The following is a 115,343-nucleotide window of genomic DNA, read 5'->3' as shown; positions in this document are numbered from 1 at the left end:
TCTCAATTTGGTCCCAAAATAGAGAGGATGAAAGGGCAGAAAATGCAAGATGGGTTTATGAACATTCAAATGCTTTTATTTTGTTTATTGACTGTGAAGATCTTATAAATAGAAAAAACCAAGCGAAAACCGAAGTTGTAGATATAGCACAAATGTTAAAACACGACTTAAAAAATAGACCAGTAATTGCTGTTTGGTCCAAAAGCGACAGAAAGGAGGAAGTGCATACTAAGATTAAAGAAAAGCTGCAAGAAGAATTAAGTGAAATTTTTGAGAACAACTTTACGGAAATAGATATTAGTAACTTTTCTGCCGAAGATCCAGATGTTTTAGTACATAAAAATAATATAATTGTACTGGATTGGCTTCTCTCTGTAATATTTAGTGTTAGTAAGACAGAAATTACATTGGAAAATGAAAATGTGGGAAGAGATATTTTTTTAAATTATAAAGTTAATTAAATGAGCAAATCAATATTATTAATTGGTAAACCACATTCATCTAAAACGGTTTTTTTATCACAATTTTATTCAAGGCTTCAAAAAAAGAAGAGTAATCTCAAACTTTATAAAACTGTAGATGATTTATCACCTATTTTCGCCGCAAGAGAGTCTTTATCTGCTGGTGAAGAACCACAAACAACTCCTGCTGAAAAAAGCGTTAAGTTTTATTTACCTATACAATTCTCAGAAAAGCAAGTTGATTTAAGATGTCCAGAATATGGAGGTGAACAAGTTTTAAGTATTGTTGAAAATAGAGAGTTAAATAAGGAATGGAAAACATCAATTAACGAAAGTAATAGTTGGATTCTATTTATAAGATTGAATAGTGTTAATAAGTCTTTGGATATTAGTGATATAACTTTTTCTGAGCAACACAAAAAAAGCACAGAAAAAACGCAACCCATTATCGAAGATAAGATATCTGATCAAAGTTTTTTTATAGAATTATTACAAATTATATTGCATTCGAAAGGTTACGATTACCATTTAATCAACAAGAAGGTGAAACTAACAATCGTTTTAACTTGCTGGGACGAAATGAATACAGAAGAAAAGCCATATGATGTATTAAAAAGTAAACTACCTCTGTTATTAAATTTTGTAGAGTCTAATTGGAATTCAGAACTTTTGAAAATAATAGGCTTATCTGCTCAAGGATTTCCTCTCGATACGCCTGAAAATAAAGAGAAATATCTGATTGAGGGACCAGAGGAATTTGGGTATTTAGTATTGGCTGATGGTACTCAAACAAATGACATAACTCAACTAATAGAAGAAGCATTATAGTGAAATTTTTAGTACATCAATCAATTTGTGGCGAAGTAAATAAAGCATGGGGTTTGATTATGACCACAATGCCAGACACTAATCTCGCTAAAAATATTGCATTCAGAGCCGATTTGCAGGATCAAACTGGAGGAGTTATTTGGGTTCCTGCTATTCGAGGTTTTTTTGAAGGAGAATATTTTCTTATAATGAAAACCTTTGAAGATTTATCTCCTGACGTAAGAAGAGGAAGAAAATTTTCACATGTTCTAATTATCCATAAAAAAGATATACTTGGTCTAGAGGATATAGGTCAAATCATAAACCTATTACCCGATAAAATAGAAAAAGATGTAATACTTGAATCTATTCAAGTAGAATATAAAAATAATGTTGACCATAATGTTGTGTCGAATACATTTCAAGGAAGATTCAATAAACTAATCAATGGATATATTAATGTTAAAAATTATAAAAACACTTTAATTTGGATTGGACAGGAAAATTTTAGTCTGGCTGTAATAGAGCTATGGAAACGTCTTACTGAGCAGGAACGGCAAAGTTTTCAATTTGGAATTTCTTTTAATAATGATGATAAGATAGTTGAAGGGGTAAATTTAGTTACAGTTCCAGAAAGTGTTCAAAGTAAGTTTCTTAGATCAGATTTTTTTATTGTTGCGAAAAATGATAATCATAAACCGATAGAATTAATTGAGCAATTATTAATTGGAGACTCTTCGGTAAAACAGCGTATAGAAAATTTTAAGAAAGTTATTGGCTCAAATTCTCTTTCGAGAGATGATATTAATTTCGTTGCAAAAGGCCTTGATACGTTCGAAAAGCTGGAAGAAGTAGTAGATATAAAAAAACTAAATACACTTTCACATATTATTGCAAAATTTGCCCCTTCAGATAATCAAGGAAATGATTTTAAACAGAAATTGTTAGTGAAAATTATTCAATTAATGGACGCTGGTCGATTCTCTGATATAGTTATATTAAAAAATTTTAAAACGGAGAGCTATAAAAATTCTACAGTTCTTCTTTCGGAAGCTCTTACTAAATGGACAAGGAAAAATATATTTTCCATCAGAAAAAGTTCTAATGATCTGGAATTTTTTTTTGATAACTTAAAAAGTAATAATCTTAATTGGTGGGATAAATTAATAGAAATTGAGTTGAAATTTTATTTAAATACAATAAATGTTTCTAAAGTGGTTGTGGTTTATATATGGTTAAGGGAATCGAAATTATTGTTATCTAAAATTGCCCGTTTTATTAGTCAATCGAAAGAATTTGAATCATGCTTCATTGAAAAACTACCTAAGAATCTTTCTCAATTGATGTTTGAAGAATTAAAGATATTATCATTAAACAATGGTTGGTTGCGACTTTATGCGCAGATTTTAAATTTTCAATTGGAATTACATGAGGCTTTGACTGAACTTTTGAAAGTTGATAAGGATTCATCACACTTTGATGCAATTGATATAATAGTTAAAGGAAAGAATGAGGGATCTATTATTGATTATGCTGTTAAAACCGGCGATATGCGGATGATTAAAATTGCGGGTAAAATTTGCTCAAAGTCACCAAAAAACTTAAACAAATTAAAAGTTTTGGATGCTAATTGGCAAAAAATTTGGCTGGAAGCAATTTTAACTGGAAATGAGATTGAAACTGGATTAAAAGAACCAGATAAAGAAATTAGTAAATTATTTGATAGTTTGATTTTAGGTGCTAATATTTCTGAAGAACTTATAGACAAAATTTCGCAGTCTGAACATGGCAATATTCTCTTTTATCCAAATAGATCTGAAATTTGGAAAAAATTTTCAGATAACGCTAAGAATAATTTTTTGACGAAAACATCAGCAGCGCTCCTTAATCAGTTAAGTTTAAATTCTAATACATTAATACCAGATGATATCTTTATAATAGATCATATTAGTCAGAAAGGTGTGTGGGACTTTTTATTTTTTAATCGGAATAATATTAAAAGTGTGATTCCTATTTTCGATAAGTTTAATCTTCAAGATAGTAATCTCAAAGATTATCTTAGTAATTACACAGGTCATATTAATGCAGTTGAAGCAACTCAACTAGGAAAGTTAATTGCAGTTAAAAGATTCAGTAATTCCGCTTACATCATTAATAGTAAAGCTTCTAAGAGAAATAATTGGAAATTTGCTTTGGCAGAATGTCATTATCTTTTGGATTTTATCACTAAAGCTGCACTGGTTATTTCTGGTACTATATCTTCGGTCAATATTCCGACTGATGAGTGGTGGCAAAGTACAGAAGAACTAATAGTAGAGTTATATCCCAATGGTACTGCCTTAACTACTATTTGGAAAAAAGCTGGAGGAAAGGAATCAGATTTGCTTACTAAGAGTACAGCAAACGAAATTTGGAGTGATGCACTTTACAAAGTACGAAGGAATCAACTTAAGAAGATAACTATGAATAAATTGCTAAAGGAGATCGAAAAACAATATGGAGATAGTAAAAAGTTTAAAATCATATATGGCCTACGAAAGAATTATATAAAAACATAATTAGTCATGAGTCTACAAGAATTATATAAAGGAGCTAAAATTATTGAAACAATTGAAAATTATTCTTTTGCTCAAGAAACAATTAGTCAAAGTGTGGTAGCTGATGCCAATACTACGTATTGGTTTTATACTGATAAAGAATTTTGGAAGAGTATTATTGCTGAGCCAACAAAATATTGGGGGCAAAAAATTAATTTATACAATTTTGTTGTTTCAGATTGGATTGCTCGTGTTCCAGGGCTATATTGGTCAAGCTCATCTGAATTAGTTCGACAACAAGGACAAGAAGAAATTGCAATGCAAAGCGAGCAATGGCTTGAGTTTTATCCTCCCGGAAAATCAAAAAAGGTTATGGGTGGGGTAGGGACTTTGTTACTTCCGCCGACGGACGATGGCAAAACATTAATGTCTATAAGTGCTGGATGTAATGCTTCTGTGGGCATTCCTATTTTATTTTTCCCAGAAGTAATTGATATGCTAAAAATTAAACAGGGAGACTGTGTGGTAATAAGAGAAGCGAAGTGGCAGCCAATGGATACACATTGGGCATCAAAATTTGCATCAACCAAAGATATACCAAGAGGGTATTTGCTAATTGATTCTATTGATAAAATTCAAGTATTTAAAAAAGATTGTCCTATTGAATATCACCCTTTTTCTTTAATGGAGTATGAACATCAAGATAGTCTTTTTTACGATTTTGTCTATGTTACGGCTGATAGTAAGGTTTTAGATGTTGATTCAAAAATTCAAAGTTTCTTTGAAAATTACGCAAAAAAAGATGAACGTTTCGGAGAATATCTATTAAACCCAAATCTTGTTAAACCAATTTTTGAATCACGTTATTTTTGTCCACTAGAGTTAACTCATGCTTCAGAAAAAGCAAAGCTTAATTTACTTTACGAAAGAATTAGAGGAGCACACTTTAAAGGGTTATCTGTTGAACAGTTAATCATAAAGCTACCACAATTTTACCAATCCAGTATGTCTATCAGAACATTAGCAAAGAATATTGGCCTGAATGTTTCCTTATTCGTTGAAGATTCAGCCGTATCAATGTCTTCTCAGCTAATAAACAATTGTATTGAAAAAACAATGATTGAAAGTCTTATTGACAGAGTTGCAATGGATTATCCACAAATTTTTAAATAATTATGGCTTGGACAAAAAAACTCACACAATTAAACGATGTGTTAAGCGACCTAATCCCCAATAAGGATAATATACCAAAATATGTAAAAGCATCAGGGTTAAAACAACAGTTCATTGATACTAGTGGTAACGCAATGGACGTTTGGAGTAATGTTCTTAGTGAGGCAGATAAGAACAGTAAGGTAAGTGAATTAGTGAAATCCGTTTTAGATACATATCCAGGAAACCAATTTCTAAAATCGGCATTAATTTCTAAAGAAATTGATTTTTCGGAAAGCCCTGACATTGATGAATCCTCTGATTGGAAGGATGTTTCCAATGAGACATTAGAAGTACTAACAATGGATCGAAGTACCTTACTACCCGTTAATTTTTTGGCTAAAGGGGTACAGAAAAGTAAATCAGTTGGAAAAGTTGAGATTAAAATTGGTAATAATAGATATAATGTTGGTACTGGTTTTTTGTTCAAAGTAAAAGATATTGAAGATGTCTTTTTTATTACTAATTATCATGTAATCAATAATCAAAAAGACATAGAAAAAACAAGGGTAATATTTGATTATGAACTCGATATTAATGGGAATACTATTCCTTCTAGGAGTTTTATGATTGATGGCAATGGACCTTGGTACTGTTCAGCAGTAAAAGACTGTGATGCAACCATTTTTAAATTAAGTGATGATAATAATACATTAGCAGAATATGGTTTTATTGAGTTAAAAGAGATTGAAATTTTAATAAATGATTTTGTTAATATTATTCAACATCCGAAGGGAGAGATGAAACAAATTTCATTGTATCATAATATTGTAACTCATACGAACGAAAGAATTGTTCAATACCTTACGGACACACTTAAAGGCTCTTCAGGATCTCCGGTCTTTAATTCTGAATGGGAAGTGGTTGCCTTACATCATAGCGGAGGTGGAAGTAAATCTGATGAACCGGGTCTTAAGGAGGGAATAAAAATAAGAAATGAAGGAATTTTTATAAATAAAATAATTCAATTTTTAAAAGATAATCATAAAAACTAACTAGATGAAAAGCAAAATGTTATTTAAAGGATACGATGATGAGTTTATTTTGAACAAAAAAGTTCTTTTACCAAAACTAAATCAAGAGCAATCTAGAGATTTAGTGATTGGTGAAGATGGTAATAATATAATAAAATACATCAATTATAGTTTGCAATTATCGTTGTCTCATAAATTTCCCTTTTATACAGCAACTAATATTGATGGTTTAAAATTTAAAAAAGTTCCTAGAAAAGACAATTGGCGTAAAGACAATAGGATAGTAAAAGATTTGCAATGGGGAACAGAACTTTATAGCTCTGCTAGAAGTAATTTTGATAGAGGACACATGACTAAAAGAGAGGATGTTCAATGGGGAGAAACCATTGGAATCGCATTAAATGCAGCAGATTCAACATTTTACTATACAAATGCAGTTCCTCAACATAAGGATTTAAATAGGGATATTTGGAGAAGTTTAGAAGATTATATCCTTCATACTGAAACTAAACGAAATCTGTTGCGAATCTGTGTTTTTACAGGTCCAGTTCTATCAAATTCCAATCCATATTTTGTAACACCCATAAATAACATTCAGATACAAATTCCGTCATTATTTTGGAAAGTAGTTGTGTTTGAGAAAGAAGATGGAAAGCTTTATAGAGTAGGATTTATGATGAGTCAAAACAAACTTTTATTAAAAGATAATATTATTGAGCAGTTAGAATCTGATGATCAAATTTTTATGCAATTTGATGATTCAGATACTTATCAAGTAAATGTATCACTCATTGAAGAATTATCGGGTTTAGAAATACCAAAAGCAATTGATTCATACACTGATAATAGAACTACTAAATTGGTTTTAAATGAAATTGATATTGATCCTGATTTAGAAAGTGATTCAATCGAATATGAATTAGGTTTTAGTATTGAAAATATTTTATTGTAGTTTATTTCATAACTCTAAGACTAATTTGAAATTACAAGTTGGTTGATTAAATATTTAGAAAATACTTATCTAAGAAATATTAATTATTTAAAATAATGAAATTTAAAATAAAAAAAATAATCGCTATTCTGGTGACGGTAGTTTTACTGTGTTATATTGCAGTCGTTTTTTTAATTGAAATGAAATCTGATTTACCACTTCAATGCAAGATAAATGTAGTTGCAGGATCGCAAATAAATGGTTATGTTGAACTTGAGTTTATAAATGATAATTCGTTTCCTATAACCATTTATAATAACAAGATTTATGCAATTATGGTTAATAGATCTACAAATATTTTGAATGAAGAAGATAAGCTAAAAGCCTCAATAGACACTGTGTATTTAAAACGTGGAATAAATTATAACAGCGATAAATTTATAATTGAATCTAACAGTTCAAAAACTTTTAGGATTGTAGGATCGAAAAATTTGAATTTTTTAAATTGTAAACTTTTATATTATGATTTTTTAAAGTTATCGACTATAAATATTTTTAATTTATTTAATGATAAAAAAATTAATGAAACTACAAAGGAAAATCAAATTGGTAAATTATCGATTGTACCGCAATATTCGCCTTGGAATGAGGAATTTAGAGAAGAAGAAATTAAAATGGAAATTAATAATGATGGACTGGATTAAAAACAGTTCAGAATTGAAACAAAGTAAAATTTCTATCTTCATTGCTTTTCTTTCTTTAGTGATAGCTGTTTACAGTATTTTTAGTGGAATTGATTCTGATAAATTTCAGAATCAATTTAATAATAAATTGCTTGACAGACTTGATACATTAACTACTACAACTAGAAGTTTGACGAATGTATTTGCCTCTAGCATGTCTTCTTATATCCAGCTTAAGAATTATAACATTACTTCAATAAATTCTAAAGACGGTGGTCATAGGGAAATAAGTCCAGTTTTGACCATATCTAATATTGGAAAGTCAGAAGCACAAGACGTAACAATAACCGTGACTTACTATTTTAACTGTTTTAAAAATAAATCATTTATTTATAAATTCGATTCAATTCCCTTTGTTAAAGTAAATACGTATTATGCAAACCATCGCTGGGATGTAACAAAAATTAAAATACCAAATAGTCAGAATAAAATTATTTCTAAGATTTTAATTAAATGGTATGATACCAGACTAAAAAAAAATGATTCAATAGTTGAGTTAGATCGGTTCCAAATATTTGATAATAATAAAATATTTGCAATCGGGCTTAGTTCTGAACAAACACAAAGAGCAGAAAAAATTTTTAATTCAAATCGTAATAGCTCTATCTATCATGGTATGCTTGAAAGATATTTTTAAATGACATCACAATATATCCTCCAAAGAGTCGGCTAAAAGTTTAAGATGTTCCAATAAAAGGTTCGTATTCGCTCCTTCTGCGTTCACGGAAAATACCACTCAAGTCGAGTGGTATTTTTGTTTTATATTTTATTGGTTTTAAGCGCGTAGCTCAGTTGGATACGGCTAGAGTTCGGAAAATTGATAAATGAACTGAAACAATAGTTTAGCCGAATTGAGCATAACTCAAAAAAATAATTCTCTAACTTTGGCAAATGCACTTACCACTATTAAAACTTATTTCTAAAGATATAATACTTTCTGAAAAAGAGAAGGAATTGTTCGAACAGTATTTTGAGCCTGTATTTTTTTTGAAAAATTGTATTCTTGAAGAAGAAGGGAAAATTCCTAAACACTTGTATTTTGTTGTATCCGGATTTTTGCGACTTTTTCACTACAATAGCAAAGGCAATGAAGTTACGACAAACATCAATTGTCCAACTGGATTTATTACATCGTATATACATTTTATTAACCAAACAAAGTCTGACGAAAATCTGGAGAGTGTTACAGATTGTGAGTTGCTTAGAATTACCAAAGCCAATTTGGATTTATTGATAGGGCAAAGTATGGTTTTTAAAGACTTCAGCATTTCTGTTTTTCAGCAATCACTTTTTTATCATGAAAACCGTTCAAAAGAAATGGCAATTCTAACGGCAGAAGAACGATACCGTAAATTAATGAAAAACTACCCTGACATTTTGCACAATGTTCCCTTGCATTATATCGCTTCGTTTTTGGGAATGAATCCTAAAAGTTTAAGCAGAATCCGCAAAGAAATGATTAGGTAACATTTGTGAGGTAGTTTTGAAAAAGCGATTCTCAATTTTGTGTCATCATTAAAAAATAAAAATATGACACAGAAAAATTTAGCATTGGTCACAGGAGCAAACGGACATTTGGGAAATAACTTAGTGAGATTGCTGATTGAAAAAGGTATTCCTGTTAGAGCTTCGGTTCGTAATATCAAAAATAAAGAGCCTTTTGCCGGATTGAATTGTGAAGTGGTGCAAGGCAGATATTACCGACAAACAGTCACTGATAAATGCATTGCAAGGGGTTGAGGTTTTTTATGCAGTGGGAGCAGCATTTAAACTTTGGGCAAAAGATCCGAAAAAAGAAATCTATGATATAAATCTTGAAGGGGCAAAAAACACGATAGAAGCCGCAGTTGCTGCTGGTGTAAAGCGAATTGTTTATGTGAGTTCTATGGCATCGACAGATTTTCGAAACTTCCCATAAAGGAAAGTAATGGCTATAATCCTGACCGCAGGGACATGTACTTCAATTCTAAAAATGATGGGGAGAAATTAGCTTTCCAATTAGCAAAAAAATATAATATTGAGCTAGTTGCTGTTTTACCTTCAGCAATGATTAATAGTAAAGCCTTTGCCTCTTTGAGTGTTTCTTATAACATCATTAACCTGATTTTGAGAAAGCAAATTCCTATTGAAACCAAGATCACTTTGAATTGGATTGACGTAAAGGATGTTGCTGAAGGCTGCTACCTGGCGGCAACAAAAGGTAAAAATGGGGAACGATATATTTTGGCAAACGAAAAATGTATGTCAATCAAAGATACAACCAAAATTGCACAGGAACTTTTTCCCGAACTGCAAATAAAGCTGCCAATAACAGTTCCTAAAGCAGTATTGTTTGTGGCTGCCTGGTTTATGGAAGTAGGGAGCAAACTAAGTGGCAAAGCGCCTTTACTTACTACAAAAGACATTGCAATATTTTCAGGTTTACAACAAGACTTTGACATTTCTAAAGCAAGATCAGAATTGGGTTTTAATCCTAAAAACTCTGTACAAGTTGTAAAAGAAGCAATGCATTACTTACAAGGTAACAAAGCGCTTTTTAATTAACTAAAAAGCGCTTAAATTAATGCTTCTTAATTCTAAATTATGTAATATCTCTTTTCTGAATAATATTCAATTCCTTATTAAATGAATTTCTATATTTTTTGATATATTCTGAAGGTTTCATGCCAAACAATTTCACGAACTGTTGACGGAAATAGCGCTGATCTTCTATACCAACCTGAGGGCCAACCTGCGCGATATTAATATTTTCAGTAAGCATAATTACTGCGGCTCTGCGGATTCTGATCGATCGGATAAAAACATTTACGGTTTGTCCCGAAATTGCTTTAATCTTTTTGTAAAGACTTGAATGGCTCATGCCCATTGCTGCAGAGAAGCTTTTTAGATTAAATTCGCTGTTTTCAAGATTGGCTTCGACAATTTCAATGCATTTATCCAGAAATTCTTTGTACTCGAGAGGAACTTTATTTATATTTTCACGAAGTGTTATGCTGTCCAGGAAATACTTGCGCAATTGTCCTCTGTTTCGAAGAACAGAATCAACTCTGGCCAGAAGTATATCGCTGTCAAAAGGTTTGGTAACATAATCATCTGCACCTTCGGTAATACTTTGCAAATGAATGTCATTGCTGGTTGTGGCCGTAAGAAGTATCACCGGAATATGGCTCAAATCATCATTTTGTTTGATTTTTTTGCATAAATCCAAACCATTCATGCCTTCCATAGAAATATCGCTTAGTACAATATCGGGCATGTGTTTTTCGACCAGTTTCAGTCCTTCGATTCCATTTGCTGCCGAATAAACAATATAGTTTTTGGTAAAAAGCTGTACCAGATAATGATTCATTTCGGGATTGTCTTCAACAATAAGCAATACCTTTTTTGTACTGATTAATTCGTTCTGTATATTCTCAGGATTTGGTAGATTTGATGTGTTTTGACTATCTGCCGGCATTCCTTCAAGAAGTTCGCCTACAAGAGGTGACATTTGCGGATGCATCTCATTAATACTCATTTCTGCAAAATGACTTTTTCCTTTTGGAAGGCTAATAGTGAACGAAGTACCTTTTCCGACTTCACTTGTACATTTTATTTCGCCATGATGTTTAGTGACAAAATATTTGGCCACATAAAGACCTATTCCAAAACCATTGCTGGCTTTTGACTGAATTTGCTTGAATTTTTCAAAAATAGTATCAATATCATTCTCATTAATTCCGCTGCCGGTGTCTGATATAATAATAGAAACATCAGCGTTTTTTTCGATTATCTCGATAATTATTGATCCGTTATTGGGGGTAAATTTGAAAGCATTGGAGATTAAATTGAAAAGCGTAATTTCTAATTTTTCATAATCGCCATATATTTCAATAGGTGTTTTTTCTTCAATAAACTGGTAATTTAAATTTTTAACGGCTGCCATTTGTGTGAAGCTGTCGTAGATTTCGCGACACAAACTGTTTAAATCAATCTTAGAAATTTTGAGTTCATCAAGATCTGTTTCCGCTTTTCTAAACAATAATAACTGATCTGTGAGACTCAGTAATCTTTTAGCATTTTTATAGGCAAGATTTAGGTCAAGATCATCTTCAGAACGGTTTTTTCTCTCAATGGTACTTTTTAGCGGATTTATAATTAAAGATAGGGGAGTGCGCAATTCATGAGCCATATAGGTAAACATAGAAAACTGTTTTTCGGCATGTTCCTTGTCTTTTTTATGCTCCATACGGGCCAGTTTTATTTCGTAGCGAAGTCTTTCCTTGTTTTTATGATAACCTACGTAGGCATAAATTGCAGCGGCAGCAGCGATTAGATAAAAAGTATAAGCCCACCATGTCCTGTACCATGGCGGAAGGATCTTTACCGTCGCGAGTGTTACTTCATTGGTCCAATTTCCAAAAACATCAGTTGTTTTTACTTTAAAAACATAGGTTCCTTCAGTCAGTCTGGAGTAATTTGCCCTGTTATTATTAGAGGTATAATTCCAGTTTTTGTCCCATCCTTGCAGAAAGTAAGCGGTATTAATTTTTTCGGAATTGACATAATCAAGATAAACAAAATCAAAACTCAATGCCGATTTTTCATAAGGAAGTTCGGCAGCGCTTATCATTTCGAGTTTTTTCTCTGTGATATAAGGACTGTCCAATTTTAGAGACTGATTGTTTACCAGCAAATCATTCAATAAAAATTTACCCGCATTTTTTTTGTCCTTGATATTGTCAGGATCAAAAACATTGAACCCGTTTATACCGCCAAAAATAAATTCTCCTGTCGAAAGTTTCTTGCCTGCATTCCAGCTAAATTGATTGCCTTGAAGTCCATCAGTAACTCCAAAATTTCTAAAAGTATTATTCTTCGGATTCAATCTTGAGATTCCATGATACGTGCTCATCCATAAATTCCCCTTTTTGTCTTCTAAAAGTCGAAGTATGGTATTGCTCGCAAGACCGTTTTGTGTCGTATAATTTTTGAAAGTGCCTGTTTTTCGGTTGAATAAAAGCAGGCCGCCTTCAACAGTACCAATCCAAAGATTTTTGTTTTGATCTTCAGTTATGCATCTAATAGTATAATCTGAATGATAGTTTTTTACTTTTTTTGTTTTGGGCTCTATTTCAAAAAAAGAATTGAAGGTTCCGCCCCAGATTTTTCCGTCTTTGGTTTCGTACAGACAAGTAACGTCTCGTAAAGTTGTGCTATAGCAGATGAATTTGTTTTGTTTTTTATCAAATTGATATAATGCTCCGCCATTAGTTACGGCAAGCCACAACGTTTTTTTTGAATCTATAAAAAGCAGCCATGATTCCTGTTCTGCTTTTTTAGTGAATTGATTGTAAATGGAGAAATTCTGGATGGCTTTTGATTTGGGATCAATACGGCAGACTCCGCCTTTCCACATCGCCACCCAGATCGCATTATCAGAATCCCTGACGATGCTGGTAACAAAATTGCTCTGAATTTTTCTGCCCGCAGCTGCTGTTGTCGAGTAAACGTCGTAAGTGTTTTGTTTTCTGTTCCAGTATCTCATTCCAGCGCCATCAGTACCAATCCAGATGTTTTTCTTTTCATCTTCGCAGAAAGAAAGCATGAAGTTTGCGGCAGGATCTTCGTCTTCTTTATTGGTCAGCGGATCTTTGCTTTTAAAATGATTAAAATAAAGCGGTTTTTTTCCCATCATACTTACGCCACCACGCAGGGTTCCGAACCACATTTCGCCGTTTTTGCTTTCGAAGATATCATACAGCGATTTACTGTTAAGCAATGAAACCGGACCGCTGGCACGATATAAAACAGGAGTATTCTGATTTTTTGTGAGGGTGTAAAGACCAGCTCCGTCAGTGGCAATCCAGAGTCTGTTTTCTTGCTGATAAAAATCGCGAACCACAGTTTTTTCCAGAAAGTAATTTTTAGAATAGGTATTCACATTGTCATTATATAGGTAAGCACCTTCGTCTGATCCAATCCAGAGACCTTCGTTTGTGAGTTTAATGCAATTTGCGCCTGTAATGGAGTTGTTTAAAAGTGTTAGTTTTTTTGTTTTAATGTCATATTGACAAAGACCGGTTCCGGTTATAAAAACATAGAAGATTTGTTTTTTTGCATTGTAAGATATTGATCTTGCGATATAATTTAACTTTCCGTTGAAAGGTATTGCGGTTCCAATTTTCTCCCCTTCTTTATAAAGTACAATCGCCTCTTTGGTAGCGACCAGAATAATATGCAAAGAATGAACGGCAATTATTTCGTAGGCGGTAACATTTAAAGGTTTAATTTTTTTGTTGGTATCATAATATTTCAACGGACTAAAAGAAGATCGTTCGGCATTAAAAACCACTGGTCCTGCCGTTGTTCCTACCCATAAATTATTTTCAAAATCACCTTCGATACAGCTAATAGCATTTCCCTGAATAGAATTTGGATCAGTGTGAATATGGCGGTAAATTTTAAAATCATTTCCGTCATATCTGTTCAGTCCATCAAAAGTTCCAAACCACATATAACCATTTTGATCCTGATATATAGAGGCAACAGAGTTGTTAGAAAGTCCTGATGAAATATCAAGATGTCTTATCGGGTAATTCTGTCCCGATGCAGGTAGGTGCAGGAGACTAATAACAAGAAAGAACATTAACTTATTCATAGAATTTTTTTTAAAAAGCTTACTGCTCTTTGATATACGAAAAATAAAGGGATGTAATCAGAACGCGGGATCAATTTTTTATATGAAATATTTAAAATCTGATACTTTGCGAAATTAACACAATTATTATCTAATGTATAAAAAACACTACTGGTTTTTTTAGATCAACAATAAGCTGTGGGCTGTGCATAAAAATTAAACATATAGAAACATAGATTTTGTGATTGGGAAAAAAGGTAAATCAAAAAGAAACTTGTTTCTCAATCATAGTCCCAAAGCACAACGTCATTAGCTTAAGGGGAAATCTATAAAATTACGACAGTTAATCAAGAAAGTATTTAGAAAAATCCGTTTTTATGAGCATTTTCGCTTTAGCGAATCAATGAAATCAGCGTATAATTTTGACGCGGATAAAACAGATTTATTTTGTAAAAACGCCGATAAAAACGGATTTTATTTGCAATAATTTTATTTTGTTAAAGCTTAACTTAACGACATTTCCCGAAGTATTGAGATGTATTAATGCAAGTAAAACGCCTTTTTTTGAGTTCAATAATTCTATGTTTCTATGTGTTAAGAATAATTGCCAAGATGGATTATTGATAGTTTCTGATTTCGTTGTTTTTTGAATTTTCTTAGTTAGAAATTAATATTCGAGACTTTTTAAAATTGTTTTTTTTGAGAATAAGCCCATTAAAAAAACACAAACTATTTGATTGTTAAATCGATTATTATAGAGGTTGATTATTCAGATTATCATTTTTTTTGAAAGAAAAAATTGAAGAATATGTTTTTATGAAGTGTTGTATGTACACTTTTACGAAATTGTCCCCTTTTATAAATGATTTTTCCCCTGCCTTAATAACTTCCTGTATCCTTAATTTGCAATGTGAGTTGACAGCTACAACGTTTGAGTAATACTACTTTATTTTTTCGATCAGAGTAAGTCAATAAAACCAAACTAACCAATTATCTAACCAAAAACAATTTAAAGATGACCAACACTTCAATTAAAATCTACAGAGAAAGATCTTTTATTATTGTAAAAAGAAGAGCGTAAGCTTATTTTAAAAAAGCAGGTTATACTCTTAAGAAACGATTTCTATACAAAGAATTATTAAAAAAATAAGCCTTGTTTCTTTACAGGTTATTTATCCCTGCAATCATTTTGTAACCAACACTAACTTAAACCAACCCAATTAAAAAAGTATGAAAAGAATTAAAAACAAATTTTTACTTTTATTACTCTTACTTCCTTTTTGTGTTTTTGCTCAGAACACCATTAGCGGAGTTGTCATGGAAAAGGGGGCCAAGCAGCCCATCCCGGGAGTAAACATAAAAGTAGTAGGGACAAACATTAGTACCTCTACTGATTTTGACGGAAAATTTCAATTATCCGGAGTAAAAGCAGATAGTCAAATTACATTTTCTTATACCGGTTATACCACTCAGACTATTTCGGTTGCCGGACAGAAAAACATAACGGTAAATCTGGAAGAAGATAATAATCAACTAAAAGAAGTAGTGGTTCAGGTAGGTTACGGAAGCGTGAAAAAGAAAGACGCTACCGGATCTGTTACTGCACTTACTACGAAAGACTTTAACAAAGGAAATAATATTACAACAGAAAATCTGCTTAGTGGAAGAGTAGCTGGTTTAACCGTAAATTCAACGGGTGCTCCAGGTTCTAGTTCACAAATCAGAATTCGAGGAGGAAGTTCGCTTTTTGCCAGTAATGATCCTCTTATTGTAATTGACGGATTACCGCTTGACAATGCTACTAATACAGGGTCTTCTTCCTTTTTGGCATCATTAAATCCAGCGACTGTTGAATCTATTACGGTTTTAAAAGATGCATCGGCTTCTGCAATTTACGGTTCTCGTGCTTCAAATGGTGTTATTATTATTACTACCAAAAAAGGAAGCAAAACATTATCTGTAGATTATAATGTACAATATGCTGCGGGCACGCTAACTAAAACAGTTGATGTTTTTAGTGCAGATGAATTTAGAAGTGTTATCGCAGACAGAAGAAGCGATGATCTAAATAAATTAGGAACTGCAAATACAGATTGGCAAAAAGCAATTTACAGAAACACAGGAACTATAGATCAGAGTTTAGCCGTTAGAGGAAGTTTATTCAACATCATTCCAACAAGTTTAACTTTGGGAAATACAGATCAGCAAGGATTGCGTTTGACCAATGATTTTAAAAGAAATACAGTTGGTTTAGTAATGAATCCTACATTCCTTGACAATCATTTAAAACTAAGACTTTCTGCGAATTATACCAACGAAAAAAACAGATTTACAGATGCTGTTGAAGGAGCCGCTATTGGTTTTGACCCAACTCAGCCTATAAAAGTTGAGGGTGCGCCTTACGGAGGATATTTTGAATATACTACCGGAATTGATTCCAACGGAAATTATCCTTTAGTTTCAACTGCAGCAAGAAATCCAGTTTCGCAATTGTTGAATACCAATGACAGAGGAACGAATGACAGAATTTTTGGAAATTTTGAAATTGATTATAAATTTCATTTTTTACCTGCGTTAAGAGCTGTTGTAAATGTGGGTTATGACGAATCGAATGGAGAAAGAAGAAGATTGGTTGGTGCTGATGCAGGTTCTGCGCCATCAAATAACAACATTCCGTATGGTACAAATGAATATACAGAAGCGACCAGAAAGAATAAATTATTAGATACTTATTTGGTGTATAACAAAACATTCAACTCACTGGTTTTTGAAATGACGGGTGGTTATTCGTATCAAAAATTTCAAAGCTCAAAATTTGAAACCGGTAATATTCTAAATCCGGATTTGCCATCTACATTTCCTGAAACTACTCTGGACACAGATGTTGTTTTATTAGGATTCTTTGCCAGAACAAATTTAAATTTCAGAGATAAATATTTACTAACACTGTCTTACAGAAGAGATGGTTCTTCAAGATTTGAAGAAGCGAATCGTTGGGGGAATTTTCCATCTGTAGCCTTTGCATGGAAAATCAAAGAAGATTTCTTTAAAGAAAGCACGGTATTGTCTGATTTAAAATTAAGATTAAGTTATGGTATAACAGGGCAACAGGATATTCCTGAGCCAAACGGATACCTGCAAAAATACCAGCTTGGTGGCGGAAACTCTGAATACTATTTTGGTTCGAGTCCGGTTCCGGTGGCACTTCCTTCAAAAAGGACAAATAATTTAAAATGGGAAGAAACTACTTCGTATAACTCAGGTCTTGATTTTGGTTTTTTAGACAATCGTTTAACTGCCGGACTTGATGTGTATTACAAAGAATCTAAAGATTTATTAGTAAACGCCGCAATATCTGATGGTAGTAATTTCTCTAACCGTGTGTATCAAAACGTAGGAAGCTTTACCACAAAAGGGGTCGAATTTACGATCAATGCAAATGCTATCAAAACAGAGAATTTTAACTGGAATATGAATTTTAATATTGCCAAATTCGAAAGAAGAATCAAGAATCTGGTAAACGGAAGCGATATCTTTTTAGGAGACAATATTGCAGGAACAGGAACTCCGGGCCAAATTTTCAGAGAAGGATATACGCCGTATTCTTTCTACGTATACAAGCAATTATACAATAATGAAGGAAAACCAATCGAAGGAGGTTTTGCAGATTTAAATGGCGATAATGTCAGAAATGATGCTGATAAATACATTTATAATAATCCGGATCCAGATTTTACTTTAGGATTTGCATCTAATATGAATTATAAAAAATTCGATTTTTCATTCAATTTAAGAGCCAGTATTGGTAATAGGATTTTTAATGCAGTAGACGCCAGCAGAGCACAATATGATGCGATGGAAAACGGTGGTGTTTTAAGTAATATTCCGTCTCAGATAAGAGAAACTAATTTTCAGACTACTTCAAATGTAGTACTGTCAGATCTTTATATCGAGAATGCGTCTTTCTTAAAAATGGACAATATTACGTTAGGATACACGCTGAATAACTGGCTAAACAGCAAAGCATCTTTAAGATTTTCAACCGGAGTTCAAAACGTTTTTGTAATTACAAAATACAGTGGTTTAGATCCTGAAATTACTAATAATGGTGTAGACAAAACGATTTATCCAAGACAGCGATCTATCTTGTTTGGTCTTAATCTTAAATTTTAATAACGAAACGATGAAAAAATATATTTTAATAACAATTTTAGCATTGACTACCCTTTTTCAGTCTTGTACTGATGATTTAAATGTAGTCTCAGAAGATGACGATGTTCTTTCTTCAGATGTATTATTTGCTACACCTGCAGGATATAAACAAGCATTTGCCGGAGTGTACGGAAATCTAACTTTAACAGGAGTACTTGGCCCTGATAACTCTTCGCTTGAAGGTGTAGATGCAGGAACAAGCCAGTTTACAAGATGTTTATTATACATGCAGGAATTAACAACAGACGAATTGGTTTGGAGTTATGAAAATGATGGAGGAACAGCAGAATTACAACGTAATATCTGGACAGCGGCAAATCCGGTTATTTTAGGAATGTTTAGCAGAACGATGGTTTCAGTTTCTTATGCCAACGAGTTTTTACGTCAGAGTACCCCCGAAAAATTAAGTTCAAGAGGTATTACTAATGCTACAACATTAGCAGATATTGCACTTTGGCGTAAAGAAGTTCGTGTTTTACGAGCGTATGCGTATTACAATATGATGGATTTATTTGGAAAAGCACCAATGTATACTGAAAACGATCCCGTAAATTTTACCGGACCTGAGTTTGACAGAAAGCAATTATTTGATTTTATCGAAAATGAATTAAAAGCAGTTTTACCAGATCTAAAAGCAGCCAGAACAAATGAATACGGAAGATTAGATCAGTCTATGGCGCGCATGATTTTGGCTAAAATGTATTTGAATGCTCAGGTTTACATTCAGGCCAATCGTTTTGATGATTGTATTATAATGTGTAACGAAATTATTGCAGGCGGTTATACTTTGAAACCAAAATACCTGGACAACTTTAAAGCAGATAACAATACCTCTGAAGAAATCATTTTCGGAATCCAGTCAGATGGAGCGGTTTCTCAAAACTGGGGAGCAACAACTGTTTTAACAAACGGACAAATTGGTGCCTGGGAAAATAATGGTGCTGATTTTGGAATTGGCGGATGGACAGGAGCACTTAGAATCAGAAAAGAATTTGCTCAGAAATTTGATGGTACCAAGTTCAGTCAGGATACCAGAAATACCGTAGGAAAAGGAGTTCAGGGTGATCCGGCAAAACAAAGATCTATTGATATTGATGATATTGGCGTAAAAACACAAGGCTATATTTTATCTAAATTTTCGAATAAAACTTCGACGGGAGTTAGTGGTATAAGCTCTACTTATGCTGATACTGATTTTCCATTATTCAGATTAGCCGATGTGTATTTAATGTATGCAGAAGCGACTTTAAGAGGCGGAAACGGGACAAGTGCTCAGTCATTAACTTATGTAAATGCTTTAAGAGAAAGAGCCAATAGTGGTTCGACTGTTGGAAACATTACTTTAAGTGACTTAACGCTTGATTTTCTTATTGATGAAAGAGCTCGCGAGTTACACTGGGAGGCACACCGAAGACAAGATTTAATTCGTTTTGGAAAATATACCGGAGGATCTTACAATTGGGCATGGAAAGGAAATTCTTCAAAAGGAGTTTCTATTCCTTCTTACATGAGCGTTTTTCCTATTCCGGAAGGTTCATTGGGAGCCAATAGAAATTTGACTCAAAACGCGGGTTACTAAAACTTTTTTTTAAACATAAACGATACGAAAAATGAAACACATATATAAAATTTTTATAGCTATTGCCTTAATTACAGGACTTTGGTCTTGTGAAAATGAAACGGATTTAATGATCTTAGAGCCTCAGGAAGCTGCTTTTTCAATCATTACACCTGAAAATGGTTCTTCGACTATTTTAAATAAAGATACACCCAACAATACCGCCCTGACTTTAACCTGGGAAAAAGTAAGTTACGGAACACCAACAATTGTTACCTATACTGTACAGTTTGCAGCCAGTAATACAGAGTTTGCAGCTCCGGTCGATATTACGACTTCTACTTCTACTCACGCCGCTATTTCGGTGGCAGAGCTTAATGCAAAAGCACTTGAACTTGGTCTTACGGCTGATGTTGAAGGAACAATCGATGTTAGAATTAAATCTACGGTAGGAACAACGCTTTCTGAGCCAAAACTTTCTACACCAATTACCATTGCACTGACTCCTTACAGAGGTGTATTCCCTAAAATCGATTTGTTTTTAGTAGGACCTGGTACTGCTGCAGGATGGAGCGTAACGAGCAACAATATGCCAATTTACAGAGATACAAAGGAAAATGCAAAGTTCTATTATACTGGATTTTTTAATAAAGATGGTTTTAAATTAATAGAGCAAATAGGTTTCTGGGCTCCGGCTTACGGAACAAATGGTGCCAAAGTACAATACAGAGCAACAGAAAGCGATACTGATCCGGGAGTTTTCCCAACGACAGCTTCAGGTTATTATAGTTTTGAAGTTAATCTTGAAGAACTAACATACAAAATCACACCTTACACAGGGCCAATGACCACTTATGCAACAATGACTTTGTCTGGATCTGTATTAACAGGTGATGATACCGGATGGGATACAGATGTTGCCTTGGTTGCATCAACGTTCGATGCGCATATCTGGAAAGTTACTCAAACCTTAAAAGCCGGAAAAATGAAATTCAAAGCTAATGGCAAATGGGATGTAAGCTGGGGAGATAATGGCGGAGACATTATTGTTGAGGCAGGAAAATATGAAATCTGGTTCAATGACTTAGATGGTCGTTATGTGTTTATACCAACTCCATAATTGAATTAAAAAATAAGAGAAGCCTCAATCTTATTTTGAGGCTTCCTCTTTACATTAAAGGAAACTTATTTTTAAATTTAAAATTTCACTAATTATCATGAAAAATTATATAAAAATTCTTGGGTTACTGGCTATAACTGCACTTCAGTTTTCGTGCTCGAGTAATGATGCTGCGGATACAGAACCGGTGAACCCACCAGATGCAACTGATACTTTTATCAGAGCATCAGATGTTTCTTTTCTTCCTCAAATGGAATCTTTGGGAACTAAATTTTACAGCAACGGCAAAGCCGAAGCAATGCTTACCACACTAAAAAATGCTGGCTGTAATACCGTGAGAATTCGTTTATGGAAAAATCCTGTAAACGGTCGTTCGGGTTTAAACGAAGTAAAACAATTAGCTCAGAAAGCAAGACAAGCTGGATTAAGAGTCTGGCTTACCGTTCACTATTCTGACAATTGGGCTGATCCAGGCATTCAAACCACTCCGGAAGAATGGAAAAATCTAAATTTTGCAGATTTAAAAACGGCCGTTATCAATTATACATCAACCATAATGACAGAAATCAATCCTGATATTATTCAGATAGGTAATGAAATCAATAGTGGGTTATTATGGCCGCAAGGAAATCTAATCAGTAACGAGCAACAATGTATAGCGCTATTAACTGCAGCGAGCGCAACAGTTCGCAGTAAAGCGCCCAACACAAAAATAATGATTCATTATGCGGGTGTAGATGGCGGTGCTACAGATTGGTTTTTTACTAAAATGAAAAGTATCGATTACGATTATATCGGATTATCTTATTATCCGGTTTGGCACGGTAAAGACTTAACAGTAGTAAAAAATACCATTGATGCTGTAGGAAAAAAAATCAGTAAAAAAGTCCTTATTGCAGAAACCGCATATCCTTTTACTTTATTACATAATGACCAGACGAATAATATTGTAGGAACAAACGATCAGCTAGTACCTGGATATCCGGCAACTCCGGCGGGACAAAGAACTTTTGTGATGGATATTAAAAACATAGTAAAGACATCCGAATTTGGACAAGGATTTGCATATTGGGGAGGCGAATGGGTTGCTTTTAAAGGACCACAATCGACAAGCGGTTCTACATTCGAAAATCAGGCTTTGTATAGTTTTGATAATAATGCCTTGTCAGTAATGCAAGCTTTCAGTAAAGAATAAAACATGAAAAAATCACTTAAAATTGTATCTTTTTTAATGCTAATGGGCCTTGCGTTTACTTCGTGTAAACCAAAAATGATTAGCGAAAAAAACTCCTTTTCAAATGGGGCAGATGTAGGCTGGCTGCCACAAATGGAAGCAACAGGCTATAAATTTTATGATGCAGACGGTTCTCAAAAAGACTGTCTGCAATTATTAAAAGACCGTGGAATAAATACTATTCGTTTACGTGTTTGGGTAAATCCAAATGATGATAAAGCAAGCGGGCACTGCAGTCCCGAAGAAACGGTTGTTATGGCTGTTCGCGCACAAAAAATGGGAATGCGTATCATGATCGATTTTCATTACAGCGATTCGTGGGCAGATCCCGGCAAACAAAATAAGCCTGCAGCATGGGTAAAACATTCTTTTCCGGAATTGTTAACCGATGTGTATCAGCATACTTATGATGTTTTGAAAATGCTAAAAAAAGCAGGAGTAACTCCGGAATGGGTTCAGGTTGGAAACGAAATTCCAGGCGGTATGCTTTGGCCGGAAGGCAGTACAGACAACTTTAGTCAATTGGCACAATTGCTTGATAAAGGATATGAAGCTACAAAAGGCATCGACCCAAAAATTAAAGTAATTGTTCATTTGGACGAAGGAAATAAAAGCGAAAAATTCAGATGGTTTTTTGACAAAGCGACTGAAAATAAGGTGAAATATGATGTAATTGGTTTATCGTATTATCCGTATTGGATCAAAACCGATTATCAAAGTACTATTTTAGATTTAGAAAATAATCTAAAAGATATGGCAACCCGCTATAATAAAGAAGTAATGGTGGTTGAAGTTGGTGGTGATTTTGAACAAGTACAAAATACCAAAGAAATGCTTGAAGCAACTATAAAGGCAGTAAAAAGTGTACCTAATAATAAAGGTTTAGGCGTGATTTATTGGGAACCACAAGGCGAAAAGAGCTGGAGCGGTTATCAATTGAATGCCTGGCTTTCTGAGGGAAAACCGTCACCGGCATTGGATGCTTTCAAAAATTAAATAAAAAATTAAATTTACTATTAAGAAACTAAGGTAAACCATTGGGTGTAATTATTTTTAACACATAGAAACATAGCATTACTGAACTCAAAAAAAGGTGTTTCACTTGCATTAACACATCCCGATAGCTATCGGGACTATGTGTGAGAAACGAGTTTTTTTTGATTTACTTTTTTCAAAATCAGAAAATCTATGTTTCTATGTGTTTAATTAAATTTTTGTCCATTTCATTCAACGGATTAAGATTTAAGCCAAATGCTCTTACTATTTTAATGGTAAAAAAATAAAAAATAAAATGAAATTAATTTTTAGATCAATACTATCGTTTTTTCTTCTGATTTTTTCGTCTGGAAAAATGATGTCACAATCTACTACTGTTTTAAAAGACAACTGGCGCTTTTCTAAAGACGTAAAAGGAGATGCTTTTTCTGTAGGTTTTAATGCTTCGAAATGGGAAAAAGTCAGCATTCCGCACGATTGGGCGATTTACGGACCTTTTGATAAAGAATGGGACAAACAAGTTTCGGCAATTGAGCAAAATGGAGAAAAAGTGCCTACCGAAAAAACGGGCCGTACCGGAGCATTGCCGCATATTGGTACAGGCTGGTATCGTAATACATTTTCTATTCCGGAATTTAAAAAAGGAAAAAAAGCACTTCTTATTTTCGAAGGCGCTATGAGTGAACCTCAGGTTTATTTAAACGGAAAAAAGGTAGGAGAATGGGGTTACGGCTATAGCTATTTTTATATTGACATTAGCAAAGATCTTATTCCGGGAGCAGAAAACCTGCTGGCAGTAAAATTGACCAATGAACCATTTTCGTCAAGATGGTATCCCGGAGCCGGTTTATACAGAAAAGTGAGTATCGTGGTAAAAGAGCAGGAAAGTTTTACGCAATGGGGAACTTTTATTACCACTCCTGACATCAATGAAAATACCGCTGTTGTGGATCTTAAAGCAGAAGTTAATGGCGATAATCTGTCAATGCTAACGCAAATAAAAGATGCAGATAATAATGTAGTAGTGACACAGAAAGTGACAGAAATGAAAGACGGAAAATTTCATCAAAGTATTGCTGTTGCCAAACCTCATTTATGGAGCCCTGAAACGCCTTATTTGTATACCGCGATTACTAAATTATACGCAGCTGACGGAACTTTAAAAGACGAACAAAGTATAAAATTTGGTATCAGATCGATTAAATACGAACCGCATATTGGCTTTAGTCTTAACGGAAAAGTAACAAAATTTAAAGGGGTTTGTCTTCATCATGACCTTGGACCTCTTGGTGTTGCAGTAAATAAAGCGGCGCTTAGAAGACAGCTTACGATTCTGAAAGATATGGGCTGTAACGCCATTAGAAGTTCTCATAATATGCCGTCTTTTGAACAGCTTGAATTGGCTGACGAAATGGGATTTATGTTTCTGGCTGAAAGTTTTGATGAATGGGCAAAGCCAAAGGTAAAAAACGGATATCATCGTTTTTTTGAAGAATATGCAGAGAAAGATATTGTAAATCTGGTAAGAGCCACACGAAATCATCCTTGTATTGTAATGTGGAGTTCAGGAAATGAAGTTCCGGATCAATATGGAGCCGAAGGTTTAACAAGAGCTAAGTTTTTACAGGATGTTTTTCATAGAGAAGATCCTACGCGCCCGGTAACGGTGGGAATGGATCAGGTAAAACAAACTATGGAATCCGGTTTTGGGGCTTTATTAGATGTACCTGGTTTGAATTACAGAGTGCATCTTTATGAAGAAGCGTACAAATCATTTCCGCAAGGATTTATTTTGGGTTCAGAAACAGCTTCAACAGTGAGTTCAAGAGGAATTTATAAATTTCCTGTTGTGCAGCAAAAAGAGAAGCAATACAATGATCTTCAATCTTCATCTTATGATCTTGAAGCTTGCAGTTGGTCGAATGTTCCTGATGAAGATTTTGTATTGCAGGATGATAAACCTTGGGTTATAGGCGAATTTGTCTGGACAGGTTTTGATTATTTAGGAGAGCCAACGCCTTATGATGAAAAATGGCCATCAAGAAGTTCTTATTTCGGTATTTCAGATTTAGCAGGACTTCCTAAAGACCGTTTTTATTTGTACAGAAGCAGATGGAATAAGCAGGATAAAACGCTTCATATATTGCCACATTGGAACTGGAAAGGAAGAGAAGGCGAGATTACTCCTGTTTTTGTTTACACGAACTATGACAGCGCAGAGCTTTTTGTAAATGGAAAAAGTATGGGAATCCAGAAGAAAAACAATTCAACTCCGCAAAACCGTTATCGTTTGATGTGGAATGATGTGAAATATGAACCTGGAACGGTAAAAGTGGTAGCATTTGATTCGAATGGTAAAATAGCTGCCGAAAGCGAGGTTAAAACAGCCACAGATGCCTATAAAATTGTTCTCGAAGCAGATCGCGAAACTATTAAGGCTGACGGAGAAGATATTTCTTTTGTAACGGTTTCAGTAGTGGATAAAAACGGAATTCCTTGTCCTACAGCAATCAATGAACTCAACTTTAAAGTAACGGGCGCTGCAACTTACAGAGCTGCTTGTAATGGCGATGCCACATCATTAGAAATATTTCATGAAAATAAAATGAAGCTTTTCAGCGGAAAACTCGTCGTTTTGGTTAAAGCAGTCAAAACTGCTGGAGCAATACAATTGGAAGTAACAGGTAAAGGACTTCAGAAGGGGAAGATAAATTTAAAGTCTGAACTTTAGTAATTACAATATTGCAATAACATTAAAAAGTTTGCAGAGATTAAGTTAGTTAGTTAAAAAGCCACTCTAAAATTGAGTGGCTTTTTGTTTTTGTTAAAACTAGTTTGTAACTACCGCATCATTAGCATAAACAACACCTTCGTAGCAAGCATTATAAATGTCTTTCAAATCTTCCAGGTTTGTTACTCTTGGATTAAAACCGGTACATGGATCAATTAATGCATTATTGGCAATATAGTCCAGGTTTTTTGCCCAGTCTTCTTTTGAAATTCCAAATTCTTTTAGAGAAGAAATATTGTTGACTCTTTTTCTTAATCCTTCAATAGACTGTGCCAGTTCTTCAGCAGTTTCAAGTCCAATTACTTTTGCCAGTGATGGAAATTTAGTAGTAGCCGAATTATTATATCGAATAACGTTAGGTAAGAAGATCGCATTTGCACATCCGTGCGGAATACCATATAAAGCACCTACCTGATGAGACAACGAGTGAACAATTCCTAACCATGCATTATTAAAAGCTAAACCTCCCATAAATGAAGCATCGTGCATATTTTGACGTGCAGTAATATTTGAAGGATTTTTTACAGCTTCTTCCAGATTATCAAAAACAATTTCTAATCCGCCTTTTGCTAAAACATCAGCAAAATTATCATCAATATTAGAAACATAGGCTTCAACACAATGTGTTAACGCATCTAAACCTGTATTTGATGTTACATGAGCTGGCATCGAGGCACAAATTTCTCCATCGATTATGGCAATATCCGGAGTTAATTCATATGAAACAATTGGATATTTTACTCCTTTTTCACGATCTGTGATTACCGCCAAACCTGTTGTTTCAGTTCCTGTTCCGCTAGTAGACGGAATGGCTATAAATCTGGCTTTGTTTCTAAGTACCGGTACGCTAAACGGTTTAATAAGTGAATCAAATTCGATATTTGGGTGTTCGTAAAAAATCCACATTGTTTTAGCAGCATCAATTGCAGAACATCCACCAATACCTACGATCCAGTCCGGCTGAAACTCACGCATAGCTTCCGCACCTTTAAAACTGGTTGCTGATGACGGATCTTCTTCGACACCATCAAATACAAAAGTTGCTATTCCTGCTTCGTTCAAAAATGCCAAAGCTTTATCCAGCGTTCCGCTTTTTTTCATCGAACTTCCGCCAGTTACGATAAAAGCTTTTTTACCTTTTATATTTTTTAATTCTTCAAGACTTCCGGGACCATGGAAAACTTCTCCTGCAACAAATAGTTTGCTCATCTTTAAATAGTATTTAATTATTGATGCAAAGTTAAATGCGAGGGCAGGGCAGTATGTTATACAAACAAGACTATGCGGTATAAATTTGCGCCAATTCCTGCTGAAGTTCGGTAGGTGTTTCTTTGAGTTTTGCCCGTACAAATTTATTAAGTGCTGACGGAGAACTAAATCCCAGCTCAAAAGCAATTTCTTTGTGTGAGAGATCAGAAAACAATAATTGACGTTTGATTTCTGTCAGGATCCTATTATGAATCGCATTTATTGCAGTTTCACCACAATGCTTTTTGGTTATTTCATTGAGTTTTTTAGGACTAATAGAAAGTTGTGACGCGTAGTATTGCACTGTGCGTTCACTTTTATATTGTTGATTTAATAATTTTTTAAAACCAATATAAATATGCTGATTTGTTTTTTGATGTAATACAGGATGTTGACCATGTACAGATTCTATAAGTCCCAATAAAAACACTTTGATGTAAAAGCGGGCTTGTTCTTTTTTGACAAGGCTTGGTTTATTGTAAATATTCTGAATGTTTTTTACAAGGGCAATTGCTTCTTCGAATTCCTGATTGGGAAGTGCTGTACAATTAAGATTGGCAGAAAGATTTACGTTATAAGGACTTAACTCGTTTTTTAATATATCGGAACAAAATAGTACTTCTTCAAATAAAATTATTTTACCGGTTAAGTCATCGCTAAAATTAGATAAAAAGCAAATTTGTTCCGGAAAGATAATAGAAATTTTCCCTGTTTTGAGAAAATGAATTTTGTCTTCGATCTGTATTTCAACTTTTCCTTTTGCTACAACGATAATAAAAAAGTGATCATTTTTGTGCGGTTGCTGATAGCTTTTTAAATGTTCCTTTTCTAAATCAAAAACACGAAATGATAAATTTTTATCTTCTGTTTTTTGAAGATTTTTTTTAAGCTCGGACCTTTTTATGTTCATTAGATATATTTCTAATACCAAACAGCTTTTTTAAGTTGTGTGATATTGACTGGATTTTGTTATTGAGATATTTTATTTAGGGAAACTAAAACGAATAATAATTTTGCAAATTTAAACAATAGTGCAATATTATTATTATTATTATTATTATTATTATTCGTTAGTTCGCTATTTTAAATACTTGTATAAAAAAAGCTGGTTTTTGTTATATATCGGGAACGTTTATCTGCTTACAAGAGCAATTTCTTTCCATGATTTATGAAACAGATTAAAAAGCTCATTAGAATCAACATCAATTTCAGAAGCAGAATACATTAATGTTAATTGATTCGTTTCTTTGTTAAGAGCCATATTCCAAAGCATCTTAGAAAGTCTTCCTTTGTATTTTTCAGGATTATTGATAGTAACCACAACCAAAGTATCTCCTCCGTTTTTTTCTGATTGAATATCGGCTACATCTTCCCAGTTTACAATGCCAAATGATTTTGACATAGGCGTAGTTTTGCCATAAAAGTTGTGTTTATTGAGTTCAATTAAAGGGCTTTTGTCTTTTAAGCTCAGTACACTTTTTAATAAAAGAATAAACATGATTAAAAATGCTGCCCCTGAAAATACAAGTGGTTTTATTTTGAGCTCGTTATCAAATATTCCGGCACTATAGATTATAACAAGAAGCAGAATAAGACAGACTCCCAAAGAGGTGAATAATAGTTTTTTTGTTTTCTTTGAATTTCTGTAAAGTTGAATTCCATTGCCTGTTGTGTTAATTTCCTGCATTTTAAATTGAATTGATTGTTTGTATTTGAATATTTATTGACCCATTGGGTGAAATTATTTTTAACACATAGAAACATAGAATTACTGAACTTAAGAAAGACGTTTTACTTGCATTAACACATCCCGATAGCTATCGGGAATATGTGTTAGAAACAAGTTTCTTTCAATAATCTTTTCAAAAATATAAAATCTATGTTTCTATGTGTTTAATTTATTTTTTTATGCGTGACACCCAACAGGTTTATTTATTTATTTATATTTAATTTATTTAAAAATTCGTCCAATGATTTTTCCAATATCAGCAAAATCATCCAGATTGCTTACGGCTCTTTTTTCGGTAACCGTTTTGTCCATTTTCGAAAAAGGATAAATTAGAATATAATTATTGTTGTTGAGGTTTTTATTTAAAATTTCCGGGACATTTTGCATTTGCGGAATATAGGAATGCATTCCTCTGTCTGCCATTAGTATAATCAAACCTTCGTCCTGTTCTAAAGTACAGGCAGCTTCCTGGGCTTCCTGCCATGTTGTTACAGTATTAAAAATGGCTTCAATATTGGCTTTTTTAATAATACTCTTTAAAATTTCGGTTGTTTTATCATTGGCATAAAAACTCATTTTGGCCCCTGAGTTTTTACCTATATTCCAAACCCTTAACAAGGAATGAAAAAAACCGGGCTCACGTTCTGCATTTGCAGGAATTAGTACAGCGTATTTTTTTATAGTAGCAACGGGTTGAACGGCATGATATATAATAACATTTATTTCCTTGTTGCGCAGGTAACCGTTATAAAGATTATAGGTGAATGAAGATGAAAAGCCTTTTTCTTCCTCCAGTCCAATGATGAGATCTGTAATATTTTGTTCCTTGGCAACATTGCTTATCCCTAATACGACATCATTATCATATCGGGTAATAGGATTTAGTTTTACATCTGCTCCGGCAGCCATATTTACAGCTTCGCCAAGCAATTTTTCTGCATTTTTAGACGAAGATTCACTTTTATCTTCATTGATAATATTTACGGCAAACAGGCTGTCTTTATTGGTTTGTGTTTTGATGAGCAAACCAAGATTTACTATTTTTTCAACGGTATTTTCATGGTTTAATGCCAAAAGGATTTTTTCATTTTCATGACTTGTTCCTGCAACCGTTTCTTCTTTATCTGAATCTGCAATTCTTTGTGCACTTGCCATCGAAACAAATGATGAAATTGTACAGGAAACCAGGATAAGTAAAATACTTCCGTTTAGCACGTGTTCATTCAAAAGTCGGACAGGTTCTCCTGCTTCATTTTCGAACAAAATAATATTGTATCCTACCATTACAGAAGCCAGTGTTGCAGCTGCAGAGGCGGCGCTCATCCCGAAAATAAGCGTACCCTCGTCATTGGTAAGGCTGAATGTTTTTTTGGTCAAAATAGCGGCTGCATATTTCCCCCCAATAGAAGCTATCAGCATTACTGAAGCTACACCCAGCGTTTCCCAACTCTGAATAAAAGCGTTAAAATCGATAAGCATACCAACACTTATAAGAAAGAAGGGAATGAAAATCGCGTTTCCAACAAATTCTACACGGTTCATAAGCGATGAGGTATGCGGTATAAGTCGGTTAAGGGCAAGTCCGGCAAAGAAAGCTCCAATGATGGCTTCAATTCCGGCTAATTCGGCCAGTAAAGCAGCAAGGTATATCATGACAATGACAAATATATACTGCGAAATTTTATCCTCGACATTCTTAAAAAACCAGCGCGCTATAATAGGAAACACAAGTAAAACAATCAAAGCAAATACCAGCATAGAAACGGATAATTTTACCCAGAATGAAGTTCCTACTTCTCCCTGCGACATACCTACGACGACGGCTAAAACGACCAGTGACAATACATCGGTAATCATTGTTCCGCCAACAGTTATGTTTACAGCCAGTTTTTTGGCGATGCCAAGTTTGCTTATCATTGGATATACAATAAGAGTATGCGACGAAAAAAGGCTGGCAAAAAGTACGGTAGTTAAAACTGAAAAATGCAAGACATAGTAACCGCCAATAAGTCCCAGTACAAAAGGCACTATAAAAGTATAAATCGAAAAGGTGATACTCTTCCATTTGTTCTTTTTAAAATCACCCATGTCAATTTCAAGTCCTGCTAAAAACATGATATAAAGAAGTCCGGTTGTACCCGTTACGACAACGCTGCTGTCCCTGGCAAGCACATTAAATCCGTTTGGGCCTATGACAGCTCCGGCTATAATAAGACCTAAAAGATGCGGTACTTTTATTTTATTGAGCAAAAGCGGAATACATAATATTATGACAAGCTCAATCAGGAATTTTAACAGCGGATCTTCTATGGGGAGGCTTACGTGTTGTATACTTAGTAACATATTTTATTTTTTTTGAGGAAGAGTAAGTTCAACAGAAAATCTTGCTGTACAATTATCCTGTCCTGTTATGGTCTGAGTACCTTTTATAACATTGTTTTTGATATCATCAAGAACTACATTCATTTTTACACCATTTTTAGAGATAGTGTCGGTTTTAAATTCAAGCAATATTTTATCCTCAATATATTTTGCCTGAAACACACGAATGAGCTTTTTGTTGTTTAAAACATTCGTATAAATTCCGGTTGAATCTGATAAAAATTGCCAGGTTTCGTTGCGCTGATCTCCAATTACATATTTACTACAGTTAGATTCACGACACAACATTTTACTGTTCCAGATTCCCTGAATGTTTTCCGGCCATTCTTTTATAGAGAAGGTAATGTCTTTTACGGTATCTTTTAAAGCGTAAATACTGTCGCGAAACTGGAGCAGGGATTGATAGTCTGATTCCTTTTCGGCTATTTTTTCTTCTCTTACATTCAAAGCTTGTTCTCTTTCTTGCAGTTCAAGTTCTTTTTTGTTTTCACATGAAATAAAAAGGAATGTAAGGATCAATAATAGAGGGATTTTTTTCATAAAACAGGTCTTATGGATTACATTTTGTGGAAATAAAAATGCACACTTTTACGAGTGCAAAAGAAACTTAGGTACTACAAGGTACTAAAATAATTAGGAAAAAGCCTGTTTTTGGCTCATTAAGATTTAACTGGTTTTACTTTTGGCTGAAAAAAATTGGAGTATTAAACATTAGAAGATACATATAAAACACATGCAGATGATTCTGTAATAAGTGACTATGTTTCTTTTTTATGGATGATGAGCAGCTTTTGTAAAAATCTATTATTGTTTAAAAAAAAATTGGCTTAAAGTTATTGAGTTAACCTTATTTTTATTGAGTTAATGTGATGCCTTAAATTCAAGTACATTTATTTTAAAAATAATTACAATTACTATTTATAATGCATTTCAAATACCTACTGATTTTTTTTGTTTTATTTTCAATTAAATCAAACTCGCAAATTTCTCAGATTGTAGAAGAGAAAAAAAATTTCCGGGCAGCAGATTCGCTTTTAAAAGAGCCCAGTTTTTCTGTTCACAAAGACAATTATTTTTTAACGGGAGTGCCTGTCAATACCGATATTACAAGAAATACTGCTGATGTAAAATATCAGGTAAGTTTTAAATTACGATTGAATTCAAAGCCTTTGTGGGGTGGATTTTTTCCCTATTTAATGTATACCCAAAAGGCGTTTTGGGATATTTATGCAAGTTCAAAACCATTCTCAGAAATTAATTTTAATCCCGGTGTAGCGATTGTTCGTCCGTTTTATCTAAAAGGAGGAAGGCTTACGTATGGAAGCGTCTCATTCGAACATGAATCAAATGGAAGGGATTCTATTTACTCAAGAACCTGGAACATGCTTGCTTTTTCTTTAAAATCTCAGATTTCTCCACGATGGATTGTTGGTTTAAGAGGATGGATTCCGCTTGTGGATAAAGAGGATAATCCCGGACTTACCAAATATGTAGGTTATGGCGAAGCGAGTGCCACGTATCAGATACAACCCGGACGATGGAGCGCGGACATTCTTTTCAGGAAAGGAAGCGGTCTTATTAATTACGGATCCTTACAGACACAAGTAAACTGGAGGCCATACAAAAGCGAGAATTATTATCTCACGCTACAATGGTTTGTGGGGTATACAGAAAGTTTGATCGATTATCAGGAACACAAAAGCATGGTGCGTATAGGATTTACAATCAAACCTGAAAATATGGGTATTTTCTAAATTCACATCAATTTTTATTTGCTGCCCAAAATATAGAATTTCTTAAAAGGGTAGTGTAAGCTTCATTTTGAAACAATTCAGGCGAATGCCCCATAAAGATGTAAACATTACGGGATTTAAAATGGTTGTTTGTCCAAATTACGGGATGATCGCCCATTTTTATTTTTGAATCAGGCTCATAAGTAGATTCATCTACTGAGCCTATGACCTGTACATTTGACCGAGGGCTTTTATTATACGTATACCATTCTTCGGTATTCACAAAAAAGTTTGAAGGAACTCCTTTTGTTATAGGATGCAATGAATCTTCAATGTTTACTTTGGCTCTGGCGAAAGTGGGAATATAATCTAAAAACTTTATACCGCCCATAAAATCAGAAAACCATTGCCAGATTGGGTATCCGTCGAATTCGCCCAATAAAGTAGCATGATGTAATCCTACCCAGCCGCCTTTGCCATTATTCATATATTTCTCAAAAGCTTTCATAGATTCTTTGCTCCAGGTATAAGGAGGATAATCCAGTTGTATAAAAACCTGATATTTTTTTAGAAGAGCTTCGTTTATTGTTTTAGTACTTTCGACATAATCAATAGTACAACTGCTATCGACAGCGAGTTTGTTTAGCCAGGGCTTTGCAGCCTTGGTAAAAGCCAGATGATGTCCGCCATTTTCGTATAAAACCAAAACTTTGAATTTTGATTTTTTTGACTTCTGGGCAGTACAATTGGTCTGAAAAAAGAAGCAGAATATTACCAAACAGATTACTAGTATCGAATTTTTCATTGAATTATCAAATTGCTATTTTACTCATTGATAGTCGCTATTACATTTTCTCTACGACCTGTTTTTAAATCAATGACTTCAAATTTTTTGGTAGAAGAAAAAGAACCTATATCACTATCACTATTGATTAAAATGCCACCAACTAGAATAACGTATTTGCAATTGTATGTAGTAGCAGCAACTAATTCCTCAATGCGTTTATCGATCGAATCGTAGATTATTTCTGTGGCTTCATAAAGCGGTATTTCGGCTTTTAGGATTCTTTCTTTCTGTTTGAACAGGATTTGTTCAATACTATTCATCTGATAATCTATTTCTGTAATATGGCCGGGTTTGATAGTATTATTGATTAGTTTATGCAAAGCACCATTGGCTGCACCACAACAACCCGAAGGTTTATTTTGTCCAAAGCGATTAATCTCACCAATAATTCCTTCTTTCGAAATACCAATATGTGGTCCGTAATAGATAAAAACGGCTCCGTCATCAGGAACATGACTCGCAAATGCCTGCATTCCAGTTAATCCCGTAAAAGGAAATCCGTCTAAACCTCCCATTTTAAAAGGGCCCAGAAATTCATTTGTTCGTACAGGATATTGAATACTATTTACATCATCACTGCAAATACTGTCTGCAAACATGATTTGCGCAGGTTCCAGATCTAGTTTTTCTTCTACATAATCAATGATTTTGTTCATAAAATCAATGGTAGTCAATGCATCAGGATAGTATTTTCTAATAATTTCTAGTTTTTCTCTTTTTTTCATTCTCAACAAGGGTTAAAATTTTGCGGTATTGCAGTGTTAAGGAAAGATGCATAAGATCTTGAGAAGATCTTAATTCCGAGGAAAGAGTAAAGTTAAATAATTTATTAAAGAACTTATTGAACCTTATTTATTTTCTTATAAAGAATTTTAAGAAAGTAGGTTTGTATATTTATAAAATACTGAAATTGTAGGGTTTAACTTTTTTTATTAAATTTGATATGACAATTTCTAGCAATACCTGTTATGGAAAAATTAAAACGCCCGGTTTATGTCAAAGCGGGTACTGATGATTTTTTTAAAAAGATGCGCACAGAAGTGAACGAAACTATTTTACAAAATTCATCCTTGTACCTATTAAATATCGTTAAGTCAATAGGACTTTTAGTTCTCTTTTTCCTATTTTATTCCTGTATTTTGCTGTTTGGAAACAGTATTTCTTTATTATTTCTTTTTTATATTTTGTGCGGGATTACCATGATTGTGCTTTTTATCAATGCATTTCATGATGCGGCACATGGGGCATTGTTTAAGAAATCAAAGCATAACGAATGGTTTATGTATGTACTGGAATTATTTGGCGGTAATCATTGGCTCTGGACACGCCGCCACATTAATCTTCATCATGCTTATCCTAATGTTCCCGATTGGGATATTGATATTAAACAAAGTGATATCATCAGGATTTTTCCCAGTAGTCCGTTGTTTCATTATCACAAGTACCAGCATATTTATATGTGGCTTATTTATCCTTTTTATAGTTTGAACTGGATTTATGTAAGGGATTTTAAAGACTTCTTTGGAAATAAGGATAATTACGTAAAAAAAGTAGTAGATAAAATTCCTCAAAGAGAAGTGCTGAGGTTGTTTGCAGCGAAAATCATCAACCTTGCTTATTTGCTCTTTATTCCAATATACGTCCTAAATCAGCCGTGGCATATTATTTTAGCAGCCTGGTTGGCCATGCATTTGTGCGGAAGCATGTTGGGAGTTGTAGCTCTTGTTTCGACACATGTAGATGAAGATGCTCATTTTCCTGTTACTGATCATGAAGGAAATCTTTCGGCTACCTGGGCAATGCATCAAATGATTGTAACAAAAGATTTTAGTACCAATAGTAAATTAGCCAATTTTTTGTACGGAGGTTTTACACATCATGTTGCACATCATCTATTCCCTGGCGTTGGACATACTTATTACCCTTATATTACACCAATTATAAAACGTTATGCCAGGGAGTATAATCTTCCTTATACCTCATATCCCTTTTATCATGCCGTTCGCTCGCACTTTCGAATGCTTAAAAGCAAAGGCACAAAGGAAAATATTATGATGACCGGTGAGATCTGATATTTGATTTTGGATTTATCTTATATTGTTGATTTTTAAGACCTCTTTTCTTCTTTTTTGTGAGTTTTTGATAAACAGTTGTGAAAAAATAATCAGCTTTGTAATAAGTAACCCTTAATTGTAATAATTGTACGGCTTATTCCGCTTATTTTTAAGAAATGAGTAATTCATCGGACAATTTTGTTTTTCGTCGATATTTCAGGCAATTTTAATTCAGAATTAATACATATATTCGCAAAAATTTTCGCGAATGAAAGTAATATTACACGTATTAATATTGGGTTGTTTTTTTAACGTTGCACTTTACGGACAAAACGAGACCAATATCACTTATGGGCTCAAGCTTGGCGGGCTATTCTCTCAAATTAGCAATCTGCCGGAAAGTATTAAAGGCCGTGACAATACTTTCGACAATAGTGTGATGGAAAGTAAAGGCGGATACGGACTTGAAGGCGGCTTTTTTTTAAATTGCAAACTTTATGATACCCGTGTGGCAATCCAGCCTGAAATTTTATTCAGACAATCGGGAGAAACGGTCAATTATCACGATGCTACAGGAAAAGAGTTTGAGTTAGGACTTCACTATTCTTATCTGCAAATTGGTGCTTTGTACAAGGTATATCCTTACGAAGGGCTAAATTTAGGTTTTGGTGCATTTTATGGCATCAGTTTATCTTCTAATAATCTTACTTACAAATCCAACGAAGCCGGAGGAATGTACGATGTTGCGACCAGACAATTTTATAAAGATGGTCTTGACGGTACAGATGATTTCTCCTTGTGTTTTGCCCTGGGGTATGAATTGCATCAGAGTATCCACTTCGATTTACGTTACTATTTAGGCGTAAAAGATGTCGTAAAAAGTAATTCTTCCTCCTTTCAGTTTATCGAAAATCAAAATAAAAGCAGTGTCATTTGCTTCTCTTTAGGTTATAGTTTTCATCAATGGTAATTTCAATAAAAAACATGAAAAAAATTATTTTGCTTCTTTTATTAGTAAGCACAAAATCGCTGTTTGCACAAGGTGACAGAGAGATAACTTATGGTCTTTTTGCAGGAGGAATTTATTCTACCATGTCTAATCTTCCAGATGTAATTGTACCAAAAGGAATTTACGAAGGATATACTCTAAAAGAAGAAGGTAAGTTTGGCGGTACTGCAGGTATTATGATCAACTGGAAATATCCGTATGCTAAAGTGAGTATCCAGACCGAATTGTCGTATTCAGGACAGAGTACCGATTTGAAATATGAAGATATCAAAGGATTAAAATATAAAATGACATTTGGATACAGTTATCTGAATGTCGGTGCACAATTTAAATATTATCCTGTTGAAGGATTTTATATTGGTGCGGGACCTTACGTAGGATTTAATATTGCCAGCGATAATATAAAATACAGTTCGAATGCCCAGGAAATATTTGCTGATTCAGGTACTTATTTTGAGCCGGATGCCAATGTGCAAAAAGTTTTGAAAGAATCTCTAACTGGGAAAAACTATTTCTACGGTATGCTTTCTGCCGGATATGAGTTCAATTCGAGACTTTCTGTAGGAGCGCGTTACACTTTAGGACTTACAGATGCTTTGACTACCGAGGAAAACGGACATCGTTACAGCGAGAATAAAAACAAGATCAATAGTATGTCGCTCATTATTGGTTACTCTTTTGATTTTGATGATTTAGCCAATTTCTAAATAGTCGCTCATCATTTTAAAAACATAAAATTATGTACAGAAAGATTTTTTTAATATCCGCTTTTGTAACCTTATTGACGAGTAATTTAATTTTTTCTCAGCAAAAAGCAGTACCCGGATTAGTTGAAGAACCACAATTTTGGATTAAATCCCAAAATAATGGTGAGGCGTATTATTGGGAAAGTCTGACAAAGAAGGAAGCCAAAATATCAGGCCGAAAACATAATGGAGCAGTTTTTAATTTTAATCCCAGTATTGTTTTTGACAGCACACAAGATTCACTGATTTTACCTCTGGGAATAGAAAGCAAAAGAAAACAAACCCTGTTTATGGTCTACAAAGTAAAAGACAGTTTGAAAGAACAATTTTTATGGACGATAAACGATACTAAAAAAACACTTTCTGTAGCGACCAATAAACGTTTGGTCGATTTAAAAAAATACTCCTATCAAACCTATCAGGAGAAAATTAAACCCAACAAAGCCAATATTCATTTCTTTCAGCAAAATGTAACGGATAGTGTTGCAAAGTTATCGTTGCTTACTATTGGTCAAAAGTCAAGATTTGAAAAATTACCACCCGAAGAATTCAAAGGAAATATCAGCGAGATTTTAGTCTATAACAGGGTTTTGTCAGGTATGGAAACTCAAAAAGTAGCAAGTTATCTTGCGGTGAAATATGGTATTTCACTCTCGCAGTTTGATATCAAAAATTATCTCAATAGTAAAGGGCAAACCATTTGGGATATCAATCAACATAAAGGATTTGAAAATTCAATTACTGCAGTGGGTCGTGATAATGCCAGCGGATTATTGCAACCAAAAAGCAGTAATATGGTCGATGAAGGACTCCTGACTATTGGACTTAAAAGTAAATCGAATACCATTCCGGATAATTATTTTGCTTTTTGGAGTGATAACGGAAAAAATCTTCTGGTAAAAAAACAAGAACAAGGAGAACCAATTGGAATCGCCAAAGAATGGCAGCTGGATTTTACCAACCCAACTGATTTAAGTCTTGACTGGACACTGAATCCAAAATTCATAAAAGGCACTTTGCCCAAAGATACTTACTTCTGGTTGCTAGTAGACTATTCCGGCAAAGGAACTTATGACGAGAAAGATTCGGAATACATTCGATTGGCCAGTACTTCGAGTCAGGAAAAACTGGTGTTGAATGATTTTAACTGGGACAAACAAAAATCTGGCAAAGCCAAATTTACCCTGAAAGTCGCCCCTGAAATGTTCAGCCGTGTCTGGATTACAGAGGCAACCTGTGGTGTTTTAGGATCAGGACAATTAAATTATTCTATAGAAGGCGGTGAAGCGCCATTTACCCTTACAGTAAAAAAAGAAGGCAGTGAAGTTGCCGTAAAACAATGGAATCAGGCCGCAAAAAGCGCAACAGGCGTGCAGCTTTCATCAGGAACTTATGATTATATTGTAAGGGATGCAAAGGGAAATTTGTACTCAGAAACTGTTTTTGTTGCCGATAAACAAGGAACATTCCCAAACCTGAAATCAGATTATTTATTAAAAGACGGTAACGCCATAACGCTAGATGCAAGCAAAGATCTTCCTTCGGGTAATTATCAATACCAATGGTTTTACGAAGGTGATTTTATAGACGATAATCCAAAAATATTAATCGATCAGCCGGGAGAATATGAGCTTCGATTGATAAACGATCAGGAATGTAAAACATCTAAGAAAATTGCCGTTGCTACTGACGGAAAAGAAATAACAGATGCAAGCGTACTTATTTTATACCCCAACCCAACTACAGACGGTCATTTTTCTCTTGCAATGCAATTCCCAAAAAAGACAAATGCCAACATTAGTATTTATACGCCAAGCGGTTCACTTTTAAAACAAAAACAATTCAGCCAAATCGAAACTTATTTGTATCAAGATGTTATAAAAAGTGCTTCAGGAATGTATTTAATAAGCGTAAGATCAGATTTCGGAACCAAAACTTTCAAAGTGATTGTGAAGTAATTCAAACGTATCTCATCAAAAGATAATACGAATTACACTTGGAAAAAATAGACAGATTGCCCCATAATTGATTACCCTACTTTATGAAAAATAAAATTATAATACTGGTATTTTTAATAGGTTCTTTTTTGTTTGCCGCCAATTTTGGCCCCTACAAAATAGCCTCTTTATTTACTCAAGGTAATGCTGAGAACGAATTGGTTATTGAAAAAGCAAAAGCAGATTCGATCGCAATTCTTAAAAACGAAACTAAAAATACAAAATCATTTAGTGCAGATATTGCTGAGGGAATTATCGGGATCAGGGATGAATCTGATATTGATGATGCCTACGATAATGTCTTTCATCTTAAAGTGGATGCTTTGCCTTCTAACGGAGAAAATGTGTATCTGCAATATGAATTGTACGGATACGATCAGGCAGCTTCTATTTCGAGAAGTTTAAACAACCAACCCAGTATTGGAGGACAATTTGTATCGCAAAATAACCATTGGAGCAAACAATCGGAGTTGCTTTCAGAAAAATCATTGCATGAAGGAGACAACGTTTTATTGTTTACAGCTCCTGAAGGAACTTCAAATTCGTACCGAATAAAAAATGTTCGTATTGTTTATAAAACCGCTCTGGCTTCGACTGACTTTACTTTATTAAAATCAGATAACAAACTCTATATCAAAGGGACCAATTTTCCTTCTCAAATCAGAAAAATGACTATTGGCGGAATTTCGATTGATGTCAATCAGCCTGAATTTGAATTGGTATTAGACGCGGCAACTACAGGAAAATCAATTTTGGTAACCAAAGAAACGACAACTGGAGTTATTGTAAATGAGAAATTAGAGTTCAGTCAATTTTTGAAAGTTCCGGGTTACAGACCGCTGGAAAATGCTAAAGAACGTATTGCTAAAACCATCAACTTTGAAACTGTAAATACATTAGATTATAAAGCTTTTTCGGCAGTTTTTCCTGTTGGAGCTTTAAAAAGTAATGTAAAAGTATCCGTAAGCGGACTTCGAAAAATAGATATTGCTCCGCTAAATTCTGCTATGGTCAACGTTACAGGAACCAATGCAGGTTTCAGGTTATTGCCACACGGAACCATTTTCAAGAAAGCTGTAACCTTGTCATTACCTTACGATAAAAAAACAATTCCTGAAGGTTATACAGAGAAGGATATTAATGTATTTTATTTCGATGAAAACAAAAGATTGTGGCAGGAAGTAACCAAAGATTCACTGGATATCAAACAAGGAATTATTAAGGCGAAAACCACTCATTTTACCGATTTTATTGCCGGAATTATAAAAATGCCCGAATCTCCAGAAACTTCAGGATATACACCAACAAGCATAAAAGACTTAAAGGCGGCAAGTCCGTTAGTAGGAATTCAGTCAATTGCGCCGCCTTCGGCCAACGGAAGAGGAACGGCAAGTACCGGATTTTCGATCGTGATTCCAAACGGAAGAGGCGGTATGCAGCCTTCTTTTAACCTGCAATATGATAGTGATGGCGGTCATAGCTGGGCAGGTATGGGCTGGGATATTTCTGCTCCGGCAGTAAGTATCGAAACCCGTTGGGGAGCACCACGATACGATGCATCAAAAGAAACTGAAACTTATGCAATTGCAGGAGAACAATTAATCCCCAATTCGCACAGAGCTGAATGGGTAGGAAGAACAACCGACAAACAGTTTTATCCAAGACGTGAAGGCGCATTCCAGCAAATTATTCGTAAAGGATCCTCTCCTAAAAATTATTATTGGGTCGTAAAGGACAAAAGCGGAGTGGCCAGTTACTATGGAGGAAACGCATCAGGACTTTCAACCGATGCCATTTTGCAGGATGGGTCCGGAAATATTGGGCATTGGGCGCTATGTCTTCAGGTCGATCTAAAAGGAAATACAGTTGAATACGAATACGATAAAAAAGACGGAGAACTATATCTTAAAAAAGTTTATTATACCGGTTTTGATTCCCAAAAAGGAAACTACAGCGTTACTTTTGTAAAAAATGCTGATTTAGGAGAAGCTAACCGTGCAGATGTAGAGGTTTCGGCAAGATTAGGTTTCAAACAGCTGAACAATCAATTATTACGCAAAATAGAAGTACGCTACAAAGACGATATGATTCGCAGTTATGAGCTGAAATACAAAGAGGGCGCTTTTAAGAAAACATTGCTTGAATCAATTTCTGAATATGATTCTGAATCAAAATTATTTTACACCAATACGCTGGATTATTTTGATGATGTTCGTGATGCTTCAGGGAAATATATTCCGTTTGGGACCGAGCAGAATTGGAGTGTGCCTGATGATCATTTAAAAAATAACATTTTACCGAATGTTGATGTATCAGGAAAACATACGCTGGGAAATAGTTCGAATGGTAAATCGGCGGGAATAAATTATCGAATTGGAGTTGGGTTATCTACCGATTCTGGAAATTTTAAGCAAAATACTGTAGGGGCGCATGGTGGAAATAGTTGGGGATCCTCTGAAACTATTGTAACCCTGGAAGATTTAGATGGCGATCAGCTTCCGGACAAAGTATTTAGAAAAGGAGATAATGTGTATTATCGAAAAAATCTTTCTAATCAGGGAACTAATGGTTTTGGAGAAATTCAGGAAATATCATTAAATAATATAGGAAACTCATCCAGTAAAACTTTCAATTGGGGAGTAGATTTAGTTATAGGATATTCAAAAGTTAGTGCTAGTGTTGGTTTTGATAAACAATATACCAACAGCAAAACAAAAAGTTATTTCATGGACTTTAACGGTGACGGACTAGTTGACTTTGCCAATAACGGGCAGGTTTATTACAACCGTTTAGTTAATGGAGTTCCAACTTTTAAACCAGGCAGTACGGGAACACCTTCGCCGGTTTCAGGAGATGGAGAACTTACTTTGAGTTTTCCGGCTCCGGCAATGACTTTTGAAGAAATGCAGGTCAAAAACCCGTTGCATGATGTGGTTCGTATGTGGGAAGCACCTGTAACCGGGCAGATTAAAGTATCCCATACCTATGAATTACAAAAAGATCTGTCAAAAGAAAGAACAGAATATTTAACCAATGACGGAAAAGATAAAGCAGATGGTGTGCAATTGTTTTTCCAGCAAGGAAATAGTTTAGTATGGAAACAAGCCATTGCCGCAGACGATTATAATAGTAAAACCAAAGAGGATGTAATTACCGTAACAAAAGGAGAAAAGCTATTTTTCAGGGTAAGTTCTGTTATGGATGGAAGTTTTGATCAGGTATTATGGAGTCCAAAAATTTCATATATAACAGTAAATGATGATACGGGCAGTTTATTGCCCATAGCTGATGATGCTGTAGATGCCAACTTATACTCACTGAAAAATTATGATGCCGAAAAAGACTTTTTAAGCAGCACAAATTCGGGCTTATTAGTTTCAGCCGGTACAATTTCTTTTGCAGGAACTTTTGTAAAACCCATTACCTCAGATCATGTTACGCTTCGAATATTTAGAAAAAATCTGGATGCAGGAGCAGTTGAAACGGTACTCTATGAAAAGCAGTTTAAGGCAAATCAAGCCGTTAGTTTTGATATGAGCAGTATTGGAGTATTAAATAATAATGCAACTTCGCAGATTCGTTTTGTTTTAGACAGCAAGACAAATGTAAATTGGAACACCATTACTTTTGATCCTTCGATAAATATGCCTGCTGTGGCACCGGCTGTATCTGAGAATAAGAAAATAGATGTGTATTTACAGCGTTATAAAAAACGACTTGGAAATTATCTTATTGAGAAAAAAAGTTCGACTATTGATGGAATTTTGTCCATTAATTTAGCAGCTACTGATCTTAATTTAATTCCGGGATTTAATCCTCTTAAAACAAAATTAAATGGCAATGTAACCATTACTGCAAAGCAAAATAACCAATTAGTAGCCAGAAAACATTATAAAATGGTTAATGCCGTTTTACAGGAAGATCTGACTGTTTTAGAGCCGGTAACAGATTTTTCAAAAGTTATAAACGGATTACCAATTGATTTGGAAATTAGCGTTCCAGAGTTGGAAAGTAATGCCATAACTCAATATTGTATTTCTCTTTTTCAAATGCCTGTATATCTGAATGTATTGGGTGATTTGGCAGCAACCTGGTCTGCAGATACAAATAAATATGCTGTTTATTCGCCATTTTTTGCTGAAGAATTACAGTTAGGATTAGGGCACAGAGAATGGGGCGGATTTGTTATTAATAATACAGGAGCTTTTGCTTCTGATGTTATAGCAGTGTCGCAATTAAAAACATCTGATACTTACAACGCAGAACCAAACTTAGATCCTGATAACCAGTCAGAAACAGAGCAGCAGGGTTATGATATTGCCAAGGTATATTTTATAGCCATGCAGAGTATGTATGCTAAAAATAATACGGTGGGACTGGAAGAAACCACTTTTATCGACAGCAGATTTATGGGAACTTCGCGTCTTGGTGAAGATGATATTGCCTCTTATTTTGATGCAAGTCTGCCAAGTCTCGACGGTGGAGGAACTATGGCACTGGAAATCTTAAGCGAGAACGAAAGTACCAGTTATTCAGCCGGACTAAAAGTAGGACCGCTTGGCCCGGGAGGAAGTAAAGGAGAAGGAAAAAGTTATGTTACCCAGACTATGGCCGATTTAAACGGTGACCGTTTTCCTGATTATATCCGTGGAAAGGAAGTACAGTTTACTTCTCCGATAGGAGGAATAAGTAGTCAAAAAACTGAAATTTACAATTACAGTCACGGAGAAAGCAAATCAGATGGAATTAGTTCTGATGGAAGTTATTCGCATGGTTTTACAAAAACGGTGCAGAAAATGGTAGCCGTTTCAGATAGTAACTGTTCAATGGTAAATGAGCTTAGATCTGTAAAGGAATCAATAGATATTTCGGCCACTATGTCCATATCCGGTAATATGGGAACCAATGAAGATGAATCGCAATACATGCATATTGATATTAATGGAGATGGACTTGCTGACAGAGTTAAGAAAACCGGTGAAGTAGCTTTAAATTCAGGTTATGGATTTTTAACAGAAGAAAAATGGAATCTGGATGGACTTGCGACGGGTTATTCTGAAAATTGGGCGATAAGTCCTTCTAGTGGAATGTCTTACAAATCGGGTTCATTTACAGGTGGATTCAATTTCGGAAAAGGAACCGACAATTCTAAGACTTTAATGCTTGATGTTAATTCAGACGGGCTGCTTGATAAAGTGGAATACATTGGCAGTAAAATGATGGTTGCTTTAAATATGGGAGATAGTTTTATGACACCTATTGAGTATCCTAAATTTTCGAGAATGAACGAAAATAACAGTACTAATTATGGACTTAGTACTGGTTTTAGTTATGATATTCCTATTTTCCTGATTAGAATTACCCCTAGTCTTGGAGGTTCTACAGGCTTTAGTACCTCTCGTACCGAAGCTACTTTTAATGATATGGATGGTGATGGAAATCTGGATTATGTACTTTCTGATGATGAAGACCATCTGGTAGTGCGTCTTTCCAACATTAAAAGAACCAACAAACTTAAAAGCGTTACCAATGGTGCTGGAAATAGTTATGTGGTAGATTATGAATTAACCAAATCAAGTTACGAAAATCCATCAGCCAAATGGGTGTTACAATCCATAGATGTTTTTGACGGATATATAGGCGATGGTATCGATCATTCTATTGCAAAATTCAGGTACGAAGACGGATACTACGATCGTCGTGAAAGAGATTTTTATGGTTTTGGAAAAATAATTCAGGAACAAATTGATGCAGCGGATGACTCAGTTTTTTCAACGACAGTTCAGGAATTTTACAATCAGGATTATTTCCGTAAAAATCTTTTAAAACGTAGTTATACATTAGATAAAAACAATAAAATGCGTCAGGAAGCTGAAAACGAATACAGTTTTACAGATGTTACGACGCAGGCTAGTGTACCAGTATCGGAACTAAATTTACCATCATGTGATGATAAACGTATTTTTGTGGGAATGATTCATGCCAATCAAAAAGTATACGAAGGAGGAAGTGATTATCTGGAAACTAATACTTTTAATACTTATGATGCCAACGGAAATATCACACAATATGAAGATTTAGGCAACGGAACGGCAAGTGATAAAGTAACGGCAAAAATAAGTTATTATGAGAGTACAACGCCTTATTATGGTGGAATACCAAAACAACTCGAAGTAGTTACTACTGAAGGTTTACGTCGTAAAAGAGCGACCACAATCGACACCAAAACAGCCGAAGTTACCCAAATAAAAAATTATAGTGCCGCTGATAAAATTGCACTTACAGATATTGCTTACGATACTTACGGAAACCTGCAAAAAATAACAGGTCCGACGAATCATAAAGGGCAGCGTATGACATTGGATTATACTTATGATGAAGACAATCATCAGTTCATGACCGAAATCAAAGATGCTTTTGGATACCAGAACAAGATGGAATACGATTATCGTTTTGGAATACCTGTAAAAACGACAGACCGTAACGATCAGAGTAACACATATACATTAGATGCAAAAGGGCGTATGGCGACGATAAGAGCACCTTACGAAATTGCCTCAGGCAAACCATACACCATAGCGTACGAATACTTTCCTGAAGCCAAAGTTCCGTATGCGAAAACCAAAAATTACGATCCGGAACTGGATAAGGATATTGAAACTTATACCTATACTGATGGATTAGGCAGAGCCTTGCAGGTGAAGAAAACAGCTAGTTTATTTACAGCGGCTGGCAGTGCAGATCAGGAAGCACAGATTGTTTCCGGACAAATTATTTACGACGGATTAGGCAGGCCAATAACCAGTTATTACCCAACGACGACAACTACCGTAGATAACAATTTTAGTACAACAGTATCAAGCGTTGCTCCAACCAAAACAGAATATGATGAAGTAGGACGTGCTGTAAAAGTAGAATTGCCGGACGGAAGCACTAATACGGTTGCTTTTGTTTTAGATAATTATGATGGAGTTCCGGTATTGCACACCACACAAACAGATGCTCTAAATAAAACAAGTGAAACCTATACTGATGCTAAAGGCCAGAATTTGGCCAGTATGCAAAATGATTTGCTGACCAAATTTGAAACCAATGCATTGGGTGAAACCATAAAAGTAACCGATGCCATGGATCATATTACAAATAGCAGTTATGACTGGTTAGGAAGACGTATTGAATTTACGCATCCTGATGCAGGAACGACCACTATGCAGTATGATTTAGCGGGTAATTTAACTTCCCGTATTACGCAGGATATAAAAAATACCGTTCCAAATGGTGGAGCAATAGAATATATATACAATTACAACCGTTTAGAAACGATTAAGTATCCTAAAAACCCGCAAAATAATGTACAATACAATTATGGTAAGGCCGATGGAACAGCATCGCGCAGAGGAAGATTATGGTTTGTACAGGATGCCAGTGGCGGACAGGAATTTTTCTACGGTAAATTAGGCGAAGTCGAAAAGGAAATTCGTACACTCCGTATTACACCTACGGATGTGCAGACTTATATTTCGCAATACGAATACGATACCTGGAACCGTATCCAGAAAATGACCTATCCTGACGGCGAAGTGCTGGAGTATACCTATAACCGTGCAGGAAACCTGCAAAGCATGCAGGGTAAAAAAGAAAGTCATACCTACGATTACATCAAACAATTAAGTTATGATGAGTTCGAGCAACGTAAATACTTAAAGTACGGTAATGATACCGAGACCAACTATACTTACGATGATGTAATGCGAAGGTTACAGCAATTACAGGTAAAAAGCGGTACAAGACAAGTCATGAACAATTCGTATAGTTATGATTTGGTGGGGAATGTCCTAGGTATTAAAAATACCGCTCCTGTAGTAAACAATACTTTGGGCGGAACTTCAAACCATGAGTACCAATACGATGATTTTTACAGGTTAAAATCGGCAAAAGCAACCTATCAGGGTGAGTTTACCAAGGCAAGTTATGAGCTGAATATGAGTTATAACAAGATGCACAACATCACAAAAAAGGATTTAGTACATACGGTAAACAATGAACAAAAAGGCTATGTTTTAGATTACAACTACGATAACGAACTGCATCCGAACGCGCCAAATAAAATTGCTGAGTCAGGAAAATCAGAGCCAAGGCAATATATGTACGATGGTAACGGAAACCCAACGAGTTATACGGAAGATAAGAGTTTCAGAAAAATGACCTGGGACGAAGAAAATCGTTTAATGGGAATAAATGATAATGGAAGAATTCACCAATATACGTATGATGCAAAAGGCGAACGAGTAATAAAAAGCTCAGGAGATTCTCAAAACGTAGCCATTAACGGAGAAACGGCAGCAACAATTGTGCATACCGATGATTACACAGGTTATGTAAGCCCATATTTTGTAATAAGTAAAGGGAAGTTTACTAAACATTATTTTGAAGGAGCAGGACGTATTGTAAGTAAGTTAGGAAACGGAACTTTTGCTCAGCCTTTGGGTATTACAGCCGGAGGAGTTAATTATACCAAACTAACAGCAGAACAACAAAAAGCACTAGATACCTATGTAAGAAGTTTAGGAGTGCCTCCGGGACCTCCAACACAACAGGGTATTTACGCTACACCTGAATTTACTGGAGATCCATATCCAACAGCAGTAATAAAACCTGTTGAAGAAAATCAGGAACCACCGGAAGGCTGGCCCAGAAACCCAATTTTCAATGGACCAGGAGATGTACCGGGACCACCAGTACAATTTGGGCCGCCTGTTGAACCTACAACAGTTAAGCCCGGAGAAGGATTTACAGGAATTGGTTTGCCGGAGAATGATATTTTTTACTTTCATCCTGATCATTTGGGAAGTACTTCGTATATTACAACCAAAAATGGTTCTATATCACAGCATGTAGAATATATCGCTTTTGGGGAGGTTTTGTTTGAGGAGCATTCATCATCTTTTTCTTCGCCTTATTTGTTTAATGGGAAAGAATTAGATCGTGAAACGAATTTGAGCTATTATGGAGCAAGATATTTGGATATGAAGACGAGTGTGTGGTTAAATGTAGATCCAATGGCAGATAAGATGCCAAATTATGGTGCGTATGTTTTTAGTTTTAATAATCCGATACGATTTATTGATCCTGATGGTAAAAGGCCATTGGATATTGTTTTCTTTAATCAGCAAGGTCAGGAAATTTCTCGTGTTAAATCTAAGACGGTTTTTAAAACATATGTAGCTACGACAAATAAACCCGAGCCTTCTCTATTTGGGGCACCTTCTAATACATTAAACACTCCACTGGGGACTTTTGTAGAGGCTCCAATGCCAGGAAAGATAACATATTCTCTAGATAAAAATACTGACCCATCAGATGATAAATATAATAAATACGATTATGAAATAGCAGCAGCAACGTTTATCATAAATGAAGGGATTAAAGAAGGAAGTCTATCTGTTGGAAATTATACTGTTGGCAAAGAAGCTACGCCGTTAGATGTTAATTTAGTTAAAGCACTGTCTTATAAAGAGTCTAGGTTAGGGCAGGGAACTTCTGAATCTACAAAAGCCAGTGATATATTTAGTATGTTTAATATGGGAGATTATGGAGATAAGGGAAAAATGGGAATGACAAAAGAGGATGTGAAAAATGGAAGTGGTGCTTCTTTAAGTACACAGTGGGGATCTAAATGGTTATATTATAAAGCATTTATGTCAAGTGACGGTAAGACTAAAAATTTCCAAGGATGGGATTATGCCATTCAAAAGTATGGACCAGGTGCAAAAGAGCCAGATTATAAAGATACAGTTTTTAAAATATATAATTCAATCAAATGAAAATTAGAGATATAGCTATAGTAGTGTTTTTTTTCTTGACAAGTAATTTATGGAGTGAATCACATATTAATTACATGCCTAATAGTCAGAAAAATTTAATTGCAAATATTGAGAATATTGAAAAATTAAATATTGACTTAAATAAAGTTAAAAATAAGAAACAGTTTTTAAAAGAATGGTTTTTAAAAAATTATTTAAAAAGTGCACAGAAATTGTCAATCAAAGAAATAAAAAATGATATTTACTCGGTTGTTGTTTATGAAATAAGTCTTTCATATGATTCTCCAACTAGCTTGAATAAAAAATATTCTATCATATATAACAGGAAATTAAACACTAGTTTTCTTGTGCCATTTGAGTTCAATAGATTATTTCGATGTAATAAAGAATTAATGATTGGAGGATACAAAGAATCTAGAGAATACGAATTCTATCAGATTTACGCATTAAAAAATAAGACTTTAAAATTAGTAATGGATACAAGTAAAGATTGTGATTATGGAATTAAGGTAGGATATTATAGAAATGATGAATGTTTAGAATATATTCCTAATAGATTTACTTGTAGCATGTCTAGTACTGATCAAATAGAGTTTATAGGTAAAATAAAAAATTATTGTAAAGTTAACGTTGATAGAAATGTAAATGATTTAAAACCGTTAACGATTACAAATACTAAAATTATTTATAAATACTCGAATATTAAAAGTAAATGGATTCTTCACAAAGGGTCAAATTATAAATGTTGGTAGTATAGCCCGCTGTTCGAAGTCTCCCGACTTCGAACCGTCAAAGAAAATAGACAAAGAATAGAAAAATTTAACTTTGCAGAAATGCGAAGTTTTTTTATGTTTAAAAATGAGAATACGAAATAAAAGTATTGCACTCAGCCTCTAGGTATTACAGCCGGAGGCATAAACTACACCAAGTTAACAGCCGAACAGCAAAAAGCATTACATAACTATGTAAAAAGTTTAGGGGTACCTCCGGGCCCTCCAACCCAGCAAGGTATCTAAGCTACCCCAGAATTTACTGGTGATCCATATCCAACAGCAGTAATAAAACCTGTGGAAGAAAATCAAGAACCACCAGAAGGTTGGCCAAGAAATCCTATTTTCAACGCACCAGGTGATGTTCCCGGACCACCGGTACAATTTGGGCCGCCTGTTGAACCTACAACGGTTAAGCCAGGAGAAGGGTTTACAGGGATTGGTCTGCCGGAGAATGATATTTTTTACTTCCATCCTGATCATTGGGAAGTACTTCGTATATTACATCGCGAAATGGAAGTATTACCAGAGAATAGAAATGATGGAGGCAAGAGTCTTCAATTAACCAACATTTCTTTTGATCCACAGGGAGATAATGAATATGATGCAAAAGTTCAAGGAAGCTATCCTCATGGTAATGATACAGCTGCATTACGATTATCAAAAAATGGAAGCGAGAAACTTAAATCTCAATCTAGAAAGAATTTAAAAGGGAAAAATGTTGATTCTTCAAGTAATGTTTTGATTCATGTTGGTGCTATATATGCCAATGATGAGGAAGGTGTTGTTAGGGCTGGTGGCTCAGAATCTTGTTTTGGAATAGTGAATAAAAATAATTCTAAAACAAATCCATCAGATAATCAAACGAATAAAATTATCAATACTATTAAGGGACAGGCAAATAAGAGCAAAACTAATCCAGGGAAAATTAAGGTAATTATTAATAATAGACAAGATGTACAGAGAAATAAAGAGATTAATGTTAATTAGCGTAGCAGTTGTATTGTTTTCTTGTAATACAAAAAATGAAGTTGCAAAAGAATATACAGATTTTAAGTTTATTAGAGGTATGGAAATGCCTAAAGATGAAGGTTACACTTATTCAAAAAGTTGCTTTTTATATTATGCTAATTACAAGTTTTTGATAGAGGAATCTTTTAAATATGAAAAAGGATTATTAAAAGAATATGTCTATTGTTCCCCTGAAGGACCAGATGTCAGGGATTATAATAAGGAAACCTATAGTCAGGATAAACTTGAATTTTCAAAGCAAACAATTAGAAATTATAATAATGAAATAGAGTTTAATAAGCAAAAATATACAATAGAAAAAATAATTAATGATAGTATTATAGCGACAAATAAAGATGAAACAATACTATTAATAATTGAAAAGAAAAAATAGAATAAAAACAAAAAACCTCCTGAAGCGAGGTTTTTTGTTTTTAAGAAAGAATAATCCAGTAAAGATGAATAATACAAAATATATAATTATCATATTTTTTATACTGACTTCATGTCAAAAACACAAAATTTATTTTGATACAAAAATTCAAAAAGTAGTTAGTTGTAATAATTTACCAATTAATTCATTAGAGGTGGATAACGATTCGATTAAAGCAGATGGTTTTCCTTATGAAGGAGGGTTCTTATTCGTATGGCAAGGTGATACTGAGTTAATTCCTTCTGATTTTTCATTCAATAATATACCTAAAGAATATCGTTGTACTAAAGGAGGTATTTTATATAAATCTAAAATAAAATTAAAACCTAATTGTAGATATATAGTGAAAAAGTCAGGGAATGGATTAAATCCACATGTCATTAAAATTTGGACAGATAAAAGAGGTATAGTCTATAAAACTACACACCCTGAATGTATTGATAATGAAGGAACACCTGAAGAATGGTCAAAATAATGGTTCACTGCTCTGCAAAGAGTTCTTATAAAAAGCTGCCCCCCGCTCCCGCACGAATCCTTTCGTGTGGCGCAACGAGAATCGACAAAGAATAGAAAAATTAAACCTCGCAAAATTGGCGAGGTTTTTTATGTTTTAAGAATTCTAAAATCCAAATTGCAACTGCATTTTTTTGTAGAATGCTCCCAACACAACAAGGAATTTATGGAACACCCGAGTTTAGGAGATCCATATCCAACAGCAGTAATAAAACCTGTGGAAGAAAATCAAGAACCACCGGAAGGCTGGCCAAGAAATCCTATTTTTAACGCGCCAGGCGATGTTCCCGGACCACCGGTACAATTTGGTCCACCTATAGAACCTACAACAGTTAAACCCGGAGAAGGATTTACAGGAATTGGTCTCCCGGAGAATGATATTTTTTATTTTCATCCTGATCATTTGGGAAGTACTTCGTATATTACATCTCGACACGGATCTATTTCGCAGCATGTGGAATACATTGCCTTTGGAGAGGTATTGTTTGAGGAACATTCGAGTTCGTTTAGTTCGCCTTATTTGTTTAATGGGAAGGAATTGGATAGGGAGACTAATTTTAAAAAGGTACAACAACAGTGAAATAAAGCATTAAAAAACACAAACAATCTTTTACAGCAAAAGGGAAAAGATGCTGTTGCAAAAGGAGTTATTTCAAAAGAAGCAAATCAAATTAGAAGAGGAAAACAAAAAGCAAATGATCAATAAAATTTTAAAGAGTAAATGGATTTATTTTTTACTGCTAATAGGTATAGTTTTATATCTAAGAGAGAATCAATTAATATTAAACTCTCCTAAATATATATTTTGGGTATTGTTTTCTATATCCTTTATTATATTATTTGTATTAGAGATTAGGGATAAAATCAAAATAAAAAAAAGTATTTTGGATTATTTTTTTGTTATAATAACGGTCTCTTTTTTTTCTATTTATATGGCATTAATTTTAAAAATTCCAATAAATGAATATATAATATATAAAAGTCAGAACGAAATTTTTGTAAAAAAATGTAAAATATCAAATTATATTTCAGGTCGATCAGATAGATTGCTCTTTTATTTTGATGATAAAGTTTATAGTGTAGGGTTTCAAAATTCTAACCATTTAGAGAGAAAAAAAATTATGGCTAACTTTTTATTAAGAGTTGAATACAAAAAATCTATTTTGAATACTTATGTTGTGCAGGAATATGGGTTAATTAAAAAATAGGAAAAACATGTTTTTCAATTGACGAAGGCATCTTTTTTTGAACTGAATAATATATTTTCTAAAGAGGCAATGTTTTTAGAAGAGTCTATAAATAAAAGAAAATTCCAATTAAGAAACTGAAATTATTGACTGATAATTTTATTTCGGGAAAGCAAGTTTTTTTTTTAGATACCGCAGGAGTTTACTGATGCAAAAGGTGGGGGGCAATCATTTGCAGGCTTGACAGGAATAGCTTTAGATAATAAAATGGTAGAATTTGAACAGTCGAAAGTTCAAGACTACATCAACAGTTATAGGGGGAATGATCTTAATCCAATAATAACTAACATTAATGAACTGTTTACTGGGACAGTAGCCAAAACGATTGGTCCAGGTGCTGTGAATGATGTTATGAGAGAGAGTTTCAATGGAGGTAAGTCATTTAATTTTAAAAGTTATGATGATAAAGTAAAACTAGGGCAAGAATTAATTAAAAAAGCACATAATGAATAAGTTAGCATATTTCTTAATACTATATTTAAGCCTTTTCTTAACTGAGCTTATTGGTAGTTATTTATTTCTTATTTTTGATTCGTCTAATTATGATTATCAAGGCTGTTTAGATGCAGTAGCATTGTGGAATTTATGGCGGGTATTATTTTATGGTTTGCCTTTTATCATACTATATTTTCTGTTTTTTACGTACGTTAAAAACTTCAAGTTATACAAGCCACTATTATTTTCTCTTTTTAATTTACTGGTTTATATTTTGTTATCTGTTCTGTCAAGAGTTATTTGGGGCAAAAATGTTCCACTGCCTCCACAGGGAGTAATGTTTTGGATAACTTCTATATGCATATTTTTAAGTCCCATAATTTTGGGTCATAGATCTTATTTTAAAAGATTAATGGGAAATATGTAAAAGAAAAAAGCTTATCATTTTTTCTGATTTATAATCCGAAACGAAAATATTTTGTAGCCGAAGTAAAAAAAGGTATTTGTAATACTTACATACTTGAAAACTGGGATATAATACAAAAGTAATTTTGGTTTTTGGATCTACAGAAAAGAATTAAACAATCACTATTCAGCAATGTAATTTTCCAATCGTTTTGATTTCTAGAGAAAATGAAAGATAATTTTAAAATAACAGAAAAAGAGCTTCTCACAGCACGAAATACTATTCTCAAAGAGTATGGTATTCCAGAACTTGAAGAAAACGGATATATCAAATCTCCGTTCAAAACATCTTGGTTTGGCGAATACGATTCTAATATTCGCGGTTACTGCTATGAATTATGCAAGCTTACCAATGAGAATCACTTGCATATTATTACTTTGACTGTTTTTAGAGGGGAGAAACGGATAAAAATAGACTTGAATATTTTCGAACTTAATGAAAAGATAAATTCAATTTCAGATTTGAAAGAGTGTGACGGAATAAATTTTAAGATGCCGCCTAATGATTCAACTACTATGCAATTAAGAAGCGATGATTATAAAGGTCCGCCTTTGTTTTATATGCTTTTTTTACCCGAGTATAAAATAGGAACATATAAAACCCAAAGCAGCTTTGAAAAACAGCTGAATAAATTAAGGGATTTGGTAAAAAAAGACATGGCAAACATTGATTTCTTTGTAAAAAGATGGCATGAAATCCATAAGCCAAATGTAACTGACAAGGAAGGAAATGTAGTAAAAAAAGTCCAGTAAAATTATGAGTGATACTTGATTATTACATTAGTACTGTTTTACATTAAAAATTAAAAAAATGAAATTAAGACCAAATTACCTTTTTCTACTGCTTTTTTTAGTCTTTGTAAATTCAATTACATCCCAGATAAAACCTTTGACAATACAACGCTATTATCCTAAAGATTCCCTAAAATACAGCAAAGCCGTTGCGGATGCTGAGTTTAATTACAAGAGTAAATTATATGGTAAAACAACAATGATTATTCATTGCGAAAGTCAGTATGGTCATTTTGAATTTGTTTTTAAAAAGAAAATCAACAAACTCAGCCGTATGATCGATTACAAAGATGGAGCTGTTGGTGAAGTTTATAATTTTAAAACTAAAAAATGGGTTCATGAAGAAGAATCGTGGAAACATAGCGATATGAAGGGCAAACCTATGGATACTATAATTTTTAGCGAACATAATTTATATGCTTTTGTACTATTACAAGATCACGGAGGATTAATCGAAAAAGCTAAATTTCAGGATTTTGGAAATGTAGTCTATTGGCCTGAATTTGATTATCAAAAATGTACTATTAGCGATGAGGATAAAGATGGTAAACCTGAATTTTATTTGTCCTATATGGGAGACAGCGATGGACTGGATGCAAAGCCATTCAAGCAAATTATTTATACAATTCCTGAAAAATCAAACAATCAGAGTTTTGTAAAATCTAAAGCAACAGCTTATTATCCTTCAGGGAACGAAGATGATGTTTATAAAATTGAATATGATAAAAGTTGGAAACAATTACCTAAAGCGATTAAGCTCAAAAGCCAGAAAATAATTAAAGATCATAGTTTAAACTATAAAGATTAATAAAGTATCGTACAAAACAACATTTTCTGTACAACGCTTTTTATCTCTATATTTACAGGATACAATACCTCTTTACAATGAAAATACATACCTCTTCAAAATTTCGTTTTTTATTCTTCTTCAGTATCATCTTGTTTGTGCCTGAGGTAAAAGCCCAAAACGAAGCATATTCAGATCCACAACAACAGGAAATTGCCGATACCACTTTTGTGAATTTAAAAGACTATAGTAAAGATTTTGTTTACGATATGAAGTATGCTACCGAGGATAATTTTCTAAAAGCAAAAGTATATGATTGTGCCGAATGTTTATTGCGTTACAAGACCGTTCAGGCCCTTATAGCCGCTAATAAAGAATTTATGAAGAATGGATGCAAAATAAAAATATACGATTGCTACAGGCCCTTATCGATACAGAAAAAAATGTGGGAAATAGTATCCAATCCCGAGTATGTTGCAGATCCAAAAAAAGGCTCCATCCATAATAGAGGAGGAGCCGTAGATATTTCGTTAGTAAATGCCGATGGTATCGAACTTGAAATGGGAACTAAATTTGATTTTTTCGGAATTCAGGCCAGTCATAATTATAAAAAACTGCCCGTTCCCGTAATCGCAAATAGAAAATATCTTAAAAGTATAATGATCAAAAACGGCTTCAATTCGTTTGATTCAGAATGGTGGCATTATAATTTAAAAACCGGTTTAAAAGATAAAGTTGCTGATCAAACCTGGAAATGCGATTAATTATTCAACACATCTCATATTCTCCATAAAATAGGTATTGGGTTTGTAAACCTTACCATTCAGTTCTGATGTTAATTCTCTCTTTACGATATAATCTTCCGTTACCGTGAGGTATTTAATACGCATTATAGAGATAGGCGATTTTTTTAGTTCCTCATAATTATCTTTCATAAACATGAAAATACCGGTATTAATACGATTGTCAAAACCTTTATCATCATGAATTAGTGTACCACAATTCTCTCTGTCGATATGAATTAAGGTTACAATTTTTCCGTTTTCTAATTGCAAAAAGATTTTCGAATTCTTATCAAAGCAATTTGCTTTTATAAAATCCTTGCTTTTCTGAATATATTGCAAGTTTAATGTAGGTAAACCATCTGTTTGCGCCAAGGCAAAGAAAATATAATCAAATGTTCCGCCAAAATATTTTTCGCTCATCAGGTAATCATTGGTTACTTTATAGCTGCCAATAGAGTCGTTTACATTTGTGCTATATTCACATGGTTTTTGAGCGAATGCGGTAAGCGTTAATAAAAAAAAGGTTAGAGTAATTAGTTGTTTCATTTTTCAGTTATTTTTCTGCAAATTAAAACTATTTTGTTATCATTTTTATCAGTTGTAAAAAAACAATACAAATTTCCTCCATTTTTTATTTTCCACTTTTTTCGAATGTTTTCTACCGTGTCTGGAAAATTTCGTGTGGTAATATTGGCCTGCTTATTGGCAAGCTCCGCTTTCATTTCGTTTTTACCGTACCCAATCACTTTTTCGATTTCAAAAGTTCGTCCCGGAAAATCGATTAAACTCTCTGATGTGTATAAATGTGAGTGTTTATGCAGTTTATTGATGTCGAAAAAAGCACTTACTTCATCAAAACCACCGGATTTCATTATAGCCGAATTGGCTTCATAAACATATTTTTGAGGCAAATGATACGAAGGAAAAACAGTGTCATCACCCAGAGCAAAATCGAAAGTCTCCGTTTTATCCTTTAGAATGTTGGCTGTTTTTATGCGAATTTCGCCTTTGTAATGATTGTGAATTTCAAAAAGCAATTCTTTTACTTCATTTTCAAGTGCAATAATATGAATGTTTTTAACGAATTTTAATTCAGCTAAACCTGCTGAAATATCCAGTAAGGGAGCGGTTTTTATTAAAATAGAATCACTTTTTTCAAAATAAAAATCCAATAATTCAGGCACATTGGGTAAACAATCCTTTAGCATAAAAACCTTGCCTTTTGCATCACTTCTGCGGGAAGGATCAATATAAATCCAGTCCCATTTTTGATTCAGTTCGTTTAGTGCATTTGTAGAATCATTGGCATAAAAGGTACAATTGTCAACTTTTAATTGTTCGAAATTATGCTGTACAATTCCCGATAAATCTTCGTTGATTTCGCAATGGGTAATGCTCTTGAATTTTTTAGCAAAGTAATAATCATCTACGCCAAAACCTCCCGTAAGATCTATCAAACTTTCGCCTGAGATTAGTGAAGCTTTATAAGCAGCTGTTTTTTCAGATGAGGTTTGTTCAACAGAAACCTTACTTGGGTAAATGATATTTTCCGTTGAAAACCAAGTGGGTAATTTGTCTTTTGCCTTAGATTTTGCTTCAATCTGATTTAAAACCAATATCCAGTCGATTTCAGGAAACGGATTTTTTTGAAGCGCTAATTTTGTAATCGGGGCACCACTATTTTGAGTTATAAATTCCTGAATATTTTTGTCTAAAATAGAATTGTTCAATGCTAAATTCTTTCGGTTAATACAGATACGATTTTGTTATCAGGAAAAAATTCTTTTAAAATTACCTTTACCATTGTAAAAACCGGAATGGCAATAATCATCCCGACAATCCCAAAAGTAATTCCGCTAATTATAGTAATCAGGAATATTTCCAGCGGGTGCGAATTTACACTTTTTGACGAAATTATAGGCTGGCTAATATTATTATCAATCGCCTGAACCAATAAAAATCCTATAATTACATATATTGTTTTGGGTAAAATTTCGCTCTGAAAGTCGCTGCCAATCATACTAATCATCGTTAATATTCCGGCCAGTGTGGTTCCTATTATCGGACCTATATAAGGAATGATATTCAGAATAGCACATAAAAAAGCAATTACAAAAGCATTTTTATTTCCAAAAATCATTAAAACAATTAAATACAAAATAAATACAACGGTTAATTGCAATAATAATCCAATAAAATATCGGGTCAAAAAGTGGTTGATTTTTGTAATAGAGTTAATGATTTTATCTTCATTATTATCCGGTAGAATTTTACGCGCAGTTTCTTTGAATGAATCCTGATCCTTAAGAAAGAAAAAAGTAATAAAGAAAACAGAAACCAATCCCATTCCCATATCGGCTAAAAATCCCAATATTGAATTTAGAAAAACGGTAAAATAGCTAAAATCAATAAGTGAAGTGATTTTAGAATCTTTTAAAACCTTATTTAAATCAACATGTTGAATATTAAAATACGCTTCGATGCTACGTTCTGTTTCCATAAACTGACGCTGCAGACTTTGCGTATCGAGTAAAGAAAGATTATTGGCCTGAGAAATAATCAAGGGCACAAATAAAAAGATAAAACCAACGATTGCCAAAATAAACAGGACTAATGCTATCGTGGCGGCCAGTGAATTGCCAAACTTTAATTTATTTTTTAAAAATTGTATTAACGGATTTGCAATTAAACACAATAGTAAAGAAATGCACAAGTAAACAATTACAGTTTGTATCGTGTAGAGAAAATATAAAGCAACAGTAATAATTAATATAGTGGCTAAAGCTCTTAAGATTCCGTTAGATATAATTTTTGATGTTATCATGTTTTGATTTTAGATTATAAATATAGGAAAAAGCTTTTAAAATTAAGGGATAAACAAAAAAAAGCGAGATGATTTCATCCCGCTTTTCATTTGCTTATTTTATTCTGTTTTTTTAGATTCCAAATGCAGCTCTAGGTCCGCCTGTAACAAATATAGCAGCCATTCTGTTTTTTTGTCCGGTAGAGAACATATACATTGCATTATCATCAACATAATCCATATAGTTCATCGTCATTTCTACAGGAGTTCCTGAACAAGTACTATAATGAGGATATGCAGGTACACCATAATTTTCTTCGTTATGAGTAGGAGTATCAGATACTAAATCACTTCCGCAATTAGCGTCTCCCCAAATATGGCGTAAATTCATCCAGTGACCCACTTCGTGAGTACCAGTTCGTCCTAAATTAAAAGGAGCATTTGCAGCACCAGATAAACCAAAGTATTTAGAGTCAATTACAACACCGTCTGTAGCAGCTGCTCCTCCGGGAAATTGCGCATAACCTAATATTCCGCCACCAATGGCACATGACCATAAATTAAGTTTTGTTGTTGGCGAGGTAGGTGCTAAACCACCCTGAGCTACTTTTTTCATGGCATCATTTGTTCCCCATGAAGTCTTTGTAGTGGATTTTCTAATGATCTGATCTAGAACAAATGAAATTCCTACATTCGCTTTTACGCCTGCAAATAGGGCAGGTACACTATTGTAATCTGAATTTAATGCATTGAAATCTTTGTTAAGGACATCAATCTGACTTTGAATTTGTGCATCAGAAATGTTTTGTGCAGCTGTTCTGTATAAAACATTAACTACAACAGGAATCTGAATTTTTCCATTGACAAGTTTTCCAGTAATTAGAGCCTTGTTGGTAAAAGCCTCAATTTCATTCATTCTGATGGCTAAACTAGGATCAGCTCTCAGTTGATCATCTAAAACTTGTTGTGATGCACATGCGCGGCGCGTCGATGCAGTTGTTGCTTCTGAATCTGTTGATTCTGATTGGTCATTTTGACATGAAAACAGCAATAGGGCTGTTACCGCGGAAATAAGAACTTTTTTCATAATAACTTGGGTTTTTGTTATAAAAAATTACATTTGGTTGTTTGTTCCGCAATTTTATAACAAAATCATTTTGTAGCCAAACTTTTATAATGATTTATTTATGAGAAATTTATAAACCCTTGTATAATCTAGTTCTTACAAAAATATTAAAATTATTTTTAACGTGTTTTTTCTTATTTATTGTTTTTTAAAATGCGTTTTAACGCATTTATTTACCTTTAATCGAGATTTTAGATAGTTTTTTTTTAAGACTATTTTCAAATCGATTCAAATTTAACACTATTTGAGGCGAAAAATTAGAGAGTAGTGATCTCGTACAAAGCAATACTGGCAGCCTGCACAACATTCATACTGGAGTTTTTTCCGAACATATTGATGTGCACAATTTGGTTCGAAATTTTTAAAAGTTCATCTGAGATTCCGTCAATTTCACTTCCTAGCAAAAGAGCAATTTTTTTATTATCAGGAACCACAATTTCTTTTAGAGGTTTACTATTGCTGGCAATTTCCAAAGCAATAATTTCAAAGTTGTTTTGAAGTAAAAAGTCAACAAGTTCTGTGGTCCCTTCAATTATAGTATGTGGCACATGAAGATGCGTGCTTCGGGAAGTTTTATTGATTTTTCTGGGTGTTAGCGGAATATCTTTTCCTAAAAAGATAATATTCTCGACCCCAAAAGCTTCGCTGATTCTAAAAAGAGAACCTATATTTTGCTGAAAGTAAATATGATCACAAACTAATGTTATCGGAAATGTTTTTCTTTCAAATTGATTTTCTTGGTGAGTAAGCTGCACTAGTTAAATTTTAGTTGGTAAAAATATAATTGATAATGTTGGCACCCATTTTTAAAGCCTTTTCTCTAACAGCGATTGGGTCATTATGCACTTCGGCATCTTCCCAGCCGTCCCCCAAATCACATTGGTACGTATATAGTAATACTAATTTATTTTCTACGAAAATTCCAAAAGCCTGCGCGCGGGTTCCGTCATGCTCATGAATTTTTGGTAATCCGTTCGGGAAAGGATATGGTTTTTGAAATATAGGATGATTCGCCGGGATTTCGATTAAATTATTATTTGGGAATATTTTTTTTATTTCTTTTCGAATGTATTGATCCATTCCGTAATTGTCATCAATATGAAGAAAACCGCCACCATTTAGATATTTTCTTAAATTACTAACATCAGCATCGCTAAAAACTACATTTCCGTGACCCGTCATATGTACAAAAGGGTACGAAAGCAAGTCAGGATTAGCAGGTTCTACAGTTGAAGGTTTCGCTTTTATTCTCGTATTAATATTAGCATTACAAAACTTAATTAAGTTAGGTAATGACGTTGGATTTCCGTACCAATCGCCACCACCGCTGTATTTTAGCAGAGCAATTTCCTGCGAAAACGAAGAAATAGAAACCAATAATAAGAAGTAAAGTATTCTTTTCATATAATTATAAATTATCGAGTAATTTGCAGCATTTTTGTCATTTCGATGAAGCAGAAATCTCCGTTGTAAAATCGACAAAAATCGACAAAAATTGACCATTGTTAGCGGAGTTTCTTGGGGAGATTTCTGCTTCATCGAAATGACAAGATTGTGTTTAATCCTTGTCGAGCACAGTTCTATTGAAATTGACAAAACCATTGTTATTGATGACGACAGAGACTTTAATCAGGTGTTTCATTAAAAAAAACAACACTATGACACGCTACAATAGCAGCTGTTTCCGTTCTTAAACGCGTATTTCCTAAAGTAACCGGTTGATAATCATTTTCTAAAGCCAATGCAATTTCTTTTTCAGAAAAATCACCTTCAGGACCAATAAGCATCGTAACGCTTTCATTTGGTTTTAAAATATCTTTTAATGATTTTTTATCAGTTTGCTCGCAATGCGCGATTAATTGCAAACCTTCATTTTTTTGTTTTATGAATTCCTTAAACGAAATCGCTTCATTCAATTTAGGCAAATACGTTTCGTTAGATTGTTTCATCGCTGATAAAATAATCTTTTCAAAACGCTCTAAATTAATCACTTTACGTTCAGAGCGATCACAAATAATAGGCGTAATTTCCTGAATCCCAATTTCGGTTGCTTTTTCCAGAAACCATTCAAAACGATCGTTCATTTTGGTTGGGGCAACGGCAAGATGCAAACGGAATTGAGGTTCTTCGGTTTTTTTTATAGAAAGTACCTGAACGATACATTTATTGTCAGAAGCCAATGTAATTTGGGTTTCAAACAATAAACCTGCACCATTTGTAACGTGTAAAATATCGGAATCTTTCTTGCGTAAAACCTTTATTATATGTCGGCTTTCTTCCTTATCAAAAGAAAAACTTTCAGTGGTTTTGTCAATATCCGGATTGTAAAATAATTGCATAATTAAAATTGAATTCGCGCTTTTGAAACTACTGCTGAAGTTTCGAAACGACTTGATAAATATTTTTGATATCCTACAATTCCTATCATTGCAGCGTTATCGGTAGTATATTCAAATTTAGGAACAAAGGTTTTCCAACCGTATTTTCCTTCACTTTCTTTTAATCTGGTTCTAATGCCTGAATTTGCCGAAACTCCTCCGCCAATGGCAATTTGTGTAATTCCGGTTTCTTTTACCGCCAATTTCAATTTATCCATCAAAATTTCGATGATCGTATATTGTATAGAGGCACAAATATCATTCAGGTTTTCTTCGATGAAATTGGGGTTTTTAAGTTTTTCCTTCTGGATAAAATATAAAATCGCCGTTTTTAATCCGGAGAAACTAAAATCTAATCCCGGAACTTTGGGTTTGGTAAAAGCAAATGCTTTTGGGTTTCCTTCTTTGGCATATTTATCAATCAAAGGTCCGCCAGGGTAGGGAAGTCCAAGAATTTTGGCACTCTTGTCAAAAGCTTCACCAACCGCATCATCAGTGGTTTCTCCGATGATTTCCATGTCAAAAAAGCCATTTACTTTCACGATCTGAGTATGGCCTCCACTAATAGTTAAAGCCAAAAACGGAAATTCAGGTTTATCATAGCCTTCTTCATCTATAAAATGGGCTAAAATATGCGCATGCATATGATTTACAGCAATCAACGGAATCTTTAAGGCCAATGACAACGATTTGCTAAAAGAACTCCCTACAAGCAAAGAGCCCATTAATCCCGGACCTTGTGTAAAGGCAATGGCAGTTAGTTGATCTTTTTGTACATTTGCTTTGCGAAGCGCTGCATCAATTACCGGAACAATATTTTGCTGATGTGCTCTGGAAGCCAATTCGGGAACAACACCACCATATTGATTGTGAATTAACTGATTGGCCACAACATTTGAGAGTACTTTGTCGTTATGTAAAACCGCGGCAGCAGTATCATCGCATGAACTTTCGATGGCAAGAATAAAAACCTCTGAATTTTGCATATAAAGGCACGAATTTTGAATTATATTTGACAAATCAAATATTTGATTTTCTTTTATTATAAGGAGAAGCCAAAATTAAAGAATTTTTATCAAAAACAGTCGTACTTTGTCTGTTCAAAATAAATTTAAAAGAAAACTAAAATAAAAGCAGCTATCAAAAAAGTAAAGAAAATAATATCACGAACCCTAATTGGGTTAATTTTACTTTTGTTAGTACTTGCTATCACCTTGGCTTTACCTATCGTTCAGACAAAAATAGCCAAATACGTTACAGAATCTCTAAACAAAGATTTTAAAACCGATATTACGGTAGACAGAGTTGCTATCAATATTTTTGGAGGAGTAAAACTCAAAAATGTCTTGATTCGTGACCATCATAAGAAAACTTTAATCTATTCAGATATTATCACAACTGATATTTTAAGTATCAAAAGATTGTTAGATGGTGATTTAATTTTTGGCGATCTGCGCTTAACAGGATTGATTTTTAATCTAAAAACCTATAAAAACGAGGACGAAAACAATATTAACAAGTTTATTAAATTGTTTGAAACAAGTCCCGAAAGAACTAAATCGAGTAAACACTTTTTGCTGACAGCAAGAAATGCGTATATCTCAAAAGGTGCTTTTTCTGTTGTGGATGAAAATAAAACGACACCCGTATTTCTTGATTTTAAAAAACTAAACGCCTATATCAGTGATTTTAAATTATACGGTCCTGATGTAAATACTAACATTCATCGTTTTTCTTTTTTAGATCATCGTGGTTTATATGTATCGAACTTTGCAGGTAAATTCAGTTATACAAAAAAGCAGATTAAGGTTGAGAACCTGGCTATAAAAACCAAAAGAACCTGGATTTACGGGCAAGCTACTTTAAATTATAAAGTAGAAGATTTTCTGCATTTTACAGATAAAGTAAAATTCGATGTCGCATTAGATTCCGCCTCGATTGCTTCAAATGATATTCGTTATTTTTTTGACGGATTGGGTAAAAATCAGCATTTTAAAATTAAAACCAAGATCAAAGGAACTTTAAATGATCTTAATTTAAGACATCTTAATCTAAGTGATACCAATGGTTCTAAAATTAACGGAACCATTAATTTTAAAAACCTTTTGGGTACCAAAGCTCAAAAGTTTGCCATGGATGGTAAATTCGACAAGCTGGTTTCAAGTTATGATAATTTAGTGGTGATACTGCCGGGCATTTTGGGTAAAAAGCTTCCTAAAGAACTTAAAAGAGTTGGGAAATTCAATATTGTTGGTAAAGCAAAAGTTTCGACAACAGCATTAGAAGCCGACTTTAAAATGATTACTGATCTGGGTAATGGTCAGGCAGATTTGCATATGAATAATATCGATTTTATTGATAAAGCATCTTATTCTGGAAATATTATTTTGGATAATTTTAATGTGGGTGCTTTACTGAACAGAAAAGATATTGGCAAAACAACTTTAAATCTGGATGTTGACGGAGTTGGTTTTACAGAGAAATACCTGAACACTATTGTAAAAGGAGACATATCCAAATTAGATTATAATAAGTATACCTATAATAATATCGTTGTAAATGGTAATTTCAAATTGCCTTATTATAAAGGAGAATTATCTGTAAATGATCCAAATTTGAGTTTAACATTTGATGGATTGGTAGATTTAAGCAAGCGCGAGAGTAAATATGATTTTCATATTAATGTAGAGAACGCCGATCTTCGAAAACTAAAATTCATAAACGATTCTATTTCTAATTTCCGCGGAGATGCCGTAGTTGAAGTAACCGGAAATTCAATAGAAAACCTTCAGGGAACCGTTTCAATTAGAGATGCTGTTTATCAAAATCCTAAAGCAACTTATACTTTTGATGAAGTAACGGTGAGTTCCAATTTCGATGCTGATAAATTGCGTACCATAACCATCAGTTCAGATGATGTAGTAAAAGGGGAGATCGTTGGTAAATTTCAGTTTGGTCAATTAGATAAACTGGTTATGAATTCGGTAGGTAGCCTGTATACCAATTACAAACCTTATAAAGTAAAAAAAGGTCAGTTTTTGCGGTTCAACTTTCATGTGTATGATAAAGTAGTCGAAATGCTGTATCCGGAAATTAATATAGATTCAAGCACTGTGGTGCGTGGTAAAATAGATTCTGATTTACAAGAATTCAAATTTAGGTTTAAGTCTCAGAAAATTACTGCGGCAAAAAATACATTCGATAATATCCGTATTAATATCGATAATAAAAATGCACTTTATAATGCTTATGTAGAGCTAGATAGTATCAAAACGCCTTATTATAAAATACGTGATTTTAATTTAATCAATGTTACTGCAAAAGATACTCTGTTTGTTCGATCTGAGTTTAAAGGGGGATCAAAAGGAGAAGATTATTTCAATCTGGATTTGTATCACACGATCGATAAGAACAAAAATAACATAGTAGGGATCAAGAAATCCGAGATGAAGTTTAAAGACTATTTATGGTATTTAAATGAAAATGACGGAGAGGACAATCAGATTGTATTTGATCAGTTTTTTAAAAACTTTACCATTGATAATATTATTTTATCGCACGAAAATCAGAAAATTGATTTAAACGGAGTCATCAAAGGAAACGATTATAAGGATCTTGTTCTGAATTTTGAAGACGTGGATATCAATAAAATTACGCCATTAAATTCTAAATTTGTATTTAATGGTAATTTGAATGGTAACATCAATTATAAGCAGAATAAGAATGTCTATCAGCCCACGGCGGCCATTTCTATAGATCATCTTAATTTGAATAAGGTTAATTTAGGGACTTTAAAATTCGATATTTCGGGAGACGAAAGTTTCAAGAAGTTTACGATCAATTCCTCTATTCAAAATGGATTTACAGAATCGTTTAGGGCCAACGGAACTTTTGCAATCGAAAACAAAGAGACTTTTCTGGATCTGAATTTAAAACTCGAAGGATTTAATCTGGCTACTTTAGGTACAGTAGGAGGAGATGTTTTATCAAATGTAAGAGGATCTGTTTCCGGAAATGCGGCAGTTGTTGGTAATCTTAAAAAACCGGAGATAAACGGAAGGCTTTATGTGGAAAAAGCCGGAATGACAGTTCCGTATCTTAATACCGATTATGAATTGAGCGACCGAACGGTTATCGATTTAACAGATGAAAAATTCTTATTCAGAAACAATCAGCTAACAGATACCAAGTACGGCACCAAAGGATTGCTGAACGGAAGTATCGAACATCATAATTTTGGCGACTGGAAACTGGATCTGACTATAACCTCAAAACGATTACTGGCCCTTGATACAAAAGATAGTGAAGATGCCGCTTATTTTGGTACGGCTTTTATAAATGGTACTGCAAGTATCAAAGGTCCAACAGAAAATCTATTTATAAAGGTTGATGCTAAGTCCGAGAAAGGAACTGAAGTGAAAATCCCTATTAACAACGCGCAAAGTGTTGGGGAAAGCAGCTGGATACATTTTGTAACGCCGAAGGAAAAATACAACCTAGCCAATGGTATTGTCGAGAAAACAAGAAATTACAATGGACTCGAATTAGAATTTGATTTTGATATTACGCCCGATGCCGAGGTTGAAGTAATTCTGGATAGAAATTCCGGGCACGGTATGAAAGGAAAAGGATACGGATCTTTATTATTTAAGATCAATACACTGGGTAAATTTAATATGTGGGGAGATTTCCAGGCATACGAAGGAACCTATAATTTTAAATACGGAGGTTTAATAGATAAAAAATTCGCCGTTAAAAAAGGTGGTTCTATTATCTGGGAAGGAAACCCTATGAAAGCGCAGCTGAATCTTGAAGCGGTTTATAAAACATCTGCTAACCCTGCCGTATTACTGGATAATTCTTCTTTCAATAAAAAAGTCCCGGTAGAAGTTGTCATTGGTTTAAGAGGGGATTTAACGAGTCCGGAACCTAATTTTGATATTCAGTTTCCATCGGTGAGTAATGTTCTGAAATCCGAGATACAGTATAAGTTAGATGATAAAGACGTTCGTCAGACCCAGGCTTTGTATTTACTTTCGACAGGTTCGTTTATGAGTCCGGACGGATTCAATCAAAGTGATTTATCAGGAACCTTTGCTGAAACCGCAGCAAGTTTATTAGGCGGAATTATTAAATCAGACAATGATAAGATCAATATCGATTTGAATTTTATATCGGCAGATAAACGAATAGGTCAGGAAGCCGATGGTCAGTTTGTAGCCAATATAACCTCCCAGGTAAACGAAAGAATAACCATAAACGGAAAATTAGGAGTTCCTATTGGCGGTGTAAACGAGTCGGCCATTGTAGGAGATATCGAAATATTATACAGGGTAAATGACGACGGATCGATGAATCTTCGTTTATTCAATAAAGAGAATGATATCAATTATATAGGACAGGGAATTGGATATACGCAAGGAGTTGGTATTTCATATGAAGTCGATTTTGATACTTTTAGCGAGCTGGTCAATAAATTATTTAAGAATCATAAATTAGAAAGAGCCATCAAAAGCTCGTCTGATGATTTGCAGGATTCGTATCTGAATCCGGATTTTGTAAAATTCTCCAATAAAAAAGATGCCGAAAAAGACAAAAAGAAGTCCGATAAAAAAGAAGAAGAGAAACAGCCACAACCTAAAAATAATAATGAAGGACTCATTCCTGACAACGATTTTTAATTAATTGTTAAAAATAATCTTAAAAGAAACCATTCGCTTCGTTGAATGGTTTTTTTTGTGTTAAATTAGGGGCTGATTTATTTTCTTACAAATATAAAATGATGACGAATTTTTATAACACTTCATTTATGTATTGTTAATTTTAAAGATTTAATTAAAATAAGCACGTTTTATTATTTTAAATGAAATTTTTACTATCGAAAAACTTATTAACGAAAACGTTTGAATTTAACAGATTTTATTAATTAATGATAAACATCACCTGAAAAGTGCTGAATGTTTGCTAATTTTACACTTTAATACTTAAATAATGCCAAAAACAATAAAAAAAGTTGGTGTTCTTACTTCGGGAGGAGACTCACCAGGAATGAATGCTGCAATACGATCAGTTGTTCGAACATGTGCTTATCATAATATAGAATGCATAGGAATTTATAGAGGGTATCAGGGAATGATCGAAGGAGATTTCAAAGAAATGGGACCTCGTAGTGTAAATAATATTGTAAACAAAGGCGGAACGATCCTGAAATCAGCTCGTTCAGTTGAGTTTAGAACACCGGAAGGTAGAAAAAAAGCCCACGAAAATCTATTGAAAGCAGGAGTTGATGCTCTTGTTGTAATAGGAGGTGACGGAAGTTTTACCGGAGGATTAATTTTCAATTCAGAATATGGTTTTCCTGTAATGGGGATTCCAGGTACAATTGATAATGATATTTTTGGTACAAGCCATACCTTAGGTTATGATACTGCCTTAAATACGGTTGTAGATTGTATTGATAAAATTAGAGATACGGCAAGTTCTCATAACCGTCTGTTTTTTGTAGAGGTTATGGGTAGAGATGCAGGTCACATTGCTCTTAATGCAGGAATTGGCGCTGGTGCCGAAGAAATTCTTATTCCTGAAGAAGATTTAGGTTTAGACAGGCTACTAGACTCTCTTCAAAAAAGTAAAGCTTCAGGAAAATCATCAAGTATAGTAGTTATTGCTGAAGGAGATAAAATTGGTAAAAACGTATTTGAATTAAAAGATTACGTCGAAGCTAATTTGCCTGAGTATGATGTAAGAGTATCTGTTTTAGGACATATGCAGCGTGGTGGTTCACCATCTTGTTTCGACCGTGTTTTGGCAAGCCGTTTAGGTGTAAAAGCAGTAGAGTCCCTAATCGAAGGTAAATCAAATTACATGGTAGGTCTTCAGGCAGATAAAGTTGCCCTGACACCTCTTGAACAAGCAATTAAAGGTAAATCTGAAATTGATAGAGAATTGTTGAGAGTATCTGATATCATGTCAACATAAAATAAAAGTTTAAAAAGGAAAGAAGTTTATTGTGAGGAAATTAGACTTTAAATTAGTGTAATAAAAACAAAAGCAAAAATTAAGTAAAATGTCAAAAGTAAAATTAGGAATAAACGGATTCGGACGTATCGGAAGAATCGTTTTTAGAGAAACTTTCAATAGAGATAATGTAGAGGTTGTAGCAATCAACGATTTATTAGATGTTGATCACTTAGCTTATTTATTAAAATATGATTCAGTTCACGGTCGTTTCAACGGAACTGTAGAGGTAAAAGAAGGAAAACTTTACGTAAACGGAAGAAATATCCGTATTACTGCTGAAAGAAATCCAGCTGACTTAAAATGGAACGAAGTTGATGTTGACGTAGTTGCTGAATGTACTGGTATCTTCACTACTATCGAAACTGCAAATGAGCACATTAAAGGTGGTGCTAAAAAAGTAATTATTTCTGCTCCTTCTGCAGATGCTCCAATGTTTGTAATGGGAGTAAATCACGAGACTGCAAAAGCTACTGATTTAGTAGTTTCTAATGCTTCTTGTACTACAAACTGTTTAGCTCCTTTAGCTAAAGTAATTCACGATAATTTCGAAATTGTAGAAGGTTTAATGACAACTGTTCACGCTACAACTTCAACTCAAATGACTGCTGATGGTCCTTCAAGAAAAGACTGGAGAGGTGGACGTGCTGCAAGTATCAACATCATCCCATCTTCAACAGGAGCTGCTAAGGCTGTTGGAAAAGTAATTCCTGCTTTGAATGGAAAATTAACTGGAATGTCTTTCCGTGTTCCTACTGCTGATGTTTCTGTAGTAGATTTAACCGTAAAAGTAGCTAAAGAAACTTCTTACGAAGAAATTATGGCTGTCTTAAAGAAAGCTTCAGAAAATGAATTAAAAGGTATTTTAGGATATACTGAAGATGCAGTTGTTTCTCAGGATTTTATTTCTGACAAAAGAACTTCAATCGTTGATGCTACTGCGGGAATTGGTTTAAATTCAACTTTCTTCAAATTAGTATCTTGGTACGATAACGAGTACGGATATTCAAGCAAATTAATTGATTTGTCTGTGCACATCGCAGGTTTAAAATAATACTATATTTATACTCAAAATCCCGTTACCTAAAAATAACGGGATTTTCGTATTCTGTTAGGTCTTTAATTAATGTAAAAAACACACTTTTTATTTAGTTAAAGAAAAACTAATCCAAAAACTAAATAAAATGAAATTAATAGTTGATAGTGGATCTACTAAAGCCGATTGGATTGCAATTGATGATAATGGAAAAGTATTATTCACCACACAAACCTTAGGGTTAAATCCTGAAATTCTTGAAGGTCCTGAAATTATCGAAAGATTAAATGACCGTTTTGATATTTTACAAAATAAAAAAAATGCTACACATTTGTTCTTTTACGGAGCAGGTTGTGGAACTGAGAGAATGAAAACAGCGCTTTCGCAAATATTCCAGGAATATTTTGTAAATGCTATTGTAGAGGTTCATGAAGATACCTACGCAGCAGTTTATGCAACTACTCCAAAAGGAGAAGAAGCAATTGTGAGTATCTTGGGAACAGGTTCTAACTGCAGTTATTTTGATGGAAAAGTATTGCATCAAAAAGTACAATCGTTAGGATATATTGTCATGGATGATTGTAGCGGAAATGTTTTTGGAAAAGAATTAATCAGAAAATATTATTTCAATAAAATGCCTAAAGAACTGGCAGTAGAATTTGAAAAAGAATATGATTTAGATCCAGATTTTATCAAAAATAAATTATACAAAGAACCCAATCCAAATGCTTATTTAGCGACTTTTGCTAAGTTTTTAATCAAGCATAAAGACACTGAGTTTTGCAGAAAAATCATCTTTAAAGGGATGAAATCTTTCGTGAAAAATTACATCAAACAATTTGATAACTGCAAAGAAGTTCCGGTTCATTTTGTAGGTTCTATTGCTTTTTATTTAAAAGATGAATTACAAGAGACTTTTGATAAGTACGAACTTCAGTTAGGTAATGTTTTAAGAAGGCCTATTGATGGATTGATTGCTTATCACGTTGCTAATCAATAATTAAAAAAGAAGTATGGAAATTGCTATAATAGCTCACGATGGTAAGAAGGCAGATATGGTTCAGTTTTTAAATAAAAACAAAACACTTCTTCTTCAGGAAAATATTAAACTGATCGCAACAGGAACTACCGGAAGCAAGGCTGTAAATGCAGGTTTTAAGGTAAAAAGAATGCTTTCAGGACCAATGGGAGGCGATGCGCAAATTGCTGCGCGTGTAGCTGAAGGTAAAACGCAAATGGTTTTCTTTTTTAAAGATCCCTTAGCGAGCCATGCTCATGAGGTCGATATTAATATGCTTATTCGTGTTTGTGATGTACACAATGTACCTTTGGCAACAAATGAAGCTTCTGCTCAGCTGTTGTTAAATGCTGTGGCATTGCAATTATAGAATTTCACATCATTAAATATATTCTCAAAACCGTTTCATTTACTGAAACGGTTTTTTTATTGCCTTAAAATTATGGTATTAAAATAATTGCTACTGTTTTTTGCGGTATGCTTAAAAATTTGAAATTCACGGATTTGTAGTAATTTCACTCCTTTTTTTAACGTAAATTTGATCTATATTAATTACTAAATCTTGAAAAAACAAACTTCAATTGCAATTATTGCTCATGATAATAAAAAAGCAGACATGATTCAGTTTTTAATTAAAAACAGAATTGCGCTTGAGCATGATAAAGTAAAACTTATTGCAACAGGGATATTAGAAAGAAATGCTGAGAAATCAGGATTTAAAGTAAAAAAGATGCTTGCGTGCTTAATGGGAGGCGATGCTCAAATCGCATCTAAAGTAGCTGCGGGTAAAATTAATGTCGTCTTTATGTTTACCGATCATTATTGACCAATGCTCATAAAGTAGATATTAAGATGCTGGTCAGGATATGTGATGTGCATAATGTGCCGCTGGCTACAAATGAGGCAACGGCACAATTATTTTTAAATGCTATTGTACAGCGATTATAGAAATCTCTACATTTACATTTTTTGGCAAACAAGCTACCTGAACTGTTTCGCGGGCAGGCGCCGTTTTTTCATCAAAATAAGACCCGTAAATAGCGTTTATAGCAGCAAAGTTATTCATATCCATAATAAAGATTGTTGCTTTAACTACGTTTTCAAAAGTCATGTCTGCAGCCTGAAGAATGGCCGCAATATTTTGCATTACTTGTGTTGTTTCATCATTTATATTTTCGGTAACAAGATCTCCCGTAGCTGGATTTATAGCAATCTGACCGGAGGCATAAAGTGTATTGTCTGATAATACAGCCTGGTTGTAAGGGCCAATTGGAGCCGGTGCTTTGTCAGTAAAGATGATTTTTTTCATGATAAAAGTTTTTAAATACTAAAAGGAAGAATTATAATGTAATTAGAGATTATCAAAGTAAGATTTAAATCTTAAAAAATCCAGTTTGATAATCACTAAAAAGTTTTCAGCTTTAAGTTAATGGACGCTTATCGGTTAGAAGTGCTTCGTTTGTTCCACTTAATGTCGCTAAGCATTCCGGATTTGATCCCGATAAAGAAGTTCCAGTTTGAGTTTACACCAAGCGGACTCCAGTTAAAGGCCATTCTCCAGCTCAATAAATCCCTTTCAAAACGGAATTGAGTAAAAGTAACACCTTTTTGTACAAAATCATAACCGGTAGAAACTCCGCCTTTCCATTTTGGGGTAATATCCATATTGGCAGATATCATGATAGAGTTTCCTGTGATCTTATTTTCGCGATTTACATTCGAATATGTCAATGAATAAGCCATTGTCATATCCCACGGTATTTTTGCTTTAAAGAATTCGGTGATCACATCATCTTCATCATCTTTTTTATTGGCAAACTGACTGTTTCGGCTGTCATTCAAATCAGTATTGGTTCCAAATAAATCATCTTTACGACCTCCGTTCCGTTCACTTTGCTTGTTTTCCTCTTCTTTTCCGGTTCCTTTATTAGAAAACGAATAGTTTAAAGTTACGTTAGCACTGGTCATTCTAAACAAACTCCCGCCATTGTCAATATTATAAGTATTAATTCTGGCTCCGCCATTATCGATCGCATACGGATCTAATGTAGCACCAAAATTCACATTCATTTTATTGTCAAAAAGTTGTGTTCCACCACTTACAAGAACCGGTTGCCATGCTAAACTTTCTTTTCCGTCAGCATTAAAATTATAACTCGTGCTGAAGTTTAAATTGTTTAACAGCATGATCTTTTTAGGTTCTGTTTTTGTGCTGTCTCTGTCTCTTACTTTAGCTTCAAAAGTATTGCTTAAAGCAAATGATACAATGTTAGAATTGCTTTTACCAGGAGCTCCAAAAATACCACCGTCAAATCTTGAGTAAGTCGAAATTCTTCCTGTAGCATCAACAGTGTAATTATTATAATATTGGTCAAAACTAGGTGTATAGGAATACGTAACAGTTGGACGCATTACGTGACGAATGGATTGAATTCTTTTATCGCTTCCAAAATTAAAGGTACCGTAAATTGTAGTTCCTAAATTCGTACTGAAATTATATGTTCTAAAAGCATCGAAACCATTAACGGTTGTATTTACAATCTGGCCCTTATCTGGATCATAATTTTTATCAATAGTTTTAGTAACCCAAGTTTCCTGGTAGTTGGTAGAGGCTCCTGCGCTAAAATATTTAAATACTTTAAAATTGGTACTAATAGGGATACTGTGCTGCATTCCTATTTGAGCATCTCTAAACATTTGCGGTTTAAAGAACAATGAATCTGTAGTGGTAATATTGTTTTTACCGCTCAGGTTATATTGCAGGTTGATGTTCTTGATAAAACCTTTTTTAACTCCGTCTTTTCCAACAAACGGATACACACGGTCGACACTGGCTTGCAAAGTCGGTAAAGTCATCTGAATTTGCTCTGTCTGCGTATTTTGCGAATGCGTTGCTGTTAATGAAAAACGCGCTTGTGGTATCGTATTAAAGGTTCTGTTATATGAAATAGATGAATTTAAAGTATTATTTAAATTCGAACCTACGTTGGCCTGGTTGATTGATCGCTTAAAGTATTTACTACTACCCATATTTACCGAAGCAGAAAAGCTTGAATTTGGGTTCGATTTTGAGTCTTTTGAATGAGACCACTGAATGTTGTAAATATTTTCTTTACTATAGTCAGGATAACCTCGCTCGCTATTGATCAGGTTCTCAAAACGAATATTAAGATTTCCTCTATATTTGTATCTGGTGGCATACGCCGACTCAAAGCGCATGGCGTAACTACCGTTGGTGTAATAATCGGCTAATACCGTTAAGTCGTAATTATCGCTTAAAGCAAAATAATACCCCATGTTTTGCAATGAGAAACCTCTGGTATTTGAGTCATTATAACTTGGTACGATAATACCCGAAACACTTTTTTCCTTAGTCATAGGGAAAAAGGCGAAAGGCAATACTAGCGGAGTAGGTACATCTGCAATTACCATTTGAGTGGTTCCTACAACAACTTTTTTGTTCGGAACGAATTTTACTTTATTTGTTCTAAAATAATATTCAGGATTGTCGATGTCTTTTGCAGTGGTAAAGCGGGCTCCTTTTAAAAAGTAAACCGAATCGTTTTCTTTTTTGGTGATTGCCGCTTTGATTTTAAATTCTCCCTGTTCTGTCCTTGAATTATAAATTAAAGCCTTTTTGGTTTTAAAATTGAATCGGATAGAATCAGGTTGAACTTCGCTTGGGCCTTGTTTAAAATTGGGATATTGTATCAAAACACCTGCAGAATCTCTTATACGACCCGCATAAACTTCATCTTTTTCGAGATTTAAAACAATAATACCTGACTTTAGTTCGACATCTTTATAATATAATTCGGCTTCATTATATAATGTAAGCGTTTTATTTTTCCTGTCATACTTAGCATAATCTTTGGCTTTGTACTTCGTAACAGCGTCTAAAGCGTTCTTTTTAGTCTTTACAGTATCTAACTTTATGGTATCGGCTATGGGAGCCGGTGTTATATCTGTAACAGCAGTTTTGGGTTTATCTGTTTGTTTTACAGTTGGTAACGGCTTTTTTTTGTTTTTTATCTCTTGCGAATATAAATTACCACATCCTAATGTTAGGAAAAATGATAATAAAACGATATTAAATAAGTTTGTATGCAAAGGTTTAAATGCTATTTTTGTAAAATTATGGCTTGTTTTTTGACATGTCAAACTTACATATAATTTTTTGTCAAAAATAATCAATTGTAAAAATTATAGCAGTTACGTTTTATTAAAATTAACTTTTAGATTTATGAACAGATTTAACAAAATTAAAGTAATATTTACTTTTTTTCTAACGATATTGTCTTTTTGTGCATACAGCCAGTCAAATGTTTTTAAGGTAACACTTGATGCTGGGCATGGAGATCATGACTTTGGAGCTGTTTATAGCGGACGGATTGAAAAAAATATTGCTTTGGCCATTGTTTTAAAAGTTGGTAAAATTTTAGAAAGCACGCCCAATATTAATGTGATTTATACTCGTAAAACAGATGTTTTTATCGATTTGGTTGAAAGAGCCAATATTGCCAACAGAGCCAATTCGAATATTTTTGTGTCAATTCACTGTAATGCTAATAAAAATACGGCTGCTGATGGAACAGAAACCTATGTAATGGGTTTAAGTAAACTGGCATCAAATCTTGAGGCTGCGAAAAAAGAGAACTCGGTTATTACCTTAGAGAAAGATTATAAACGTAAATACGAAGGTTATGATCCTAATTCTCCGGAATCTATGATTGGTTTGACTTTAATGCAGGAAGAATATCAGGATAACAGTATTTCACTTGCCAGTAAAATTGAAGATAATTTTGAAAAATTAGGAAAAAAACTAAGACAGGGAGGGGTAAAGCAGGCACCTTTTATGGTACTTCATAAAGCGTATATGCCAAGAGTTTTAGTTGAAACGGGATTTATCTCTAATCCTACTGAAGGAAATATTTTAAATTCTGAAGAGGGACAAAATGATATTGCAAAAGCTATTGCCGAAGCAATTTTAAGTTACAAAAGAGAATATTTTGGTTCCGGAGCTAGTGAATCAAACGATGCGCGACCAGTAAGAGATACTACTCCTGTAAAAGCAAAAGTGGTTGAAACTCCTGCGGTTGCTAAGAATACTCCAAAAGGAACATTCTTTAAAGTACAGCTTATCGCCAGCATTAAAAAAACGCCCTTAGAACCTAAAAATTTTAAAGGACTAAAAAATGTAACAATGATATACGAAAATAATATTTATAAATATTTTTACCAGGAAACTTCGGATTATACAGCTGCTAAAAAATATTTAGAAGAAGCTAAGGATAAAGGATATGGAGCTTCTTTTTTAGTTGCAACTAAAGATGGAGAAAAGATCAGTATTCAAGACGCTATTAAATAATAGCCTTTAGTTCGAATATTTATACTAATTTTGTACAAACACTAAGAATTTTGAAACTAACAAGAGAAATTAAAACGGCTATTTTAGTCATCGCGTCAATTTTATTATTTATCTGGGGCTACAGCTTTTTAAAAGGTAAAGACCTTTTTACAAATTATAAGACATTATATGTAGAATATGATAATGTTGAGGATCTGTCAGCATCAGCACCCGTTACCATAAATGGACTTTCAGTTGGTAAAGTAAGTAAAATTACAATTAATGAATTAACAGGTAAATTATTAGTTGAACTTCAATTAAAAACAGATTTTCCAATTTCAAAAACAAGTAAAGCGGCTTTGTATTCGCCAAGTTTAATTGGTGGAAAACAAATTAAAATTTTGCCTAATCTGGCTGATAAAGATCCGGCAGAGGAAGGACAAACGCTTGTATCTACTGTAGAGATGGGATTAACAGAATCTCTGGGAGGTAAAATCGAACCTATTCAGCAAAAATTAGATTTAATGCTTCTTAACATAAATACTCTGGTATCGGGATTAAATAATGTTTTAGACAAACAAGGGCAGGAGAATCTAAAAAAATCATTGGCAGAATTAAGCCAGACAATGGAGCAGTTTCATAGAGCTTCAGGAAGTTTGAATTCTATTTTGGATACCAATAAAGGTCAGATAAACGGAGTGGTGACAAACTTTAACAAGATGTCAAACAACTTCAATAAGATATCTGATTCTTTAAACAAGGCTGATTTAGGAAAAACAGTTAGAAACCTAAACCAAACTTTGGCTAAAGTAGACGGTATTATGAGTAACTTAAACTCAGGAAAAGGTACTGCCGGTAAATTATTAAGTGATGATGCTTTGTATAACAATTTGGCTAAGACTTCAAAAGAGTTAGAATTGTTATTGCAGGATGTTCGTTTATACCCAACTCGTTATGTAAATGTTTCTCTTTTTGGAAAGAAAAATAAACCTTACGTAGCCCCTGTAGAAGATGCAAATTCAACCGATAAAAAATAATAAGGAATGGGATATTTAGACAATATTTTATTTGCTATACTTTTAATAGCTGGTTTTGGCTTTTTTGCTTCAAGTGTAAAAAAGATTATCAGAAACATTAACTTAGGAGTTGATGTAGATCGTAAAGATAATCCAAAGGCGCGTTGGGCAAATATGGCGATGATTGCTTTAGGGCAGTCAAAAATGGTGAAACGGCCTGTTGCCGGAGTATTGCATATTGTTGTTTATGTAGGTTTTGTTATTATTAATATCGAGTTACTCGAAATCATCATCGATGGTTTGTTTGGAACACATAGAGTTTTTGCTCCTTATTTAGGTGTAGTCTATGATGTTTTAATTGCCGCATTTGAGATATTGGCATTTTTGGTTCTGGTTGCAGTTATTGTATTTTGGATCAGAAGAAATATAATTAAGTTAAAACGTTTTATAAATCCGGATTTAAACGGGTTTCCAAAAAGTGATGCCAATTACATTTTGTATTTCGAGACTGTTTTAATGATTTTGTTTTTATTGATGAATGCTTCTGATTTGCATTTACAAAATGTTCCGGGGGGATTTTCGCATTTTCATAAAGCAGGAAGTTTTCCAATAAGTCAGTTTATTGCGCCAATGTTCAACGGAGTTTCAAACGAACTGGTTGGATTGTTGTTTGAAGTTTTTTGGTGGTTGCATATTGCAGGTATTTTGGTTTTTATGAACTATTTGTACTTCTCAAAACATTTACATATTCTTTTAGCTTTCCCAAATACTTATTTTGCTAATCTGAAACCAGAAGGGCAGTTTGATAATTTGGCATCAGTTACAAAAGAGGTGAAGTTAATGATGGATCCAAACGCAGATCCGTTTGCCGCTGCTCCGGTAGATGAAAACGCTGCGCCAGGTAAATTTGGGGCAAGTGATGTTCAGGATTTAAACTGGGTTCAGCTATTGAATGCTTATACTTGTACAGAATGTGGCCGTTGTACATCATCTTGTCCGGCGAATCAAACCGGTAAAAAATTGTCTCCTCGTAAAATTATGATGGATACAAGAGACCGTTTGCAGGAAGTAGGAAAAAATATAGATGCCAACAAAGGTGTTTTTGTTCCGGATAATAAGACCTTATTAAACGATTATATTACTCCTGAAGAATTGTGGGCTTGTACCTCATGTAATGCTTGTGTAGAGGAATGTCCGGTAAATATAAGTCCGTTGTCTATTATTATGGATATGCGTCGTTATTTGGTAATGGAGCAAAGTGCTGCGCCAATGTCATTGAATGCGATGATGACTAATATTGAAAACAATGGTGCGCCTTGGCAATACAGCCAACAGGACAGGTTGAATTGGAAAAATGAGAATTAAAGAGTTTAAGCGGTTATTTGTTTAACCGTTTAATCGACTAATAAAATAAATTTCGGTTTTAATTTTAAGGAAAAGGTTTATTCAGACGAGAGATTAATCCAATTACCGATTTAATAAAATAAGAAGATGTCAGAAAGTTTAGTAGTACCAACAATGGCAGAAATGCTGGCCGAAGGAAAACAACCAGAAGTTTTGTTTTGGGTGGGTTGTGCGGGAAGTTTTGATGATAGAGCAAAAAAAATTACAAAGGCATTTGTACGAATCTTAAATCGTACTAATGTTTCTTTTGCGGTTTTGGGTACTGAGGAGAGTTGTACCGGAGATCCTGCAAAACGCGCCGGAAATGAATTTTTGTTTCAGATGCAGGCCATGATGAATATCGAGGTTCTGAATGCTTATGAAGCTAAAAAAATTGTTACGGCTTGTCCGCATTGTTTTAATACTTTAAAAAATGAATATCCTGAATTAGGAGGTCAATATGATGTAGTGCATCATACGGAGTTTTTAAAGTCGTTAATGGATGAGGGAAGATTAACTGTTGAAGGAGGTCAGTTTAAAGGGAAAAAAATCACTTTCCACGATCCTTGTTATTTAGGAAGAGCCAATAAAGTTTATGAGGCACCAAGGGATTTAATTGAAAAACTTGATGTAGAGCTGGTCGAAATGAAACGTTCTAAAGCGAATGGTTTATGTTGCGGAGCGGGTGGAGCACAAATGTTTAAAGATGCTGAACCAGGAAACAAAGAAGTAAACGTATTACGTACAGAAGATGCTCTGGAAGTAAAACCGGATATTATTGCAGCAGGTTGTCCGTTTTGCAATACAATGTTAACTGATGGTATTAAACATCAGGAAAAAGAAGGACAAGTAAAAGTAATGGATATTGCGGAGTTAATTGCTAATGCGCAAGATTTGTAAAAAAGTGGCTAAGGTTCTGGGATACTAAGCTGCTAAGTTTTTTTGCTGGAAACCTGAAATTTTAAACTTGAAACTTTTCAAATCCAATAATCTAAAATCTAAAATTTAAAAATGTATATACCTTTTGAAAATTTACCTGGTGAATCCAGAATTTGGATTTACCAATCAAACAGAAAGTTTTCTGAGGAAGAATTTTCTGAAATAGAAACTGACCTGAAAGCTTTCGTAGAAGGCTGGGCAGCTCACGGAACAAGTTTAGAGGCTTCATACCAACTAAAATACAACCGATTCATTATTTTGGCTGTAAATCAGGATGTGCAGGCAGCTACAGGATGTTCTATAGATAGTTCAGTGGAGTTTATCCAAAGTTTAGAGAAAAAATACCACGTTGATTTGCTTGATAAGATGAACGTTACTTTTAAACTTGGTGAACACATAGCTCATAAACCATTAATTGATTTCAAGAAAATGGTGAAAGATAAATCGGTATCTGAGAATACGATTGTCTTTAATAACCTTGTAAACAATATCGAAGAATACAACGAATCGTGGGAAGTTCCTGCTGCCGATAGCTGGCATAGCAGATTTTTCTAAGAAGAATTTATAATAAAAAAAAAGGCATGAAATTTAGATTTTATGCCTTTTTTTGTTTTAAGAATATCACATTTACGAGTAAACATGCTGGGTTTAACTCTGTGGATCTTACAAAAATAAAAGCCTCTAATTTAGCCCCGATGGGAGTGATATCCTTTTTTGCCGTTGTTGGGCAGAAAAGATATAACGGACAGCGGGACAGATGGTTATTTTGGAAAAGTGATTTTTTGCTTCTTATTTAAATTATGAATTATTAGTTATGAATTATGAGTGTAAAGTTCTTCTTGTGAAGCCTATGGATCGCTCAGACTGACAGAGATAATGTTAGAGTAATTGTTTTAAATATCTAACGATCTAATACTCTGGTACATTTAATCTTCACAAAAATCTAACAATCTAAATCTTCGATTAAATGCTATTTTTGAGTACTTTCGTAGTATTAAATTTAATACATGAAAATAGCTATAGTTTGTTATCCGACATTTGGCGGTAGTGGCGTAGTTGCTACAGAATTGGGTCTTGAATTAGCCAGACGCGGACACGAAATCCATTTTATTACTTATAGTCAGCCGGTTAGGCTGGCACTTTTGAATCCTAATGTTCATTATCACGAAGTAAACGTTCCTGAATATCCTCTTTTTCATTATCAGCCTTATGAATTGGCTTTGTCAAGCAAATTGGTTGATATGGTGAAATTATATAAGATTGAAGTCTTGCACGTGCATTATGCTATTCCTCACGCTTATGCGGGCTATATGGCCAAGCAAATGCTGAAGAATGAAGGCATTAATCTGCCAATGATTACAACGCTTCACGGAACTGATATTACTCTTGTTGGAAATCACCCTTTTTATAAACCCGCAGTGACCTTTAGTATCAATAAATCTGATTATGTTACTTCTGTTTCGCAGAGTCTGAAAGATGATACTTTGAAACTCTTTAAAATCAAGAATAAAATCAAGGTAATTCCTAATTTTATTGAGCTGGATAAGGTGAGAAAAGATCCGCAGCAGCCTTGTCACCGTTATGTAATGGCCAAGGAAAATGAGCGTATCATAACGCATATCAGTAACTTTAGAAAGGTAAAACGTATTCCGGATATTATTAAGATTTTCTATAATATCCAGAAAGAAATGCCAGCTAAATTGATGATGGTGGGTGATGGTCCTGAGAAAGAAAAAGCGGAAATTTTATGTATGGAACTGGGAATTTACGACAAGGTAATTTTCTTTGGAAACAGTAATGAAATTGATAAAATTTTATGTCTTACTGATTTGTTCCTGCTTCCGTCAGAAACAGAAAGTTTTGGTTTGGCAGCTTTAGAAGCAATGGCTTGCGGGGTTCCGGTAATTTCGAGTAACTCGGGAGGTTTGCCGGAGGTTAATTTTGATGGTATTTCGGGATATTTGAGTGATGTTGGGAATGTCGAAGAAATGGCTGCAAATGCAATTAAGATTCTTAAAGATGATAAAACGCTGAATGAATTTAAAGCAAATGCGCTGGAAGTAGCGAAGAAATTCGATATCAAAAATATATTGCCTAAGTATGAAGCTTTGTATCAAAAAGCAATAGACGATTATAAAGAATAGAACATAATTTAAAAATACTCGTAAATGAAAAAAGTAATTTCGGTTTTAATAATTTTTGTTTTGATTTCTTGCGGAGCAAAAAAAACAGCAGATTCAGGTTCGAAAGTTTTGTATGAGGTTTTGACGGAACAATCTGACGGTGGTGGGAATATTAAGTTTTTTGAAATTTTGACTGAACCTAATGAAATCAAAATGTTGGAAAATGACCCGCTTTTAAAAGATAAAATGAAACATGACGATATTAGTAATTCGAATTATGTTATCCTGAACATGGGGGAGAAAAATACCGGCGGATACTCTATTGGCGTTGAAAAAGTGGAAGAAACCGATAAGAATATTATCATTACGATAAAAGAAGTAAGTCCAGCTCCGGATGCGATGGTGATGCAGGTGATTACCTATCCTTATACGGTGGTAAAAGTGCATTCGAAAAAAGAGATTATTATTAAATAAGCATTCTTTAGGTTAAATTCAATGCTGAGCCTAATGAAAACAAAAAAATCCTGTCGCTTTTCAACGACAGGATTTCTTTTTACAATTATTTTTTAGTTTTAATTTAGAATCTAAATTTAACTCCTAAACCTACATCGAATCCAAAATTGTCATCATCATAGTATCCAGAACCAATTTCTGGTCTTGCATCTAATGAAAGTGTAATAGGTGCTTCGCTAAATCTGTATTCTATACCGATATCTCCAGCTGCAAATACGTATGTTCCGCTGTCGTTATACTTAAAATTGTTGTTGTAGTAATCGTGATCCCATGCAGCAATACCACCACCAACACCAGCGTACCAGTTAAAACCTCCGTCGATGTTCCAAACCCATTGGTAAAGAGCAACTCCTTTAATGGCGTCTACATTACTGCTGTTTCTAAAACCTAAATCAAATTCAAGTCTGTTTTTTTGGCTTAAGCCTAATTGATATGATACCTCGCCACCAAATCCGTTGTTATCTCCTAAACGTACTCCTAAAGCGTGTTTTGAAATTTCTTGTGATTGAGCTGTGAATGCTATTCCTAATAGCATAAAGGCAGATAAAATGATTTTTTTCATAAAAATGGTTATTTAATTTTTTTCAAATGTACAGTTACGTGTTGAGTAGAAACGTATAATATTTTTGAAAATTGTTATATAATTCACATTTTTGAATTTTAATTTCATTTTGTTAAAGGCTTCGGTGTCAGTTATAATGCGTGATTTGGACTTTTGAAGCAGTTTTAGGATTATTTTTTAAGGATGATCGAGGAAATTAATTGGGAGCTTAAAATGTCTTCCATCTCGAAAAGATTTTCTTCTTCTGTAAAATTACTTTCAGTATAAGAGTATAATTTCCAACGCTTTTTGTGGTATTCTAGCGCAGTTAGATTTTCGACCCAATCGCCGGAATTTAAATATAAGGTAGATCCGTGTTTGTTTTCTTTAGTTATGATTTTTGGTTCATGTATATGTCCGCAAATTACATAATCGTATTTTTTTTCGATGGCTAAATCTGTAGCGGTAGTTTCGAAATCTGAAATGAATTTGACAGCCTTTTTTACACTTGCTTTTATTTTTTTAGAAAAAGAATACGGTTCGCGGCCTAATTTTGCCAAACACCAGTTGGCAAATCGATTGCTCAAAATTAGATAATCATATCCTAATCCGCCTAGTTTTGCGATCCATTTTGAGTGCTGAACAGAAGCGTCAAAAACATCTCCGTGAAAAATCCAGGCTTTTTTATCGTCTAATTCTAAAACCAGTTTATCAACCAGTGAAAAATTTCCCATGTTCATATCGCTGAATTTTCGAAGAATTTCATCGTGATTTCCAGTGATGTAATACACTTTTGTGCCCTTAGATGCCATCCCGATTATGCGTTGAATGACTCTTAAATGTGCTTTAGGGAAGTATGATTTTCGAAACTGCCAGGCGTCAATTATATCGCCGTTTAAGACTAATGTTTTGGGCTTAATGCTTGATAGGTAGTTGTTTAGTTCTTTAGCGTGACTTCCGTAAGTTCCCAAATGGACATCTGAAAGAATGACCAATTCGACATTTCGTTTTTTCAATTTTTCTTTTTTTGAAGTTTAACAAATAAAAGAAACTCCTAGCAGAGATATTTTATCAAAAGGTTATCAATTTGGCCACAATTTTAATAAATTGTGATTTTTAAACTCCTTAACCTTTAGTTAATAATACTAATTTTAAATTTTTTAATTTAATTCATAAAACTTACATTTGCTCAAAACAAATTACAATGGCAGGAAATAGCTACGGCACCCTATATAAAGTTACAACATTTGGAGAATCTCATGGTGAAGCTTTAGGTGGAATTATTGATGGTTGTCCATCAGGAATTGAACTTGATTTAGAAGCAATTGAACTTGAAATGTCCAGAAGAAAACCAGGACAATCAGCAATTGTAACACAACGTAAAGAACCCGATGCAGTGCAGTTTTTATCTGGTATTTTTGAAGGTAAAACTACGGGAACGCCAATTGGTTTTATTATCCCCAATACCAATCAAAAATCTGATGATTACTCTCATATAAAAGACAATTACAGACCAAGTCACGCTGATTATGTATACGACCAGAAATATGGTTTTCGTGATTATCGAGGAGGCGGAAGAAGTTCTGCTCGTGAAACCGCAAGCAGAGTAGTGGCAGGGGCAATTGCAAAGCAAATGTTACCGGAAATTAAAATTAATGCTTATGTTTCGTCTGTTGGGCCAATTCATTTAGATACGCCTTATCAGGATTTAGATTTTTCTAAAATAGAAAGTAACCCTGTTCGTTGTCCGGATGAAAAATCGGCAGCAATTATGGAAGAATACATTCGCGATATCCGCAAGCAGGGAGATACTGTAGGTGGTGTTGTTTCGTGTGTGATTAAAAACGTTCCGGTTGGTTTAGGTGAGCCGGTTTTTGATAAATTACATGCCGAATTAGGAAAAGCAATGCTTTCTATCAATGCCGTGAAAGGTTTTGAATACGGAAGCGGATTTTCAGGTTCTGAAATGAAAGGAAGCGAACATAACGATTTATACAATCCTGACGGAACGACAAAAACAAATCTTTCAGGAGGAATTCAGGGCGGAATCAGCAACGGAATGGATATCTACTTTAGAGTAGCTTTTAAACCTGTTGCCACTATCATGCAAACCCAGGATTCATTAGATAATAAAGGAAATATCACACCAATGACGGGTAAAGGTCGTCATGATCCGTGTGTTGTACCACGTGCTGTGCCTATTGTTGAGGCTATGGCAGCAATTGTTTTGGCTGATTTTTATTTAATCAACAAAACATATTAATAAAAATTAAGGCAGTGAGGGTCTTAATATTTAATTCTAAATAAAACAAATTAATGCAAGTAACAGAAACTAAAAAAAAATCATTTCTTAAAGGACTAACAGGGCAAATAGTAATTGCAATGGTGCTTGGAGCAGCTTTAGGAATTGTGATCCATAATTCGATTTCGCAGGAAGCTGCACTGTCTTTTAGCAATAAAATAAAAATGCTTGCCACGATCTTCATTAGATTAGTGCAAATGATTATTGCTCCTTTGGTTTTTACGACCTTAGTAGTTGGAATTGCTAAATTGGGCGATATAAAAACAGTTGGAAGAGTGGGAGGAAAAGCTCTTGGATGGTTTTTTACAGCATCTTTTGTATCCTTGCTAATTGGATTATTTTATGTAAATCTTTTAGAGCCTGGAGTAGGTTTAAAATTAGATCACGTAGATATGGCTGCAGCTTCTGAGGTTACAGCAAAAACAAAAATATTATCTGTTGAGAATTTTGTAGAACACATTGTTCCTAAAAGCCTTTTTGAAGCATTGGCAACCAATGAGATTTTACAAATTGTGATATTCTCTATCTTTTTTGGATTGGCGGCAGCTTCATTAGGAAGTACGGTAAAACCAATTATAAATGCTTTTGATAAAGCGTCTCACATTGTTTTAAAAATGGTGAATTATGTAATGAACTTTGCTCCAATTGGAGTATTTGGAGCCATTGCAGGAGTTTTTGCTATTCGAGATGCAGAAGAGTTAATCATTACTTATTTTAAATTTTTCGGATCATTTTTAGTCGGAATCAGTACACTATGGGTAGTTCTGATTGCTGTAGGTTATATTTTCCTGAAAAGAAGAATGACCGAATTATTACGACGTATTGTTGGGCCGCTGGCTATTGCTTTTGGAACAACCAGTAGTGAAGCTGTTTTTCCTAAATTGACAGAAGAACTGGAACAATTTGGTGTAAAGGATAAAATCGTTGCCTTTATGTTACCGCTTGGATATTCGTTTAACCTGGATGGAAGTATGATGTACATGACTTTTGCCAGTATCTTTATTGCTCAGTTTTATGGCGTTCATTTAGATTTAGGAACGCAAATGGCGATGCTTTTGGTTTTAATGTTAACCAGTAAAGGTATTGCGGGTGTGCCAAGGGCCAGTTTGGTTATTGTTGCGGCTACTTGCGGAATGTTTAAAATTCCAGTTGAGGGAATTGCCTTAATTTTGCCAATTGATCACTTTTGTGACATGTTTAGAAGTGCTACGAATGTTTTAGGAAACGCTTTAGCAACTTCGGTTGTGGGTCAGTGGGAAGCTGATAAGGAAGATAACATAGAAGGACTTGAAGAAGTTTAGTTTATAAAAATAGTTTTATACTTTTTAAATAAAAAAAACCGTAATGATAATTTTCATTACGGTTTTTTATTTGGAGCTATTTTGTAATTGTTAAGAATCAAAAAGAAATAGTGATAAACAATATTGATTAGTATTACTTTCATTATGAAAAACATACTGCTATTTTGAAGTTATAATAATGTATATTTGAATAAACATTTGCCCAATTATGTCTTATTACAGGTTTTATTTTTTATTTTTTGTATTTCTAAATTTATTTTGTCCTGAGCTCTTTGCCCAGACTGGTATTGCATCAAATGAAAAAGTTAAAGATTTAACGCAACAAGCCTGTGATTATTTAGACGAGACTAATTACGAAAAGTCATTAGAGAAATCCGGTATAGCCTTACAACATGCCTTTAATATAAAAAATGACACCTTAATTTCCCGAAATTACAATATAATAGCCATTAACTTTCACGAGTTGGGTGAAGTAGATAAAGCAGATTTTTTTTACCATAAAGCTTTATCCTATGCTAAAAGATCTAATATTGTAAGTTTACGAATGATGATTACTAGTAATCTAGGGAACTTATGTTTTTTTGAAAAGAAAATGTATAGTGATGGAATTGCTTATTATAAAGAATCGCTAAAATTTGGTGACCATGCTAAATATGCTGAAGAAGTTGCCATAACAAACCTTAATATCGTTTGGTCGTATTTTAAGATAGGAAACTATGCCAAAGGGTTACCTTACCTAGACTACATTAATAAAAACCAGAATAATTTAAAAGGAAAATCAAATGATGTTGCGCTGAATTTTTTAAACGGAATGTATTGGTCAAATGAAAACGATAATGCTAAGGCAAATAAATATTTCCTGAAAGCTATTTCTTATGGAGAGTCTATAAATGAAAAAACAGATTTGTTATATGCCTATTTGGAGTATTCGAAGTTTTTGAATAAGATTCGTAAATTTGAGCATGCGTATAAAAATATGCTCGCCTATAGTACGATCAGAGATGAAATGACGAATAAAGAAAAACTCAAGCGGGCGTCTATTGCCGGTTTTAATCTTGAGTTAGATGAATACAAAAGACAAATTGATAAAATCGAAAATGAAAAAGATTCGCAATATCAGAGTCTGAAAAAATCGAGGATTATTGTCATTTTGTTTGTCCTGATTTCTCTCATACTTTTTTTTCTGATCATTACGCTGATCAAAAATATAAGGTTTAAGAAAAAACACAATTTAGAGCTTTTAAAAGCTAAAGAAATTGCCGAGGAAGCCTCTTTGCTCAAAACTCAATTTATTTCGACTATAAGCCATGAATTGCGTACTCCCTTATATGGTGTAGTAGGGATTACTAATATGCTGCTTGAAGAACATAAAGAATTATCAAGAAGCCAGCATTTGAGTTCCCTGAAATTTTCGGCCCGATATTTATTGTCATTGGTCAACGACATTCTTCAAATTAATAAAATCGAAGAAAATAAAGTGGTATTAGAGAATTTGACATTTAACATTTCTGATGAAATTACAATGATCAAAAATTCTCTTTCTTTCTTATCTCAAAAAAAAAATAATAAGATTTCTGTCTCTATAGATTCTAATATTCCGGAATATTTGATTGGAGATAAATTAAGACTTGCCCAAATTTTGATGAATTTAGTGAGTAATGCATTAAAGTTTACCAAAGACGGAGAAGTTGAAATTATCGTAAAACTCAAAGATATACAGGGAAAAATGTACTTTCTTGATTTTTTAATTAAAGATAATGGTGTTGGAATTGCAATTGTAGATCAGGGTAAAATCTTTGAAAAATTTGTTCAGGTAGGCCGAAAAGATGAAGATTACCAAGGAACAGGATTAGGACTGAGTATTGTAAAACGATTGTTGGGACTTTTTGGAAGTACTATTAGTTTAAAAAGTACTATTGGCGAAGGAACGTCATTTACCTTTGTAATTCCTTTTGAACATGATCCGCAAAAGACTAAAAATATTATCGATGAAATCGAGGTAGATCTGACTTCAAGTGATGTTTATAAAATACTGATTGTCGAAGATAATCTGATCAACCAGCTCGTTACAAAGAAGATTATCGAAAAGAATAATTATATCTGTAAAGTAGTAGACGACGGTTTTGGAGCTTTGGAAATACTAAAAAAAGAAGATTTTGATCTTATTTTAATGGATATCAATATGCCTTTGATGAATGGTTTTGAAACGACTAAAAGAATTCGCTTAAAAGGTATAAAAACGCCTATTGTAGCATTGACTGCTTTTGATAAAGATGAAATAACAGATGAGGCAATTTCGTCGGGAATGAATGATATAATCATCAAGCCTTTTGAGCCCGTTAAGCTCTTTAAGATTATAAGTTACTTAATACACGAAGCTAAAAGCCATAGTTAGTAAGGTGTATAAGAATAAAAAAAAAGAAAACACTAATTTCACTGATTAACACAGATTAGTTTGTGGAATTAATTACACGGGCTATTAGGTATTAATATCATTTATGAAATTAGTGTTCAATTGCTCATAGGGCTAGTACCAGCGTTTTTTATTTTGCTTAGAAGCGTTTGATTTTCTTGATTTGTGAGCACCACCGCTTCGGTTTGAATTTTTAGGTTTTTCTGCCGCTTCTTCAGGACTTCCTGCGTGCCATTGATAAGGATGATCCGTAATCGTTTTTACGTCTACTTTTATCAATTTCTGAATGTCTTTCCAGTAACCATGTTCGTCTTTGCTGCAAAACGAAATCGCAACTCCGCCGTTTCCGGCACGACCAGTACGTCCAATTCTATGTACGTAAGTTTCAGGGATATTAGGTAAGTCAAAGTTTATTACAAAAGGCAATTGGTCAATATCAATTCCTCTTGCCGCGATATCTGTGGCAACAAGGACACCAACTTCTTTGTTTTTAAAGGCATCTAAAACACGTTGTCTTGCATTTTGCGATTTATCTCCGTGAATCGCCTCAGCAGGGATATCTTTTTTGCGCAATGCTTTTACCACATTATCAGCCCCGTGTTTGGTTCTCGAAAAAACCAATACGTTCGATAAATCTTCGTTTTTTATAAGATGATATAATAAATTTCTTTTTTCTGTTTTTTCAACAAAATAAACACGTTGTTCTACGTTTTCTGCTGTAGATGAAACCGGAGAGACTTCAACTTTTGCAGGATTCTGTAAAAACATTTCGGCCAATTCGCGAATAGCAATAGGCATTGTTGCAGAAAACAATAAAGTCTGACGGTTTTTTGGAGTAAGTTTTACGATCTTCTTTACATCATTGATAAAGCCCATATCTAGCATTTGATCTGCCTCGTCTAAAACCAAAGTGTGCAAGTGATCTAAATCAAGGAAACCTTGTTTTTGTAAATCCAGTAATCTTCCTGGCGTAGCGACCAAAATGTCAACTCCGTTTTTCAATGTATCAACTTGAGGATTTTGCGAAACCCCACCAAAAATCGTCAATTGAGTCAGGTTGGTGTATTTGGCATAAGTATCAAAACTTTGCCCAATCTGAACCGCTAATTCACGTGTTGGAGTAACTATTAAGGCGCGAATTACTTTGGCTTTTTTTGATGAGCCTACAATTCGGTGTAATTGATGTATAATTGGAATTGCAAATGCCGCAGTTTTTCCTGTACCGGTTTGGGCACAACCAATTAAATCCCTTCCTGCCAAAACAATCGGAATAGACTGTTCCTGAATAGGAGTAGGGTTTAGGTAGCCTTCTTCAAATACGGCTTTTTGTATACTTTTTGAAAGTGATAAATCTTCGAATAACATATCTTAGGTATTAAGAATTTAGTTTTAAGTACTAAAATTCTGTGCAAAGATAGCTTTATTCGATCAATCGTTTATTTGATTCTTGGTTTATTTGGCAAATGAACTCGTTTTCAGTCAGTCATCTTTCAATAAATTACTCTTTTTCGTTGTTGGCTTTGATGAAATCAGTGACTAAATAACCAATTAATTTTCCAATTAAATTATTGTTTGGAGAATCGGCCAGATCCGGAGCTCCTTCGCAAATATGCAAATAGGTGGCGTTTCTGTGCTGTCCAAAAAACGAAATAAACTGACGTAATTCTTCTACCGAAAATCCGCTGATTGTCATGGCACTGCTGGCAATATTAGGAATCGCGTCAAGATCAATTTCGATCCCAAAAGAATCTGTTTTGATAAACTCTAATGCCAAAGCCATCTCCCTGTCAAAATCTTTTTCTTTGCGAATATTCACACTGTCGTAAGTATTGTAACGAACGCGGTCTTCTAATTTTTTGATAATGTCTAAAACACTTTTTGAAGTATAGTTTTCGTGTAAACCAAAAATGAAGTATTTTTTTAAGAAACCTTCTTCGTAAGCGTAAGAAAATCCATTTCCGCTATGACGGCCTTCCAAAATCCTGAAATCAGAATGGGCATCAAAATTAATGGCATTTATAGGTTTTCCTTTGGCTAAAGCCGAACCTTTTATATTTCCGTAAGCATTATTATGACCTCCGCCTATAATTATTGGCGTTTTTCCTGCTTTTATGATTGTAAAAATAATATGAGAAACTTCTTTGTCTACTTTTTCGACTAACTGACTTAATTTTGAACGGTCGTCGATATCGTTAAAATCCAGATTTTCTACTTCGCGCATTTCTTCAGCAACATTAATATGTCCTAAGACAATAATCTGGCTGCCTTTGGAAAAACGATTGTGTTGTATATTGGCAATACTTTTTATAGCGCTTTCCCATGCCGATGCTGCTCCGGGCCTGCCGTAATTGGCTCGCACACCAATATCTTCCGGAATTCCGAGAAGCACATATTTAGCTTCGCTTTCTTTTAGAAAAGTAATTTTATCAACTCCTTTAGGGATGATAATCATCTTTTCTCCAAATTTTATTTCACCACTTCGATGATTTGTAACTTTTGCTAAATCATTAATAGTAAACGGGACTAATTTCTCCATGAAAAAAATTTATTTTCCAAAAATAATATAATTGTAGTAACTTACGTTATAACCTTATATTAATTCTTAAATTTGTTTTAAAGAAAAATTTTTTTAAATATGGAAAACCCAAAGAACAACAACTCAAGTCTAAAAGCGGTAATCGCAGTTTTAGCAGTCCTACTAATTGGTAGCTTAGTGTATATTTTTAAATTATCGTCTGATACAGACGTGGTTAAGACAGAACTTACAACAACTTTAACAGAGAAAGAGTCTGTTATGAAAGATCTGCAAGAGTTAAAAACAACTTATGATGCTGCAATCGCTGAAAATACTTCTATGTCTGATGAATTAATTCAGGAAAGAGACAAAGTAGTAGCTTTGATGGATGATTTGAATAAATCAAAAGGTGATGTATCTAAATTTAGATCTCAGGTTCAGGCAATGCAAGGTAAAATGAAAACTTTAGTTGCTGAAAATGATGAATTGAAAAAACAAAATGGTGTTTTAACAACTCAGAGAGATAGTACAATTGTAGTTTTAGGTGAGTCTAAAAAATATAACGAAGTATTAGTAGGTCAAAACGAAGAATTGGCTAAAACTGTTGAAAAAGGAGCTAAATTATCTGTTTTGAATACAAAAACAGCTGCTTACAAATTAAGAAGCTCAGGAAAACAAATTGAAACTGATAAAGCAAGTCGTGCTGATGTTTTAAAAATTAGTTTTACTGTTGCTGAAAACCAAATCGCTAAATCTGGTGATAAAACGTACTATGTACAAGTTATTGATTCTAAAAACAATGTTTTAGGAGATAAGAAAACAGAAAATTTTGGTGATAATACTTTAACTTATAGTTTTAAAACTACTGTTAAATATGAAAACAAAACAGTTAACGTAAGTGAAGACTTACCAGGTAAAGATTTTGCTAAAGGAACTTATTTTATCAATGTTTTTGATAATGATGAATTAGTTTCTAAAACTAGCTTTAACTTAAGATAATACAACGTTGCTTAGGTAATAATACCACTAAAAATTAAAGGTCTGTGAAGTTTCACAGACCTTTTTTTATGGGATCAAGATTGTTTTTGGAATAAAAAAGAACAATAAAATCTTATGGAACCATTAATTTTTTTTACCATTAAGATATTAAGTTTCATTAAGCTGTAAAACTTAAATTTCTTAATATCTTAATGGTTTAAAAAATAAAAACTTGATTTTTGGCTTAATTTTTAAGCTAAAATTTCACCTTCAATAAAAACACTTTCTATTAGATTACTGCCAAAAGCGTATGGAATCTGGTAGTATGATGAAATAGGTTTTGTCAGGATCAAATTGGCTTTTTTGCCTTTGGTGATGCTTCCGTGGGTTTTTGAAATTCCCATTGCGTACGCACCGTTTATAGTCGCTGCATTGATTGCTTCCTCAGGGGTCATTTTCATTTTGATACAAGCTGTAGCCACCACAAAATTCATATTTCCAGATGGAGTAGAACCGGGATTAAAATCGGTTGCTAAGGCTAATGGAAGTCCTGCTTTTATTATTTCTCTTGCTGGTGTGTAGGGAATACTTAAAAAGTACGAGCACGATGGTAATGCTACAGGCATTGTTTCTGTGTTTTTTAAAGCTTCGATATCTTCCGGGTTCATAATTTCGAGATGATCGACAGAAAGGGCCTTAAATTTAATTCCGGCTTGTATTCCGCCAATAGAATTAAATTGATTAACGTGAATTTTTGGCTTTAAGCCGAAATTTATTCCTGCCTGCATAATTTGTTCTGTTTCTTCTACAGAAAAATAACCTGTTTCGCAGAAAACATCAACATAATCAGCTAATTTGTTTTGAGCAATTTCAGGCAGCATTTTAGTGATGATTTCATCGATATAACCCGCTTTATTATCCTTGTAATGTACAGGAAAGGCGTGTGCACCAAGAAAAGTAGCTTTTATAGCAATTGGATAGTTCTCAGCCAGTTTTTTAATGACACGAAGCATTTTGAGTTCGCCTTGGATAGTTAAGCCATATCCGGATTTTATTTCCACTGCCCCAGTTCCTAAATTCATTACTTCTTCTAATCGAATTTTTGACTGCTCGTAGATTTCTTCTTCCGAAGTTTCGTTGAGTTTCTTGGCTGAATTTAGAATTCCACCGCCGCGATTCGCTATTTCTTCATAAGTAAATCCGTTAATGCGGTCTACAAATTCCTGTTCGCGATTGCCAGCGTATACAATATGGGTGTGACTATCACACCAGGTTGGCATTATAACTCGTCCTGTCGCATCAATTACTTTATCTGCATTGATTTCAGGAAGATTTTCCATTGATCCAAAATCAGCAATAAGATTATCTTTTATAATTAAGAAAGCATTTTTGATAGTAGGAAGTTCTGCCATTTCAGCCCCCGAAACTTTATCAATTGCAGTTTCGCGAACCTGAAGTAATTCTTTTATGTTTTTGATAAGGGTAATCATTGTATAGATTTATTATGGAATGCTATTTAATATGGAAAAAAAACAAAACACAAATTTTACAAATTATCACTAATTATTCGTGAAAATCTGTGAAATTCGTGTTTATTGGAATTTGGAATTTTAAAAATTTGGAATTTAATTTTCGGAAACTGTTATTTCAAACATTTTGCTCCAGTTTTTACCCGTTACAAAAATGGTTTTAGTTTTAGGATTGTAAGCAATTCCGTTTAAAACATCATCTTTGGTTATTTTGGCATCCATAAATTTTCTCAAACCAGACATGTCTAAAATTCCCTCAACGGCTCCTGATGTAGGGTTTACAACTGCAATAGCATCTTTAAACCATACATTGGTATAGATTTTTCCATTAATCCACTCTAACTCATTAATGGCTTTAATTTTTGAAGTTCCTGAATATACATTGATGTAATCTACCATTTTTTGAGTGGCAGGATCCATTTTCCAGATTTTCTCAGTTTTATCTGTTTGGTAAATGTATTTTCCATCATTTGTCATTCCCCAGCCTTCGATGTCTTTTTCGTAAGCAAAGGTTTTTTCCAGTTTTAAAGTATTAGCATCATAGATAAAACCTTTCTTATTTTGCCAGGTCAATTGAAACAATTTGCCGTTGATAAAGGTAATGCCTTCTCCAAAATATTGTTTATCAAGATCAATTTGTTTGTAAACTTTTCCTGTTTTATAATCGTATTTTCTAATGTACGAAGCGCCTTCTTGTCCTGTACTTTCGTACAAAGTGTCTTTGTAAAACTCTAAACCTTCAGTAAAAGATAAGGTATCGTGAGCATATGTATTTACGATCTTATATTTTAAAGCTTTTGGTTCAACATCAGATACTAATTCGATTCGTTTGGTTGCATCAGAAGAGTTTGATCCAAAATAAACAGTTGCTTTTAGATATTGGTATCCTAATTTTTGATCTTTTAAAGGGAAATTAAATTTTGAAGCTCCTTTTGTGCTTCCCACTTTTTTATCATTAACAAAGTAAACAATGCTGTCGATTTCTTTCGAATTTGGGTTCAAAATTCCAACAGAAAGTGCTTCTTTTTGGGTAAAATGAGCAGGAAAAGCAGAATCATCGATATTAAATAAAGAATTTTCACCTTTATTTTTATCTCCACATCCAATTAATGTGATTCCTAATAAAATGACAGTTAGGAAGTTATATTTTTTCATAGTTTAAAATTTGAATAAGCCAATATACGACGATATTTTTATAGCAACAAAGGTCTTGCAAAAATATAAAAAGATTGTATATTTGCACCGGCAAGTCCTACACGACCAGCTCCTGCAGACTCCCCCAGGATGGGAACATAGCAAGGGTACGTGGTTGAGCGGTGCGATGTAGGTCGCTTGCCATTTTTTTTATTCCCGATCTTTCGGGATTTTTTTTAGAATTAATTTAAAAGTGGTCTTCCTTATGGAGGATTTTTTTATTTTTGGTATTTCGTAAGTTAAAAGTTATTGGAGTAATCCTAAAACCTGTGGAGGGATAAAAAAAGTTAACCGCAAAGAACGCTAAGTTTTTTTACTCTTTTTTTTGGGAAAAGGCAAAGTTCGCAAAGCTTTGTGAACTCTGCGGTAAAAAAAAATAGTAATCTCTCATAACCTATAACTCAAAACTCATAACTTTTCAAAATGAATAAAGTCGTTTTAATTACCGGAGGATCCTCAGGGATTGGAAAATCAATTGGAGAATTTTTGCAAAAAAAAGGTTTTGTAGTCTACGGAACGAGCAGAAATCCTGAAAAAGTCCTGAATTCAGTTTTTCCATTGGTGGCTTTGGATGTTCGTAATGCTGAATCTATAAAATCAGCGGTGGCTAAAATCATTGCCAATTCAGGTCGGTTAGATGTGGTGATTAATAATGCAGGTGTTGGAATTACTGGTCCTCTGGAAGAAATTCCGACAGAGGAAATCAGGAATAATTTTGAAACCAACTTTTTTGGACCAATTGAAGTTATGAAAGCGGTGTTGCCACAAATGCGCGAGCAAAAATCAGGTTTGATTATTAATATTACTTCGATCGCCGGTTATATGGGATTGCCTTACAGAAGTGTTTATTCGGCTTCTAAAGGAGCATTAGAGTTAATCACTGAGGCTTTGCGTATGGAAGTAAAGTCATTTGGAATCGAAATTACAAGCATTGCACCAGGCGATTTTGCTACTAATATTGCTTCGGGGCGTTATCATGCGCCGGTTATAGAGGGTTCAGCTTACGCAAAAGTCTACGGAGACAATCTTGCAACGATGAATGAACATGTAGATGCGGGAAGTAATCCTAACGAAATGGCCGAAGCGGTGTATAAAATCATGCAACAGAAAAAGCCAAACGTACACTATAGAGTGGGGGCGTTTATGCAGAAGTTTTCGATTGTTTTAAAACGTGCACTTCCTGATAAAGTGTATGAAAAAATGCTAATGAACCATTATAAAATATAATAAATGGACGGGGAGCAAAATTTGAAGTTATTCTGCAGGAATAAAAATGTCAAATTTTGCTCCCTGATTTAAAACGCCTTCTGCTTTAATAAATCCGTTGTGATTTTCTACAATTCGTTTTACGATTGTTAGGCCAATTCCGGTGCTTTTTAAAGGTTTTGTATGCAATGCCTGAAAGAGCCCGAATATTTTTTCGTTGTACAATTGGTCAAATCCAATACCATTATCAGAAATGGTTATTTTATAATATTTAGTAAGCGGCGAAAGCTTGTCGAGCTGACCATTTGTAATTTCTGCAGCTACTGTAATGATTAAATCTCGGTCAGGACTGGCGAATTTCAATGAATTGCTAATCAGGTTATAAAGTAATTGTCTGAATTGAAATTCGATTACAGAGAGTTTACCTAATTTCTGTATATCAAAAACTACATTTTTGTTTTCGAACTCGTCTGTAAGATCTTCGATAACATCTCTGACTATGTTGTTTAAGTCTTTTACTTCGAACTTTCTGTCATCAAATTTTGTTTTAGAATAAATCAAAAGGTCGTTGATCAGGTTTTGCATTCGGTACGCTGACGTTTTGATTTTATGAAATGCAGTTTTGCCTTTTTCGGATAAATTAGTGACTTCTTCGCGTTCAATAGTGTCGGTAAAAAGCTGAATTTTACGCAAAGGCTCCTGAAGATCATGACTTGAAATATAATTGAAAGCCTCCAGTTCACTGTTCATTTTCTCGAGCGAAAGATTTTTCTCGATGAGTTTTTTCTTGAAATCTGAGTTTAATTTTTCGGCTTCATTTTTTTCGACTTGAGTTTTTTCAAGCAGATGGGTTTTTTCTTCGAGAATTTTTTTGCTTTCTAGTTTTTGTTCTATTGCTGCAAGGTGAAATGAGATAAGTTCAGCAAATAAATTGAACATTTCACTGATTTTAAACTCTTTAAGGTTGTTTGGTTTTGGGTCTATGGCGCATAATGTACCAAAGAAACTCCCGTCCTGACGTATAATGGGTACTGAAATGTAGCTTTGTAATTTGTACATAGCAGGAGTATGGTGGTTGTGATACTCTTTGTCTTCACTTACATTATCAATTATGACAGGTTTTGGGTTTTGCCTGATTTCGTCGCAAATTGTTGTTTTTATTTTTAATTCGTCTCCGGGTTTTAAGCCAAAAAGTACATTGTCCTGAACGCTGCAGGTAATCCATCGATCCTCAGTAACTCTTGCTATTGCTGCGAAACCCATTCCGGTTGTTTGGCAAATAACGTTGAGTAGATTGGGGACAATTGATATGTTCTCAATGTTGATTATATCTTGTTTGAAATGATCTTCTAGCACTTGTATGGGAGGGATTTTTAATTTTTTAAAAGTACAAAAATAAAACTAGTTTTTCGGCTAAAGGTGTTTTGACTATAATTAAGGTATTTAGAATTATTTTTTACTTTTTTATTTTATGGAAATTATAAATTGTAATTTTGCACCGAATTTTGCGTGAGGGATTACTTCACTTAGTTTTTATTTTTAATAAGAGTTCGGTGAACTTCGTTTGAGGCGGTATTCTTTTGTGAAGTGAAACGAAACAAAAGATAAAGCCGAAAGCCCGCCCCGGAGGGACACGCCCAAAACAGGAACACAATTAAATAGATATAATTATGAAATTTTTTATTGACACAGCTAATTTAGCTCAGATTAAAGAAGCACAGGCTTTAGGTGTTTTAGATGGTGTAACAACTAACCCGTCTTTGATGGCAAAAGAAGGAATTACCGGAAAAAACAACATTTTGAAGCATTATGTAGATATTTGCAACCTTGTTGAAGGTGATGTAAGTGCTGAAGTTAATGCGCTGGATTATGATGGAATGATCAAAGAAGGTGAAGAGTTAGCTGAATTACACGACCAAATTGTAGTGAAATTACCTATGACTAAGGAAGGTGTAATGGCTGCGAAATATTTTTCGGATAAAGGAATTAAAACTAATGTAACACTTGTGTTTTCTGCAGGTCAGGCTTTATTGGCTGCAAAAGCAGGAGCTACTTATGTTTCTCCTTTTATTGGTCGTTTGGATGATGTTTCTACAGACGGTTTGAATTTAATTCAGGAAATTAGAGAAATTTATGATAATTACGGTTACGAGACTCAAATTTTGGCAGCTTCTGTGCGTCATACAATGCATATTGTAAACTGTGCTAAAATTGGTGCTGATGTTATGACTGGACCTCTTTCTGCAATTTATGGATTGTTGAAACACCCGTTGACTGATATTGGATTGGCTCAGTTTGTAGCTGATTTTGAAAAGGGAAATAAATAAGAATCAGATCTTTATAAGTTAAAAATCGTCATCCTTGTAAAAAGGGTGACGATTTTTTTTTTACTTTTATGTGTCTCAAAAAGAAATACATATGAAAAAAGTTGTACTGGTTTTTGTGTTTTTGTTCATTGGTTTATCGATTAGTGCACAAGCTGCTAAAATAAAAAAAGAGGTTAGTGAGGCTGGCGATGTAGCGAGTTTTGAACTGGATTGTTCATTGCAATTTCAGACGCTTGCAAAAGGCTTGCGTTATAATATTACGCGACACGAATTTAAAGGTCCGGAATTGAAAAATTCCTACCGATTGTTGCTGGTAATGGATGGTTTTTATTCGAAAACACTCAATAAAACCATGACTATTTCGGCTGTTTTAAGTGACGGAACGATTATCGAGGCCAAAAAAATCATTGAAGATGACGGTTTTTTTGATGGTGCCTGTACGTTGAGAATAAAAGATCCAAAAGCGCTCTTAGAGGCCAATATTGATAAGGTTATTGTTCATGCTGATAAAGATGTTGTTTATACCTTATCGGAGCAAAATAAAACTACTTTTAAAAAGAATCTGAGCAATATTATTAATGCTAAATAGGATGGGCAAAGGTTCAAAGGTACAAAGGGGCAAAGGTTATTGGGTGATATTTTAGAGCAAAAAAAATCCCAAATTCCAATTTTGTGGATTGGAATTTGGGATTTTTTTTATGTTTTTATAATTTGTCTTAGTGACCTCCGCCACCGCCTTCAACATGGTTAATTCCTTGTCTTTTTAATATTTTAGGACAGTAGAAACCGTAGAATCCTAAATAGGCAAAACCAAGTAAGGGAACGATGTAAGAGAAGTGTGTCCAGGTGATTCCGAAGATTCCTCCAGGGCTTGTAAGGTCGATATCGCAGATGCTTCCTTGAATTAATGGAATAACCCCTCCTCCTAAAATCATCATAATTAAGAACGAAGATGCTTTTCCTGTGTTTTTACCTAATCCTGCGATCGCTAAATCGAAGATTGATGGCCACATGATAGATAGGAATAAACCTCCTGAGATAAAGAAGAATTTAGCAATTGATGGGTCTGGCCAGGCTAATCCGGCAAGCATCATTAATAATCCTGATATTCCGAAAAGCATTAAAGTTTTTCCGGCATTTTTACCACCTACAAAACTTACGGCTATAAATAATAAAATCCAGATTGGGTAAATGTAAAATGCAGAAACATCGTGTGCAGCAAAAATGTTAGCTCCAATAATTACTCCAAAGGCTAATGCAGGAACAATGAATTTTAATGCTGTATTTACAAGGTTTGAAGTGTTGAAAACGTTAACACCACCATTCCAGCGACCAATCATTAAGCTTCCCCAGTAAAGGGCAATAAAAGGTGCGATGGCATCTTCGAGTACATTACCGAATTCTGCAGTATGCAATAAAGCTGGTAAATTACTAATGATTGTTACCTCAGTACCAACGTAAATAAAGATTCCTAACATTCCCAAATATAGTTGTGGATAATCTGAAATGTTGAATTTTTCGTGTGCTACTTTAACTACTTCTTCCTCTTCTTTTGCAGGATCTTCGATTTTAGAGAAGTTCATGAAAATGGCCACTGCAATAAAAGCAAGTCCTAAAATGATGAAAGGCAGTTTGATATCTTCTAATGAAAGTGAAGTGTTTTTGTTGTCACCCATTCCAAACAAAGCAATTCCTAAAAGGATAGCTCCAATGGTTGTCCCGAAAGAGTTGATACCTCCGGCTAATGTTAAACGGTGCGCTCCTGTTGCAGGACTTCCCATTTTAATGGCCAATGGATTGGCTACAATTTGCTGGATTGAAAATCCTAAACCTACAGTAAATAAAGCGGTTAAGAAAAATGGAAAACTTTCCATTGTTGCAGCAGGAATGAATAAAAATGATCCAACTGCTGAAAGAAGTAAACCTGCAGAAAGGGTTTTTTTATATCCGAATTTTTGTAAAACGTCTAATTTTAAAGATACTAAAAAGAAAATCATTGATCCTACAAAGTACGCCGCATAAAATGCCCAGGCTACTAATTGTGATTGAACCTGAGATAAAGTAAATACTTTTTTGAATACGGGAATCAGGATATCATTGGCCGAACCAACAAAACCCCAAAAGAAGAAAACAATTATCAACGAGATAAACTGTCCCCATTTGGTTTGAACATTTTCTGAACTCATAATTTAAGAGGTTAATTTTTTATTTTATTGTTTTTTGAAGACCGTAAATATATTTGTTAAGTATATCAAAAAAAAATAAAAAGGCACAAATAATGTTAAATTTAAACCAACGGCGTCATTTTTTCAACAATGTGTTAATTTTTACCGACTTAGAAAATGAATTTAAAAGTTAAAGTTTATTCTAAAATTTTGTTTTTGACCTCTTTGCTGTAGTTTCTGCCTATCGGAATGGTATAAGATTGTATCTGAATACGGTTTCCTTCGATAGATTTCACCTTATTTAAGGCAATTACGTAAGATTTATGGATGCGCAAAAAGCGATCAGCAGGTAATTCTTCTGACAAAGATGTCAGTGATTTATGGGTAATATAGGTTTTATCAGGAGTAACTACTTTGATGTATTCTTTCATTCCTTCGACAAATAGAATTTCTTCAATATTAATTTTCATCATTTTTTTATCGACCTTGATAAAAATATGCGAATCGCCTTTTGTGGTTTCGACTTTAATATTGTTTTTTAAATTGTACTCGGTGGTGATTTTATTAATGCATTTTATAAAACGTGGTAACGGAATAGGTTTTACTAAATAATCTAAAACATCAAGATCATAGCTTTCTGCAGCAAATTCCCTAAAAGCAGTGGTGATGATAACTTTGGTTTTATTTTCGATTAAACTAATGAGTTCAAAACCTGTCATCATAGGCATGTTGATGTCAAGAAATACGGTATCGACAGTAGTACTGTTTATAAAATCGAGCGCTTCCAGAGAATTATTGAATGTGCCAATTACCTCAAAATCTGTAAAATTTGTAAAATAATTTTGCAGGACTTTGATAGCCAATGGCTCATCGTCAATCAACACGCATTTAATCTTCATTATCAATAGGTATTTGCAAACGAATTATATAGTAATTTAACTTCGTTGTATGTTTTAAACTGAAATTGTTTTTGTAAATTAATTTTAATCTTTTTTTTGTATTGACTAAACCAATTCCGCCTTTAGCATTAAGATTTTGTGAATTTACAAAATTATTTAAGATTTCAAAATCTAACAATTTATTGTCGATGACTTTACAATTAATCTTAATTTTTAGATTATTGTTGTTGATTCCTCCGTGTTTAAAGGCGTTTTCGACCAATGAGATGAATATCAATGGGGGTACAACAATATCTTCTATATTCGATTCGAGATTGACTGTAACTTCTACATTCTCAAAGCGTAACTTCTCGATTTCGATATAATTCTGAATATAATCAATTTCTTTAATTAATGGAACAAATTTGGTTCCTTTTACATCATATAAAACATATTCCATCAAATTTGATAGTTTTATAATAACATCCGGAACTTTATCAGAAGATTCTAATGATAAAGCGTATAAATTATTTAAGGTATTGAAAAAGAAATGCGGCTGAATTTGATTTTCAAGGTATTTTAATTTGATTTTAAACTGGTTTTCTCTTAAAGACCTGTTTCGTTCTCTTTCGCGAAGCCATGTCAAAGTAAGGTAAACAGATGATGCCATAGCCAGAACGTACAACTCTCCGATACAAACTGCCAGAATATGATTAATATCAAAAGGATGGTACTCTCTATTGGCTTCCGGCCAGATGTTTTCCGATATAATATAATAGGTCAAAGCTGTTTTTAGCAGATAGATTCCAAAAAGACTTGATATTAATGCGAGGGTATAGGTAATATATTTTTGTTTCAGTACATATTTGGGCACCAAAACAAAAAGGTTAAAATAGACTAAGGGAATGTGCAGTGAGAACTCAATTAAGTTTGATTTAAACGAATAAGGATAGTCATTAAAGTACGCTCCCCATCGTAAAAAGTTAAGAGTGAAATAGCTACCCCAAAACCAAACATGATTTTTAAGCTTAATATCAAATTTTAATTTTTGAATTTCGGTCAACTTTAATTTGGGAATTTAGATTTGGTTGTTTGGTATGCTGGAAATATTGTGCAACTTTAAACAATTACTGGGTAAAACGCAATTCTTTTGAATAAAATTTTATAAAAAAAGACATATTTTGTATTATTAGTGTGGTATATCGTTTTCGTAAAACATATTGTTGATTGTTTTGTGTCGTTCGTTTAAGGTTTTGTGCTGTATGTTTAAAATGTTTTATTTATGTTAATTTTAACAATAAATTTATCGCTTAACCAACAAAACCATAATAAAATGAAACAAATTATGTTAATCTTTATGTTTGTTTTTACGGCGCAGCTCTCGCTTGCTCAGGTAAAAACAATCAAAGGTTTAGTAAGCGATCAAAACGGATTGCCGCTGCCGGGAGTAAGTATTATTATTCAGGGTACCAAAACCGCAACCCAGTCTGATTATGACGGAAAATTTACGATACAAGCATCTGCAGGAGATGTTCTTGTTTTTTCGTTTATCGGAATCAAAACTGAGAAAGTTACTGTAACACAATCAGCTACAGTAAATGTTGTGCTCACAGAAGATGCACAAAACTTAAACGAAGTTGTTGTTACCGCATTAGGTATCAAGAGACAGAAAAAAGAATTGGGTTATGCAGTTCAGGACATTAAAGGTGATCAGCTTAATAAAGTGATTACAACCAATGTAGCGTCGGCACTTTCAGGTAAAATTGCCGGTGTTGATATTTCTATGCCTGCCACAGGAGTTGGAGGGAGCTCCAGAGTTATTATTAGAGGAATTTCAAGTATAGGGGAGAGTAACCAGCCACTTTATATTGTTGATGGAGTTCCTATTGATAACTCAGGTTTGAATAATGACACTGCCGGAGCCAGTAAATGGTTCGACGGAAGAGATAACGGAGACGGAATTTCAAGTCTTAACCCAAATGATATTGAAAGTCTTACTGTCTTAAAAGGTGCAGCCGCATCAGCTTTATATGGTTCAAGAGCGTTAAACGGGGTAATTTTAATTACAACTAAAAAAGGAAGCAAAGGAAAATTACAAGTAGAATTAACAAGTGGTGTTAGTTTTGACCGGGTAAATGCAAAATATGATGATTTTCAAACTGAATATGGTACGGGAGGTCACGGAATTTTGCCAGATCCGACAAAAGCACCTAGCGAAGTTTACGGGTATACAACCAGTGCCTGGGGACCTAAATTTTCAAATAGTATAGGAACACAAGTAAAAATATTTGATGGTTCTATGCGACCTTATGCAAGAGTTGAAAATAATATTCAGGATTTTTTCAAGACCGGTGTTACAACAACAAACGGAATTGCACTTTCTGGAGGAAGTGAAAATGCATTTCTTCGTTTTGGATTCAATAACCTGAAAAATGATGATGTTGTTCCTAATTCTGGTTTAGAAAGAAACAATGCTAGTTTAAACGGTACATTAAAATCAGATAAATTTACTTTAGATGCTAATGTAAATTATATGGTAGAGACTACAAATAACCGACCTGGATTGGGTGATTCACCAAACAATGTGGGGTATTCTTTAAGTGGTCTGGCGCCAAATATTGATCAGGCGTGGTTGAAAAATTATGGAAATCCGGAGACTGGAGAAGTTTATAAATGGAATAATAATATTTATCAATTAAATCCTTATTTAACTGTAGATGCAAACCACAATACTTCTAAGAAAAATCGTTTTACAGGGAATGTTGCCGGAACGTATCAACTAGAAAAATGGGTTGCACTGACTTTTAGAACTGGTTTAGATACTTATATTTTTGATTCTAAAGATTTTATGGTGCCTGGAAGTACATGGCCTGGAAGAGATACTGGTTATCTTAGAGTAGGTGATATCACCGTTTCTGAAATGAATACGGATATCATTGCTACTTTTAGCGGAATTAAATTAGCTAATGATCTGACTTTCTCAGGAATTTTAGGAGCAACTAGAAGAGATTTTAGAAGATCTGAAAATTCTAGTGAGGGAACCAATATTATTCAGCCGGGAACAGAGTTTATTAGTAATTTTTCCACGCAGACAATAAATGCACCAATAGAAACAAGAACAAGAACAAATTCTGTTTACGGTTCTGCAAAATTGGATTATAAAGGGTATCTATATGCTGAGTTTACGGGAAGAAATGACTGGTTTAGCGTTATTAATAAAGATGCTTTCTATCCGGGAGCTTCATTAGGTTTTGTATTCTCGGATGCATTTAACATTCAGGGAGATACTTTTTCTTATGGAAAATTAAGAGCTTCATGGGCAAAAGTTTCTAATGCTCCAGGGGCTTATAAAAATGCATTAAATTATACTACATATTCTTCTTACGACGGGCAAAGTGTTGTAAATGTTAAGAATACATCGGCACCAAATGCAAACCTGACTTTTCAAACGAAAAAAGGAATCGAGTTTGGTTTAGAAACAGCTTTCTTTAAAAACAGATTAAAAGCTGATATAACGGTGTATCGTGAGGATACATCTGATCAAACACTTGATTTAGCTTCTTCATCAACATCAGGATATGAATATCTTTCTGTAAATGCCGGTGAATTGCGTAACGAAGGTATTGAGATCTTTTTATCTGGTTCACCAATAAAAACGAAGGACTTTGAATGGGGAATTGACTTAAACTATTCCAGAAATAAAAACTCAATTCTTTCTTTACATCCTGAAATTAATACCTACACAATTTCTGAGGCTCGTTGGGCTAACGCAGCGATTGTTGCTCAGGTTGGTGGAAAATACGGTACTATCATTGGAAGAGATTTTCAAAGAACACCTTCAGGAGAAATGATTGTAAATGCACAAGGTATGCCTGTATATACAGATAATAAAGTAGTTTTAGGAAAAGGAGTTCCGGATTGGGCAGCGGGTTTAACCAATAGATTTACTTATAAAGGAATCACGCTTCAGTTTTTATTAGATATGAAATTTGGTATGGATGTTTATTCTATGACAAACTCAGTTGCTGCAATGAGAGGATTATTAGATGTAACTACAGAAGGAAGAGATGCGTATATCGCTGCAAGAACACAAGCTGCTGCAAACGATCCTAATTTCGACATCAATAATTGGGTTCCTACCGGTGGTTATGTAGCAAATGGAGTGGTAAATACAGGAACAGCTCAGAATCCTGTTTATGTAAAAAATACCAAACCTGTAGATCCTCAGGAATATTGGAGAAATGTTACAGATGCTACTCCGGCGCCATTTATTTATGATGCTTCATATGTAAAATTAAGAGAGGTAAGTTTAGGGTATAATATACCTAAAAGCGTTTTTGGAGGAGCAAAAATAAATTCAATTTATGTTTCTGTATTTGGAAGAAATCTATTGACATTCAATAAAGATTTACCAAACATTGATCCGGAGTCTATGTATACTTCAGGAAACGGACAAGGTTTTGAATATGGTTCATTACCATCAAGACAATCGTATGGTTTTAATATTAAAATTACATTCTAAAAAAGTAGATTATGAAAATCAAATATATAATAGCCATGCTTGCAGTTTTTACGGTAGTTGGCTGTACAGAAAATTTTGACGAACTGGAAAAAGATCCTGTGGCGTTATCTGCAAATCCGGCAGGTCAGCTTTCATTTACACAATTGTGTATGTCTGGAGACGGATACTATCAGCATAGAACCAATCTAATTTATGCCGGAGGTTTTGTGCAGCATTACTCTGGTTCGTGGGCAGTAACAAACTACGGTGGTAAATTTAATAATTCAGAGGAATATGCAGTAGCCTTATGGAGAAACGTATATGCTCATGAAATGAAAAGTGTTGTAGATATTCTGGATGTAACCGGAAAAGATGCTTCGGCTGTAAATATGAATGCAGTTGCTAAAATTATGAAAGTAATGGTGGCACAGCGATTAACAGATATTTATGGAGATGTACCTTATTCAGAAGCGGGTCTGGCTTTTTCTAAAGGAATTGTAACACCTAAATATGATAAACAACAAGATATTTATGCTTCATTTTTTAGAGAATTAGAAGAGGCCTATAATCAATTAAATGTTGGAAAAGACCTGATCAAAGGAGATTTGTTTTATAAAGGAGATGTTTCTAAATGGAAAAAATTAGCCAACACTATGCGTTTGCGTGCGGCGATGAGAATTTCTGAAGTAAGCCCAGCTGAAGCAGAAAAACAAGCAAAAGCAGCGTTACAAAATGGCGTTTTTGAAAGCAATGCTGATAACTGTATTATGCAGCATTTAGATTTTCCCTTTAGTGATGATCCAGCCAGACTGGACTATAGAGGAAACGGATTGTCTTATGGTTTTATAGGAAATGAGCAGGGAGATCATTTTAGTTCATTACTAATAGATTATTTAAAAAATAACGGAGATCCAAGATTGACTATGATCGCTACTCCTAAAACCAGTAGTAGTATAGTTCCGGGTGCGCCACTACAGCCGGGAGAAACATTGTACGAAGGGGTTAAACCGGGAGTGTTTAGATGGGAGCTTTCCGGAGGATCAAATTCAGCCTCTGGTATACAGCCTTATTTAAAATTAAGAACAACTCCGTTCTTGCACGTAAGTTATTCAGAGAGCCAATTGTTATTAGCCGAAGCTGCTTTTAGAGGATGGGTTTCAGGTTCTGCTGCAGAATATTACAAAAAAGGTGTTGAGGCAGGAATTAAACAATTGTCTATTTATGGTGCGACTCCTGCAAGTCAGGCAAGCATCGACGCTTATGTAAATGCGAAACCTTTATTGCCTGGTACAGAAAAAGAACAAATTGGAACACAAATTTGGATTACCTATCTATTTAATAGTATCGAAGGATACTCGAACTGGAGAAGAACAGGATATCCTCACTTAATACCAATTACAAATTCAGATTCAGGAACGGGTGGTATTGTGCCAACACGTTTGTACTATCCAAGTGATGAACTACAAAAAAATGAAAAAAATTATCAGGAAGCCTTAGCGAGATTAGGAGGAAAGAATGACTGGTTTGGTAAAGTTTGGTGGGATGTAAACTAAAAAATAAATTCCAAATATAAAGTTATGCCTAATGAGGTATTATTTTCATTCTAATTAAAATTACAAACAACAAGTTTAAATTCAAAATTATGATAAAAAATAAAGCCTTATTAGGCATCCTTTTTTTTATAAGTTCCCTTTTTTCAGCATACAGCTGTTCGAGAGAAAAACAACCTGATCCTGTAGATTCAAAAAATAAAACAGCCAGAGTTGTTGGGTATTTATCTTCGGATAATTTTAATAAAATCAATGCTATTCAGTTTTGTCAATTAACGCATCTCAATATCGCGTTTGCAAACCCGGATAAAAATGGAAATATAGTATTTAGCGGAGATCTGGATGCTCTGATTAAATATGCAAAGTCAGTTAATCCTAAAATTATAATTAGTATTTCACTCGCCGGTGGAGTAATATCAGAAGAACAGGCCTCAAATTGGTCTTTTTTAATAGATAAACCAGAAAACAGGCCAGCTTTAATTCAGAACATTGTCAATTTTGTCGAATTGCATCAGTTGGATGGAGTAGATGTAGATCTCGAATGGAATGCTGTGACCTCAGGATATAGTGGTTTTGTAATTGAATTAAAAAAGAGCCTTGCCGAGCGTAAAAAATTATTAACGGCAGCTTTGCCTAATAATTCGCGTTTCGAAAATATAACTCAGGCAGCATTAAATGCATTCGACTTTATTAATATTATGGCTTACGATAGTACGGGCCCCTGGACTCCTGATAAGCCGGGTCAGCACAGCTCTTTTGAGTTTGCTAAAGAAGGAATTGATTTTTGGCATAAACTTCAAAATGTGCCAGGTGATAAATTAACGCTTGGTGTGCCTTTTTACGGCTATAATTTTACCTATCCTGATGTTACCAGTTCAACCTATAATGATATTATAATAGCAGGAACCCAATTTGCAGATCAGGACGAGCTTGGTAAAATATATTACAACGGAAAATCAACCATTGCTAAAAAAGTTGAATTTGCTTCTCAAAATACCGGAGGAATAATGATTTGGGAAATTGCTCAGGATTCTTTTGGCGAATATTCTTTATTAGATGTAATTCATCAAAAATATACAAGCTTAAAAGTGAGAACTACAGGATTGTGTGGCAACTAAATTAAAATTCAAGACTGCATATGTCCTTTAAATTAATAAGATTTTAACTATTCTAAAAATTCTGTTTTATCGAATAAATCCGCCTTTTAAAGTGTTTTTTTGTCGTAAAACTCACATTATTAGGTTTTTATTGTAGATGATGATTTTTTAGTAAATAAGTAAAATAACTGCATAAAACATTGGTAAATAGGTTAAACATAGCACATATATTAATTTGAAAACGTTTTCGTGAAACGGATTATTGATTGATTTATGTCGTTGGTTTAAAATTTAAAGCTGTTTGTATAAAATATTTTTTTTAACAATCCCTTAAGAATAAATTTACACCATAACTAACAAAATAAATAAACATGAAAAAAATTTTCTTAATCTTTATGATTGTTTTTACGGCGCAGGTTTCACTTGCACAAGTAAAGAGTGTCAAAGGTGTGATTACAGATTCTGATGGGTTGCCGTTGCCAGGGGCATCCGTTGCAGTACAAGGAGGTCAAAAAGGTGCTACTACCGATTTTGATGGTTTGTACACAGTTGAAGTGCAAAAGGGACAGACTTTAGTTTTTACTTATGTAGGTCTTGAAACACAAAAAATAGTTGTAGGTGATACCGCTACAATTAATGTTAAAATGGCTGTTGCAGCATCAAATGCTCTTACAGAGGTTGTTGTAACTTCATTAGGTCTTAAGAAAACTAGAAAATCTTTAACTTATTCAGCTCAGGAACTTAAAGGAGAAGAGTTAACTCGTGTAAAAGATGCCAACGTTATCAATACAATTGCTGGTAAAATTGCCGGTGTAGCTGTAACAAAAAGTTCTGGAGGTACCGGAGGATCTACTAAAGTAATTATTCGTGGTAACTCTTCTATTATGAATAGCCAGCCACTTTATGTTATTGATGGTATTCCTTTATATAATGGTTCTTCAAATCAGCCAAATGATTCATTTGGTAGTACTGCCGGAGGTAACCGTGATGGAGGTGATACTGTTTCTTTAATTAATCCTGATGATTATGAAGGAATGACAGTACTTAAAGGTGCAGCTGCTTCTGTACTTTACGGATCTCAGGGAGCAAATGGTGTTATTTTGCTTTCTTCTAAAAAGAATAAAGAAAATGCATCAAATTTAGCAGTTTCTTCTGTTACAACTTTCGAATCGGTGCATTCATTGCCAAAATTCCAGCATGAATATGGAACTGCTAATGCTCAAAAATCTTGGGGAGGAAAAGTGCAGTCAAATGATTTTGAAAAAGATTTTTTTAATACGGGAGTTACACAAATTACTTCATTAGCGTTTACAACAGGAACAGATGTAAATTCAACTAGTTTATCTTATGCTAATACTTCTGCTTCTGGAATTATAGAAGGGAATGGATTAAAGAAAAATAATTTTGGAATTCGTCAGACAGCGAAATTTTTTGATAATAAATTAACGGTTTCTGCTGATGCAAAATATACAACTCAAACTATTGATAACAGACCTGTAAACGGACTTTACTCAAATCCTTTAACAGGAGTATATTTGTTCCAAAGAGGAAATGACTTTAACTATTATAAGGATAATTTTGAAGCCTATCAGCCTGATCGAAATTTATACGGACAAAATTTTTATAGTGCACCAAATGCTGATATTTATGTTCAGAATCCATATTGGTTAATCAATAGAAACAAATCTGTTGATAAGGACAATTTCTTTAACGGAAATATAGCACTAGACTATAAAGCAAACAATTGGTTAAGTATTGGTGCGAGATATAGTTATAACAGAATTGAAAACGATTTTGATAAAAGAATATACGCAACTACCAACATTTCCTTATCTAATATAAATGGTAGATACATCAATGTTGCTACATTAAGCACACAGCGTTATGGAGATTTAATCGCTAAAATCAATACTAATTTCAATGAAAATTTTAGTTTTAATGCCATCATTGGGGCAAGTATAAACAATACATTAGGAAATCATGCCACTACTTTAGATTCTGGTATTGTTGGAGGTCTTGTTAATGCTAACTTGTTTACGTTGGGTAATTTTGGACCTGCAACAGGATTAGATAATTTAAGTCTTCAGGCTACAGGTTCTTCAAGAGAAGTTCAGTCCATCTTTGCGTCTGCAACTTTTGGTTATAAAAACATGTTGTATTTAGATGTTACAGGACGTAACGACTGGTCTTCTACTTTAGTGAATACAGATACTCCATCTTATTTTTATCCATCTGTAGGGGTTACAGCTCTTTTAAGTGAAATGACAAGCATGCCAGAGTGGGTTAATTTTGCTAAAGTGAGAGGAACTTACGCGCAAGTAGGAAATGATATTTCGACTTTTGTAACTACTCCAAAATCAACGATCCAAGGAGGTAATATTCTTTATCCTTCAGTAGGACCAAGACCAGGTGAATCATTAAAACCAGAATTAAAATCAGAATATGAATTTGGTACTGAGTGGAGAATGTTTAATAATAGATTAGGATTTGAGGTTTCGTACTACAACTCAGAAACTAAAAATCAATATGTTCAAGTTGCTGCCCCTGCAACCAATCCTTTTGGTTATGCTAATTATGGAATTAATGCCGGTAGCATTGCAAATCAAGGTTTTGAGGTTGTTCTTACTGGAAAAATCATTGCTGGAGATAAATTTTCTTGGGATACTACTGTAAATTATTCTCAAAATAGAAATAAAGTTAAAGAAATTCCTGAAGAATTAGGAGGTACAATTCCTTTAACTCCTGTAAATAATATCAATTACAGATATGCTTTAACTGAAGGCAGACCTTTTGGAGTTATTGAAGGAAAACATATTGTTAAAAATGATCAGGGAGAAATTGTTTTAGATGATAAAGGAAATGTGTCGTTAGAAGCTGGATTGCGCGAAGTAGGTAATGCAAATCCTGACTTTATGTTAGGATGGTCAAACACATTTAAATTTGGAGCTTTTACAGCTAATTTCTTGATCGATGGACGTTTTGGAGGAGAGGTAATGAGTATTACTGAATCTATGAATGATTTTTATGGAGTTTCAAAAAGAAGTGGAGATGCAAGAAATGCAGGAGGTGTTGCAATAAATGCAGTGAAACCTGATGGTACAAAAGTAACTTCTATGCCTGCTGAGCAATACTATACTACAGTTGCCGGAGTTAACGGAGCTACAGCTGAATATGTGTACGATGCTACAAACGTAAGTTTAAGAGAGGTTTCTCTTGGTTATACTTTCAATAAAAAAGTACTTCCTTTTGTTAATACAGCAACTTTATCATTAATAGCAAGAAACTTATTCTTTATTTATAAAGACGCACCTTTTGATCCAAACATTGCTTTGAGTACAGGTCAAGGCTTACAAGGAGTTGATATTTATGGTATGCCATCAACAAGAAGTATTGGTCTTAATTTAAATGTAACTTTCTAATTAAAATATCATGAAAACAAATAATATAAAAAAATCATTAATCTGTTTTGGTCTTTTAGCCTTAGTTGGTTGTACAGATAATTTCAACGAGATTAATAGCAATCCTGATGCTTTTACACAAGACGAACTAAAACAGGATTTTAATTATATAAAAGGTCCTTTTACGACCATGTTCGATAATGTGATGGTGAATGTTCCGGGTTGGAAGTACCAGGTAGCTATTGACTTGTCTGGAAATAACTGGGGAGGTTACACAACTCCTCCAGGTTTTGATGGAGCTAACAATCTTTCATACGCACTTTCTGATAACTGGAATCTTTGGGGCTGGGAAGCTATGTACACACAAGTTATGGCAAATTACTTAAAAGTTGAAGCTGCAGCTAAAGGTAAATATGATGAGTTTTACGCTCTTGCTACAATTATTAAAGTACAAACTTTACATAAAGCAGCAGATTCATGGGGGCCAATTGTGTACTCAAAATTAGGTACTACTGATGCAACAATTGCATATGATTCTCAGGAAGAAGCTTATGGATTAATGTTTAAAGATCTAGACTTCGCCGTAACAGAATTAACAAAAAGAATCGATGCCGGAGAGAAAAGTTCTTTTACGAATATAGATCGTTCAACATATGAAGGTGATTATAAAAAATGGGTTATATATGCAAATTCATTGCGCTTGAGATTAGCAATGCGTATTGTAAAAGTAAATCCGGCATTAGCTAAAGCTGAAGCTGAAAAAGCCATTAGCCAAAAATTTGGTGTAATGAAAGTTGCAGGCGATAGTTTTATAGTAACTAAGAATGTATCACAGCATCCTCTTAAGGTAGCTGCTTATGAATACAATGACAGCCGTATGTCTGCAGATATGGAGTCTATTATGGGAGGTTACAATGATCCTAGAATGCAGGTTTATTTTGCAACATCTGAGCAAGTTCCTGGAGAATACAAAGGAGTTCGTACCGGAGGAAATCAGGGAGATAAAACCATACATATGACATTCTCAAATTTTGGTAAGATAATAAGAGACGATAAAAGAGTAGTATGGTTGAATACGTCCGAAGTTTACTTTTTAAGAGCAGAAGGAGCTCTAAGAGGTTGGAATATGGGAGGTGACGCTGAAACATTATATAAAGCTGGTATTAATGCATCATTTGATTTGCTTGCTACTGGCGGTGCTGCTGATTATATCGCTGATAATGTAAAAATGGCTAAAGATTATGTAGATCCGGTTGCCCCATCTAATAGTGGTTTAGCGGTAAATAAAGTTACTGTTGCCTGGGATAATGCAGCAAGCAACGAAGTAAAACTGCAAAAAATCATTACTCAAAAATGGATTGCTAATTTCCCTGATGGGATGGAAGCTTGGGCTGATCACCGTAGAACAGGTTACCCAAAATTATTACCAATTCTTAATAATCAAAGTGGTGGTACAGTTACTACTGAATTTGGTGTAAGAAGAATACCTTTTGTTTCTAGTGAAAAAGACGGAAATCCTGGTGGGTATCAAACAGGACTAGCAAAATTAGGAGGCCCTGATAATGGTGGAACCAGAACCTGGTGGGATGTTAATGCTCCAAATTTCTAAAATAAAATATCAAAGAACGATAAGAATTTAAGTTTGGTTAGTAAATGGTATAAGCAATGCAAGTTGCTTATACCATTTCAAAAACCAAAATTGTAAATAGCAAAAAAAGAAAAAGAAATGAAAAGTGCTTTAGAAATA

At 34.0% G+C, this 115,343-nt stretch carries 85 protein-coding genes, 1 other RNA gene and 2 pseudogenes (1 of these 88 running past the window's edge); 60 read left to right on the top strand and 28 right to left on the bottom strand.

Annotation, left to right across the window (positions count from 1 at the left end; genetic code table 11):
• From IRZ78_RS22335 to IRZ78_RS26360, 11 genes and pseudogenes are all read left to right on the top strand, one after another.
• A protein-coding gene (locus IRZ78_RS22335) for a hypothetical protein (RefSeq protein WP_194619052.1) crosses the window boundary here: on the top strand, positions 1-461 show its final stretch. Its footprint begins 502 nt before the window's first position; 461 of the gene's 963 nt are visible here — the last part of the coding sequence; its start codon lies off the left edge, out of view; it ends in the stop codon at positions 459-461.
• Positions 462-1,289 carry a hypothetical protein gene (locus IRZ78_RS22330; RefSeq protein WP_194619050.1) on the top strand — a complete coding sequence of 276 codons (828 nt, stop codon included), beginning with the start codon at positions 462-464 and terminating at the stop codon, positions 1,287-1,289.
• Positions 1,289-3,826 (top strand): effector-associated domain EAD1-containing protein, encoded by a 2,538-nt coding sequence (locus tag IRZ78_RS26440; protein ID WP_194619048.1) that lies wholly within the window; start codon positions 1,289-1,291, stop codon positions 3,824-3,826. The genes IRZ78_RS22330 and IRZ78_RS26440 overlap by 1 nt, the downstream gene beginning before the upstream one ends.
• Positions 3,827-3,832: 6 nt before the next feature.
• Positions 3,833-4,978: a hypothetical protein gene (locus tag IRZ78_RS22320; RefSeq protein ID WP_194619046.1), complete on the top strand. Its 1,146-nt coding sequence runs from the start codon at positions 3,833-3,835 to the stop codon at positions 4,976-4,978.
• A gap of 2 nt (positions 4,979-4,980) precedes the next feature.
• A complete protein-coding gene (locus IRZ78_RS22315; protein ID WP_194619044.1) occupies positions 4,981-6,012 on the top strand; it encodes a serine protease in 1,032 nt (343 codons plus the stop codon).
• A 4-nt stretch (positions 6,013-6,016) separates the two neighbouring features.
• Complete coding sequence (locus IRZ78_RS22310; RefSeq protein ID WP_194619042.1) at positions 6,017-6,943, top strand: DNA/RNA non-specific endonuclease; 927 nt, start codon at positions 6,017-6,019, stop codon at positions 6,941-6,943.
• A gap of 95 nt (positions 6,944-7,038) precedes the next feature.
• The gene (locus tag IRZ78_RS22305) at positions 7,039-7,626 is read left to right on the top strand and encodes a hypothetical protein (protein WP_194619040.1); all 588 of its coding nucleotides are present in this window, start codon (positions 7,039-7,041) and stop codon (positions 7,624-7,626) included.
• On the top strand, positions 7,610-8,302 hold the full coding sequence (locus tag IRZ78_RS22300) for a hypothetical protein (protein ID WP_194619038.1): 693 nt from the start codon (positions 7,610-7,612) through the stop codon (positions 8,300-8,302). The genes IRZ78_RS22305 and IRZ78_RS22300 overlap by 17 nt, the downstream gene beginning before the upstream one ends.
• Before the next feature lie 254 nt (positions 8,303-8,556).
• Positions 8,557-9,132 carry a Crp/Fnr family transcriptional regulator gene (locus IRZ78_RS22295; protein WP_194619036.1) on the top strand — a complete coding sequence of 192 codons (576 nt, stop codon included), beginning with the start codon at positions 8,557-8,559 and terminating at the stop codon, positions 9,130-9,132.
• Positions 9,133-9,195: 63 nt separating this feature from the next.
• A complete protein-coding gene (locus IRZ78_RS26365) occupies positions 9,196-9,405 on the top strand; it encodes an NmrA family NAD(P)-binding protein (protein WP_255474333.1) in 210 nt (69 codons plus the stop codon).
• Positions 9,341-10,209 (top strand): annotated as a pseudogene (locus IRZ78_RS26360) (NAD-dependent epimerase/dehydratase family protein). Before IRZ78_RS26365 ends, IRZ78_RS26360 begins: the two are co-directional and overlap by 65 nt.
• A gap of 37 nt (positions 10,210-10,246) precedes the next feature.
• On the opposite strand, the gene IRZ78_RS22285 reads toward IRZ78_RS26360, so the two are convergent.
• A complete protein-coding gene (locus IRZ78_RS22285; protein WP_194619033.1) occupies positions 10,247-14,305 on the bottom strand; it encodes a two-component regulator propeller domain-containing protein in 4,059 nt (1,352 codons plus the stop codon).
• A gap of 1,209 nt (positions 14,306-15,514) precedes the next feature.
• Here IRZ78_RS22285 and IRZ78_RS22280 point away from each other — a divergent pair.
• From IRZ78_RS22280 to IRZ78_RS22255, 6 genes are all read left to right on the top strand, one after another.
• Positions 15,515-18,457 carry a SusC/RagA family TonB-linked outer membrane protein gene (locus tag IRZ78_RS22280; RefSeq protein WP_194619031.1) on the top strand — a complete coding sequence of 981 codons (2,943 nt, stop codon included), beginning with the start codon at positions 15,515-15,517 and terminating at the stop codon, positions 18,455-18,457.
• 10 nt (positions 18,458-18,467) lie between these two features.
• On the top strand, positions 18,468-20,075 hold the full coding sequence (locus tag IRZ78_RS22275; protein WP_194619022.1) for a RagB/SusD family nutrient uptake outer membrane protein: 1,608 nt from the start codon (positions 18,468-18,470) through the stop codon (positions 20,073-20,075).
• Between the two features lie 31 nt (positions 20,076-20,106).
• A complete protein-coding gene (locus IRZ78_RS22270) occupies positions 20,107-21,174 on the top strand; it encodes a SusE domain-containing protein (protein ID WP_194619010.1) in 1,068 nt (355 codons plus the stop codon).
• 97 nt (positions 21,175-21,271) lie between these two features.
• Positions 21,272-22,369 carry a glycosyl hydrolase 53 family protein gene (locus IRZ78_RS22265; protein WP_194619008.1) on the top strand — a complete coding sequence of 366 codons (1,098 nt, stop codon included), beginning with the start codon at positions 21,272-21,274 and terminating at the stop codon, positions 22,367-22,369.
• 75 nt (positions 22,370-22,444) lie between these two features.
• Positions 22,445-23,404, top strand: a complete 960-nt coding sequence (locus IRZ78_RS22260) for a glycosyl hydrolase 53 family protein (protein WP_228520568.1) — start codon at positions 22,445-22,447, stop codon at positions 23,402-23,404.
• Positions 23,405-23,699: 295 nt separating this feature from the next.
• Positions 23,700-26,135 (top strand): DUF4982 domain-containing protein, encoded by a 2,436-nt coding sequence (locus IRZ78_RS22255; protein WP_194619006.1) that lies wholly within the window; start codon positions 23,700-23,702, stop codon positions 26,133-26,135.
• A gap of 99 nt (positions 26,136-26,234) precedes the next feature.
• Here the strand turns inward: IRZ78_RS22255 and IRZ78_RS22250 are convergent, their stop codons facing one another.
• The 5 genes from IRZ78_RS22250 to IRZ78_RS22230 all read right to left on the bottom strand — a co-directional run bounded on the left by IRZ78_RS22250 (position 26,235) and on the right by IRZ78_RS22230 (position 32,094).
• Positions 26,235-27,404 carry an iron-containing alcohol dehydrogenase gene (locus IRZ78_RS22250; protein WP_194619004.1) on the bottom strand — a complete coding sequence of 390 codons (1,170 nt, stop codon included), beginning with the start codon at positions 27,402-27,404 and terminating at the stop codon, positions 26,235-26,237.
• A 70-nt stretch (positions 27,405-27,474) separates the two neighbouring features.
• Positions 27,475-28,353 carry a helix-turn-helix transcriptional regulator gene (locus tag IRZ78_RS22245; RefSeq protein WP_194619002.1) on the bottom strand — a complete coding sequence of 293 codons (879 nt, stop codon included), beginning with the start codon at positions 28,351-28,353 and terminating at the stop codon, positions 27,475-27,477.
• Between the two features lie 222 nt (positions 28,354-28,575).
• Positions 28,576-29,130 (bottom strand): STM3941 family protein, encoded by a 555-nt coding sequence (locus tag IRZ78_RS22240; RefSeq protein ID WP_194619000.1) that lies wholly within the window; start codon positions 29,128-29,130, stop codon positions 28,576-28,578.
• Between the two features lie 264 nt (positions 29,131-29,394).
• Entirely contained in the window at positions 29,395-31,515 is a 2,121-nt protein-coding gene (locus tag IRZ78_RS22235; RefSeq protein WP_194618998.1) for a cation:proton antiporter, read from the bottom strand.
• 3 nt (positions 31,516-31,518) lie between these two features.
• Entirely contained in the window at positions 31,519-32,094 is a 576-nt protein-coding gene (locus IRZ78_RS22230) for a hypothetical protein (RefSeq protein ID WP_194618996.1), read from the bottom strand.
• A gap of 383 nt (positions 32,095-32,477) precedes the next feature.
• On the opposite strand from IRZ78_RS22230, the gene IRZ78_RS22225 reads away from it, so the two are divergent.
• The gene (locus tag IRZ78_RS22225) at positions 32,478-33,308 is read left to right on the top strand and encodes a phospholipase A (protein ID WP_194618994.1); all 831 of its coding nucleotides are present in this window, start codon (positions 32,478-32,480) and stop codon (positions 33,306-33,308) included.
• A gap of 7 nt (positions 33,309-33,315) precedes the next feature.
• Here the strand turns inward: IRZ78_RS22225 and IRZ78_RS22220 are convergent, their stop codons facing one another.
• Both IRZ78_RS22220 and IRZ78_RS22215 read right to left on the bottom strand, forming a co-directional pair.
• Positions 33,316-34,092 carry a ThuA domain-containing protein gene (locus IRZ78_RS22220; protein WP_194618992.1) on the bottom strand — a complete coding sequence of 259 codons (777 nt, stop codon included), beginning with the start codon at positions 34,090-34,092 and terminating at the stop codon, positions 33,316-33,318.
• Positions 34,093-34,112: 20 nt separating this feature from the next.
• Positions 34,113-34,859 (bottom strand): hypothetical protein, encoded by a 747-nt coding sequence (locus IRZ78_RS22215; protein ID WP_194618990.1) that lies wholly within the window; start codon positions 34,857-34,859, stop codon positions 34,113-34,115.
• 243 nt (positions 34,860-35,102) lie between these two features.
• Between IRZ78_RS22215 and IRZ78_RS22210 the strand changes: the two genes are divergently transcribed.
• From IRZ78_RS22210 to IRZ78_RS22140, 15 genes are all read left to right on the top strand, one after another.
• Positions 35,103-36,206: a fatty acid desaturase gene (locus IRZ78_RS22210; protein WP_194618988.1), complete on the top strand. Its 1,104-nt coding sequence runs from the start codon at positions 35,103-35,105 to the stop codon at positions 36,204-36,206.
• A 250-nt stretch (positions 36,207-36,456) separates the two neighbouring features.
• Entirely contained in the window at positions 36,457-37,158 is a 702-nt protein-coding gene (locus IRZ78_RS22205) for an outer membrane beta-barrel protein (RefSeq protein ID WP_194618986.1), read from the top strand.
• 14 nt (positions 37,159-37,172) lie between these two features.
• Positions 37,173-37,904, top strand: coding sequence for an outer membrane beta-barrel protein (locus IRZ78_RS22200; RefSeq protein ID WP_194618984.1), 732 nt, complete (start codon positions 37,173-37,175; stop codon positions 37,902-37,904).
• A gap of 32 nt (positions 37,905-37,936) precedes the next feature.
• Positions 37,937-39,901 carry a T9SS type A sorting domain-containing protein gene (locus IRZ78_RS22195; protein ID WP_194618982.1) on the top strand — a complete coding sequence of 655 codons (1,965 nt, stop codon included), beginning with the start codon at positions 37,937-37,939 and terminating at the stop codon, positions 39,899-39,901.
• Positions 39,902-39,984: 83 nt separating this feature from the next.
• Positions 39,985-49,764 (top strand): SpvB/TcaC N-terminal domain-containing protein, encoded by a 9,780-nt coding sequence (locus IRZ78_RS22190; RefSeq protein ID WP_194618980.1) that lies wholly within the window; start codon positions 39,985-39,987, stop codon positions 49,762-49,764.
• Positions 49,761-50,516: a hypothetical protein gene (locus IRZ78_RS22185; protein WP_194618978.1), complete on the top strand. Its 756-nt coding sequence runs from the start codon at positions 49,761-49,763 to the stop codon at positions 50,514-50,516. Before IRZ78_RS22190 ends, IRZ78_RS22185 begins: the two co-directional genes overlap by 4 nt.
• 315 nt (positions 50,517-50,831) lie before the next feature.
• Complete coding sequence (locus IRZ78_RS22180; protein ID WP_194618976.1) at positions 50,832-51,524, top strand: hypothetical protein; 693 nt, start codon at positions 50,832-50,834, stop codon at positions 51,522-51,524.
• Complete coding sequence (locus tag IRZ78_RS22175) at positions 51,490-51,939, top strand: hypothetical protein (RefSeq protein ID WP_194618975.1); 450 nt, start codon at positions 51,490-51,492, stop codon at positions 51,937-51,939. The genes IRZ78_RS22180 and IRZ78_RS22175 overlap by 35 nt, the downstream gene beginning before the upstream one ends.
• Positions 51,940-52,003: 64 nt before the next feature.
• Positions 52,004-52,453: a hypothetical protein gene (locus IRZ78_RS22170; protein WP_194618973.1), complete on the top strand. Its 450-nt coding sequence runs from the start codon at positions 52,004-52,006 to the stop codon at positions 52,451-52,453.
• Positions 52,454-52,657: 204 nt separating this feature from the next.
• Positions 52,658-53,071: a hypothetical protein gene (locus IRZ78_RS22165; protein ID WP_194618971.1), complete on the top strand. Its 414-nt coding sequence runs from the start codon at positions 52,658-52,660 to the stop codon at positions 53,069-53,071.
• A 49-nt stretch (positions 53,072-53,120) separates the two neighbouring features.
• Positions 53,121-53,699 (top strand): hypothetical protein, encoded by a 579-nt coding sequence (locus IRZ78_RS22160; protein ID WP_194618969.1) that lies wholly within the window; start codon positions 53,121-53,123, stop codon positions 53,697-53,699.
• A gap of 219 nt (positions 53,700-53,918) precedes the next feature.
• Positions 53,919-54,191, top strand: a complete 273-nt coding sequence (locus IRZ78_RS22155) for a hypothetical protein (RefSeq protein WP_194618967.1) — start codon at positions 53,919-53,921, stop codon at positions 54,189-54,191.
• 615 nt (positions 54,192-54,806) lie between these two features.
• Positions 54,807-55,391 carry a hypothetical protein gene (locus IRZ78_RS22150; protein WP_194618965.1) on the top strand — a complete coding sequence of 195 codons (585 nt, stop codon included), beginning with the start codon at positions 54,807-54,809 and terminating at the stop codon, positions 55,389-55,391.
• 58 nt (positions 55,392-55,449) lie between these two features.
• Positions 55,450-56,238, top strand: a complete 789-nt coding sequence (locus IRZ78_RS22145) for a hypothetical protein (protein WP_194618963.1) — start codon at positions 55,450-55,452, stop codon at positions 56,236-56,238.
• Between the two features lie 77 nt (positions 56,239-56,315).
• Positions 56,316-56,981, top strand: a complete 666-nt coding sequence (locus tag IRZ78_RS22140) for a M15 family metallopeptidase (protein ID WP_194618961.1) — start codon at positions 56,316-56,318, stop codon at positions 56,979-56,981.
• Here IRZ78_RS22140 and IRZ78_RS22135 read toward each other — a convergent pair whose 3' ends face one another.
• From IRZ78_RS22135 to IRZ78_RS22110, 6 genes are all read right to left on the bottom strand, one after another.
• Positions 56,982-57,548 (bottom strand): hypothetical protein, encoded by a 567-nt coding sequence (locus IRZ78_RS22135; protein WP_194618959.1) that lies wholly within the window; start codon positions 57,546-57,548, stop codon positions 56,982-56,984.
• Positions 57,545-58,732: a class I SAM-dependent methyltransferase gene (locus tag IRZ78_RS22130; protein ID WP_194618957.1), complete on the bottom strand. Its 1,188-nt coding sequence runs from the start codon at positions 58,730-58,732 to the stop codon at positions 57,545-57,547. Before IRZ78_RS22130 ends, IRZ78_RS22135 begins: the two co-directional genes overlap by 4 nt.
• A 2-nt stretch (positions 58,733-58,734) precedes the next feature.
• Positions 58,735-59,826, bottom strand: coding sequence for an AI-2E family transporter (locus IRZ78_RS22125; RefSeq protein WP_194618955.1), 1,092 nt, complete (start codon positions 59,824-59,826; stop codon positions 58,735-58,737).
• Between the two features lie 112 nt (positions 59,827-59,938).
• The gene (locus IRZ78_RS22120; protein WP_194618953.1) at positions 59,939-60,892 is read right to left on the bottom strand and encodes a zinc metalloprotease; all 954 of its coding nucleotides are present in this window, start codon (positions 60,890-60,892) and stop codon (positions 59,939-59,941) included.
• Between the two features lie 296 nt (positions 60,893-61,188).
• Positions 61,189-61,686, bottom strand: coding sequence for a TrmH family RNA methyltransferase (locus IRZ78_RS22115; protein WP_194618951.1), 498 nt, complete (start codon positions 61,684-61,686; stop codon positions 61,189-61,191).
• Between the two features lie 10 nt (positions 61,687-61,696).
• Positions 61,697-62,335, bottom strand: a complete 639-nt coding sequence (locus tag IRZ78_RS22110) for a DUF4159 domain-containing protein (protein ID WP_194618949.1) — start codon at positions 62,333-62,335, stop codon at positions 61,697-61,699.
• Positions 62,336-62,426: 91 nt separating this feature from the next.
• On the opposite strand from IRZ78_RS22110, the gene IRZ78_RS22105 reads away from it, so the two are divergent.
• A complete protein-coding gene (locus tag IRZ78_RS22105; protein ID WP_194618946.1) occupies positions 62,427-62,576 on the top strand; it encodes a hypothetical protein in 150 nt (49 codons plus the stop codon).
• Here the strand turns inward: IRZ78_RS22105 and IRZ78_RS22100 are convergent.
• Positions 62,557-63,270 (bottom strand): 16S rRNA (uracil(1498)-N(3))-methyltransferase, encoded by a 714-nt coding sequence (locus tag IRZ78_RS22100; protein ID WP_194618944.1) that lies wholly within the window; start codon positions 63,268-63,270, stop codon positions 62,557-62,559. The two genes, IRZ78_RS22105 and IRZ78_RS22100, sit on opposite strands and share 20 nt — an antisense overlap.
• Positions 63,271-63,272: 2 nt before the next feature.
• Positions 63,273-64,295, bottom strand: coding sequence for a tRNA (adenosine(37)-N6)-threonylcarbamoyltransferase complex transferase subunit TsaD (gene tsaD / locus IRZ78_RS22095; protein ID WP_194618942.1), 1,023 nt, complete (start codon positions 64,293-64,295; stop codon positions 63,273-63,275).
• Between the two features lie 207 nt (positions 64,296-64,502).
• Between tsaD and IRZ78_RS22090 the strand changes: the two genes are divergently transcribed.
• From IRZ78_RS22090 to IRZ78_RS22065, 6 genes and pseudogenes are all read left to right on the top strand, one after another.
• Entirely contained in the window at positions 64,503-68,990 is a 4,488-nt protein-coding gene (locus tag IRZ78_RS22090; protein ID WP_228520566.1) for a translocation/assembly module TamB domain-containing protein, read from the top strand.
• A gap of 310 nt (positions 68,991-69,300) precedes the next feature.
• Complete coding sequence (gene pfkA / locus IRZ78_RS22085) at positions 69,301-70,287, top strand: 6-phosphofructokinase (protein ID WP_055096466.1); 987 nt, start codon at positions 69,301-69,303, stop codon at positions 70,285-70,287.
• Positions 70,288-70,375: 88 nt separating this feature from the next.
• Positions 70,376-71,380 (top strand): type I glyceraldehyde-3-phosphate dehydrogenase, encoded by a 1,005-nt coding sequence (gap, locus tag IRZ78_RS22080; protein ID WP_173972168.1) that lies wholly within the window; start codon positions 70,376-70,378, stop codon positions 71,378-71,380.
• Between the two features lie 130 nt (positions 71,381-71,510).
• A complete protein-coding gene (locus IRZ78_RS22075) occupies positions 71,511-72,362 on the top strand; it encodes an N-acetylglucosamine kinase (RefSeq protein WP_194618933.1) in 852 nt (283 codons plus the stop codon).
• Between the two features lie 13 nt (positions 72,363-72,375).
• Positions 72,376-72,750 (top strand): methylglyoxal synthase, encoded by a 375-nt coding sequence (locus IRZ78_RS22070; protein ID WP_072959961.1) that lies wholly within the window; start codon positions 72,376-72,378, stop codon positions 72,748-72,750.
• Between the two features lie 246 nt (positions 72,751-72,996).
• Positions 72,997-73,328: pseudogene (locus tag IRZ78_RS22065) on the top strand (methylglyoxal synthase).
• Here the strand turns inward: IRZ78_RS22065 and IRZ78_RS22060 are convergent.
• Positions 73,309-73,689 (bottom strand): RidA family protein, encoded by a 381-nt coding sequence (locus IRZ78_RS22060; protein WP_194618931.1) that lies wholly within the window; start codon positions 73,687-73,689, stop codon positions 73,309-73,311. The pseudogene IRZ78_RS22065 and the gene IRZ78_RS22060 sit on opposite strands and share 20 nt — an antisense overlap.
• A 128-nt stretch (positions 73,690-73,817) precedes the next feature.
• The gene (locus IRZ78_RS22055; protein ID WP_194618929.1) at positions 73,818-76,574 is read right to left on the bottom strand and encodes a putative LPS assembly protein LptD; all 2,757 of its coding nucleotides are present in this window, start codon (positions 76,572-76,574) and stop codon (positions 73,818-73,820) included.
• Positions 76,575-76,623: 49 nt separating this feature from the next.
• Here IRZ78_RS22055 and IRZ78_RS22050 point away from each other — a divergent pair, with 49 nt between their 5' ends.
• The 7 genes from IRZ78_RS22050 to IRZ78_RS22020 all read left to right on the top strand — a co-directional run bounded on the left by IRZ78_RS22050 (position 76,624) and on the right by IRZ78_RS22020 (position 83,662).
• Positions 76,624-77,748, top strand: a complete 1,125-nt coding sequence (locus tag IRZ78_RS22050; RefSeq protein ID WP_194618927.1) for an N-acetylmuramoyl-L-alanine amidase — start codon at positions 76,624-76,626, stop codon at positions 77,746-77,748.
• Positions 77,749-77,798: 50 nt separating this feature from the next.
• Entirely contained in the window at positions 77,799-78,764 is a 966-nt protein-coding gene (locus tag IRZ78_RS22045) for an MlaD family protein (protein ID WP_194618924.1), read from the top strand.
• Between the two features lie 6 nt (positions 78,765-78,770).
• Positions 78,771-80,108 (top strand): (Fe-S)-binding protein, encoded by a 1,338-nt coding sequence (locus IRZ78_RS22040; protein ID WP_194618922.1) that lies wholly within the window; start codon positions 78,771-78,773, stop codon positions 80,106-80,108.
• A 126-nt stretch (positions 80,109-80,234) separates the two neighbouring features.
• Positions 80,235-81,026, top strand: a complete 792-nt coding sequence (locus IRZ78_RS22035; RefSeq protein WP_194618920.1) for a (Fe-S)-binding protein — start codon at positions 80,235-80,237, stop codon at positions 81,024-81,026.
• 111 nt (positions 81,027-81,137) lie between these two features.
• Positions 81,138-81,620, top strand: a complete 483-nt coding sequence (locus IRZ78_RS22030; protein ID WP_194618918.1) for an ABC transporter ATPase — start codon at positions 81,138-81,140, stop codon at positions 81,618-81,620.
• Between the two features lie 452 nt (positions 81,621-82,072).
• Complete coding sequence (gene bshA / locus IRZ78_RS22025) at positions 82,073-83,209, top strand: N-acetyl-alpha-D-glucosaminyl L-malate synthase BshA (protein WP_194618916.1); 1,137 nt, start codon at positions 82,073-82,075, stop codon at positions 83,207-83,209.
• A gap of 24 nt (positions 83,210-83,233) precedes the next feature.
• Positions 83,234-83,662 carry a protease complex subunit PrcB family protein gene (locus IRZ78_RS22020; protein ID WP_194618914.1) on the top strand — a complete coding sequence of 143 codons (429 nt, stop codon included), beginning with the start codon at positions 83,234-83,236 and terminating at the stop codon, positions 83,660-83,662.
• 103 nt (positions 83,663-83,765) lie between these two features.
• Here IRZ78_RS22020 and IRZ78_RS22015 read toward each other — a convergent pair whose 3' ends face one another.
• Both IRZ78_RS22015 and IRZ78_RS22010 read right to left on the bottom strand, forming a co-directional pair.
• Positions 83,766-84,263, bottom strand: a complete 498-nt coding sequence (locus IRZ78_RS22015; RefSeq protein ID WP_194618912.1) for a hypothetical protein — start codon at positions 84,261-84,263, stop codon at positions 83,766-83,768.
• A 170-nt stretch (positions 84,264-84,433) separates the two neighbouring features.
• Positions 84,434-85,258, bottom strand: a complete 825-nt coding sequence (locus tag IRZ78_RS22010; RefSeq protein ID WP_194618910.1) for a UDP-2,3-diacylglucosamine diphosphatase — start codon at positions 85,256-85,258, stop codon at positions 84,434-84,436.
• A gap of 188 nt (positions 85,259-85,446) precedes the next feature.
• Here IRZ78_RS22010 and aroC point away from each other — a divergent pair, with 188 nt between their 5' ends.
• The 3 genes from aroC (at position 85,447) to IRZ78_RS21995 (ending at position 90,240) form a co-directional block, all read left to right on the top strand.
• Entirely contained in the window at positions 85,447-86,505 is a 1,059-nt protein-coding gene (gene aroC / locus IRZ78_RS22005) for a chorismate synthase (protein ID WP_194618908.1), read from the top strand.
• Between the two features lie 53 nt (positions 86,506-86,558).
• Positions 86,559-87,845 (top strand): dicarboxylate/amino acid:cation symporter, encoded by a 1,287-nt coding sequence (locus tag IRZ78_RS22000; protein WP_194618900.1) that lies wholly within the window; start codon positions 86,559-86,561, stop codon positions 87,843-87,845.
• Between the two features lie 208 nt (positions 87,846-88,053).
• The gene (locus IRZ78_RS21995) at positions 88,054-90,240 is read left to right on the top strand and encodes a response regulator (protein WP_194618898.1); all 2,187 of its coding nucleotides are present in this window, start codon (positions 88,054-88,056) and stop codon (positions 90,238-90,240) included.
• Positions 90,241-90,372: 132 nt separating this feature from the next.
• On the opposite strand, the gene IRZ78_RS21990 is transcribed toward IRZ78_RS21995, so the two are convergent.
• On the bottom strand, positions 90,373-91,623 hold the full coding sequence (locus tag IRZ78_RS21990) for a DEAD/DEAH box helicase (protein WP_194618896.1): 1,251 nt from the start codon (positions 91,621-91,623) through the stop codon (positions 90,373-90,375).
• Between the two features lie 133 nt (positions 91,624-91,756).
• The gene (locus IRZ78_RS21985) at positions 91,757-92,794 is read right to left on the bottom strand and encodes a formimidoylglutamase (RefSeq protein WP_194618894.1); all 1,038 of its coding nucleotides are present in this window, start codon (positions 92,792-92,794) and stop codon (positions 91,757-91,759) included.
• A gap of 99 nt (positions 92,795-92,893) precedes the next feature.
• Here IRZ78_RS21985 and IRZ78_RS21980 point away from each other — a divergent pair, with 99 nt between their 5' ends.
• The gene (locus IRZ78_RS21980) at positions 92,894-93,772 is read left to right on the top strand and encodes a hypothetical protein (protein WP_194618892.1); all 879 of its coding nucleotides are present in this window, start codon (positions 92,894-92,896) and stop codon (positions 93,770-93,772) included.
• A gap of 230 nt (positions 93,773-94,002) precedes the next feature.
• Here IRZ78_RS21980 and hutI read toward each other — a convergent pair whose 3' ends face one another.
• Both hutI and IRZ78_RS21970 read right to left on the bottom strand, forming a co-directional pair.
• Positions 94,003-95,241 (bottom strand): imidazolonepropionase, encoded by a 1,239-nt coding sequence (gene hutI, locus IRZ78_RS21975; RefSeq protein ID WP_194618890.1) that lies wholly within the window; start codon positions 95,239-95,241, stop codon positions 94,003-94,005.
• A gap of 135 nt (positions 95,242-95,376) precedes the next feature.
• Positions 95,377-96,435, bottom strand: a complete 1,059-nt coding sequence (locus tag IRZ78_RS21970) for a glutaminyl-peptide cyclotransferase (RefSeq protein ID WP_194618888.1) — start codon at positions 96,433-96,435, stop codon at positions 95,377-95,379.
• Between the two features lie 88 nt (positions 96,436-96,523).
• On the opposite strand from IRZ78_RS21970, the gene ffs reads away from it, so the two are divergent.
• Positions 96,524-96,621: signal recognition particle sRNA small type (gene ffs / locus IRZ78_RS21965), an RNA gene on the top strand.
• 276 nt (positions 96,622-96,897) lie between these two features.
• Complete coding sequence (locus IRZ78_RS21960; protein WP_194618886.1) at positions 96,898-97,701, top strand: SDR family oxidoreductase; 804 nt, start codon at positions 96,898-96,900, stop codon at positions 97,699-97,701.
• 27 nt (positions 97,702-97,728) lie between these two features.
• Here IRZ78_RS21960 and IRZ78_RS26435 read toward each other — a convergent pair whose 3' ends face one another.
• Positions 97,729-99,036 carry an ATP-binding protein gene (locus IRZ78_RS26435; protein WP_347349842.1) on the bottom strand — a complete coding sequence of 436 codons (1,308 nt, stop codon included), beginning with the start codon at positions 99,034-99,036 and terminating at the stop codon, positions 97,729-97,731.
• A gap of 314 nt (positions 99,037-99,350) precedes the next feature.
• Here IRZ78_RS26435 and fsa point away from each other — a divergent pair, with 314 nt between their 5' ends.
• Together fsa and IRZ78_RS21945 are read left to right on the top strand one after the other, a co-directional pair.
• The gene (gene fsa / locus IRZ78_RS21950) at positions 99,351-100,007 is read left to right on the top strand and encodes a fructose-6-phosphate aldolase (RefSeq protein WP_065449355.1); all 657 of its coding nucleotides are present in this window, start codon (positions 99,351-99,353) and stop codon (positions 100,005-100,007) included.
• 91 nt (positions 100,008-100,098) lie between these two features.
• Positions 100,099-100,596: a hypothetical protein gene (locus IRZ78_RS21945; protein WP_194618873.1), complete on the top strand. Its 498-nt coding sequence runs from the start codon at positions 100,099-100,101 to the stop codon at positions 100,594-100,596.
• 127 nt (positions 100,597-100,723) lie between these two features.
• Here IRZ78_RS21945 and IRZ78_RS21940 read toward each other — a convergent pair whose 3' ends face one another.
• From IRZ78_RS21940 to IRZ78_RS21930, 3 genes are all read right to left on the bottom strand, one after another.
• Positions 100,724-102,193, bottom strand: a complete 1,470-nt coding sequence (locus IRZ78_RS21940) for an MFS transporter (RefSeq protein WP_194618871.1) — start codon at positions 102,191-102,193, stop codon at positions 100,724-100,726.
• A gap of 176 nt (positions 102,194-102,369) precedes the next feature.
• A complete protein-coding gene (locus IRZ78_RS21935; RefSeq protein ID WP_194618869.1) occupies positions 102,370-103,071 on the bottom strand; it encodes a LytTR family DNA-binding domain-containing protein in 702 nt (233 codons plus the stop codon).
• The gene (locus IRZ78_RS21930) at positions 103,061-104,113 is read right to left on the bottom strand and encodes a sensor histidine kinase (protein WP_194618867.1); all 1,053 of its coding nucleotides are present in this window, start codon (positions 104,111-104,113) and stop codon (positions 103,061-103,063) included. Before IRZ78_RS21930 ends, IRZ78_RS21935 begins: the two co-directional genes overlap by 11 nt.
• A gap of 270 nt (positions 104,114-104,383) precedes the next feature.
• Here IRZ78_RS21930 and IRZ78_RS21925 point away from each other — a divergent pair, with 270 nt between their 5' ends.
• The 5 genes from IRZ78_RS21925 (at position 104,384) to IRZ78_RS21905 (ending at position 115,205) form a co-directional block, all read left to right on the top strand.
• Positions 104,384-107,572: a SusC/RagA family TonB-linked outer membrane protein gene (locus tag IRZ78_RS21925; protein ID WP_194618865.1), complete on the top strand. Its 3,189-nt coding sequence runs from the start codon at positions 104,384-104,386 to the stop codon at positions 107,570-107,572.
• An 11-nt stretch (positions 107,573-107,583) separates the two neighbouring features.
• Complete coding sequence (locus tag IRZ78_RS21920) at positions 107,584-109,104, top strand: SusD/RagB family nutrient-binding outer membrane lipoprotein (protein WP_194618857.1); 1,521 nt, start codon at positions 107,584-107,586, stop codon at positions 109,102-109,104.
• A gap of 89 nt (positions 109,105-109,193) precedes the next feature.
• The gene (locus IRZ78_RS21915; RefSeq protein WP_194618847.1) at positions 109,194-110,219 is read left to right on the top strand and encodes a glycosyl hydrolase family 18 protein; all 1,026 of its coding nucleotides are present in this window, start codon (positions 109,194-109,196) and stop codon (positions 110,217-110,219) included.
• A gap of 350 nt (positions 110,220-110,569) precedes the next feature.
• Entirely contained in the window at positions 110,570-113,617 is a 3,048-nt protein-coding gene (locus IRZ78_RS21910; protein WP_194618845.1) for a SusC/RagA family TonB-linked outer membrane protein, read from the top strand.
• 10 nt (positions 113,618-113,627) lie between these two features.
• Entirely contained in the window at positions 113,628-115,205 is a 1,578-nt protein-coding gene (locus IRZ78_RS21905; protein WP_194618836.1) for a SusD/RagB family nutrient-binding outer membrane lipoprotein, read from the top strand.
• Positions 115,206-115,343 lie beyond the last annotated feature (138 nt).

Source organism: Flavobacterium sp. CSZ (genome assembly GCF_015350725.1).
Lineage (GTDB): Bacteria > Bacteroidota > Bacteroidia > Flavobacteriales > Flavobacteriaceae > Flavobacterium.
This window is presented reverse-complemented; position numbering and strand designations above follow the sequence as displayed.

What these genes read in the sequence shown, in the direction of transcription:
- IRZ78_RS22245 (WP_194619002.1), bottom strand. Translation starts at nt 28,353, where the DNA reads ATGAACATAAAAAGGTCCGAGCTTAAAAAAAATCTTCAAAAAACAGAA.
- IRZ78_RS22275 (WP_194619022.1), top strand. Translation starts at nt 18,468, where the DNA reads ATGAAAAAATATATTTTAATAACAATTTTAGCATTGACTACCCTTTTT.
- IRZ78_RS22050 (WP_194618927.1), top strand. Translation starts at nt 76,624, where the DNA reads ATGAACAGATTTAACAAAATTAAAGTAATATTTACTTTTTTTCTAACG.
- IRZ78_RS22215 (WP_194618990.1), bottom strand. Translation starts at nt 34,859, where the DNA reads ATGAAAAAAAGAGAAAAACTAGAAATTATTAGAAAATACTATCCTGAT.
- aroC (WP_194618908.1), top strand. Translation starts at nt 85,447, where the DNA reads ATGGCAGGAAATAGCTACGGCACCCTATATAAAGTTACAACATTTGGA.
- IRZ78_RS21915 (WP_194618847.1), top strand. Translation starts at nt 109,194, where the DNA reads ATGATAAAAAATAAAGCCTTATTAGGCATCCTTTTTTTTATAAGTTCC.
- tsaD (WP_194618942.1), bottom strand. Translation starts at nt 64,295, where the DNA reads ATGCAAAATTCAGAGGTTTTTATTCTTGCCATCGAAAGTTCATGCGAT.
- IRZ78_RS22330 (WP_194619050.1), top strand. Translation starts at nt 462, where the DNA reads ATGAGCAAATCAATATTATTAATTGGTAAACCACATTCATCTAAAACG.
- IRZ78_RS22170 (WP_194618973.1), top strand. Translation starts at nt 52,004, where the DNA reads ATGAATAATACAAAATATATAATTATCATATTTTTTATACTGACTTCA.
- IRZ78_RS22235 (WP_194618998.1), bottom strand. Translation starts at nt 31,515, where the DNA reads ATGTTACTAAGTATACAACACGTAAGCCTCCCCATAGAAGATCCGCTG.
- IRZ78_RS21925 (WP_194618865.1), top strand. Translation starts at nt 104,384, where the DNA reads ATGAAACAAATTATGTTAATCTTTATGTTTGTTTTTACGGCGCAGCTC.
- IRZ78_RS22125 (WP_194618955.1), bottom strand. Translation starts at nt 59,826, where the DNA reads ATGATAACATCAAAAATTATATCTAACGGAATCTTAAGAGCTTTAGCC.
- IRZ78_RS22140 (WP_194618961.1), top strand. Translation starts at nt 56,316, where the DNA reads ATGAAAATACATACCTCTTCAAAATTTCGTTTTTTATTCTTCTTCAGT.
- IRZ78_RS22035 (WP_194618920.1), top strand. Translation starts at nt 80,235, where the DNA reads ATGTCAGAAAGTTTAGTAGTACCAACAATGGCAGAAATGCTGGCCGAA.
- hutI (WP_194618890.1), bottom strand. Translation starts at nt 95,241, where the DNA reads ATGATTACCCTTATCAAAAACATAAAAGAATTACTTCAGGTTCGCGAA.
- pfkA (WP_055096466.1), top strand. Translation starts at nt 69,301, where the DNA reads ATGCCAAAAACAATAAAAAAAGTTGGTGTTCTTACTTCGGGAGGAGAC.
- gap (WP_173972168.1), top strand. Translation starts at nt 70,376, where the DNA reads ATGTCAAAAGTAAAATTAGGAATAAACGGATTCGGACGTATCGGAAGA.
- IRZ78_RS22120 (WP_194618953.1), bottom strand. Translation starts at nt 60,892, where the DNA reads ATGAAAAAAGTTCTTATTTCCGCGGTAACAGCCCTATTGCTGTTTTCA.
- IRZ78_RS22265 (WP_194619008.1), top strand. Translation starts at nt 21,272, where the DNA reads ATGAAAAATTATATAAAAATTCTTGGGTTACTGGCTATAACTGCACTT.
- IRZ78_RS22110 (WP_194618949.1), bottom strand. Translation starts at nt 62,335, where the DNA reads ATGAAAAGAATACTTTACTTCTTATTATTGGTTTCTATTTCTTCGTTT.
- IRZ78_RS21980 (WP_194618892.1), top strand. Translation starts at nt 92,894, where the DNA reads ATGGAAAACCCAAAGAACAACAACTCAAGTCTAAAAGCGGTAATCGCA.
- IRZ78_RS22300 (WP_194619038.1), top strand. Translation starts at nt 7,610, where the DNA reads ATGATGGACTGGATTAAAAACAGTTCAGAATTGAAACAAAGTAAAATT.
- IRZ78_RS22030 (WP_194618918.1), top strand. Translation starts at nt 81,138, where the DNA reads ATGTATATACCTTTTGAAAATTTACCTGGTGAATCCAGAATTTGGATT.
- IRZ78_RS22160 (WP_194618969.1), top strand. Translation starts at nt 53,121, where the DNA reads ATGCTGTTGCAAAAGGAGTTATTTCAAAAGAAGCAAATCAAATTAGAA.
- IRZ78_RS21990 (WP_194618896.1), bottom strand. Translation starts at nt 91,623, where the DNA reads ATGTTATTCGAAGATTTATCACTTTCAAAAAGTATACAAAAAGCCGTA.
- IRZ78_RS22060 (WP_194618931.1), bottom strand. Translation starts at nt 73,689, where the DNA reads ATGAAAAAAATCATCTTTACTGACAAAGCACCGGCTCCAATTGGCCCT.
- IRZ78_RS22315 (WP_194619044.1), top strand. Translation starts at nt 4,981, where the DNA reads ATGGCTTGGACAAAAAAACTCACACAATTAAACGATGTGTTAAGCGAC.
- IRZ78_RS22175 (WP_194618975.1), top strand. Translation starts at nt 51,490, where the DNA reads ATGTACAGAGAAATAAAGAGATTAATGTTAATTAGCGTAGCAGTTGTA.
- fsa (WP_065449355.1), top strand. Translation starts at nt 99,351, where the DNA reads ATGAAATTTTTTATTGACACAGCTAATTTAGCTCAGATTAAAGAAGCA.
- IRZ78_RS22190 (WP_194618980.1), top strand. Translation starts at nt 39,985, where the DNA reads ATGAAAAATAAAATTATAATACTGGTATTTTTAATAGGTTCTTTTTTG.
- IRZ78_RS22240 (WP_194619000.1), bottom strand. Translation starts at nt 29,130, where the DNA reads ATGCAGGAAATTAACACAACAGGCAATGGAATTCAACTTTACAGAAAT.
- IRZ78_RS21960 (WP_194618886.1), top strand. Translation starts at nt 96,898, where the DNA reads ATGAATAAAGTCGTTTTAATTACCGGAGGATCCTCAGGGATTGGAAAA.
- IRZ78_RS22195 (WP_194618982.1), top strand. Translation starts at nt 37,937, where the DNA reads ATGTACAGAAAGATTTTTTTAATATCCGCTTTTGTAACCTTATTGACG.
- IRZ78_RS22320 (WP_194619046.1), top strand. Translation starts at nt 3,833, where the DNA reads ATGAGTCTACAAGAATTATATAAAGGAGCTAAAATTATTGAAACAATT.
- IRZ78_RS21935 (WP_194618869.1), bottom strand. Translation starts at nt 103,071, where the DNA reads ATGAAGATTAAATGCGTGTTGATTGACGATGAGCCATTGGCTATCAAA.
- IRZ78_RS22070 (WP_072959961.1), top strand. Translation starts at nt 72,376, where the DNA reads ATGGAAATTGCTATAATAGCTCACGATGGTAAGAAGGCAGATATGGTT.
- IRZ78_RS22280 (WP_194619031.1), top strand. Translation starts at nt 15,515, where the DNA reads ATGAAAAGAATTAAAAACAAATTTTTACTTTTATTACTCTTACTTCCT.
- IRZ78_RS21970 (WP_194618888.1), bottom strand. Translation starts at nt 96,435, where the DNA reads ATGAAAAAATATAACTTCCTAACTGTCATTTTATTAGGAATCACATTA.
- IRZ78_RS22020 (WP_194618914.1), top strand. Translation starts at nt 83,234, where the DNA reads ATGAAAAAAGTAATTTCGGTTTTAATAATTTTTGTTTTGATTTCTTGC.
- IRZ78_RS22305 (WP_194619040.1), top strand. Translation starts at nt 7,039, where the DNA reads ATGAAATTTAAAATAAAAAAAATAATCGCTATTCTGGTGACGGTAGTT.
- IRZ78_RS22015 (WP_194618912.1), bottom strand. Translation starts at nt 84,263, where the DNA reads ATGAAAAAAATCATTTTATCTGCCTTTATGCTATTAGGAATAGCATTC.
- IRZ78_RS22295 (WP_194619036.1), top strand. Translation starts at nt 8,557, where the DNA reads ATGCACTTACCACTATTAAAACTTATTTCTAAAGATATAATACTTTCT.
- IRZ78_RS21920 (WP_194618857.1), top strand. Translation starts at nt 107,584, where the DNA reads ATGAAAATCAAATATATAATAGCCATGCTTGCAGTTTTTACGGTAGTT.
- IRZ78_RS22220 (WP_194618992.1), bottom strand. Translation starts at nt 34,092, where the DNA reads ATGAAAAATTCGATACTAGTAATCTGTTTGGTAATATTCTGCTTCTTT.
- IRZ78_RS22210 (WP_194618988.1), top strand. Translation starts at nt 35,103, where the DNA reads ATGGAAAAATTAAAACGCCCGGTTTATGTCAAAGCGGGTACTGATGAT.
- IRZ78_RS22270 (WP_194619010.1), top strand. Translation starts at nt 20,107, where the DNA reads ATGAAACACATATATAAAATTTTTATAGCTATTGCCTTAATTACAGGA.
- IRZ78_RS21995 (WP_194618898.1), top strand. Translation starts at nt 88,054, where the DNA reads ATGTCTTATTACAGGTTTTATTTTTTATTTTTTGTATTTCTAAATTTA.
- IRZ78_RS22255 (WP_194619006.1), top strand. Translation starts at nt 23,700, where the DNA reads ATGAAATTAATTTTTAGATCAATACTATCGTTTTTTCTTCTGATTTTT.
- IRZ78_RS22225 (WP_194618994.1), top strand. Translation starts at nt 32,478, where the DNA reads ATGCATTTCAAATACCTACTGATTTTTTTTGTTTTATTTTCAATTAAA.
- IRZ78_RS22145 (WP_194618963.1), top strand. Translation starts at nt 55,450, where the DNA reads ATGAAATTAAGACCAAATTACCTTTTTCTACTGCTTTTTTTAGTCTTT.
- IRZ78_RS22040 (WP_194618922.1), top strand. Translation starts at nt 78,771, where the DNA reads ATGGGATATTTAGACAATATTTTATTTGCTATACTTTTAATAGCTGGT.
- IRZ78_RS21945 (WP_194618873.1), top strand. Translation starts at nt 100,099, where the DNA reads ATGAAAAAAGTTGTACTGGTTTTTGTGTTTTTGTTCATTGGTTTATCG.
- IRZ78_RS22100 (WP_194618944.1), bottom strand. Translation starts at nt 63,270, where the DNA reads ATGCAATTATTTTACAATCCGGATATTGACAAAACCACTGAAAGTTTT.
- IRZ78_RS21910 (WP_194618845.1), top strand. Translation starts at nt 110,570, where the DNA reads ATGAAAAAAATTTTCTTAATCTTTATGATTGTTTTTACGGCGCAGGTT.
- IRZ78_RS22200 (WP_194618984.1), top strand. Translation starts at nt 37,173, where the DNA reads ATGAAAAAAATTATTTTGCTTCTTTTATTAGTAAGCACAAAATCGCTG.
- IRZ78_RS22285 (WP_194619033.1), bottom strand. Translation starts at nt 14,305, where the DNA reads ATGAATAAGTTAATGTTCTTTCTTGTTATTAGTCTCCTGCACCTACCT.
- IRZ78_RS22075 (WP_194618933.1), top strand. Translation starts at nt 71,511, where the DNA reads ATGAAATTAATAGTTGATAGTGGATCTACTAAAGCCGATTGGATTGCA.
- bshA (WP_194618916.1), top strand. Translation starts at nt 82,073, where the DNA reads ATGAAAATAGCTATAGTTTGTTATCCGACATTTGGCGGTAGTGGCGTA.
- IRZ78_RS22205 (WP_194618986.1), top strand. Translation starts at nt 36,457, where the DNA reads ATGAAAGTAATATTACACGTATTAATATTGGGTTGTTTTTTTAACGTT.
- IRZ78_RS22150 (WP_194618965.1), top strand. Translation starts at nt 54,807, where the DNA reads ATGAAAGATAATTTTAAAATAACAGAAAAAGAGCTTCTCACAGCACGA.
- IRZ78_RS22135 (WP_194618959.1), bottom strand. Translation starts at nt 57,548, where the DNA reads ATGAAACAACTAATTACTCTAACCTTTTTTTTATTAACGCTTACCGCA.
- IRZ78_RS22230 (WP_194618996.1), bottom strand. Translation starts at nt 32,094, where the DNA reads ATGAAAAAAATCCCTCTATTATTGATCCTTACATTCCTTTTTATTTCA.
- IRZ78_RS22185 (WP_194618978.1), top strand. Translation starts at nt 49,761, where the DNA reads ATGAAAATTAGAGATATAGCTATAGTAGTGTTTTTTTTCTTGACAAGT.
- IRZ78_RS22165 (WP_194618971.1), top strand. Translation starts at nt 52,658, where the DNA reads ATGGAACACCCGAGTTTAGGAGATCCATATCCAACAGCAGTAATAAAA.
- IRZ78_RS22260 (WP_228520568.1), top strand. Translation starts at nt 22,445, where the DNA reads ATGATTAGCGAAAAAAACTCCTTTTCAAATGGGGCAGATGTAGGCTGG.
- IRZ78_RS21985 (WP_194618894.1), bottom strand. Translation starts at nt 92,794, where the DNA reads ATGGAGAAATTAGTCCCGTTTACTATTAATGATTTAGCAAAAGTTACA.
- IRZ78_RS22250 (WP_194619004.1), bottom strand. Translation starts at nt 27,404, where the DNA reads ATGAGCAAACTATTTGTTGCAGGAGAAGTTTTCCATGGTCCCGGAAGT.
- IRZ78_RS26365 (WP_255474333.1), top strand. Translation starts at nt 9,196, where the DNA reads ATGACACAGAAAAATTTAGCATTGGTCACAGGAGCAAACGGACATTTG.
- IRZ78_RS22310 (WP_194619042.1), top strand. Translation starts at nt 6,017, where the DNA reads ATGAAAAGCAAAATGTTATTTAAAGGATACGATGATGAGTTTATTTTG.
- IRZ78_RS21940 (WP_194618871.1), bottom strand. Translation starts at nt 102,193, where the DNA reads ATGAGTTCAGAAAATGTTCAAACCAAATGGGGACAGTTTATCTCGTTG.
- IRZ78_RS22000 (WP_194618900.1), top strand. Translation starts at nt 86,559, where the DNA reads ATGCAAGTAACAGAAACTAAAAAAAAATCATTTCTTAAAGGACTAACA.
- IRZ78_RS21905 (WP_194618836.1), top strand. Translation starts at nt 113,628, where the DNA reads ATGAAAACAAATAATATAAAAAAATCATTAATCTGTTTTGGTCTTTTA.